Source organism: Desulfotomaculum sp. 1211_IL3151, assembly GCF_036763075.1.
In the GTDB taxonomy this organism is placed as follows: domain Bacteria; phylum Bacillota; class Desulfotomaculia; order Desulfotomaculales; family Desulfotomaculaceae; genus Desulfotomaculum.
Map to the genome: position 1 here is coordinate 115343 of NZ_JBAIYV010000051.1, position 89863 is coordinate 205205.

Below are 89863 nucleotides of genomic sequence, written 5' to 3' on the forward strand. Positions count from 1 at the left end.
GGTAAGTATTCGGATGTTTTTAAAGAGGTTGTGTGTTTTTTAGAGCGGTGGCGTTCCCCACAGGAAAACCCGGGATAATTTCCCGGGTTTTCTCTTTTATACTTGCCTAAAGGACAAGTGTACAATATACATAGTATAGAGAAAGGAAATTTGGGGTTTTTTGTCGAAGCATTGTCTATTGTTAATTACAACAAAGGGGCAATTTATGACTAGGCAGCAGAAATTTAGGGATCTGGCCCTTACCTTGGTTGTTATTCAGTTAGGCTATATACTTGCTTTTGTCTGGGTTTTATATTTAAAGGATCATTCTATTTTAGAACGTTATCTTGGTTTTAGAATACCCCATTATAAAAACCTTGAACTGATGACTTTAATTGTTACCATCTCTACAACAACTATATTTATATACTCCCTTTTACACTATTTTAAAGCTAGTTGTCTGGAACAAGAATATGCAAAGGAAAAACTCCAGAATGAATTGGCCCAAAATACAATCCACTTGCTGCGTTGTCATCGACACGATTTCTTAAATCACTTACAAGTCATTTTGGGCTATATTCAATTAAATAAAACCAATAAGGCCGAGGAATATATTAAAAACATTAACCAGGAAGTTTCAGATATTCGTGTTATTAGCCAAATACAAATACCAGAGGTAGCCGTTCTTCTTTATATGAAAAAGGATGAAGCCTATCGTAGTAACATTAAACTTGTTTTTGATTTTGAAACGGACTTATCAAATATCTCCCTTAAGCAAACGGATTTAGTTCGTATTATATCTAATTTAATTGACAACGCCTTTTTTGAATTGAAAAAACTTAATGCTTCTGTTGAAAAAATTGTAGAAATTTCCTTCAATTATTCGAATGATCATTTAGTGATTGAGGTTTTTAATACCGGCAGTTATATTGAAGACACCGAAAGGATCTTTGATTACGGTTACACCACCAAAGGGAATTTGGGATCCGGCATTGGACTATACAATGTCAAGGAACTGGTTGATAAGTATCACGGCAGCATCACGGTGGAAAGTGACAGGGAAAACGGTACTACCTTTGTCGTTACTATTTAGGGGGGTCGGTTTTGACTGATATCTTCTTTGCAGAAATACCTTGGTCTCTACGCTATACCTTTATGGTGCTGCAATCCCTCTCGGTATTTTTGTTTGTATTCTACTTTTCAGATATTAAATATACCACAAAACTTCTCTTAACTATCGTAGTGGCAAAAATAGTAGTCAAAGATTGGGTGCAAAGCAGCTTTGTTATTGATTTTCTAGAGGCAATTTTTATCAATTTATTGATTAATATTTTTCTCGTTTTTGCCTTCACCCGGGTATTTAATTGCAGGGTGATTATTACAACGACTTTGACCTCAATTGTATTACTAATTACCATACCCAGTGTTACCATTCTTCTGGTAGATAACTATCCCGCAACCCACCCTCACATTGTTTGGTTCTTAGCCAGGGTACCTCAGGTTCTGATACTTAACTTTATCGTTCTTTGGGACTACAAAACCAAATTCATCGGCCGTTAGAAAAAGGAGTTTCGCAAAGCAAACTCCTTTGTTATGGAAAAGGATTGAAGCCTTTTTTTATATCAGACTTAATACCTTTACGGTATCTTTCGAGCTGTCGTAAATTTTCGAGGCCACTCGAATAACTGGGTTTAATATGTCCTGGGGTGGAATATAGACAATTTCACCAATCTCACCCGTATTTAAAATAATCTTTGTTCCAGTGTAGTAAATTGCTAAATTACTCAAGAAAACCTTGAGTATTTTGGTATCAAAAATACTCACACCGATTTGTTTAAACATTTCAAAGGCTTCAAAGGGGGTCGCTCTTTTTTTATAGACCCGATCGGATGTCATTGCATCATAAACATCTGCTACACCAACAATTTTAGCGTATAAACCAATACGATCCGCACCATACTGGAATGGATATCCCGAGGCATCTATTCTCTCGTGGTGTAACAATACCGCCCTTTTAACATCTGGATCAATTTCATTGATTTCCTTAACCAATTCATAACCAAGAATGGCATGATTCTTTACTATTTCAAATTCCTCCGGCGTCAGCTTTTCTTTTTTATTAAGAATTTCCAAAGGTATTTGGGTTTTACCGATATCATGTAAGAGTCCCGCCTGAATTATTTTCCAAATCTCATCTTCCCCCAGATTTAGCCATTTGCCAATTAACATGGAATAAAAGGCAGTAGTTATACAATGGGTGAAGGTATATTCATCGGTTTTACGAAGATCACTTAGGTATTGTAAAATGAGCTTATTGTCTTTGGTACTAAATACAATTTGTTCGGTGGCTTGCAAAACTTGATCAAATTCCAGTCTCTTTCCTACCGCAAGGTCATTAATTAATCCCTTGACAAGTAAAATGGTCTTCTTATAATTTTTATCAAATCTCTGATAGGCTTGTGAATGTTCTTCATCATAGGCATAGACCCATAAGTTATAAATACCATTCCTCATTAGCCTATTAATTAGATAAAGGTTCATTTCCGTGTTTTTTATCACCAGTGGAATACCGTAGGGGCCATAGATATCCTCTGCCAAAACGTCCCCTTCTTCACATTGGGTTATCAGCTTTTTAATCATTTTCACTGACTTCACCTCATTAACTCCGTAATATGCCCTATCCAAGGGGCAATACGCCTCCTTAAGCGGGTGGGCTATAGCATCCTAGAAATTACAAAGGGGATCTCATTAATAGCCGCTTGTTTTTCCACTGCACCCACATCATAAGCCACCTTTGGCATACCATAGACAACCGCTGTTTTTTCATCCTGTCCTATGGTTCTGGCCCCCCGCCGCCTCATGGCCAAAAGCCCTTTGGCACCGTCATAACCCATACCCGTTAGGATGACACCAATGGCGTTACTACCAGCCTCCTTAGCCACAGAGGAAAATAACACATCCACAGAGGGGCAGTGCCCGTTCACTTTATCTTCGGAGAAACATTCTACGCGATAGCTTAGCCCCACCTTTTTTATCCTCATATGCTTGTCTCCCGGGGCAATAAGGACACGTCCCTTTTCAACATAGTCATCGGTCTGGGCTTCTTTCACTTCAAAAGGCGTGGTTTGATTTAGCCTTTCCGCAAACATCTTAGAAAAAACCGGGGGTATGTGCTGTACAACCACAATGCCGGGACCATTTTTAGAAAGCCCTTGCAGTAAGTTAAATATCGCTTCTATGCCCCCGGTAGATGCCCCTATAGCAATGATTTTTCCTTTGCTATCCGAACTAGTTTGGGAAACCTGAGCCGTTAAGGTATTTTCGTTCCCTGATTTCACCTTAGCCTGGGAGGCGATTTTAATTTTTAAAATTACCTCCTCTAAAAATGCCTTGACACTTCCCGCTGATTTTACATCTGGTTTGGTTACGAAATCCACTGCCCCAGCATTTAAGGCCCTAAAAACTGCATTGCTGATACTGCTCACCACCACCACTGGTAAGGGATATTGGGGGAGAAGTCTTTGGATAAACTCAATGCCGTTCATGCGGGGCATTTCAATATCACAGGTCATCACATCGGGCCTGTGCTCGATAATCTTATCCCGGGCCTCAAAGGGGTCACCCGCCGTGGCCACAACCTGGAGCAGAGGGTCAGAGGAGATTCTTTGGGCCAATACCTCCCTGAATATCAGACTGTCATCTACAACCAACACTTTGACCCTTTTGTTCATGTTCATAGCAGCTATTCCTTTCGGTAGACAGCAGGCATTACATACTTATACTTAATCTCCTGGCGGTTTAAGGCTTCTGATTGTCCGATAAAGAGATAGCCACCCTTTTCTGTGAAATCATAAAATTTTTTTACCAGTTCATTTTTGGTTTTATGATCAAAGTAAATCATCACATTACGACAGAAAATCACATGGAATTTCTTTTTAAAGGGAAAGGATTCCATTAAATTAAACTTTCTATAGATAACTTCATCCTTAATTTTTTTGATCAAAGCACTTTTTTCGCTGTTAACTTGCCTAAAGTAATTTTTCTTCCAGTGATCCGGCAGTAATGTTAATCGTGCATTGGCATATTCACCTTTTATGGCTGTATTAAGCACCTTGCTAGAAATATCCGTGGCTAGGATTTTCGTATCCCACCACAATTTCTTATTGACAAAAAAGTCCCCCATAATCATGGCCAGGGTATAAGGTTCCTCACCACTGGAGCATCCCGCACTCCATATTCTTAAGTCCCTTTCCCCAACATGACTGGCTAGGTAGGGAAGTACGGTGTTTTTAAAATAGTTAAAGTGGTCAATTTCCCTCATAAAAAAAGTATGGTTGGTGGTAATTTTATCAACTAAGGTAAGTGCAGCAGCCCCGGTCTGATCCGATACCACATAGTCAAAGTACTCGGTAAAGTTGTTAAGTTTATGCTGGGCCAGCACCTGATGCAGCCTGCCTGTTAAAAGGGTTCGTTTTTCATCTTTTAAACTAATTCCATAATTGCTTTTTATATAAGAAGAAAATATCTGAAATTCCTTGTCGGTAATCGGTACCAACGCCTACCCCACCCTGATGTTGGAGAGAGCCAGTGGCCCTCTCCAATTTAAATTTTAATACTTACCAAATTCACTGTCGCTTAAAGCAATCTTTAACTTTGGCTCATTGCTTTCACTGGCGGCAGCAACCTTCTTTTCCTGGAGACTCTCCAGAAGCCTTAATACCTCCGGACTTAATTCTTCTAATTTGTTCCAGGAAGAACTGCTTTTTCTTAATTTAAACCGGCTAACCATTTCCTTTAATACCTGAGCCTGACTGGATAATTCCTCACTGGCAGCGGCACTTTCTTCAGAGGTGGCCGAGTTCGTTTGCACTACCTGGGACACCTGGATAACTCCCTGATTTACCTGGGAAATACCCGTTGCCTGTTCACCGGAGGCCACCGCGATATCGTTCACCAGATTCGCTACTTTGGAAATATCCCCAACAATATTGTTTAAGGCAGTGGCAGTTGCATTGGCAATCCTCGTGCCATCCTCTACTTTTTTGATGGAACCCTCAATCATCTCCGTGGTTTCCTTGGCGGCATTGGCACTTCTGGCTGCCAGATTCCGCACTTCTTCAGCCACCACAGCAAAGCCTTTGCCATGTTGTCCTGCCCTGGCAGCCTCCACCGCAGCATTAAGGGCAAGAATATTGGTTTGGAAAGCAATTTCGTCAATGACTTTAATAATCTTCGAGATATTGCCAGAGGCATCGTTAATTTCGACCATGGCCTTTTGCATCTGCTGCATTTGTTCATTCCCCTGCATGGCATTGAGTCGTGCAGTATCAGCCAGTTGATTCGCCTGGTTGGCATTTTCAGCATTTTGATTGGTCTGGCTGGAAATCTCCTCCAGGGATGCAGTAAGCTGTTCGACGGAACTGGCCTGTTCAGCGGCACCCTGGGAGAGGGCCATGCTGGATTCGGATACCTGCCCGGCACCGGCCGCGACCTGTTCGGCAGATGAATTAATATTGCCCAGTACTTCGTTGAATGAATTTATTAAATTATTAACTGCATCCTTAATAACGGTATAATCACCTTTGTAATTACCTGTAACACTAACTTGAAAATTACCCTGGGCCATTTGCTCCAAAATAGCAGCGGTCTCGGTAATCGGTTTTATCACCTCATCCAAGGTCTTATTGACACCTTCTACTATCTTACGATAATCCCCATAAAATTTTGTTAAATCACCCCTGCTGCTAAGCTGACCTTCTATCGCCGTTTCCGATAGTTTTACCATTTCTTCAATCAGGCTCATTAAATTATTTCTAAGCAGATCCATTTTTTCATTGGCCAGTGCTTGTTTTCCTGGCAGTCTCTCGAGTACCTTTGAAAAATCCCCTTCGGCATAGGAAGATAGGATGTCCAGTATTTTTAATATATTGCCTATATGCAATTTATACCCTTCATTAACGCCCTCTGCCACTTCCTTAAAAGCCCCATTAAATTGCTCAATTGAAATCAAAGCATCCAGTTCACCAAGCCTTTGTTTTTGATAAGCATCATTAATTTGACTGACCAAATTCCGTATGGTGTCAAGCATTTCAGCAAACCTTTTATTTAAAATATCATTCTCTGATTTTGGTTTTACCTGTACGGTTAAATCACCCGCAGCAATTTTTTCTGCCACTAAGGCTTGTTCACGAATATTTTCCACCATTTTGCCAAAGGACTGCATTAGGGTTCCTATTTCATCCTTGGTTCTAGCCTCCACCTTAACATGAATGTCTCCCACTGCCAGCTTGTCCGCCGCCTCAACCATTTTTTTAATGGGCTTGCTGATTAGCCGAGAAATAAATATCCCTAAAGCTATGGCCAGAACAATGGCAAGAACCAACACAATAATCGTCGTTGCGACAGTTTTACTGGTTAGTGCACTTAATTCATCAGCCCTTTGTTTACCTACCGTTATCTTTGAGCTGTGCAAAATAGTAATTGACTGATCAATTTCCTGGGCAACCTGACCTGGTTCTCCCCTCATATATACCAAGGCTTGCTCTTCTTGGTTGGCTAAGGCCAGGCTAATTATCCTTTCCTGCATCGGTTCGAATTTTTCAAATAACTTTCTCGTATTTTCAAATTCTTTGCGGGCGTCATCCGTTTGGATTGTTTTTTCATACTTTGCTAAATTAACGTCAATTTTTTGATTATATTCCCTTATTTGATCTACATACTGCTGTCTATTATGACTCCCCCTATCCAAGACTATATCCCTGAGGCTGGCCCGTACACGAATAAAATCCATGCCAGCGTCACCTGCATAGCTTAGGGGTACCCCATAATTATTATATAGATCGATATAGTTGGTATTTACCGAACGAATATTGGTTACTCCCACCATCCCCACTATGCCAGCCATCAGAGCAACGATAATAAACCCGATCAGCAGCTTGACGGAAATTTTTAAGTTATAGTACCACTTCATATAGGCTTACCCCCCAGCAAATTTCTTCGCTTTTAGACGAACTAATTGGTATGAGCGAATAACTCTACCTCATCTTGCCCCAGTAATTTATCGCAATTTAAAATTAGTTTTACCCCATTTCCCACCTTACCAATGCCCTTGATATATTTATTGCTGAATCCCGTGCTGGCATCAGGGGGAGGTACAATCTCGCTCTCTGGAATAGCAAGCACCTCTGACACACTATCCACGATGAGCCCCACTGACACATCCCAAATAGCTACAACAATTACACAAGTCCGGTCATTATACTCTCTAAAGGGCTTTTTAAACCTTAGCCGCACATCCATCACCGGGATAATATTGCCCCTAAGATTAATAATGCCGCGGATATATTGGGGCAATTCGGGTACCTCCGTGATAACCTGAATGCCAATGATTTCCTTGACATATTTTATTTCTATACCAAAATACTCATTGCCAATTGTGAAAGTAAGGAATTTATCCCTTTGCGTATCCTCCCCTTGCTCCTCCACAAGCATCGCTAGATTGTTAGACACTTTTTCCACCTACCATCAATTGATTTGTTTTAACCAAGCCCCCTATATCCAAGATCAAACTCACACTGCCATCCCCTAAAAGGGTACAGCCTGCCAAACCCTTAATCTTTTTTATTCTTTTAATATAGGCGGGCAGTGCCTTCACTACCACCTGCTGCTCTCCCAGAAGTTCATCGGCAAAGATACAGCAGCCATGGGAGTCATTTTCAACCATGATCATGATACCTTCTGTAATGTTGGTGGCCTCGGTCTTTATCTTATACAACTGGTGCAGTCTTAAAATCGGGTAGCACTGCCCCCGCACCATGATCATTTCATTGCCATCAGGGTCTTGCAGCAGGTCGTTCTCTGTTGGTCGGAAGGATTCTTTGATACTTGTGGTGGGTATGGTAAAACGGGAGTTGGCAACCTTGATATTTATACCCTCTATAATTGCTAGTGTGAGTGGAAGTTTTAGGGTGATGGTTGATCCTTGTTCGTTTTTACTCGCTATGGCCACAGAACCGCCCACTGACTCAATGTTTTTGATGACCACGTCCATACCAACTCCTCGGCCGGAAAACTCCGTGACATTTTCCTTGGTTGAAAAACCAGGCCGAAATATTAGATGATATATTTCTTGATCAGACATTTCATTTAGGCTTTTGTTAACCAGTCCATTTGCCAAGGCCCTTTGCAAGATCTTTTCCTTATTTAAACCCTTGCCGTCGTCCTTCACGGTTATCACAACATCACTGCCTGCGTTTTTGGCCTCCAAGGTTACAGTTGCCTTCGGGGGCTTACCCTTGGCCTGTCTTTCAGCAGGGGTTTCTATGCCATGGTCTATGGCATTCCTTACCAGATGGATCAGGGGATCCGAAATGTGCTCAATGATGTTTTTATCCACTTCCGTTTCTTGACCAATTATCTTCAGTTCTACCTCTTTATCAAGTTTTTTACACATATCCCTTAGGATCCGATGCATCTTGTGGAAAGTAGCAGCGATGGGAACCATTCGGATGGACATAACCATATCTTGAATCTCGCTGGTTATTTTACCAAGTTGCCTAGCAGCCTTTTGAAAATGATGCAATCTTATATTTTTTAATTCCGGATGCTGGGTTACCATTGCTTCGGATATAACAAGCTCGCCAACTAAGTCCATCAGTTTGTCCAATTTGTCAACTTGAACACTGATAATGCTTTGCTGATGGGTTACGACAGGGGCTGGGTTTTGCAATATTTTGGGATGAGAAATTTCCTCCACCTGATCAAGTGCTGCCAATTCAAGGCTTTTTAAAAAAGGTGTTTGCATCAAGAAATCGTAAATATCTTCATGGGACAACTCTGTTTTGAATAGGATCTTAAAGCCATCCCGTCCTATTATTTCAGCACTGCTGTCACTATCCGTATCCTCAGGGGTATAACACATTTCTTGGGCGATATCATTCAGACTATGAATCACAGCATAGGCCCTCATGTGTTCCATCTCACAACCCTTTTCAAAGAAAATCACTGCTTGGTAGTGGTTATTCTTCTTTGCATCTATTTCTTTGCTCTGGGCTATGTCATTTTGCCGATCTTCGTTAGATTTTTGTGCATAAAAATTTTCAGCATCATTTTGCCCTTTCAAGTCACCAAGTAGTTCCTTAATCCCAGACAAAATAGTCGTTGGGTCCCCATCGGGACTATCGTTGTTTTTTATCTTTTGAATTTCTAATTTAATAAAGTCGGCACCCTCAAAAATTAGATCATATAAACTGCTGCAATCTATATTTTGGGGGTTATTTTCACGAATAAAAAAGAAAAGATCCTCCATTGAATGGGCAATTAAAGAGATGTTTTCATAAAACATCATGGAGGCTGAGCCTTTGACTGTATGCATAATTCTAAAGATATCATTAACAGCTGTTGGGCTGAAACAGCTATACTTTTCCGTACTTAGTATTAATTGCTCAAGCTGTTCTAAAAGTTTTGTGGTCTCAAAAACAAACAGCTCCACCATTGGTTCGTTTCCATAATTATCAGTCAAGACAATCGCCCCTTTGGCAGCTTAAGTAGCAAGAATTTTATTAAAAGCCTTAATTATAAATTCTTCCTTAAATGGTTTAACGATAAAACTTTTGGCACCGCTCAGGACAGCCTCCTTAACAAAGGATTCCTGCCCCATTGCCGACACCATTATTACCTTCGCCTGGGGATCATAGGCCTTAATGGCTTTAAGCGCATCAATGCCGGTCATTTCAGGCATGGTTATATCCATCGTTACCAGATCTGGTCTGCATTTCTTGTATTTTTCAACTCCCATTGCGCCATTTTCAGCCTCGTCAACTACCTCAAAACCATTTCTTTCAAGCATATTTCTTAGTGCCTTCCTCATAAACATAGCATCGTCTACAATCAGTATCTTTGCCATAGTTTTTTACCCCCTCTGCCAAACACGATGGTTGAAAAAATTCTTTAACCATGAATCAAATATTACGGTTTTTATACCTTAAACCTAGAGAGCACTCTTTTAGATTAACCGTCATGCTATTAATCCTTGCTATGATTGTTTTAAATCAACCAATGGAGCCAGCCTAACGTTTGGATATTACGCCCGGTGGAAAAAGGACTGCAATTGCTTGGTTAATCTTATACCCTTCTTTAATTAACTCCCGATACAGTCTCCCTTCCTCATTATCTTTTCCCTCGGCCAGTAATTGTAAATTCCCAATAATAACTGTCAAGGAATCATGAATTTGAGGTAGTTGTTGCATAATAATTGTTTCCTCTATCTTTTTATACTTTGTCATGCCCTCACCCCACAAAACTTATATGCATATTTTATGCCAATATTCACCAGCACCTTTGATTGAGGTTAATCAAGACTTTTTAATCAAAAAGAAAAAAGAAGGCTCCTTTTTTAAGGGCCTTCCATCGCATACTAATACACTTTTTATCAATTATTGTTTTATTTTGCGATATAATGTCGCTCTACTTAACCCGAGGGCTTCTGCGGCAAGGGATATGTTTCCGTTAAAATGCCTCATGGTCTTTTCGATATATTCTTTTTCAACCTCTGCCAGGGTCTTGGGTATAAACTCACCACTATTTGGGGGGATATGGGGTGATTCTTCAACCCTGCCAAGGGAGTCAGTCTGCTTATTATAACTTCCGAGCATTTCCTTCGGCAAATGCTTTAAATCAATTTTATTACTTACCTCCGTGAAAAGCACTTGTTGAATGATGTTATACAATTCCCTTAGGTTACCTGGCCAATGGTAGGATTGAAAAACCTCTAAAGCCAAATGGCTTAAAGAAATATTTTTATAATGATTGCCTGTAATTTTCTTGTAAAAATGTCTAACCAGATAAGGTATGTCTTCGGTTCTTTTTCTCAGGGGAGGTAATTCCAAGCGCGCCACATTTAAACGGTAGTAAAGGTCCTCCCGAAAATGATTGTTTCTTACCAGCCCTTCAATATTCCCGTTAGTTGCTGCAATAATTCTTACATCACAATGAATTAAATCCTCACCCCCCACCCGCATAAAATCACCCGTTTCTAAAACCCTGAGCAGTTTAACCTGAATGCCGGGGCTTGCTTCCGCCAGTTCGTCAAGAAGCAGAGTACCGCGATGAGCTAACTCAAAGATGCCTTTTTTGGTACTACTGGAACCAGTGAAAGCACCCTTTTCGTGGCCAAATAATTCACTTTCCAAAAGGTTTTCACTAAAGGCCCCACAATTGATTGGTATAAATACCTGATCCTTCCTGCCGCTTACATTGTGGATAAATCTGGCCAATAACTCCTTCCCTGTGCCAGTTTCTCCGGTAATTAAGACACTAACGTTCTTACTGGCCAGTTTATAGGCGGTCTTGATTAATTGCCTCATCTCATGCCCTTGGCCAACCACAAGGCCAGTTTGGTAGGCCAAATCTTCAATGAGATGAATTTGCTCATCTTTGTCCAGGTCAAAGACCACTGCGTCAGAGACAATTTGTCTAAGTTCATCAACTGAGCCAAAGGGTTTTTCCAGATAATCATAGGCACCCAGTTGAATTGAATGAACCGCCGTATTCAGTGTGCCATAGCCAGTCATAATGATACATTTGCAATTTGGTTGGCTTTTTTTAATTTTTTCTAACAGTTCCAGTCCTGATCCATCCGGTAACATTAAATCGATCAGGGCCAGGTTAAACTGTTTTTTTGCTAATTCCCCCAGGGCAGCTTTGATATCACCCGCCAGAACAACTTGGTAGGGACTCTGTTTAAGTATTTTCTTAAACAGGTTTTGTATGAGCTTTTCATCATCCACAATCAAAATATTAAGTTCCATTTACATCCACCGCCCTTGAGATAGTTTGACGGATGGTCCTAAGCACTTCTTCCATTTGTTTACAGGCATCTAATATTTCTGCCGCATCCTCCTGATTTTGCTGATCCAGCTTGATCAACTCAGCATTTCCCTGTATCACAGTAAGTAAATTATTCAATTTGTGTATATTCGTTTTTATTTCCTCAAATTTACTCTGCATGATGTGTAACCCCCTTGGTATCATCTAACAAAACACCTTGCAAAGCTTCTGCCATTTCCTCGATTCTGTAAGGTTTGGTAACAACCGCCTTAAAGCCATATTTTTTATAATTCGACATAATCGGGTCTGTGGAATAGCCACTGGAAACAATGGCATTAATTTCGGGGTCAAAATGAAGCAGGTGGTTTAACGTCTCTAAGCCACCCATCGCCCCCGGTATGGTTAAATCCATAATAACAGCGACAAAGGGACTGCCATTTTCTTTGGCAGCTTTGTATTTTTCGATGGCTTCCACCCCGTGATGTGCATAATCCACCTGGTAACCTAAGTATTTAAGCATTTTACCAGCCACGCTCAGCACTAATTTTTCGTCGTCCATGATCAGAATTTTGCCGCTAGGCACAGGGAAACCCATGGCGTCATTTTTTCTTTCTACTTGGCTAGTTGAAGCAGGTAAATAAATGGTAAAGGTAGTGCCCCTGGCTATTTCAGATGTAACTTCCATTAAACCGTTGTGCTGGTTTATAATCGAGTAGCTGATCGCTAGACCCAACCCCGTTCCATTTGGTTTGGTTGTAAAATAGGGATCAAATAGTTTCTCGTAGTCTTGCCTGGGTATGCCATACCCTTGATCTTGGATGGCAATTTTAATATAATCTCCACATTCCAGTATCCCCGGCGGCTTTTTAAAATGCTGCACATTTTCACAACTTATACGAATGGTACCACCCTTAGTCATGGCCTGCATGGCATTAATCACCAGATTGTTAATTACTTGGCTTATTTGCCCCTCATCTACTTCCACCGGCCAAAGGTTGTCAGGCATTGCATAGATGCAGGAAACCTTGGCACCTCTAAGGACAAAGTCTGCGGTCTCCTTGACTATTTCTTTGATCGAAGCACTTTTTTTGATGGGCGCACCACCCTTGGCAAAGGTTAATAACTGTTGGGTTAACCCCTTAGCCCGCCAGGTGGCCTGTTCAAATTCATATAGTATTTGGCTTATTTCACTGTTCGATTTGCCATAGGCTTTGAGCAGGGATACATTGCCAATGATAGAGGTTAGAATATTATTAAAGTCGTGGGCAATGCCACCTGCCAGTATACCCAGGGACTCCAGCTTATTGGCCTTGAGCAGCTCTTCTCTCATTTTACGTTCTTCTGTAATATCATGAAAAACCAGCACTACCCCTATCATTTCGCTATTCCGGTCAGTTATCGGTGTGCCGCAGTCCGTTATTACCCTTTCCGCGCCATCCCTGGCCATCAGAATGTGGCTATCCGAGTTGGTTGAATTGCTCATCAGCAATACCTTTTCCACTGGGTCCGGGCATACCTCCCTGGTTCTTTCGTCAATTATTCGATAAACTTGTCCCAGCGGCCTCCCAATGGCTTCCCTTTGCGGCCAACCGGTAAGTTTCTCCGCAACCTTATTTATTAAAACGATTCTACCTTCGATATTGGTGGTAATAACCCCTTCGCCGATTGACCTCAGCGTCACTGCTAACCTTTCCTTTTCCCTGGCTAAGGCCTCTTCCGCAAGCTTATGCTTCGTGATGTCCCTGATAATTACAACAAGATTACGCTGGCGGCCAATTGTAACACCCCGTGAATTTATTTCTGCCGGAAAGACACTGCCATCCTTGCGGCGGTGCATGGTTGCAAATCTTATGCCCTTTTTGTCAGCCTGTTCAATGTGTTTATCTGCCGTTGCTGCATCGTTATCTGCCCTCAGTTGATGGAGTGTTTTAGCCAGCAGTTCTTCCCTGGTATAGCCATAGTTTTCAACAGCGGCACGATTAGCATCTAAGATCTGCCCACCCGGTACCTGGGCAAAAATTATATTGTCCCGGGCATTTTCAAACATGGTCTGGTATTTTTTTAAAATTTCCTCCGCTTGCTTACGTTCTGTAATATCACGAATAATACTAAATAAAAAAGTTTCACCGTTGATTACCACTCCGTGTGAACTTACCTCCACTGTTAATGTAGACCCGTCTTTGCGCCGATGCATGGCCTCAAAGACCACTCCCTGCTGTTGAGCCTCTTTTAACTGTCCCACAACAACATCCCTTGATTCCACTCGCAGTTCAAATATTGATTTTGCGATGATTTCCTGCTTGGTGTAACCATAGGTTTTAAGGGCCGTAGGGTTGGCGTCGATTATTTTGCCATCACCGTGTTTTACCACCAGAATATTGTCATTGGCGTTATCAAAGAGGAATTGGTACCTTTTGAGGGCTTGTTCCGCCTGCTTGCGATCGGTTATGTCATGTATAATAACTGTGAGAAAAACGACCCCTCCTTGTTGCCAAGCAGACAAAGAAATTTCCAGTGGGATTCTTCTGCCGTCTTTATGCACGCCAACCATCTCCACGGTTTTTTTCCCATCGGGAGCAGCCTCATTTTGCCAAACAACATGGGATAGTATTTTTTGGTATGCCGGAAAATCTTGTTCCGGCAGGAGAACATCCAACGCTTCTCCTATTATTTCTTCCTTTTGATAACCAAAGAGACAAGCGGCAGACTTATTCCAAAAAATTATTTTACCCTCCGGGTTAACTGAAATGATTGCGGCAGTTGCGGCCTGGGCCACTAACCGGAAACGTTTTTCATTTGCTGTCAACTGATTCTTGATCCTTTGATAAATCAGCATTAGCAATGCCACAGAGATTAATAACCTTAATCCTGACCCAATCAAATAACCCCAATTAGTAAACCACGACAGCGGGTAAAGAAAGGGGAAATCCCAGTGATGAAATCCAAGTAATATAAAGGTCGTAACAATTACTTTTATCTCCAGACCCTTTAACTCATCAAACTGACTTAATAACCAGCCGGTCCAGATAAACATCGAGCCGGTTAACAGCATGGTGGGAAGGGAAATGGCAAATTGACTTTGACCGGTTAGCAGACCCACAGAAATCAAAAAAACACATAGAAAGCTAACATGCAACCAGCAGTTATTAAATTTTTTTCCGGTAAAGCGATAGGCACCCAGTAATAGAAATAAGCCACTGAAAAGGGTGGCCAGTTGATATATTGCCGACAATAGTATAGCAGCAGATGAATAAATCACAAAAAATTCAATGGCGATTCTTAGAAGATACATGCACCAACTGATCGTCCACAGTTTGATAAACTCTTCTCGCTCCTGTATGTAAAGGTAGATGTACACGAAAACTAATACGAGGGAGGCTAGGGTAGTTGCTATTAAAAGGGGATTAACCAACAAAATTACCCCCCAATTTTATTTAATTTTGGAAAATATATACCTCTATAGGCATTTTATTCCTATAACTATATTATCAGATTTTTTAGAAAAAGGAAAACGCCCCCTTGTCAGGTATTTCCTTCTGCCGCGGCATAAAAAGAGTGCCTACCTGTGGTAAACACTCCTTTTCTTTAGATACTGTTTTCCTCAATTTCCTCCAACAACTGCTCGACGGTGGTTGGCAGTTTTAATCGTTCTATGACCCTTTGCCAAGTTTCCGGCTGACAGTCCCCTTTTAGCCAGGGATATTCCTGGTGCACCTGATAACCATATTCCATGACCGCATCTTCCTCTGGCAGAAAATAAATATCTTCCTGATTGTCCTTAATTAAGCCTGCCACCGTTCCTAAGCAGATATCTAAAATGAAGGGTACCCCATCCAAATACATTTCAATCCATTGGTGAGGATACTCTTGATCTTGCAAATGAATCGTACCGCCTTGAATAAACACATCATAATCCTTCATTAAGAGTAACCCATACAGCATGGAGCATGCCTTACGGGCGAAAACCCCTTCACCCGTCTGTTCCTCACCCAGCACATTTTTCACAGCGGCTGCGGTATCCAAAATTTGTTTTACTTGATCCAATTGACAAAACATTTTTTCTCTCCTTTATATAAAAAGTACAATTTTTATTCAAAAAGGTTTCCCCGGGCATAATAGGGGAGGTAAAATCTTATCGGGGGATATTTACATGCTAAAAACATATATGTCTAGACCGGATGGTACATTGGAAGAAACGAAAGCCATCGAAGCTGGCACCTGGATTAGTCTGGTAAATCCGCAGGAGGAAGAAATTGCCCAGGTTCTCACACTGTTAAACATAGAACATGAATTCATCTCGGACGCTCTGGATGAAGCAGAAACACCCAGAATTGAGCGGGAAGATCACTATATCTGGATCATCGTAGATATCCCGGTGGAGGTACGGCAACAAAACAATTCCCTCTTATATGATACCATTCCCCTTACCATTATTGTAACGAATAATTATTTTGTTACCATTACATTAAGAGAAAATAAAATCATCGAAGAGTTTGCCCAAAAAAGAGTCAAGGATCTCTACACCTTTAAGAAAACTCGGTTTGTCTTGCAAATACTTTATGTTATTGCTACCTATTACTTAAAATATTTGCGACAGATTAACCAAAAAACCAATCGGATTGAGGAAGAACTCCATCAGTCCATGCGTAATGAGGGACTTTATTCCCTTTTAAGTCTTAGTAAAAGCTTAGTGTATTTTACGGCTTCTTTAAAAGCCAATGAAGCGGTTATGGAGAAGATGTTAAGGAACAACTACTTAAAAATGTATGAGGATGATCAAGAGATTTTGGAAGATGCCATCATAGAAAACAAACAAGCTATTGAGATGGCCCATATTTATAGTAATGTCTTAAGCGGTATGATGGATGCCTTTGCATCTGTGATTTCCAACAATGTTAACATTGTCATGAAATTTTTAACTTCCATTACAATTATCCTAGCTGTTCCCACCATGATCGCCAGCTTTTACGGCATGAACGTAGACCTGCCCTTGCAGGATGCTCCCTATGCCTTTATCACCGTTATGCTTTTTTGCTTAACCCTCTCACTAATCATCGCACTGATCTTTGCCAGAAAGAAATATTTATAAAAACTAAATTAAATCAAGCGAATTAATGGCAAGGGACGTTTCGTTTGGGCTATCGCTTAGCGCCAAATGAAACGTCCCTTTTACGCTGATGTCGATAATAAATAGATTTTGTTGGAAATATTCTCTTGTAATATAATAAAAAAACTATAAAAATAGGTTTAGTTATTACTCCCCAGATCGTTCCAACTTACTTTATTATTATTTGGCAAACTCTTCATTGCTTAGAGGTGCTCAATTGTGTTTAACCTTTTAATTTTTATAATATGCACATCCATATTATGCCTTTTATTTGCCTGCTATTTTTCCTTTAGGCTAATTAAAGTCACAAAATCACGTACAGCCTGGCTTTTAATTTCCATGTCTATATTCGTTCAAATTATTCGGCGTTCGGTTACTTTAATCTCTGTTCTAACCAACCAATTTCCATTATATCCCTCTCACCTCTATGCCGAAATAATCGCTTTAATCGTTTCTTTATTACTGCTATTCGGCACTGCAAAAATTGCTCCCTTATTCCTTTCCATCCGCAACTCTGAGGAATCTTTAAGGGTGGCAAAAAACGCTTTGCTTAAAGCCCACAATGAATTAGAAAAAAAGGTGGCAGAAAGGACTTTAGAATTAAATAAGGTCAATGAGCAATTACGCAATGAAATTATTGAGCATAAGAAATCGGAAGAAAACCTAAGGAAATCCCTGCAAGAATTAAAACAAACCCAAGACGCATTAATAATTAAGGATAGACAAGCAGTTATTGGTCAAATGGCTGCGAGTATGGCCCATGAGGTAAAAAACCCCCTCACTGCCGTAAGAGGGTTTGCCCAAATTTTAGAGGAAAAATCCTCTTACGACAACATTTTAAACCAATATGCCCATATCATCATTGGAGAAGTCGATTCTGCCAATTCAGTAATTAATGACTTCCTTCGATTATCCCGACCAAGTCATCCTCTACTTGAACACCATTCATTAAGTACATTGGTTAAGGGCATCGCAACCTTGGTTAAGCCCCAGGCCCTTCTAAAGAACATCCAAATTGAATGCCAAAGCTTAAAGATACCAGCAAGCTGTTTTATTGATGGGAAACAAATAAAACAAGTATTATTAAACATCTGCCAAAATGCAATTGAGGCAATGTCAAACGGGGGGTATTTGTTTATAACGGTTGCTTATGAAAACGAACAATTTTGTATAACCGTATCCGATACCGGTTCCGGTATGTCAGAAGAAACAATAGAAAATATTTTCGTGCCTTTCTTCACCACAAAAACCAATGGCACAGGACTTGGTATGTTTATTTGCCAATCCATTATAGAAGCCCATAGGGGTAAGATTCAAGTGCTAAGTACAGAAGGAATCGGCACACATTGTATAATTTATCTCCCCCACTATACATCTGCGGCAAAGGAACATTGCGAGACCTCTGCCAGTGCCTAATGATTAAAAATTCCACAAAATCGTATTGTCCGAATTGTCAAAATATATTATGCTACTACCAACTAGTTATAGATAAGAATAATTGGGTGATAATATGGCATGGCAAACCCCTGAGGATTTGATTTATAAAACCTTGCATGACCTTAACCTGTTCAAAGGGATTCCCTCTGAGCATTTACATGCTATTAGTAAAGATTGCACATTAAAGACCCTACGGGTCCAAGATCCCATTATTTATCAGTTGGAAGTATTAAGGAATTTTTTCATCGTTAGTTCCGGCGAATTAGAGGTTTATACGACGGATGAAAACGGTGAAAAAGTAATCCTGGATCGGCTTTTATCCGGGGACTATTATGGTGATATTTGTTTACTTACCGGGGAGCCATCCCCTGTAAACATAAGTGCAGTTCGAAAAAGTCAGGTTATTATCTTCGATGATAATGCCTTCCAGAGACTTATTCATTTACTACCTAATCTTAGCAACCGAATTATTAAAACCCTATCCAGTCAACTTCAAAAGGTAAATCTTGAAAATACAGCAGCCAAAGATAAACAACTGGCCTTGGCTACCTTTATGCTGGAATCTAGGAGTTACTTAAACCGTTTGGTCGGGCAAAGTAAATTTTCCAAGGTACTGCGGCATAAAATGGACGATTTAGCTAAACACAGTGAACCCTTACTGTTAACCGGGGAAAAGGGTACAGGCAAACTTTTAATCGCAAATTTGATCCATAGACAAAGTAAAAGAAAGGAATTACCCTTTATTGTTGTGGATTGTGAGGAACTGTCACAGGATGAGGAAGGTAACAAGCTACTGGGTCCTTTGTCCAAAACCAGTACCCCACTCGATCAATTTAGCTACCTTGACCTGGCCCAGCGTGGCACCCTTTACCTCAATGACATTGAGCTGTTGCCCAGGGGGGCCTTGCTCAGATTGCTGGAATATGTCAACCGCTCCAGGGAAGTCAGAATTATTATGGCCTCCCTGCTTAACAACCCTAGTCAATATATAGAAAAAAGATTTCCTGGCGTTACCTGTTATCCACTATTTCGGAATGGTCTATACCTAGAGCCTCTGCGTAATAGAAAAAAAGACATCCCTGAATTACTAAAGCATTTTGTAGAACTTAAATGTACAAAGCACAATAAAGAAATAATGGAGTTGGCCCCAGATGCCGTTGAAAAGCTGCTCTCCCACGATTACCAACAATCCAATATTCAGGAACTAGAAGAAATCATCGACCGCGCAGTAATATTGACCGAGGGCAAGGTCATCGAAGCAGATAGCATCATTCTAGGGGAGGTCACCCGCAGCCTCACCGGCTATAACCTCCTCAATTGGCAATTTTTCAAGGAACTTATCCAACAACAAAAATGGCCCCAAAGGGCACAACTGCTGGTAACCATAATTTTTCTTAGTATCCTTTTATTTAGTTATATCGGAGGAAATGATAATCCCTTCATTAGCCTTTTAACCTGGAAGGTTATGGGGCCAGCCATTATTATTGCTTGCCTTGTGCTAGCCAGGACAGCCTGTTCAATATGCCCCTTTTCTCAGTTGGCTTCAATAGCACAGCATCTAAAATGTTTTGAAAAACACTTCCCTGCTTTTTTAACCCGTTACTATTACATCACGATTGGTTTCTTATTCAGTTTAATCTTATGGTATGAAGAATATTTCGTCATTAAAGACTCCACCTACCTAACTAGCTTGTTACTCATAGCCATCTCTTTAGCCGCCATCACCTGTGGTTTATTATTTAAGGGTCACGTATGGTGCCGTTACATGTGCCCCCTAGGGGCGATTTTTGCTGTAAGTTCTACCCTTTCAGTGGTCGAACTGCGAACTAAAACAGACATTTGTCAAAACCAATGCATGTCTTTTAATTGCTATAAAGGCAACAGTCGTTCAGGCTGCCCCATGCTGCTGCATGCCATGTATATTGACAGCAATATTAACTGCAAGCTCTGTTTCAAATGTGTAACCAACTGTCCTAACGATTCCATTAAATTTAGTCTAAGGCCACCGGGTCGGGAAATTTTTATGCTTTCCAATGTCCACGGGGGTTTTGCGGTTTTGGTGATTTTCTTCGCCTTTATGCTGATCCCACCATTAACCATGGAAAGTATCAAAGCTCATTATCCTTTCCAATGGAAACTGTTGTTTAACCTTTTTTACTGGTTGTTATTTACCTTATTACTGGTGATTGTCGTTGCTTATGTAAAAAAGCACTTATCAAGCAAATATTTTACTCCTTACCTGCGATTGTCCCTGGGTTTTACACCATTAATTGCCGCAGCTAATATCTCCTACCAGTTAGGGTCTAAATTCGATGAATTGAAGGTAATTTCCCTGCAGTTAGTATATGGTATTGGCAAACAGCAACTTTTTACTACCAATGCCTGCAGCTTTCTTCAGACCTTTCTTATGCTTTTCGGGCTACTATGGACATTGTATTGCCTATTCCGGATTCTGCCTCAAATAAGGCATAAAGGTGTTACGATTACAGCCGTCGCCAGTGCCCTGGGCTACTTTGCTCTCTTAATGTATTTTCTTTAGTCCGTTAAAAATTCTTTTATTTTTTCAAGAATGGCTGTGGGCTGTTCCTCCATTAGAAAATGCCCTGCACCTGGCAGCCGCAGAGTTGGCCGATGGTTTGGCAATAAGCGTTCCAGGTCTTTAATCAGCTTTGGCGAAAAGGCGGGGTCCTTCATACCCCAGATAATCTGGGTGGGTACCTGCCAGCCTTTTAGCCTTTGGCCGGTTTTAAGGAGCATGTGATATACCGGGTCCGATTTAAGAATCGGTATTTGCCTTACTGTGCTAAGTTGTGCCACACGGTCCGCTTTACACCGATAGGGTAATCGAAAACCCCGTCGGGCCTCCCGGGTAAATACTCGCTGGTCGGCAAAGGCTAAGGGCATGACCATCCTCTGGAGGATATTAAAGCCCTGTACCAGCAGTTCCCCTACCCCAGGTATTCGTAAAGGCCAAAGTACCAGATAAGACCAAGGGGGTAAATATCGATTGTCATACCAAACAGCTGGTACCGAACCACTGGTATTTAATATGACGAGACGTTTAACCAAGTGTTTGTGTTCTGCCGCCCAAGAAAGGCCAATAATTCCGCCAATATCATGGATTATCAGGGTAATCTCCGCCAGTTCCAGCCTCTCGATAAAAATGGTTAACCGTTTTAATTGGGCCTGCAGGCTATAATCTGCCCCCACAGGCTTATCGGACCAGCCAAATCCCAGAAAATCCGGCGCTATGCAACGGTAATCCAAGCTTAATTCGGGTATGAAATGCCTGTACAGGTAACACCAAGTGGGATTACCGTGCAGCATTAGCAGTACCTCACCATTCCCTTCATCCAAATAATGAATGTTATTGCCTTCTATTTCAATAAACTTCGAGTTAAATTTAAAATCTCCCATTTGTACCGACTCCCCCGTTAACCAATACATCCCCAACATTATTGTAACGGAAATCAATTTGTAACCATACCCCTAAGGGAAAACAACACTAGCTTTCTGTCCCATATAACACTGGGTATGCTGACCTGGGTTTTTTATAAATATAGCCCGGCCGATTTTTAATCTGCCAGGCTATATTTAGATTGCATCATTCTTTTAGAGACTTGCGTTTTTCCTAAAGGCGATTTTAATGTCTACAATTTCTGACTGGGTACCGATGCGTACAGGCGGTCCCCAGGTACCATAGCCAGACGAAACGATAACTTGCAACGTATCCATCGCCAGGTAACCATAATCCACGGCATAAACCCTCTTCGTAATGAGTTGGTTTGGAAAAAATTGCCCCCTGTGAGTATGGCCAGAGAGTTGCAAATCAACTCCATTTTCCCTTGCTTCATCGAAGGCCACCGGTTGGTGATCCAGCAATATGATGGGTTTCTCCTTATTTACATGCTGTAAAATGTCTTGCAAATTCTTTCTTTTTCTGGAAACATCCTCACGACCAACGATATAAATTCCTGCCGCCTCAACAACCTCATCCCTCAGTATCGTTATATTGGCATCTTTAAAGATAGCCAAACTTTCATCTAGATTACCAGTGTAGTATTCATGATTACCCAAAACTCCGTATACCCCATATTTTGCATGGATCCCCTTTAAGGTCTCTTGCTCCCTTTTTAGAGAGTTAATATCCCTGTCATCGAAAATATCCCCCGCTAAAACTACTATATCCGGGTTTAAAGCATTAATATCTTCAACCATTTTAGCCACAAAGCCTTGGCTCTTTTGTTTATCAATATGGATATCCGATAGCAAGACGATTCGTAGGTCATTTGCCTGCTTGGGTATCGTAATATCATAGTGCTCGGCCTTTATATTTTTAGCCTGAAAAGATCCATAGAAAATAGCCAAAAAGATTAATAAGTAGCAGCCAAGGATAAAGGGTTTATGTTTAATAAAAAGACCAAGTACTGCCACAAAGGTAGCAAAATAGAAAAAGACCATCCAATAATTGCCTATCTTTTCAAAGACGCTTATGGCACTGAAACGTCCCAACAGGGGGAAAGGGCTATTAAAATAAAGATTGGCCAATAAACCAATTTATTTATTTTCAATAAATCATAAAGTTGTCTCCCAATTAGAAAGTTCGAGACAGAGTATATAATTAAAATAATTGAAAACCAAATTCTCATGGCAAACCCCTTTAGTGTTGTAATATAATCTCTCGGTGCAAATTAGTCCTCATCGTTTCATGGGTTTAACTATATCGTATGATAAACATACCGTCAAATGGGTGGTTTTTCCGTACAGCATATAAGGTCAAAATGCCCGAGGTTCTAAACCCCAGGCACTTCTCATGTACTCATACCAACCCATTACTTAAGATTCTTCCAATTGCTTATTCTGAACATAGAAGCGTCCTTCTCTTTTATATGCCTTCTAACCTTCCATAAACCAATTTTCTTGACAAAAAGGGGAAAAGCTTTTTTATAAAAGTAAAGGAAAATGAAATATGATAAAAATGCCGCCAGCGTAGCATTAATGGCACTGCCTAGCAAATAGGCTGGGCCTGCCTGGGCAAAGAAATTAGCAATCTTCTCCCAAAAGGAAAGGTCATAGACAAACTCCTGCGGTGGTTTTTCGCCGGAGTGGATAAACAAAGCACCTGTTTTGTAATTAAAATAGTATAAAAAGGGAGAAACATAGGTTAAAAGTACAGCTGGTATCGTTGTGGCCACCACGTTGAGTCTAAACAACTTCGCTAGAATTACACCTACTGCCAAATTCAAACCCGGCAAGGGCAGCAGGGCTAAGAAAAAACCCAAAGAAATGCTTTTTGCCAGTTTATATGGGCAGTCACGAATACTAATGAGCTTGAAAAACCTTTCCTTATACTTCTTGAATATCACTAGCTCCCCCTCATTCTGCAAAATAAGAACCCTACACATCTCATGGCCTAATACCAGGCGGCCTTCGCTGTGCCTACTCCAAATGATCCAAAATTTTAAACATAGGTACCCTCACACGCTCCTTCAATTTAAAAGGCTCTGCCTCACTAAAGTATATCATTAAGGACTGCATAAGGGCTGTATTTTGCAGAAAACCTTTGCCGACTGGCCATGCTGCTGACCTAATTAGTGATAAGTGGCTGAGGGGAATGAATGGTTGCTTCCGTTTCTTAAATTGTTCCTTGATAAATTGGATCTTCACTTCAACATCTATTATACAAAATTACCACGAAAGTGTACAGTTCTGCGTTATAGTGCATTTTGTGTAAAAGCCCCTTTTTAGGTGCCTTGTAAGCTATATTAAAAATATGCATTGACCTTGGTGGTGAAAAAGTAATCAAAAAGGGAGGGCCTATTCATCAAGAACAGGCTCTCCTTTGGTATCTATGAAGCAACATTGCTATCTTCCCGCAAATTGCTATTTAAAATATTTAAGCGTATGCGGTGAATGCGCAGGCCTTGCATCTCCACAACTTCTAGTTTGTGTTCGGGCAATTCCACCACATCACCTACCTTCGGCCGCTTACCCAATCTGCCAAAGACAAAGCCACCCAAGGTATCATATTCTTCCTCTTCATCCACGGGTAACTTGAATAATTCCGTGGCTTCTTCTAGTAATATACGGCCATTCACCATAAACGTACCCTCTTCAATAGGGGCAACCTGTGGTTGTTCTTGATCAAATTCGTCCTGGATATCGCCCACCAGTTCTTCAAGCACGTTTTCCATTGTAATGATTCCACTGGTGCCGCCATACTCATCCACTACGAGGGCCATTTGTTGATGATTTTGTTGAAATTCTCTAAGCAACCGATCCAGCGAAACGCCTTCGGGTACCATCATAATAGGCCGTTTTACTTTGTCGATGCTCGTTCCTGGTGCCAACCTAAATAAATCTTTAATATGCACTAGGCCAACCACATGGTCGCTATCCCCATCCATCAAAGGATAGCGTGTATGCTCGGTTTGACGAGCTAAGGCCAGGTTTTCCTCCAGATTTTTTTTGCAATCCAAGAAGACAACCTCTGGACGGGGGACGATTACTTCCCTGGCCACTCTATTTTCGAATTCAAAAACATTCTGGAGTAAGCGCCATTCATTTTTATCCAAATGCCCACCTTTGTAACTTTCGGAGACCAACATCTGCAATTCTTCTTCACTGTGACTTTCTTCATGCTCACTGGCTGGTTGCACCCCCATTCGGCGAAGGATCCAGTTGGCAGTGCCATTAAAAATCACAATGCCGGGGTAGAAGATGACATAAAATAGACGCATCGGCCCAGCTAACCATAGTGTTACACTCTCCGCCTTTTGAATGGCCAGTGATTTTGGTACCAACTCCCCAAAAACCACATGCATAAAGGTCACCAAAGCAAAGGCAATGATGAAGGAAATGGTGTGGACCGCTGCAACGGAGGTTACTCCTATGAAATGCAGTACCGGCTCTAAAAATTTGGCTACCAACGGCTCTCCCAGCCACCCTAGACCCAAGCTTGACAGGGTAATTCCCAGTTGGCAAACCGATAGGTAAGCATCGATGTTGTTGACACAGATTTGGGCGCTCTTGGCCTGACGATTTCCTTCAGCCACCAGTTGGGCCAGTCGAGTGTGCCTAACTTTCACAAAGGAAAACTCTGCAGCCACAAAAACACCGTTGAGAAAGACTAAAAACAATGCCAACAGGACCTGTAATGCCAAAAGCATACTGAATGACGTGTCGTCACCCATGGTAATGGGATCACTCTCCTTTATAAAATTTAAAGCGAAGTTTTCTCGCTAACTAATAATTATTCTAACAAATTTCAGATTATTAACAAAACCAGAGAAAAGTTACTAAACTACCGTCTGAGGGAGTCGGGTGGTAATTTAATATTTTATTCGCTAAAGGGTTTCTTTTTCTCTGTCAATCGTCTGCTTACTACGCTTTCCTAGTCATAAAGACCGATCATACAGAGTTATCAATCGTTGCGACAAGCTAAGAGCCTTTAAATGTTCTAAAAAAAAACCAAACCATAACTTGTCCAAAACGGACAAATTATGGTTAAGCTCCAAAAAAGTCATCTTATGGAGCGGGTGATGGGAATCGAACCCACGTAATCGGCTTGGAAGGCCGACGCTCTACCATTGAGCTACACCCGCATTACTTAATTGCATTTGCTTGTTCACCGGAACGAATATTATTATATCAAATCCACAGCGATTGTCAATATTTCTTTTTCGACCCACCGACAAATAAAACGGAGGGCACAGGAGCACAGGGGGACGGTTCTTTTGTGTTGTTCTAGACCAACACAAAAGAACCGTCCCCCTGTGCTCCAAAACAGTTTATTTTTATGGGAAAAAGTAGTCGATAAAGAAAATCTCTATATCAATTTCTTCATCCTGTATATCGATGAGTCCAACCGAGGGCCTTTTGCGTCCCCTTGGCTGTACTGGACTTCCTGGGTTCATAATAACAATGTCATCGACCACTCGGAAATCGGAAACATGGGTATGCCCATAAATGGCCACCTTTGCCCCTAATTCCTTGGCCCTTTTGATTATGGTGTCGGTGCCATATTTTACGCCATGACGGTGACCGTGGGTTATAAAAATTTTCAGGCCATCTACAATTAAAATATCCTCCAGTGGACCATCTCCTGCGTAATCACAGTTGCCCCGCACACCTCTGGCGGGTATTTCCAGGGTATAGGCCAGCTTATCACAATCCCGGTAATGGTCACCGGCGTGCAGGATTAGGTCCACGTCACCAATATATTGGGTGATGTTATAAATAACATCCAGTTGTCCATGGGTATCCGATACAACCAAAATTCGCAAAACTTAGCCCTCCTGATTAAATATAAAGGCTTTTCAAAAGTTCCATCGCTTTTATGAGGGCTTTCCCCCGGTGACTGATGGAGTTTTTGTTTTCTAAATTTAATTCCGCAAAGGTCTGTTTATATTCCGGCACATAAAAGAGGGGGTCGTAGCCAAAACCACCTTCACCCTTTAATTCCCTTAGAATTAACCCCTCACAGGTACCATCCGTTGTCTGGGTTGTGCCGTTAGGTTCAACAATGGCAATGGCGCAGCGGAACCTGGCCGTGCGTTTCTCTGGGGGGATATTATCCAACATCCGTAATAATTTGGCGTTATTTGCAGCATCGTCCTTAGGTTCCCCGGCAAAACGGGCAGAATGTACCCCAGGTGCACCATTCAATGCATCCACTTCTAAGCCAGAATCATCTGCCAGGGCTAGCTCTCCTGTGAATTCAGCCGCAGCTTTCGCCTTTTTTATAGCATTATCGGCAAAGGTCTCCCCGTCTTCCTCCACCTCTTTAAACCCAGGATATTCGCCGATGGGAATGACGTGAAAACCAAGGGGTTTTAACATTTCATCTAATTCTTTAACTTTTCCTTGATTGTTGGTTGCTAAGACCAATTTCAAAACCTGACACCTACCCTATCTTGGCAGAGATATCACCCAGTACCTGGCGCTGCACATTATTTAATTCTTGAATGCCAGCCGTGGCTAAATCCAACAACTTATTCATTTCGTCCCTGGAAAAGGTTGCTTCCTCACCGGTACCTTGTATTTCAATAAAACGACCTGCTCCTGTCATGACCACATTCATATCGACTTCTGCGGCAGAATCCTCTGCATAGCATAAATCAATGATTGGTTTACCACTAACGATTCCTACACTGGTGGCAGCGATAAAATCTCGCACTGGTATTTTCTTTAGCATACCTTGTTCCACTAATTTGTTCAAGGCAAAAATCATGGCCACATAGGCCCCGGTAATGGATGCAGTACGAGTACCCCCATCGGCCTGGATAACATCACAATCCAGCGTAAGGGTCCTCTCACCCAGAGCCTCGAGATCCACCACCGAGCGAAGGGCGCGGCCAATTAATCGTTGTATTTCCATGGTCCGACCACCCAATTTGCCTCTGGCAGCTTCTCTTACTGTGCGGCTGCCGGTCGCCCGGGGAATCATGGAATATTCGGCAGTAACCCAGCCTTTACCCTGCCCCTTTAAAAAAGGCGGCACCCTCTCTTCTACAGTGGCAGTGCAAATAACTCGGGTATCCCCCACCTCGATTAAAACGGATCCCTCCGCATACTTGTTATAATTGGGTGTCATATTCACCGGGCGTATTTGATTCTGCTTTCTTCCGTCAACTCTCTCCAACTGTATTTGCCTCCTTATGTAACCGCTTTGGATCGCCCCCGGGCCCTTCGGATAAGCTGGAACTGGTCTGGTGGTGCCGCGGGGCTATTCCCTTCATCCACAGAGCCAACTAAACCTACCAGGCCATAAAGTTCATCCATGGGGTCCCAGATAAATTCCTTCACCAGACGGAAATTAATAATTTCACTGGTTTTTTTCACATGCAACCGTGGACCTGTACAAGGAAAGATCAGGTTTTCCCCTACTTTAATATTTGTTTCATCGTGGTAGTAAATACAAAAATCCTTATCAATAATTGCTTTTACTCTGTTTTCCAATGCATCAAGATCCAGAGTTGGTTTCTCGCCAAATTCTATAACAAAACCGTGCTTAATATCGTTGTGGGACTTGGGGCATTTAATGCCAAATTCATGCTCCAATACCAACCCGGTAATATCCTCAGCGGTATGGGCCATTTTTCTATAGATCAGTGATTCATAGACGATATCTACAATTTCCTGGGGCTCCGGTCCAAAAATGTTGGGTCTGGTGACAATCACTTCCTCGCCGATACCAATCAATATTTGTGCATTCCTTTTCAGCATCGGATAGATCAGATCAAAATGCTCGATAATAACACGCCTGTCATGTTTAATGGCCTCTTTTATAGCCTCTACAATGGTCCAAGGCTGGGTAAAGGCCATTTCAAACCGTACATCCAAGTGATAAGTTCGACTACGAAAATGTTTTCTCTCAAAATCATCCAGCAGGGGCAATGGGCGTACATTGATTCCATCATCATCATTGGTAAGTTCTAGCCCAGGAAACATCCCTCTTATAAGAAGTGATTTGCCCGCTCCGGCATCTCCCACAAAACCAATTAAGAGATCCCCCGGGCTGAGGTAGCGGTGAGACAAGCTGCCGCCCAGGGCCAGCAATCGGTAGCGTCCCCTGGGTGCAAAATAGACCGCATGCATTAAGTACTCATGAATAATGGACACTGGCAATGCTTCTCCCCCTTTAAATCTCGATGGTAGCTCCTTCCCTGGCCAATTCCGTAGTTTGCCCGAATCCCTCCTCAGCCTGCCTTTGCAATTCGGAAAGGACATATTCAGGGTAAAAGTGGGTAATCATTAACCGCTTGGCATTAGCTGCGGCGGCTGTTTGGCCAGCTTGACGGGCAGTCAGATGATTATCTTTGAGGTAGTCTGCATCTTTATCGAGGCCGCTGGCCTCACAGAGAAGTAAGTCTGCTCCGGTTGTTAGTTTAATTAAATCCTCATTATAGGCGGTATCCCCGGAGAAAACAAGTCTCCTCGTTCCCTTAACCGCTAAACTGTACACTGGCAGATTGTGTTTGCCTGGTACAAAGGTTATCTTTAAACCAGCGAGGATTGTTTCCCTGGGCTCAGGCATTTCGTCAATTATCTGCACCTGAAAGGCCTTGGTAAAGCCCATGATCCTGTTAAAATCCTCCGCCGGGCCAGTGGGCATGAACAGGGGCACAATCCTGTTCATACGCCCTTCCCGGTTGGCAGACTCAATGGCATGTCTCAGGCAATAGATATCCATCATATGGTCCGGGTGCAGGTGGCTTAGCACCACAGCATCCAGATCCTCAATATTAATATGCTGCAGCATTTTGCTCAGCACACCATTACCAGCATCAATTAGCAGATTCTGCCCCATATCTTGTACCAGATAACCGGAGCAGGCACCACTAACCCTGGGGTAAGGTGCCCAGCAGCCAAGAACGGTGAGTTTCAAATTGGTGACACCTCGCAGTTTTTTGTTCTAAGGACTACCCAAGAGCAAAGGCTATACAGCCAATGGCTCCGTTGTATTGGGGGTATTTGGGTACTAGGACGGGTACTTTCATTTCTCTTTCTATTATTTTAACCAGAGCCTGATTATGGGCAACACCGCCAGTGAAGACGATGGTGTTGGTGAGCAGCTTGGTTAACATTGGCCTAATTCTTTTAAAAATGGTGTAGTTTACCCCTGCCCCCAGGTGAGCAATGGGGTGCCCTTCCACTACTTTGCCGATTAACTCCGTTTCCCCAAAGATGGCACAGGTTGAGCTTAGGTCCACTGGGTTTTCATCATAGCTGGCTAGTTCCTCCATCTTAATGTCTAGTACCGCCGCCATGTTTTCCAGGTAGCGGCCGGTACTGGCGGCACATTTATCGTTGGTTTGAAAATCCATCATTTTACCCCGGGCAACCAGAACCACCTTGCTATCCTGGCCGCCTAAATCGAGCAGGGTAAATTCCTGGAGTCCGGTTTGGTAGATGGCACCTAGCACGTGGGCCTTAATCTCTGGCACGATCTCTGCACCCTTCAGATTAATCGTCTGCCGACCATAGCCTGTGGCCACGATTTTCTTTGGCACGCCTAAGCCCAGGGCCTCGAAATCCACCTGTAATTCCCCGTTGACACTTTTACCATGTTCACGGTAAAAAGAAACGGTGTCAAACCGATGAAAGGAAAAGCTGCCTTCTTGTTCCATAAGGGCTATTTTTACATTTCTACTACCTAAATCAATACCACAAATCAAGATATCACCTCAGCATATCCAAAAAGGCATCCAGCCGCATCCGGGTGCGGGCATCCAGTTTATTGGGTTTATCCCCCTCCATGGTAAGAATGGGGTATTTTAATTTCTTCCGAATAATTAAATCTTCAATCTGGCGGTAGCAAAAACTTTGGGCATAGTGAATGACCCCATCTACCTGCCGTTTCTCCAATTCCCTGCTAATATCTTCTAAGCGATAGAATATTCCATAGGGGTAGCTGTATAATCGATACTGCTCCACAATATCATCGGTGTCAAAGGGCATGGCAAACTGCCGCTGCACCTCATTAAAGACCACTCTGGCTCCCCGCTCCTCCACATAGTCATACAAATCATCCATAATGGGCGGCACCCCGATATAGGCCAGCCTTACCTTGGCTTTGATGGGAGGCTTGTTTGGCAGTTCTGCTAGATACTGATCCACCCGGCGTCCAAAACCCTCGGGGTCTCCTTCCAGATCACTACAGCAGACCTGGAACAAATGGTTATCCCAGCCCCTAACACGATCACCCTGCCAGGTTAAGCGATCAAGTTCATGTACTTTGCTTCTGGCTGCATCCATTCTTTTCTTAGCCTGGTAAACCTTATCCCAAGTGGTTCCCAGGGCAGCCATTAGTTTTTCCATTTGCAATTTTAACAAATCATAATCCCGGTCAAAGGGAAAAGCAAAGGGTATTACATTGACTCCGGCCATTTCCAAGGTTTCCATAAGAGCGTGTGTATTGCTGCAATCTCCCTGAGTGACGGCGACAATGGTTTGAATGTCGTCACTCTGCATGGTGGTGGAATAAAGTCCTTTGATCCAGGAACAGAGGTTACGCGGATAGCCCGCCACCTCTGCTTCTTCCACCAATGACTGTGGATTTTCATGGCCAATAAAAATGTTGTTGAGATCCACTGGTATAAGACCAGCGGCATAAACCACCTCCGCCGGAATGGTGGTGGTCATTCCTATCTTCCGCACAGACTAAATTACCCCCTTAGCCCGGAGCAGAGCCAGCGTGCGGTTCATTTCATTGTAGATAATCATGAAACCCTCATCCACACCCATGCCCGGCTTGGCCAGCATTTGATCCGGCTGGGTAGCGATACCAATATGAACGCAAACCTGTGCTGAACGATCGGTCTCATTGCAAGTACCACCCAGGTAGGCTCCAATGCCCCGCTCTTTAGCGTATAAGATGGCTTCAATGGTATTATTAATACCACCTAGATCCGGTGTTTTAATCTGCACCATATGCCCTGCTTTGGCATCCACAAACTCCCGGATATCCTCCAGGGTATTGCACCATTCATCTGCCACAATCTCCACATTAATCTGCCGCTGCTCTAACAATCGCCGCAACTCTGCCAATGCTTGGATTTGCGCCGGTTTACTGCCCTGATCCAGCGGACCTTCAATGCGCAGTTTCAAGGGTGATGCAGCCAATTCCAACTGGGCCAAGTAATCCGCCATGCGAGGGAGGTTTTCCTGAAAGGCCTGGCCAACGGTACCATAAACGTCGATATGCAAAATGGGCGTGTAGTTATCATCGGCCAGCTGCTGGCAACGCTCCCTTAGCCAGGTCACATACTCCAGCAGCTTCTCTCCATGCTGCCCTAACTTTTCCTCTACGTTATTAATTAAGCCATGGGGCAATACGTCCGCTCTTTTGATAATAATTTTATCTGCATTGTCATAACGTTCATCACCGGTTTGACAAAAAATAGGCACCTGGTTGTCTGTTAATTGGCAATTGTATTCCCTGCCCACCACCTCCGCCATGGTGCACCGGGCTGCTTTGGCCGCAGCATCCAGTAAAGCCTGGGTTACGCCATAACGCAGGGCCGTATGATAACGGCTGCCATCGGGGCGGGTTAACTGATCAAACTCCTCGGCCAAGGCCCGAAAGCCTGTAACCTCCCGCCCAATGAGCTTGGGAAAAATTTCCTGCTCCAGCACAGGGATAAAATCACTGGCTAAAAACAAGGGGTCCCTGCCGCCGGCCCCAGAGTATTGTACCGCTGCACAATCACCATAGGCCACAGCACCATTTTCCAGCAGCAGCAGCACAGAAATGGCTTCTCCCCGTTGACGAACCTTCGAAAAACCTGTGGTAACCGGTTCACCCAGGTAGGCAAACCCATCGTGTTCCCGTCCCAGCTTGATGGCCTTCTGGTCATCAAAGTAAAAACCTGTTAAGCCCGGCGAAACAACAGCCCCGGTTATTTTCATCGCTTTGTGCCTCCATAATCATTTGCTATCTTATCTTGCCTTACCCACCAGCATACCCTTACCAATGGCATAGATATCATCAATGACCATTTGGAAGCTGGGTTCCCTGCCTTCGGATTTTCCTCTGGCAGCTATTTTTTCCCGGTGCATATCCTTGATATCTTCACCAAAGGGTAGATTGCCAAAGTCTAACAAGCGAACGGCCCCAAGGCTATCCCTGGCCGGAAGCAGCTTACCGGCATTGAAACGGCTCGGGGCAAAGGGCACATCAATGAGCCCTGCTTGAAAACCACGGACAGTACCAACCGCAATATCTCCCTGGCCAAAATCCAAGAGTTTTTCCAGGATAGCCCTGGTCTCGGCTTTGATTAACTCCTTTTCATCCTTTAGCTCCTGGGATTTCATCAGGGGTTGATCCTTTAACATATTTAATACCTGCTTTGTGGCTTTAATACCGGCCGCATTGGCTTCCTTGGTAGGAATGCCCATTGCTTCGTGGGGTGTCTTAACAATAACCTTCGTGGCCTTGGCCAGGGCCGCAGTGGCTGCACCCCAGCTAATTACACCAAAGGCTTTGCTCTCGTCCTGGGGGAAACCGCCCATCCATTGGTGGAAAACCGTTGTGATTACCGTATCTAAGTAGCCAAAACGAGAGAGGTATTCTTCGGCCAATTCCTCCAGGGAGCGAATGGCCGCCACATCTTGAATGAGGTTGCCGCACTGACCATAGCCCAGCGTTAAACTCTTAACACCCTGTTCTGCAGCCAGCAGTGCCTCAATAATGGCAATACTGTGGGAAATACTTGGCGGCACAAGTGTGCCTGTCAAGGGACCGAAGGGCTCACGATTGATCGAAATGCCCCTCTCTTCATAATATCCCACCAATCGATCGGCATATTGCCAATCTCGAATAGACCGCTCCAAGGGAACTTCCTTGGCATAGGGAATATTGTAGGAGATACCGCCTCCTTCATAGGCTGTAAAACCCCCTGCCAAAGAAATTTCTGTTAATAGCCGAGCATCGGGAGTGCCATGACGAACCTGTACCGGGGACTTTAAAGCTTCCACCACCTGACGGCAGGCCACAACACCGTGGTTAACCGCCGGAAAACCATTTAACATCGAACGCCCCACCACACGACTTTCGTCAATCCCAGCCTGGGCTTCGTTATAGCGGTTCTGCCTGGTATAACTATCAATGGTGGTGGGCAGCAAGTCTGCCTCCCCTTCTGTTTCCAGAAAGCGCAAAAGCTCAATATGTTCACTCACCAGGGCAACACCGGCCCTGGGTTGGGCTAAGGTAACACCTTCCTTTTTAGCCGCTGCCAATTTCTCCGCAAACCGTCGATTGGCAGGAATCTGGGCTTGATATGCGATGGCCTCTTCCAAATCAACCTCTTGTCCTGTGGGCCAACTGTTGAGTATCTCCTTACGAATTTCCAAAAATTGATCCCAATCCAGCTTTTTATTGGTTAATTGCAAGAATCTCACACTCCTTATAGCCTTTCGTCTTTAGCTTGTAGCTTTTGACATTTGGCTTTCGGTTTTCGATAGACTTTTCTATATAGCAAGGCCTGGCCTTTGATTTTTTTCTTTTAGCTAATAGCCGACCCCAAAGACCTATATCACAAGCTTTAGATACTTTTTCGCCAGCCTTAGGGCTGCGGTGGGTTTTACTTCGGCCAGGAGACCTACGGCGGCCAGGATATATTCTTTATCCAACATTAATTTCGGCTGCTTGGGTCGCAGCACCATCGGTTCATCTTGCTTAAAAAGGGCACCCGCCAAGATTTCCTTGGGGTTGGGGTGTTGTACGATGACACCGCCGGTACCAATTAGAAAAGGTATCTCTGTTAAATCTTTGCCATGTTGTATATACATAGCCCCCATCGGTGTCCAGGCTTGTTCCAACGTCCCCACATGCCTGGACATGGCTAGATCCGTGGCTAACCTGGCCATGGTGGTATCAATTTTCCATTGTTCTTCATTGTCTGGCAATTGCTCCACACGGTTGTGTACATGCTGGATATAGGCCAGGACTTTTTCCTCAGGCAAACCTGCTGCAGCGGCTAGTCTACGGGTCCCTACGGACTCCAGTAGGGAACTGGCACTGACACGCATACCCAAATCTCCTTCCACCGTTCGTTTGGCAAAGGGTTCCGGTAAGCCCTTATAGGTAACACCGGAACGACTTGGGTGACCATCAGCCACCGAATGAATATCTGTGGTGGCACCTCCAATATCAACAATCAATAATTCCCCCAGGCCAGCTTCTTCTTCGGTACCAGTGGCCAGAAGTTTTGCCGCATGTAAAACCGCCGCCGGGGTAGGCATGAGCACGCCCTGAACATAGCTTTCCGCCCTGCGCAGGCCCTTTGCTTCAACAATCTTTTCTAAGAAGGTAACCCGAATGGCCTCCCGGGCTGGTTCAACATTAAGCTTATTTAATTCAGGCAAAACATTGGCTGTGATTTTGACATCTTTACCTGCCGCCAGTAATCTATCCTGCACCTCATCCGCAGCGGATTTATTGCCGGCAACAACGATAGTAGCGACGCTTTTCAATTTGGCCAGCATATTCGCGTTGTGCAGGAGGACTTCTTTATTACCGCCATCGGTACCACCGGCCAGCAGAATAATATCTGGCCGATGATTATCTATTTCTGCAATCTCCATCATGGTTAATTGATGGGCATAGACCCCCAGTATCCTGGCACCTGCACCTAATGCTGCCTGCCTTGCAGCTTCCACCGTCAATTCCTTGACCAGCCCTATGGCCACCATGCGCAGGCCGCCAGCGGCACTGCTGCAGGCCAAGCGGTGCTGAAATTCGGGCAGTTCACCGCCAAAATGAGGTTTTATTTCCCCAAGGGCTTTATTGAGACCTTCCAGAATATTCGTCTCCACCGTGGTAAGTCCTTTGGCTGTAACCATAACCTCGGCAGTTTCTACATTAACCGCTGTAACCTTGGTATAGGTACTGCCAAAGTCAATTAATAGGGCCAGTTCCATACCTGTACCCCCTTAGCATGTTAAACCAAAATCCTTAGCTAAATCATCAATGGCTTCCTGGGGCATGGTGCCCGGTGGATAAGCCCTGTTAAAGCCCATGTCGAGAAACTTCTTCTCCACCTCTTGCCAATCCTGTTTGCCCACCACCAGGTTGCCACCCACATACAACTTGATATTGCCAATTCCTGCTTCAATGGTTTTTTCTCTCAGTCCCCGACAATCAATTTCCCCATGACCATAGAGTGAAGAAACAAGAATTGCACTCGCATTGGTTTCCACTGCCGCATTGATAAATTCTTCTTGGGAAGCCATGACACCAATATTCACTACTTTAAAGCCCGCTTCCGTGAAAGCATATTCAAGTATTCGGTTTCCCACTGCGTGAACGTCTGCCCCAATTACGCCTAGCACTAAAGTTAATTGTTTTTTCCCCTCAACCAAAACTGCAGACCTCCTAAATTAACAGTAGCTTTTATAAAAAACAGATTTTCCGCACATCGAAAATTCATGAACTTTCCGACATGCATAAGAAAAGCTAAGGCTTCCGCCTACTTGCCCTGTACCCTTAGGTTATGCCTTTTAGGGTATGGCGGGAGCCAAGTTTTTCTAATAGTTTCTCCCATTTTAGAAATTCTTCCTCCCTATTTAACGATTAATTTCTACTAATTTTTATATTGCATCGAATAATGAACTTTAAATTGGTGTCATTCTGAGCAACAGGAACACAGGGGGACGGTTCTTTTGTGTTGTTCTACAGAACAACACAAAAGAACCGTCCCCCTGTGTTCCATCCTAAACAAAAAAGGAACCCGGTGAGTTTGATTCACCGGGTCCGCTTTCAGCTTCTATTTGCCATCAAAATAGGCACTGATTCCATTAACAATGGCAGTTGCTGCCCTTTCTCTAAATTCCTCTGACCCTAACAAAGCCTCCTCCTCTGCATTGGAAACAAAGGCTGTTTCAACCAGGATACTGGGCATCATGCTGGTACGCAGTACCGCAAAATTGGACTGCAATACACCAATATCACGACGTCCCAGGGTCGCCACCAGTTCCCTTTGAACATCCTGGGCCAATCGATAACGATCGTCCTTTTGTTGATAGAGATTTGGTATGGTGGAAGGAGCGTAGTAATAGGTAGAGGTTCCAGCAATGCTACGGTTCGTGTTGGCATTGCTGTGGATACTGACAAAAATATCGGCACTCTGTTCATTGGCCATACGGGTCCTCTCATACAGATCAATAAATTGATCATCGGCACGGCTAAAAATAACATTGGCTCCTTGCCTTTTTAAGAGGTCCGCCACCTTCAGGGTAATATCAAGGTTTACATCTTTTTCCCTTAAACCGTTTTGACCGGAGGCACCGTTGTCTTTGCCACCATGACCAGCATCCAGGAAGACAGTTTTACCTGCCATACCATCACTGTAAGAAATTTTACTGATATCCAGAGTCAGGGACTTTTTATCATTGGCTAGGCTGACCTTCACTCTGGCCTGCTCCTTTAAGTCAATCACCAAACGTGAGTAATAGGGATCTTCATTATAACCCGTTCGGATTTGGCTCACCAGCCCTGTTTCGGCCGAGATGGTTGATGGCTTATCATTTAAGGAAACATCATTTAGATTTACTACAAAACGAAAGGGATTTGATAGTGTAAAGGTATTATGATTAATATCTTTATCACTAACAATATTGATATAGGTGTGGTCTCCTTCTTCAACCACTTGAACATCGAGTAATTTTGCCCCTGGTATGTGCTGCTTGTCCTCTGGCGGGGTATTTTCATTGGTTTTCTCATTGTCATCCGGGTCATCCGGGAGGAAGCTTGGTAACCAGGCATAACCACCTGAACTAGTTGGTTTAGGCTGGGGAGGTTCCGGCTGATCAACCACAGACACCAACCAACCTGCTACCCAGGCCGTGGAGCCATCGGTTTGTTTTACCTGTACCCACTGACCAGAACGGCTAATTATAGGCAACCGAATACCTCTGCTGACCTGTCCAGCCACCCCGTGATCGGTTCCTGGCCCACTACGCAAGTTTAAATTGTCCGTATTAATGACTGCTACTTGGTTATCCGTGGTGGGCTTGCTCGTGGCCGGGGGTGTTGTCACAGGGGGAGGAGTATCCGGTTTATTCTGAACCGTGACTAACCAACTGGCTACCCAACCGGTAATATTGGTTCCCTGTACCTTGTACCAGTCACCTTTCTGCTCCAGGATCGTTAATTTTTCCCCTTTTTTTACATTGCCTACTACATTGTTTGTCGTACTGGGGCCGTTCCGAACATTTAGGGAATCCCCATTCACTACTGCAACCTTTGTATTTGTCTGAGGCGTTGCCGTGTTATTACCAGGTGTACTGGTAGTGGGGGTTGTTTTTACATTGACTAACCAACCTGCAACCCAGGCCTCCTTGCCATTAAACTGTACCTTATACCAATCCCCATTTTTGGCTAATATGGGTAATTGGGCTCCTTTATCCGACTGTCCTACCAAAGCAGTGTTCGCTCCCGGGCCGCTCCTTAAATTGATTTTGTCCCCATTGACGATAGCCATCTGGGCTGCATCAGCCGCTTGCACTGCCCCAAAGGGATTGAAGAGTAGGCTTAAACCCAGCCCCACCAGAATGGCATAACGATAAAAACGGCATGATTTTAAATGAATAGTCATATCTACCTTCCTTCTAGGAAAATTACAGACTAACTTTATAGCCTTTTCTATTTATGGAAAATTATATAGCATAATAATTTCTATCTATTTGACGAAAAACCTCTTGTTTTTGTAACAAACTCTTCCGGTAATTTTAGGTAGGATTAGCTAAAACTGTGCCTTACTTAAACCATGAAAGATGGTATAAGGATCGGAAATTAGGTAAAGATTTAGTTTATCGAAACATTTGTCATGGAGGGTGCTATGATTAAATTTATTTTTTCCATTGGATTATTTATTGCACTCGTATTTATTCATCCCGGTATGTGTTCTGCCACTGAAAATGCAACAAACCCAAATTTTTGCCCTGTTAATGAAGATATTGACCGAATACTGATGCCAGCCAACCCTCCGATGCAAGGAGAAGATGTAAAAACTCTCCAGCAAGAGCTTCAATCCTTAAACTATTACCAAGGGCCAACGAATGGCATTTATGACGCCCAAACCCAAAGTGCCCTGCGAAAATTCCAACAAAGCAACGATTTAAAAGCTGATGGCATAGTAAATTGGGCTACTTGGCATGGTTTGGCTCTATCCCTGGAACAACCGGTGACCAAAGCGGAAGAAACTCCGCCACCCAGTGGTAAAATTGCAATTATTGTAGATACCACTACCCGCAAATTGACCGTGCTCTCTGACGGCAAACCCCATAAGCAGTTTAATATCGCCTGTGGCAAACCCAAGACTCCCTCACCAGTTGGTAGTTGGCAGGTGGTCCATAAATCTACCCATTGGGGAACTGGCTTTGGTACCCGTTGGTTGGGCCTAAATGTTCCCTGGGGAAGTTTTGGCATTCATGGTACCAATAAACCATTTTCCATTGGCAGCTATGCCAGCCACGGCTGCATTCGCATGCACAATTCCAGTGTGGAACAGCTTTATCCCTGGATTCCCCAGGGTACGCCTGTCTATGTGATTGGCAGCCCCTTTGGTGTTCCAGGGCAGGGACATGGGCGATTGGTGCGTGGTGCCAGAGGTTCGGATGTATTTGAGGTCCAACGCACCTTAAAAAGGCTGGGTTATTACGAAATGCAGGTTGATGGTATCTTTGGCTATGGTTTAGAAGCTGCCATTAAAAAGTATCGTAAAGCCCACAACCTCCCAATGGATAATTGTGTAGACAGCAATATGTATCGATCCCTGGGATTATAAAAATACCCCTGGTTTCTTTTATAATGGCCCTGGGCCATGAGCCTTGGGCCTTTTAGTCATCGGCCTTCCGCTTTTGAGCTAGGGGATATTCCTTTAGCTCTTAGCTATTCACCGTGATCTGGTCGGATGATCTCTCAAGAAGCATGGCTCAAGGCCTTATCGAAGCGGATGGCAGATGGCTTGTTTTTGACTCCTTTTTCAACCAAGTAACCGTGGGTTGCCAGTCTAGTTCCTTTAGCAGCCGAGTATAATCATCCACTGTGACTTCTTCCCAGGTTTTGTTTAAAAGTGCCAGGAAAACCGCTTCCATGACGTTGGTACCAAAGGTACGTCCTTGAATACTTGGCGTAGTGGTTACCAGTGCTCCGGCTCCTCGTTCCATCAATTCTTCCACATCTTGCTGTGTAGTTGTATTCGTCAAAATAACTTGTCCCTTTAGCCGCTCAGGCAAGTATTTATAAATAAAATGATAATCCCCTGCTATTATTTGGGCCTTATCATAGTATTTAGAGTATTTGGTACTGTTATGTTGTTTTTCCTGTCGTTGGCCAGTGGGGTAAAAAAGCTTAAAGGGCAGCCGGGAAATGATGGGCATTAATTTTTCCGCCATGCTATGTAATTTATCTAAATTATAAATAGGTATAGGAATACCCAGGGCAAATATTAAGTCACCAATGGTTAGTTGACAGCCACTTTGGGAAAATGCCTCGGCCATGCCAAAACGATCCATTGCGCTAACCATTAATACCCGTGTATTTTGTTTGATCAAGCCCTGCTCTTTTATAAAAATAACGGCTTGGCGTTCAAGGGTATTTTTTAAGCCACTGCCATCCACAACGGGTGTTTTTTTTACTGTTTCCAGCAAACGTAACCCGTCCTGTAAAACATAGCGGGTCTTGCCGGCATATAGGTAAACATCAATACCTCCCAGGCCTATTGCATCTACCTTGCCATCCAACTCCCGCAGAATGGATTTAGCTTTATACATATCGCCGTCGGTACCTACCCGGCTGATTTCAAATTGTTCACCTAATAGTTCCACCTGAGCTAGATGATTTCGCTTCGATGATCCCAGACTAACGCTAACTACCTTCTTCAACATCGTCCCCCCAGAAATAAACATTTCTTACCTCTTATTGTAACCAATCCAAGGTGATTTTTACACTAACCTTAACGATTATATGGTGAAACCACCAGCAGGGGATGAACAATCGTTGAGTAACGAGGGAACGGGCGACCAGAGGTCTGCCCCTACAAACCCAAGTCCCATGGTTCATGGCCCAAGGCCAAATGCTAACAGCCAGCAGCGACCAGCTAACGGCTGATGGCTGATGGCTGACGGATAATGGTTATCCCTGCTTCCACTTATACTTATCCTTGTTATTACTCCTCAAAAGGGTAAAATCCTTTTTCTCTAGCACTTCTAATGCTTCATCATAGTTATCAACATAGCCAGACTGAAAGGTTTCTATTTGGGCATCTGTAAAGGAACGGTTGGCTGAACCCCCTCTGGGTGCCATTGCCTCAACCAGGTCTTTAACTTGCCTTTCCATGCACAACACCTCCCTTGCCGAAAAGGATTTAAAGTGAGCCGCCGTGTTCTTTTAGTACTTGGAACGCCCGGTCACCCAGCTCGTCGGTTGTCACCACGGTTACTAAAAAGGACTTACCGCCGGCAACACCGTAATTATCAGCGGCCATCCCAGAATTTGAGGGATCCGCCCCCATTAATACTCTAGAATCGTTGTTCTCCAGATTACTGGTATTCGCAGAAAAAATGGTTAAACCAGTTAGTGTTTCTGCATTTAACCCGTTATTGATTGCTGCATCAGTACTAACTCCGTAGCGGGAAATTCGGTCTAAGGATACCTCATCAATACCCATTTGTTTTAATTCCTGGATAGCTGTTTCTGCTTTGGTACTGGAAGGAAAATAGGCAAGGATCGAACGCATACCCTGGGGCAGTGTCATTTTTAAAAACCCCCTTTATTTGTTTCTTTTTATTTTTCCCTTAGAGTCAGCAAATAAGTATATAATTTACTGTAAATATTCCCCTCCTGCGGCAGCAAAGGAAAAGTATATTAAGGCCAAGCTATCCATCTAAAGAAGAAATATGGTAAACTGAAGAAAAATATTTGGGAGTGGATAAAATGAGTGACACCAACACACCGTTTCCTACACCAGAACAATATATTTTAGTTGCCCTTATTGACATTTGCCGAGGTTTAAAGGTAGGAGTGTCAGAGGATCTAAGCAAAGAAACCCAGTCCAATGTGCTGAAAGATGTCTTGTCCTCCGCTATCAGCTATGCAGAAAAACAGGAGAGCATGCAGGTGATTAGTGAAGAGTTATTTCACTGCTCCAGAGAAGGTTGTACCCTACAGGATCAAATGGAAATCCTCCCCAAGCAAAGCCCGGATGTGATAAATGCAAAAATGGTGGCAGCAGCCTATCTTTTAAAGATTACGAATAAAGAGCAAAATCTTATGTAGGAACCCCTTTGGGCAATTAAATTAAGTAAAGAGGCCACCCATATGCCTGCCGGTGGCCTCTTTACTTATTTAATTAGCGAACCTTCTCTGACCCCCAAAAAACGGATGGCTAAAAATTTTTAACCGTTAAATTCTTGAACATAGATCTTGCCATACTTGCTGCCGCTTACTACACCAATTCCCACCTTGGTATATTCGGGTTTTAAGATATTGGCCTTGTGGCTGGGGGAATTCATTAAATTAGCGTGGGCGGTATTTACATTCGATGCCCCAGCTAAATTTTCCCCGGCATAGTGATAAACCACACCATTCTTTTTCATCATATCAAAGGGAGAACCGTAAGTGGGTGAGGTATGGGAAAAATAGTTGTTATCAACCATATCTTTAGCTTTGGTCCGAGCAATTTTGGTCAACGCAGCATCCATGGACAGTGGCTTTAAGCCAGCAGCCGCACGCTCTTTGTTGATCAGGCTTAACATGGCTTGCTCATCAGAGGAAACCACAACACCAGATGATTGATTGCCGGATCCTGTGTTGTTGGCAGAAGGCTGATTATAGGTCGGTTGGTTATAAGTTGGTTTGTTGTAAGTTGTTTGGGTGTTCGTAGCAGGCTTGGTATTGTTGTAATTATAAGATTGATAGTTGGTTGTATTATAGACTTTATAATTTGGGCTACTGCTAGTGGTATTGTTATAACTCACATAGGCTTCAGCGGAACCGGTGCCAGGAGCGGAAACTGCAAGAACAAAAGCAAACGCACCTACCATTAAGCTAGAAAACAATTTTATTGCCTTTTTCATGAATATCCCCTTTCACTTTTTTATATTGCCACTTTTCAAAGCGGTATTTTAATAGTAACGTTTAGGGATATTTTATGACAAGCTATGATAATCTTGGTCATGCCTTGGGATGACAAAATAACCAGTAATTAAAATTAATATCCTGTCCTATACGTCAAATAGCTGACAGGTGGTGTAATTTGGTTTTGTTATTTAAAAAAATCCCCCTCTGAAGAGGGGGATTTTGAAGGGGATTTTAGAAAACTACTGCCACCTCGTCTCTGTCGATGGCCCGGCGCATTTCCTTGATTCGCTCCCGCAGGGATGGATTACTATGACTGGCATCATCAATTTGACGAAGTAAATCAATGAGGCGGCGAATGATGGAAACAATATCACCTTCCTGTAAGCTGGTATTTTCTAGTAAGAAATCCAGACCCTGCCCGGTATACCAGGCATGGGCAACAAAGCCTGGTGTGCTGGACCAAACTGCAAACTGGGGTGGTACGCCAGCATCTAGCAGTTCATCTACAATTTCCTGAACAGGCATTGGATCGTAGGGCGGGGCTGGTACAAATTCACGACGACCAGGGATATAATCGATCCCTGCCAATATCCCTGCCACTACCTCCAGGGGCAAGTCTTCCAGCAAGCCGGAAAAGGCCAATTCCGTTACTAAAATCTCCTGTACATGCATTTCCAGGGCAAAATTGCCCCGGGGGTAGAACTCCCGTTCCTTGATATAGCCTAAACTTTCCAAAATGCTTTTAACTGAATGATATTCGTTGATATATTTCTTCGATTGTTGTTTAATGGCATTCATCTGACCCACTAAGCCAGCCCGCTGATAACCTAAGGCTTCCAATTGGTCTCTGGCATCCATGCAGATTTCATGCAGACAACGCTGGGCCTTTTGATTGCCCATGATTTGTTTAATTTCATAGAGCCTTTCCTGGGAGCCGGGACGATTTTTATATTTTGACGAGCTTAACCTTTTCTGTTCCCGAAGCATTTTACGGCGTTGTAACGGACAGGTGGCATCCTCACGGAATTCACAAAAATACCCCTTGGCTTGCCCCACTTGATGGTCAATATCACTTAGCAAAGCTTTAATTTCCCGCTCCGATCGCCTTTCTTGATAAGCAGAAAAGTTTTGGGTTAAAAACTGGTCAATTTCCTCATCGGTCTTCCATTTTAGCAAGCTCAATACCGTATTGGGGGAAATGGTTAAGCGGCCATATACCGATTCAACCTCCGTCTCATCAAAGAAACCAGTCTGGTCTGGAAATTTGTCGTCAATGCGGATGTACACATGCCCCACACGATCAAAACCCCGGCGGCCGGCACGGCCCGCCATTTGGAAAAACTCCCTATTCATTAGTGTCCTAAACTCTTTGCCGTCCCACTTGCGACAGGAATGGAATAGTGTGGTGGCAGCAGGGAAATTGACACCGGCAGCAAAGGTTTCAGTACAAAACAGCACCCAAAGGAGTCTATTCTCATAGAGCCTTTCCACCAGGTTTTTTAAAACGGGTGCCAGCCCTGCATGATGATAGCCAATCCCCTGCTGAAGCAGCTTACGAAGGATTCTCCGGTGTCCCCTTTGAAATATTTCCGGGTGATCCTTTTCCGTATCTGTAATTGCTTTCAAAACCTGATTTTTTTCATCGGGGAATAAAAAGTCCCATTCCCGCCCCAATTCTGAGGCTAATTCCTCGGTACGTGCCCGACCAAAAACAAAATATAACGCTGGCAGGTTATCCTGCACTGCCTCAATGGCGATGGAAGGATTTTCTGCTTCGGCCCGCTCCACGTTTCCTCCACCTCCCGTTTTCTTGGTCATTGTTTTCTTCCCTGGCTAGCTCCCTGGCCAATTCCCGGGCAGCCCGTTCCGCTTTACGCTCTTGGGTCCGCTTGCGAACCGCTTCCTCAATATATTCCCTGGCTTCATCTTCATCAAGGATAATCCCCTCTGAATTAAGCCAATTTATGGCCAGTGGTACAGCTCGGTTGGTTTCCACCACCACTTCCACTGGTTCATCCCGTACTTCACTCATCCAATCTGAAATCTCATGTAGATTTGGTACCGTCGCCGATAGGCCTAGAAACTTCACATGGGGCGGAGCAAAGATGATACTTTCCTCCCAAGCTGTTCCCCTGTCTGGGTCGTCTAAATAATGAATTTCATCAAAGACCACACAGGCCACATGGGACAAACCCTCCGGTTCGGAAAAACAACGATTGCGAAAGATTTCTGTAGTCATGATTAAAAGTGGTGCATAGGCATTGATGGCTATATCCCCGGTCACTAAGCCCACCTGATCCTGACCAAAAACATTACGAAAATCAACAAATTTTTGGTTGCTTAAGGCCTTTAAAGGTGATGTATAAACGGCTGACTTTCCCCTGGCCATCACTGCTTCAATGAGCCGCTCGGCAATCACGGTCTTACCTGTCCCGGTGGGAGCAGCCACCAGGACATTACGCCCAGCCAGGGCTGCCTGAACCGCTTGCTCCTGGAAAGGGTCCAGTGAAACCGGTCCCAGCGGAGGTGGTGCATTTACCGCCCTGCGGGGCCTTTTTTTACCTGCCGGTGGTTTCTCTTTACGAAGGGTCGTGGACGGAGCAGCTTCCCGCCTTTGTTGTTTAGCAGCCAGGGACCATTCATGTTCAATGCCAGCAAAATTTTCTTTGATGGCTTGAATATCTCCCCGGCGAACAAGAATACCCATGCGGCCATTTTCTGCTTCAATCTCTCCCACGGGATTAATGTAGCCCTCCCGTACCAGCCTGCGAATCCGCTCCGGTGTGGTATCCAGCAGATCGGCTGCCTCCAGGGTGGTTAATTTGGTGGCCCTTTTAACAACTTTATGTAAATCTGGACGGTACTTTATTGCTTTAACTTCATCCCGCCAAAGACGGGTACTATTGCCCAGACGGAAGGAACCCAGTTCCTCCAATTCACAAAGGTTTAAAATATCTTCTTCCCCCAGCCTTAAACGGTCCGCGGCTTCCGGCACTGTCATGGATCGGGCTGCAAGCCAAGTCAGGGGTAAGATAGCTTGCCCTTCGTTGCTTTCCAAATGGATACCCGTTAATTTTTTTAATTCCTGCACAATCGTTTTAGGCTCATGGGGATAGGGAGAGGTCCACAGCCCCACGCCATTGATATGAATCCGGTAGGCCCCGTCGGCTTGGATCATATTCGTAACGATTTCTCTTTGCTCAGGATGCTCTAAAACCTGCCCTAGAGTAAAGAAGGGTTGCTGTACATAAATCCCCTGTAGTTTTTCTTTTAAACCCTTCCCCATCTCCCGACGGGCCAGTTCAGCCTCTCCCTCGGGTGTTGCCACTGTGGTTATCTGGTTGTTAGGCAATATAAGGAAAGGGGAAATTTCCCGGCCAGCACGTAGAGAAGCTGCCAGGGTACCATGAATGCGAAACTTCCTAGCGAAATCATCCAGGGTCAGAGGCCCCGTTCTCGTGACATAATTAGCGGTATCGGCCCAGGCTGCGGGGCTGTCTGCGGCTGCATAAAGCCCGCTTAACAATCTTATAACGGGAAACTTTACCTTTGGCAGCAGCTCACCGCCCAGGGCCTCTACCAGTTCTTCCCGGGTCAAGGCATTGCCCTCAGCAAAGATTTCCTTGAGCTTTTTTTCTTGAAAAGTGTGTTTTTCCTTAAGCAGTTTTAGTTCCCGGTATCGCCTTTCCAACTCAGCCTGTCCCTGGGTTGTATCCCTGAGGGTAAATGTACCATCGGTCAGTTCCACAACCTGGTCCATATTGCGGAGTGAGGGTAGTTCTTCATCTCCGATTTCTAGCTTGATTTGCGTCAGGTTTCTTGGTTTTCCGTCTCTTAAAAGACGTAATATTCTTCCCCTGGTATCGTCGCCTAAAAGGGCCGCTAATTTTCGCTGGCGAACAGCCACCAATTGAGGACTGTAGCTCCAATCTCCCTCCCCTGCGGCGGACAATTCCTGGGCTGGCACTTCATTTCTTGCTAACCACACGGATTCTACTTCTTCACCACTGACTTTGAGTCTGGCAACTTTTAAGTGATGGTTTGCCACCAAGGACTGCAGCGCAGCAAGGAGAACCTGGGGCTTTAATCTTAACTTTAAAACTAAATCCAACAGGGGCATCGGTTTATCCTCAGGCAGTTCTTGCAGGATCGAGGTTTTAAATTGTTCCTTATCTTTTACAACCACTTTAGAACACTCCCCGGTATCATTGTTTACCATTTTTTTCTGCACATAAACTTTATCACAACTTATTTCTTTAGCCAATGTTCTTATGCCTATGATACCCACTACTAATAAAATAAAAAACTCCGGGATAAGTTATTCCGGAGTTTTTTATTTTAGTTCACCACAGCACTGATATTGATTGCGCCCGTTTTTCTTGGCCCGATATAGGGCATCATCGGCCTTCTTTATCAAACTATCCATGGTATCATGCTCTGACCACTGGGCTACACCGATACTTGTGGTTGTATGCAAGGGTTCCTCCTGATGATCCACAAAGAAACAGGTGGTTTCAATGGTTTTGCATAATCTTTCTGCCACAATCGTTGCTTCACTCAGTCCAATATCAGGTAATATGACCGCTATTTCTTCACCACCATAGCGGCAGGCAATATCTTCCTCCCTAATGGATATTAAAATAACCTCCGATATTTTTTTTAGGACAATATCACCATTTTGGTGGCCATACCGATCATTAACGCTTTTAAAATAATCTATATCCAACATGAGTAGACTAAGGGGTCTACCGCTCCGACGGCTCCGACTAATCTCACTTTCCAGCCGTGTTTTTAAATATTCTCGGTTAAACAACTTGGTTAATTGATCCATATACATGGGTTTACTCAATGTTTTGGAGGCTTGGTAGAGAATCACCCCGCCCAACATCACAATAATACCAAAACTGACCATGATAATATTTTTTACATACCAAATTGACTGGTCAAAATAGTCCCCGGCAATATCAACTCCCAATAAGCCGACAAACCGATGTTTCGAATCATATATCGGTTGATAACCGGTGATCACACTGCCCCATTTGCCACTGGCAGGTAAACCATAGGTCGGAATCCTTCCATTATGGGCCTTTTCTCTAATAGCGTTGCCAACGTCATAGCGATCCCGATTGCTGTAGGCACGCTCGTCTCTGCTAGTCAAAACATAAAAATACTCCATCGGTGTACCAGGCGGCTCATTAAATATCTTTTCCTCGTCGGGATTGACGAAGTATTTTATTTGATTACCCGTAAGCCTGGTTTCAACATATATATACTTGATATCATTATATCTTAAAAGGGGCTCCACTTTTCGTTTAAATTCAAGGGCTTCAATATGGTTGCGGGAACTTAGGATATCCAGACCCAGCATTTCTTGGACTAGCTCCTGGTCAACTTCCACAAGATTAGCTGCCACCTGGGCTGTAAATTGAGCCCTGAGGCCTAAATCCTTAACCAAGATATTATAGCAGGCCTGATAGGTGGCATAGGCTAATGTGGCCATAGCAATGGTCATAGACAAAAAGGAGACCAAAAATATTTTTTGGGGTGAAGTAGCCTTCAATTAACCACCTTCTCCAAAGCATAATAAGTTTTATAGTGGATAATATTTAAACATTGCTTGGATAATTCCTCTTTCCTTCGCTATAAGTTCCGTTATTTTAAAATAAAAAACAAACTCCGGTTAACCGGAGTTTGTAAATTCCTTTTAGCTTATCAGCCCCTGACAGCATCACTTAGAAAATAAACATTTGATGACAAATTCTAATGAAAACCAGGTGCCTGAAATCAGCATTCAGCCTTCGTTATTTTAAACCACCACTAATCATTGAGGTATGCCAAACATTCCAGTCTGGTTTTTTTCCCTTAATATATTGGGCTGCTTCCTCCACCACCACCCCGTCTGGACGCATAATCATACCCATCACTGTCCCGTTGTGAGCCACCAATACACCAAGGGCATTCATTTCTGAAGCCCATTTGCGCCACTGGGCCAGATAAGGTTTGGGCATTACCACCTGATTCGCTTGGGCACTGATGCTAGCTCCCCGACCCATCATTTCCCAATCCTCGGTTAACAGACCTCGGGTAACCAGTTCGACCGCCTGTCTTACCATTGGTTCCTTTTGAAAGTTTTTACTGGCCAGGTCTTTACGGTTATTAAAGAGAATCGTATCCACTGTGCCACCAGGGTCTGCAATGACCAGTTTAAGTGGGGGGGCCTGACCTAAATATTTTCTTGCTTCTCCGGTAAAGTGATTACAGAGGGTAATCCCAGGATACATCTGACCGTCACTTGGTTCAATGGCTGTGGCAATTTTGGCTATGATCTCTGGTGCCAATTCCTGTCCAAAGGCTCTGGCTGTGGCCAAGCAAGCAGCGGCTATATCTGCAGTACTACTGCCCATGCCTTTGCTCTCCGGCAGCATAGAACTCCTTTTGATCGATACCAAAGAATGCTTTTTTCCTAAGTATTCTAAGGTCATCTTCAGTGCACGACAGGATTTGTCCAGTGACCCATGATAGTCACCATTTTCGCTAAGCTCAACTATAACTTCACTCCAGAAATCTATGGGACACGTAATAAGGTAAGATTCTCCTTTAATCGTGCCTTGTACCAGCTCACCACAGGTTCCCGGGGCTGCGGCAAAACCACGTAAAATCACAGTATTCTTGCTTCTTGACCCATCGGGATATATAACATCACCCACGCCTAAATCATCTCCCCTAAAGCTCCGTAGGTCTCACCTGTCATGCCACCTACCCATCATTACAGGGTAGTCTAACCTGTGTAGCTAAGTAATAAAGTTGACATATGTTAACATTATCACATATATGATCACATGCAATCGCTTTTAGTTTTTAGCCTTTTAGCTAAAATATTTGGTCTTTAAATCGCTAATGGCTAATATGCCCGATCTTTTTGACGATGCTTGGGTACCTATAGTTCCGAAAAATCAACAAAAGTATGTAAAAATAGGTCATCCGACCTACCATCCGTCTTAATTTTCCATCCCTATTTCTTTGCCCTGGTTAACCCGATCCAAAATAATTTCTGCAATTCTTCGATCCACCCCTAGGTGCGGTGCCAACTGAAAGGTAATATGGGGATAAAGCCTTTTTTGTGCTTGTAATAGTATTGGTAAGTCTTGTTGAATATGGCTTCCCCATGTTAGTAACAAGGGGACGACAATGATCACTTTAACTCCCTGCTGATTCATTTCCTCCACGATTTGGGGCAGGGTTGGTTCAGCAAACTGGAGAAAACCGGTCTCTACCTTAGCATCTGTTTCTACGGTCTTAACCTGCTCCGTAATCTGAAAAACTTCCCGATTTGCCTCTTGATATCTACTGCCATGTCCCAATATAATTACACCTTTTTGCACGCTTGTCCCTCCGTTTAGCCTTTAGCCCTTTGCTGTTAGCTATTGGCTAAAGACTTCCTTGCCGTTAACGATCCATCAAAGAATGAAAACCCAGCGTCATCCTGAGTGATAGCGAAGGATCTTGGGGCTAACCTTCCAAGGATAGGAAAGATCCTTCGCTATCGCTCAGGATGACATCGCTGATGGTTTAAGTCCCTAAGACCCACGGCCCATGACGAATGGCTAATACTTTAATGACTAACAGAAAAATTATAGTATAAGAGTACCGAGAATACAAGAAAAATCAAATCTTTGTGGTTTTTAGGATATTTTAATGGAGAAAAATTTTTCAAAAAGCCAGATCAAGGTTATAATAAGGTCAGTTTGATTTTTTCGAAAGGATGACAAAGTTTGACCCATTTCGAAGTAGACCCCTTCTTTTTTGCTTGGGGACCCATTACCATTCGTTGGTATGGCATTTTAATGATGGCAGCGGTACTGCTTGGTACTTGGTTAGCCATCCGTGAAGCTCGCCGGGTAGGGGTAAAAGAAGATGATATTATTGATATGGTCTTAATCTGTGCTCCCCTCTCCTGGTTGGGTGCCCGGCTGTATTACGTGATTTTAGAGTGGAGCTACTATGGACAGCATCTAAGTGAAATACTTAAAATTTGGCATGGTGGTTTGGCTATTCACGGCGGGTTGATCACTGCAATTATTACGGGATACCTTTTTACCCGAATACGAGGCTTGCGTTTTTGGCAAATAAGCGATCTAGTTGCCCCCAGCTTCCCCTTGGGCCAGGCAATTGGACGCTGGGGAAACTATTTTAACCAAGAGGCCTATGGCTACCCCACGAACCTGCCCTGGGCCATGTACATTGACGGAGCTTACCGGCATCCTACCTTTTTATATGAATCCCTTTGGAACCTGCTAGTTTTTGCCTTTCTTATGTGGCGGCGGAAAAGGATCGATGCCTATGGTCAGCTATTTATGACCTATCTGGGTCTATATTCCCTGGGCCGTTTCTTTATTGAAGGCCTGCGGACCGATAGTTTAATGGTTGGTCCCCTGAGGGCCGCCCAGTTGGTTAGTCTTATCTTTATCATGTTGACAATCATTGGTTATATCTACCTTGGTAAACAATCGAATAAAGATAAAAGAAAACCCCTTCGCTGATGGGGTTTTTTATTTTTTATAATCTTTCTGGTGACCTAGTGAATCATTCCTACATAAGATGAGGTAACCGATAACAGTTAGCTTTAACTAACTATCATAAAAAATAGCCGTAGACCTTGGGCTTGTAGGGTCCCGTTCCCTGGCAACATTGGGAGTTATCCAAGAATGTAAATTCTTCGGCCTTAAATTGTTTATCCTATTGTTAGCCAAGGCTAAGTTTATGGGTAATTTAAGTTAGGAGGTTGATGTCTAGATGAAAGAAATTCAGGGAGCGCTTAGCACAAGCCAAATTATTCCTCTTTACCAATTGCCTGTTGGTAAAGGGGCAATCGTAAATTCTATTGAGGCGGAGGGTATCACTAAAAGGAGAATGCTGGATCTGGGACTGGTGCCAGGCACAAGGATCGAAACCCTTCGGGTAAGCCCTGCGGGAGACCCTAAGGCTTATAAAATAAGAGGTGCGGTTATTGCCTTTAGAAAGGAAGAAAGCATTCAAATAATGGTGAATTACAAGGAGGACTAAATACATGGGTTTGACAAATCAGTCCTGTGGTTCCAGGGCAAAAAGAGAAATCTTTCATCGGGGGCGGGCAAAAGTTGATTATGTAATTGCGCTGGCTGGTAACCCCAATACCGGAAAAAGCACTGTTTTTAATGCTTTAACCGGCCTAAACCAACACACAGGTAACTGGCCCGGTAAAACGGTCATAAGGGCTGAGGGTAAGTTTATGAACCAGGGTTTGATCTATAATTTAATTGACCTTCCCGGTACTTATTCCTTACTTGCAAACTCCGCAGAAGAACAGGTGGCCAGAGACTACCTCTGCTTCAACAAACCAGATGCCACTGTGGTTGTGATTGACGCCACCTGTGTCGAAAGAAACTTAAACCTGGTGTTACAGGTACTTGAAATTACCCCCAAGGTCGTGGTCTGTGTAAATTTAATGGATGAAGCAAAAAAGAAGAAAATTAGTGTCGACATCAAAGGCTTAGCCAACATTTTAGGTGTGCCAGTGGCGGCAACTGCCGCCCGGGATGGTGAGGGCTTGGAACAATTAACAAACACGATCACAGATGTGGTCAAAGGAACAATTAAAATCAATCCCTATATCGTTCGGTACCCTGAACCACTGGAAAAGGCCATCGCACAAATAGAACCACAAGTTAGGCTGTTAGTTGGAGAAAAATTTAATAGCCGCTGGCTGGCCTTACGACTATTGGATAATGACACTGCAATCATTAAAGCGCTAAAGAAAATGTTCCCCCAGGAGGAAGGTTTCCGATCAAAAACAGGGGGTGAGCCTGGGCATGAACCAGCATTGCTCCAGCAAATTAGATGATATTTTATCTCAGACCAGGCATTTGAATCCCCAGGGGGCTATTAACATTAATGATACCATTGTGGCTGGTATTTATAACGCAGCCGAGGAAATTACCAACCTCGTTGTCAGGCAACAGGAAAAACCCCGAATTGATTGGGATAGAACTTTGGATGATATTTTAACCTCTAGGGTCTGGGGCTTCCCCTCCATGCTCCTATTATTAAGTGCAATTTTCTGGCTTACGATAACCGGAGCAAATTACCCCTCGGAGTTATTGGCCACAGGACTTTTTTGGGTTCAGGATCGGTTAACAGATTTTTGCCATTATCTGAAAGCACCAGAATGGGTTAACGGCCTTTTTGTTGAGGGTGTCTACCGGAGTTTGGCCTGGGTTGTCTCTGTCATGCTGCCACCAATGGCCATCTTCTTTCCCTGCTTTACCCTGCTTGAAGATATGGGCTATCTACCCAGGGTAGCCTTTAACCTTGACCGTTTTTTTAAAAAGGCTGGTACCCACGGCAAGCAAGCCCTAACCATGAGTATGGGCTTCGGCTGTAACGCCGCTGGTATTGTTGCTTGCAGGATCATTGAATCTCCCCGCGAACGATTGATTGCCATGTTAACGAACAATTTTGTGCCATGTAACGGACGCTTTCCTACCCTGATCGCCCTGGCCAGTTTATTGGTCTTGGGGCTAGGCACTACCTTTGGTGCCACCTTCATTGTGGTTGGGGTGGTAATGCTGGGTATTCTCATGACCTTGTTTGTTTCTTGGCTATTGTCTAAAACACTATTAAAAGGAATACCTTCTTCCTTTACCTTGGAACTTCCACCCTACCGTAAACCACAGGTGGCAAAAATTATTGTCCGTTCCATTTTTGATCGAACAATTTTTGTACTGGGCCGTGCCATTTGCATGGCGGCACCGGCCGGTGCTGTTATTTGGCTGTTGGCCAATATCGATCTGGGTAACCATAGTATTCTGATCCATATTGCTAACTTTTTTAATTCCTTTGGTCAGCTTATCGGTTTAGACGGCTTTATCCTAACAGCCTTCATTCTTGGCCTGCCGGCTAATGAAATTGTATTGCCTATTTTAATCATGAGTTACCTGGCATCAGGTACCATGCTTGAACTGAACAGTATCCAGGCATTGCAACAATTATTTGTGGTTGAACACGGTTGGACCTGGCTCACTGCGGTTTGTATGATGTTGTTTTCACTATTGCATTTCCCCTGCAGTACGACCCTTTGGACCATCTGGCGTGAATCAGCTAGCATTAAATGGACCATCTTGGCGGCTATCCTTCCACTCTCGATTGCCTGCGCAGTATGTTTTATCGTTGCCCAATCTGCCAGACTCTTGGGACTGGTTTAATCGGTTGGATTACTACCCTTTGCTATATTTTCTAAAATCATCTAACCAAGATGGATGTTGTTCCGTGAATTTAACAAAGTTTATGATTGCCGTTACAGTTGGTAGAGAAAGATAGTGTTCCATTGCCTCCGCCTCAGCTGCCACATCACACTGGGAACCAATTAAACGTAAAAACTCCCGTATAATCCTATTTCTCTCTACTAAAAAGTGTCCTAATTCCTTGCCTTTATTCGTTAAGACAATATCCTTATAGGGACGATAATGAATGTATTGGCTTTCATTTAGTTTCTGTAAGGCTCTGGTGACAGATGGCAAACTGACTGTAAGGCAGGCAGCAATATCTGTAACCCGTATGGATTGACCACTTTGACTAAGACGGTAAATCTCTTCCAAGTAATCTTCTAAACTGGGAGACAACATAAAAACACCCCCTCTATTTACAATATAGAAGCAAAAAAGAATTATTCCTTTCCTTTTGTTTCTATGTTATCAATTTCAAAGGTGGGATGGTCATGGAAAACTATTTCTTTGGTGTGGTTATATCCTTAGGGGTATTCTTTTTAAATCATATCTTAAAAGAGCTGAGTCGTCGTAAATTTACACAGGATATTAAACTACACTTCGAGTATGAACAATCCAATACAAATAACTAGCTCTTCAATGCAAAAAAGGAGTGCGGCTAAACTACTTGCAAGTAGTTTAGCCGCACTCCTTTTTGATGGGGCTGCAAATTCAAAAATTTCCAATGGGACGGCCTTATTTCTGGATCACACTTTCATTTCTTGGTAACGGTTGGTCATAAATGGCATGCCCAGTTTCCAGGGGCTTTTGCTCAACCAAAAGCTTCACACTTTTGTATTGGGGTAGCTCCGTTAGTGTATTAACCAGTGAATTTACAGTAATAAGCTCCCCGGTGGACCCCTGTAAATTGACAAAGGCCTGGTTAAAGTTAAGAATCAGGGTATCACCTTCGGCTTTATAGTCGATTAACTCTGTTCCCTGGGGTAAAACTGCTGCATATTTTTCTGGCTTATTAAGCTCATTAACCAGAGCAATCACCATGTCATTGGGCTTATCAATTTCCCGTTCCACTGGTACTAAGGCATCGGCATTTTCATTAGCAAAATACAACGTAATCTTTACCTTTCCCTTTGCCGGGTCTTGGGATTGGGTCCCGGTTTGTTTTTGAGGTTGCTGTTCCTTTGTATTATCAACACAACCAGCAAAGATTAAGGAAAGGATAATCATTAAAAAAAACGCAATTCTTTTCATATGCTTGCCTCCTAACAGATAGATTTGCAAATCAGTCAAAGTTTAACATATAGGCAACAAAATTACCAGAAAAAATAGATCCTACTCTTACAAACTATGACGGCGGGGAGGTATATTTGTCACGCTTAAAGTGCTGTTCGCCATTAGCTGTTAGCCCTCTAAGGGCAATGGCAAAGTTAGAATCAATGACCTGCGAATAATCCAAACTGGGTACCCCTTGATATTAATTTTTTACCACGTAATACAAAACAAAGATAACACCCGTTATTGGAGGCGCCCCAATAGTAGGTGTACTGTTAAAGATCTTTGAAAGGAGAATGATTTTGAAAAAAATTGCTAAAATTACAGCTACTATCCTTACAGTTTGTATGTGTTCAACATTATTAGCAGGGGCTGCCTGGGCTGACAACGATAAAAAAGATAAGAAGGTGGCACCAGGCTTACAAAAGAAAATGGTGCAATATACCTATACTAGCAACTTTAAAGATATTAAAAACCATTGGGCCAAGTATGAAATTGAAAAACTACAGTTAACGGGTATAATGAAAGGTTATGAGGATAAAAGTTTTAAACCCCAACAATCCGTATCAAAAAACGAAGCCATTGCCATTATTATGAGAGTGGTAGACCATCAAGGGACCGACAGCGACAAAGCCGAATTGATTCAAAATATTTTCCCCAGTTGGATGGGTGTGGCTCCACTGCAAGCCTATGATGCAGGAATTCTTGCTGATTGGGAACTAACCAAATGGCTTGGCAATAAGCCAGCCACTCGTATTGAGGTAGCCATGTGGTTAAGTCGTGCCGCCGGAGATGAAAATATCTCTTTAAAGGAGATGCTTTCCTTTGCTAAGGATGCTAACCAACTAAAGAAGGATGAATTAATATATGTTGCCTCCATGTATAATAAAGGTATTATGAAAGGTACGCCGGATGGCTATTTAAATCCCTTTAAGCCCATTTCCAGGGGTGAATTTGCGGTGATGATCAGCCGTTTCATTGACGTCGCTGATTTAGAGGATAACACCGATAAAGAAAAACAAACAGAAGACTACATTCAAAAACTAACCCCTAGCCACAATGCTAAGATTGATGTTGACACCAAGGAATTTACCGTTCGGTTTGAAGAAGCGATGGGCTATACAAAGGGTAATGATTTAGAGGATTTAGTTGATGCAGTGAACATGTATAAGTACAGTGGCGGGAAATGGGTCGCTGCTAATATTGAGTACGCCGTTGTCTTCACCAAAAACAATGACAAACTGCAGATTAAATTGGCTAACAACAAAAAACTGGACAGTAACACCAAGTATTGCATTACGATTAACGATGGTATTCTTGTAGAAACTGATACTAAGGATCATGTCTTCACCGGCCTTAAAAAGGGAGAATGGTGCTTTACCACCGAGGCTGCCGAACTGGCTGTTAATAAGGTAAAAGCAACCAATGCTACCACCATCGTTATTGAATTTAACCAGACCATCCAAAAAGGTGACGACTTCTCTGCCAATGGTTCCGGCATCCATGTAATGGCCGGGAATAAGGAACTTGATATTGATGCTGCCAGCATTAGCGGTAGTAAGTTAACACTTACCCTAGACGATGATGACCGTTTGGAAGATGATGAAGATTATACCGTATGGTTTGCAGAAGATATCGTGGAAGGTTTCGAGATTGAGGAATCGGACGCCATAGAATTTACCTACTAAGCTAAAAGAAGGCACCCTGCTGGGTGTCTTCTACTGTCTATGGGCCATGAGCTAAAGACCCTTCCCAAAGTATTTTACAACCAGGTGCCTGGCTCTTGGCCGCAGCAAAACCCTTCAAACTAAGATAACCTAACAGCGGGCAAGTGCCTGGCACCGTCGAATGACTAAGCCATTTTTCAAGGCAGCTAACTGCTAACGGCTACTATGCTAATGGCTAAATATAAAAGCCCCGGAGCTTACTCCAGGGCTTTAACTTATTACTTTAAAATTCGATTGGCCCCACGATATTTAGGAGACCAGTAGCTATCAGAAAGAGAATCAATACGTATACCACGGGAGGAAGAGGAGTGAATAAATTGACTGTTCCCCATATAAATACCAGAATGGTTAATACCAGCACCACCGGTATTAAAGAATACTAGATCCCCTGGTCGCAACTCGGCTTTTTTAATGGCAACACCTGCATGATATTGACCGGCGGCGGTATGAACCAAATCAAAACCAAAGTTTTTAAAAACATAACGTACATAGCCTGAACAATCAAAACCCGCAGGACTTTCTCCACCGGAACGGTATTTAACACCAACATATTGCTTAGCATAATCTAAAACGGCTACGGCACGGTCTACTACACCCCTGGAAGTTTCGGGATCTTCGGTACGGGGTCTAACGGCCTGGTTGGCTGATTGATCAGGCACATCTAGCACCTGGCCAATTTGCAAACTATCACTTTCGAGGTTATTCAGTTGTTTAACGTTCTCCACCGAGGTTCCGCAACGATTGGCAATGGACCACAATGTATCACCACTTTGTACAGTCACCTGAGCTGCATCGGCAAAACCAACCCACACCACTATGGCCATACACACAGAGCTAGCCAGCACTGCCATCTTTTTAAGCAACGACAATGATGTTTTCCCCACTTTCTACACCTACGGAGTTAGCTGACGGGTTCGGACAGAAAGTTTGCCCGCTACCAATGGTAGTTAACCCCATAAAAATGGTTCCCCCGTTTTCAATGAAATTCGGCGTTCTTCTTATTTTATTAACAAATTCGCCAAAAGGTACCAATTTCCTTCCAAAAAAATAAACTTTTTTGTCAGACTAAGCCAATTTTGGCCTTTGGTCCCTCCTTTCTTTCCGACTTAACCACCTATTTCATATTTTTCCTATTTGGAGGGAATAATGTTTTGGAACGTCTATTTCATTTATTAGGTGACAGTCTATGACATTAACCCACGCCACCTGGAACTGTGCCAAGGTTATGTTATCCTTAACCTTGCCCTTTCAGGTTATTATAAAAACTGACCGACCGCGTAATACCCATGACTTTTGCAATCAACAGGCCCTTGAGATATTAAAAAAAGATGGCCTTCAAGGTGAAGGTCGCATCCTTCAGTCCTATTTGGAAGCACTGAACCGAGGGTCCCACTGGAGTGACCAGGGCTTTAAAAACATTAGTCATTATTATAACCATGCTAAAGCCACTGGCCTCTGGCACGGCCCTGATGCACCAACGGAATGCAGCTATTATTTTGAGCGTTCCATCAAATATTGGCAATCAGGACACCGGGAAAAATCTATTTTTTATTTGGGTGCCGCCTGCCACATTTTACAGGACTTGTGTGTACCCCATCACGCCTGCGGTCTGGTACTAAGCGGTCATAAATTTTTTGAGGATTGGTCCAGAGACAACTATCATGATTTTGTCGTAAGATTAGAAGGTATTTACCATGTTGCACCCCACGCCTGCGGTTGGGTAAAGGAAAATGCCCGGATCTCATCCCATTACCTGCCTGAACTAATCCAGCAAAAAGGCCTTGCCTCGGTTGAAAGGGTAGCTGGCATCCTGCTGCAACGAACCCAAAGAGTCACCGCGGGTTTTCTTAGTTTCTTTTTCCAGCGCATAAAAAACCCCACCCTGGGAAGGTGAAGTTTTTCTAACAATTCTATAATTTAATAAAGCCTAACCCATTTAGAATAATAATGATGATCGCTATGGGTGCCACGAAGCGGATAGCAGCAAAGTAAAAACTTATCCTTGATCTATTATTTAAACTACCGCCATTCGAAACTTCATCAAAAATCTCCCAACGACTAAGCTTCCATCCCGCAAATATGGCAAAAAACAAACCGGTTAAGGGCATCATTAGATTATCTGTTAAATAACTGTAAAAATTAAATAGATTCAGGTTAAATAGCTGAACATCAGCCAACAAACTGTTGGACAGGGTCGCCGTGCTGCCTACGGCAGCCATAACCAGCCCTGTAAATATGGTTGCTTTGGTTCTGGACCAGCCTCTGTCCTCTGTGAGATAAGCCACAGGAGAGTTAAAAAGGGAAATCATCGCGCCCATGGCAGCGATAGCAGCTAAAATAAAGAAGATGGTTAAAAATACTTGCCCGAAGGGCATGGCGTTAAAAACCATCGGTATCGTTATAAAAAGTAAGGACGGACCCATATCTGGGTTAAAACCAAAGGCAAACACCGCTGGGAAGATGGCCAAACCAGCCAATACAGAAACCATCGTATCCGCGATAACAACCTTAACCCCAGTGCCAATCAGATTTTCCTCTCTGCCGATATAGCTGCCATAGGTGGTCATAACACCTATACCAACAGAAAGTTTAAAGAAAGCTAAGCCCATGGCTGCCAGAATGGTGGCGCCGGTAATTTTAGAAAAATCCGGGCTAAACAAAAAAGACACACCTGCTGCGGCACCGGGAAGTGTTAGGGCCCGTATGACACAGATAACTAACAAAAGAAAAAGTATGGGTAGCAAGGTCTTAGCCATTCGCTCGATGCCGTTTTTAACGCCGGCTAAAATAATAGCCCCCGTCACAAAGAGCACAATCCATTGCCAGATTAAGGGGGACCATACACTGGTAACTAAACTGGAAAAAACCTGTTCGGCTATTTTCGGATCACTGGTTACAATTTTTCCGGTCAAGGCTTTAAAAATATAGGCAAAAACCCACCCAGCCACCGAAGTGTAATAAAACATAATAAAGAAAGCACAGATCACTCCGGATAATCCCGTAAAGAACCAAGGTGTCGCCGGGGCTAGTTTTTTAAAAGCTCCCACACAGGCGGTGTTGGCCCTGCGGCCAATAATAAATTCCGAAATCATAACGGGTAAACCAATAAAACAAACACAACCGAGGTAAATAAGAATAAATGCGGCACCACCGTTTTCACCGGTGATATAAGGAAATTTCCAAATGTTCCCCAGGCCCACCGCAGAGCCTAAGGTTGCAGCAATCACACCTAATGTACTGCCAAAGCCTTCCCTGCCAGAAATTTGTGTCATACTTACGTCAGACTTTTGCATATATTCCGTCCTTCCTGAAAAGCAATTTTGTCAACTACCCTTTGACTGCTTGCCAGCGTACTGTAACATTTTAATACATCCCTAAAAGATGTACTAGGTGGATTGTAATTTTCAATTAATTTTACTTTTTCCTCCATACCCATGATTTTCAAGTGTAACGTTTTGCTTTATGCTGCGTCTTAGACAATATAATCACTTATATAAATTAGATTGAGGAGAATGAAATGAAAAAAATAGCCTTGATCCTTTTGATTATCTCCCAAACTCTTTTGGTGGCCGGCTGTTCCTTCCAAAATACGGAGGTTAAGCCAGTCAATCCGTTAGCTAAGGAAGAAGCTTCTTTTATTGTCACAGCCAATACCCATATGCTACAAACACTAGACAAAAATATCTTTGGCAATAAAACTCCGGAAAAAATGATTTTGTATGTTGAAGAGACCCCGGAGGGCATGCCCCAATCCTGGTCCTTAGTAGTAGACGGGGTGGAAAAAGTCAAGCTTTTTCATGAAGATGGTCTATACTCCTTTGCTAAACTGGCATTAGCAGACATTGACAATGACCAAAGGGATGAAGTCCTCCTTTACCGTCAGTCCAGTGGCAGTGCTGGGGCAATGGGTTTGAATGTGTATAAAGCATCCGAAAATAATTTACAACAAATTTTTAGCAACGAAAACGAAATGAATCCTAGCTCGCCAAGGTTTGAAGTCAAGTACATGGGCGATTATTATGTCAAGTTTGAAGATAAAGAGACTGGTCTTAAAGCAGTGATTGAGCTAGACCAAAAACAATATAGCAATCTGGAAGATATGTTAAATAACATTGCCACTTGGATCGATCCCATCGCGGATTATAGCCTGGTGGACTACAATGATGACGGCATCAAAGAAATTATCACCATCCAAAGGGTCATTGGCATATCCCATGCCGACACCATTGGGTTATTAAAAACCACCTTTAAAATGGACCAAAACCAATACAAAGCAACCACCCTGACCCTTTGTGACTCTAAGGATAAGCCCTTGGCCGAAGTAAAACTATAGGGTTAATTCTGTGCCATGTTCCTTTAACCATTTTCGCTGAACCTTGTAATTGGGACAAATACGCTCCACCAAGGCCCAAAATTTTTTGGAATGATTCATCTCTATTAAGTGAGCTGCTTCATGGGCCACCAGGTAATCAATAACGGATAGTGGTGCCATGACTAATCGGTAATTAAAATTTAAGTTGCCTTGGCTGGAACAACTTCCCCAGCGGGTTTTCTGATCTTTAATAAATACCTGCTTGTAATGAACTCCGAATACCTTGGCTACAACCTCTAATCTCTGCATAATAATTTTTTTGGCCTGGTACCTTAGCCAAGACTCAATAATCTGAGCCACCCTATCTTGATATTCCCGTGGAAGCATAACAATTATCCTATCTTCCACCAGTTCCACCTCTGGGTAGCCCTGTTGAAAAACCAGAACCACAGGGTAGGATTTCCCCAAAAAACGTACAGCATGTTTTTCTGCGAGGCTGTTTTCTTTTTTCTGTTGTGCCCGTTGGGAAATTAAGGTTAGTTTTTGTAATATCCATTCCCCTTTTTCCCTTAGTAGTGTCTCAACCTGACCGGTGGGGTAATTAACCGGCACCACAACCTCTAACCCTTTTTCTATACTAATTTTTAGGCTGATGTTCTTTGCTCTGCTACTCTCCCGAAGCAGGTAAGGTATTTTCTTCCCACCCAATTGTATCGCTTTTGTTTTCATCACTTAACAACTACCCTTTGAAATAATTTTTAATGCTTAATACATAAATAAGGGAGTATCGCAAACTACTTTTCGTAGCAATCGACACCCCCTTGACAGGGCAAGACCCATTATCTACCTATTTGGTGAATTTTGCTGACTGCTTCCGGCCCACATTTCCGAAGGTGGCGTAAGTATTAGGGCCTCATCATGCCAGGTACAAGATACTTCATCGGTGAGGGCCATCGCAATGTTCTTGAGGTGCTCACTGATTCTTAGATAGGCATTGATAACATCCATATGGATAAAACTGGTGTTCACCGTTTCCTCGGCTCCCTTTTGCATCCGTGCAATATGACTCATCCTGAGACGAAACTCCAAATCCGCAATATCTTCCTGAAAGCTTTTAGCCTTTTCTGCCAATAGACAGCTATTGGTGGCAAAGCAGGTGTTTACCAGGTGAAGTAATTCAAAAACCTTATTATGCATAGCCTGGATATCTTTATGCCCTTCTTCGGAGAAGTCCAGGTTATTAACAGATTTGCTTTCTGCCTTGGACATTAAATTCTTTTCGATGATATCGCCAATATGTTCGTAATCCCGGACGATATGCACTAGACCCATTGTTTTATTAAACTCATCCTTCGATAGTTGGTGCCTAAGTAAGAGGGTTAGATATTTATTACTGGCCTTGGATAAGACATCAATATGATGTTCCTTTTGAAGTAATTTTTCAGCATGGTCTTGATCAAAGTTTTTTAGCAGCGGATATACTTCCCTCATCATATCCGTCACGTGATCGGATATGTGCATAATCTCTTTGGTCGCCATACCAATGGCCAGTTCAGGGCTGCTGATAAGGCTTTCATCCAAGTATTTAGGTATAACATCATCCGCAGCTTCTTTTTTGTCAGGAATAATGTACTCCAGAAATCGGACAAATTGAGATACAAAGGGTACAAATAATATAGCAATGGCAATATTAAAAAGGGTATGAACGTTGGCAACTTGAAAGCCTGCATTGGCCGTTATATTTGACATTAAAGCTGCCAATGGGGTAACAAAGGGAAGAAATAGCAAGACCCCAACCACCTTAAATAACAGGTGGGCTGTGGCAACCCTCTTCGATTCCCTGGAAGACCCCAGGCTGGATAGGATCGCCGTAAATGCCGTCCCTATGTTGGCACCAAATAGCATGTAAATAGCAGGCACTAAGGTAATCATGCCCTGCATTGCCAGCAGCATAATAATACCAATGGTTGCTGCACTGCTGTGAACCAAAAATGTAAATACCGCTGCCAAGGCTAATGCTAAGACTGGCCTGTCACTCATCTGTAACAGTAAGTTCTCAAAGGCAGGGTCATTTCTCAAGGGATACATGGTATCTGACATGATTTTTAAACCTAAAAAAAGTAAGCCAAAACCAATTAATACCTGGCCAATGCGTTTATTCTTGTTATTCTTAGAAAAGAAAACAATCGTAGCACCAATACCTACGATAGGTAAGGAGATTTCTGTGGCCTTAAGGGCTATTAATTGTGCCGTTACGGTGGTGCCTATGTCTGCACCCAAAATCACAGCTAAAGTCTGCCTTAAACTAATAATCGATGCACTGGTTAAGCTTACCAGAATCACGGTGGTTGCCGTACTACTTTGGAACAAAATCGTAACCATGGCTCCTAGCCCCATCGCAATGATTCTGTTTTTAGTTAGAGTGGTTAAGGCCTCCCGGAGTTTTTTCCCGGCAATTTTTTGCAGCCCCTCACTCAAAACATACATACCGTATAATAACAGGCCCATACCGCCGATCATACTAAGTATTGTTGATTGCCAGGACATTTCCCCCCCACCTTTCTATGTTGAACTATGGTATAAATTTCACAAGTACGACGGAATAACTTTGGATATAACAATTATTCCGATATACATTTAAAATAAATTTATATTATATTGTATTGTAATTCATTGGTTAATAAGTGTCAAACCGCGAAATATAACAGTTTATAATATATTAAGCAAAAAACAATGACCCAGCCGCATTAGCTGAATCATTGCCGTTTTCTGACTAGTCTAAATATACTGTCTGGGTATAATCCCATTTATTCAACTCTTACCCCCGGGGCCTCAAATATTGCTCGCATAAAAGGTAAGATTATTCGTCAAAAATGTTCCACACGGTTTTTCTTTTCGTTTTTTTGGGTATTACCTGCCATTGATTACTTTTTATAAACTGATCAGAGCCAGTGGCTCCCCCAGAAATAATTAGCCTTAGGGCTTGGTCCACTGGTATGTCCACAATAAGCACACTCTCTTTAGGAACCCAGTACATATCTCCGGCCACCTGTAAGGTTTGGGGAAAATAAACTCCAACCAGTTCCCCGCCGTCTTTATCTTTTAATGGTGATTCCTTTATCGTCAAAAAACCTAACCGATGGGTATTTTCACCCAGTTTTACCAGGGCAACCGTATCAAATTTCTTTTTGTCACCAACCAGCGATTTTAAGGCATCCTTCAAGGTATTATAAATATTCTTAACCCCAGGCATACTGCAAATAAAACCCTCGATGAGAGCTAATATCTTTTTCGATATCCACCAGTTAGCCACCATCCCCAGCAAGGTTACCATTAGAATCACAAAGATAAAATCAATCCCAGGCAAATCCCGCCCCACTAAGGGGTAAAGAATTGCACTGCCCACCCCAGAAATTTTGTCATAAGTAAAGGCTAAAATATAAAAGGTGCCCAGGAGCGGCAATAAAACTAATAATCCCTTTACAAAGTAAATTGAAATCTTTCGCATAAACTCAACTCCTGAATATTTTGCTAAATTTTCAAGTTAGTTACTTTCTATATTTATTTGCTAAAACCTTTAATTTTACTGGAAAATTAGAGAAACGGATCGATTTCCCATATCCTGCTGCAATCTTTCATGGGTTTTAGTTAATGATATAAACTATTAATGGACATAACTATTAATATGGCTTATAATATAACAAACAAGAAAAAGGAGCATCATTATCTTGAATAAGAGAGAAAAGATAATATTAATGGATATGCTGCTTCATGAGTTCGTACAAAACAATAGTTGTCAGATAAAAGGATTATTAAAAGACTCGATAACCCCAAGTCAGTTTTTTTTGCTTAAACTCATTGCCCTACAAAGCACCTGCAAAGCAGCTGATATTGCTCATACATTAGACATTTCCCCCTCTGCTGCCACCACTATTTTAGATAGGCTCTATAAAAATGGTTGGATTGAGAAAAATAGATCTGAGAAGGATCGTCGCATTGTCTGGCTCACACTAACTGAAAATGGCAGAAAGATACTTTCTGAAATTGAGATTGAAAGAATTCAGCTTTTAGTAAAACAGTTTGATCATATAGAAGAGGATGAATTAGCTACAGTCTGTGAGGTATTTAAAAAACTACTGAAAAATAACAAAGCCGATTTATATCATGCAGAATAATTTAAAGGGGGTATCTTATGAGCTTTGTTGAAAGTTTTCTAAATATATTGTTTATATATTTAATATTACGAGGCGTAATTAATATCTTTAACCTTATTCAGCTTAGGAAAAAAGCCCAACAACAACTGGAAAATAACCCTGAACAAAAACAAATTCAAGAAATACCGACTGTTAAAGAAGAAGTAGAATTGGTTACGGATAGTATTTGTGGCTGTACGATACCAAAACCAAAGGCTTTTATTCTGGCTAAAGACAATGAAAAACATTACTTTTGCAGTTGGTCCTGTAGAGAAAAATACATTGCTATGGAGAATCAATCCGCTAGTCACCTTTAAGCAAAAGGCGGAACGACACCGGGTCGTTCCGCTTTTTGCAACAACTGGCTTGCTTTTTGAAAATATCGGCTGGGCCACAGGAATATCTAAATGAATGATACCTAAAGGAAGTAATGAATAAAGAAGCACCGTATTTTTGAGTATACTAATTCCCTTGTTGGAGCATTGGTTCCCCTGTTCATATGAGGTTATGGGGGACATTATTGATGGAGCCGGCTAGCTACCCCTTAAACCTGTAGCCGGTGCCCCATAACGTTTCGATGTACTGTGGATTAGCCGGGTCTTTTTCAATCTTCTTCCGTATTTTTTGGATATGAACAGTTACCGTAGCCAGATCCCCAAGGGAATCCTCGCCCCAAATACGGTCAAAAAGCTGTTCTTTGCTAAAAACAATATTGGGATTGGAGGCAAGAAATAATAAAATTTCATATTCTTTGGTTGTCAATACAACCTCCCTACTGTTAACAAAAACCTTATGGGAAGAAGTATTGATCTCTAAACCCTTATGACTGATAATTTCTACGGCTGCCCTTTTACCCGTTAAACGTTCATATCTTTGAATGTGGGACTTTACTCTGGCCACCAGTTCCGTCAAGCTAAAGGGTTTCGTTATATAATCATCCGCACCAAAACCAAGTCCTCTGATCTTATCGATATCTTCTCCTTTGGCTGAAACGATCAGCACAGGGATTTCAAAATTCCTGCGTATTTCCTTAACAATTTCGTAGCCATCTTTGCCTGGCAGCATCAAGTCCACAATAATAATATCGTAAACCCCGGTTAATGCCTTTTTTAAACCAAGTTCCCCATTCTGGGCGATATCAACTTTATATCCGTTAAACTGAAAGTAATCCTTTTCCAATTTGGCTATATGGAGATCGTCTTCAATGATCAGAATATGCATGGGGCAGATCCTTCCTCACTAGATATAGGTAGCATCAGTGTAAAACAGGAGCCCTCCCCCAAAACACTGGTTACCTGTATTTTTCCGCCGTGGGCTGCCATCAGTTCTTTAGCGATGGAAAGACCCAAACCGGTACTCATCAAGTCCTTTGTGCGTTCACTATCAATCCGGTAGAAACGATCAAAAATCCGAGTGATTTTATCTTCTGGAATCCCAGGACCGTTATCCTGGATAGCCAGACAGATAAAGCCTGCCTTCTGATACAACCTGATTTTCAGACATAGGTTTCCCGGCGGGCCATATTTGACGGAATTACCGATAACATTGTGAATCACCTGATAAATCCTTTTTCCGTCCAGGGTCACTTTATAATTTACGTCCGTATCATCCGTATACTGGAAGCCAAGGCCCCTTTCTTCAAATTCAAAGCGAAATTCCGCCATCAGGTCATCCATAAAGGCTTTGATTCCAATGCTTTCCATCTGAAATTCCAGTTGGTGCATATCCAGTTTAGAAAACAAAAACAAATCATCGATGAGACGGTTGATATATAACGTATTCTTTTTAATAACATGCAGGTACTGATCCAGTTTCTCCGGAGAAGTAACCACGCCGTCATGAATGGCATCAATATAGCCACCAATGGCTGTGATCGGAGTTTTTAAATCATGGGAGATATTGGCAATTAATGTCTTCCAGTTTTCTTCATACTCCTGTTTAAGGGTTTCATTCCTTTGCAATTTTGCAGCCATATCATTAAAAGAATCAATTAAGAAACCGATTTCATTAAAGGTTGTATGATCGATCTTAACATGATAGTTTCCTTTAGCAATTTCTTTAACACCATTATGCAGTCGGGAAATGGGAATGAAAATTCTCTTTTCCAAATGTGTTATCCAAATTAAATGAACAATTTGACTGAGGATAAATAAGCCAAATAAAAATGTGAGGACTTTGCTAACAGGGAATCTAAACATTAGGTAAATCAATAGGATGATCAGGAGTAAAAAAATTGGGCGCAGGAGTTTTAGAGCCCGGTGTGACCGGTCAAAATCCCTGTGCCAGTGGCCGTGATTGCGGTAGCGTTTGTAAAATTCATGCCTGAGCCTATGATATTCATGATGGTTAAATCTTTTATACCTGTTCATAATTCACCTGCAACATTTTTAAAATACCAAAAAACAAGAAAATTGAATTAGACACGGGAGTTTTAGCATGGTTCCTATGTCTAATTCTTTTATTTAAGCTACGTTATGGCTTGGTGGGTGCATGCTTTTTTACAAGCCAGGCACCCGGTACAGTTTTGCGGTTTATCCAAGCGGACATGCCGATGACAAAGCAAATTCATTTTAGCAAGCACATCATTGGGACACACTGCAACACATTGATAACATGCCTGGCACTTTTTTATGTTTATCGTGATGTGCTTGGTTTTTAGAATTCTTTTCCTAGGCTGCTGCAGGAATTGGCTAATCAGATGGTTCATCGGTTATTTATTGCTAAAGATCAGCTTGGCATGGATGTTAAGCGTGTGATTTTCTTCTAAACCGCCTGCCTGTTTGCCACTTAGCTTTAAATCAATACATTCCAGCTCATTCTTTTTGTTAATTGTGGCAAGTAGGGCCAGGTTGGGATTTTCCAGTGCGTGTAATTCTTTCATCAAGCAGTGCTCATGGTGGTGCCTGTGGTACTCTTGCCCTTGACGGTGTTCTTTCCTAAATGAATGTTTTAGTGCTTGTAACTCTTTAGGCAGTTCATCCAATTCTAACGTCATCCTAGTGGTATTATCCGGTTGTTCTTCAACCTTAATTCTTTCCAGCAGATCCAAAGCCAATGTCAGTTTAGAAAAAAAATCTTTCAACCCAAAGTGCCCGCAGCATCCATGGTGGAAACGAGCGTGCCTGTCTTTAAAAAAGCCTTCATGTCGGTGAGGATTCTGCCCATGGCTAAATTCATTGCTGCTCTCATGCTTGAAGCTTTTTCCTGCGTAGTCCATTTCCGTCTTAATCCTGGCTTTAACCATACCACTGGACAGGTTTTTGGAAAACTCGTTCGTCATTTGGAATAACTTTGCCTGATCCTTTATGCATTCGACCTGGAGAGAACCATTGAAATGATCCTTTTCTTTCATGGTTTTTGCGATACTATACATAAGTTTAATTTTGTTCATCTGAACACCCTCCTTTTTTCTGGATGAGGTTATTCTAAAGGACAAAAATAAACTTATCTTAATCAAATTATAAATTTTTTATAAATAAGAGTAAAACTAATAATAATAATTCCTAAGCAATCATGGGTTCAAACATATTTGCCTCTCTAAAAAATCAGCAGAAACAACTAGAATTAAGGTATTTAGCTGTCTAAGAAATTTTTTGTCTTCGTCTGAATGCCTTCGCCTTACCCGTAAAACATAGAAAACTCGCAAGACCTTGTATTCTAAGGCTTTGCGAGTTTCTTGATGTGTCAGATATGGTGCGCCTGGCAGGAATCGAACCTGCGCTTCCGGCTCCGGAGGCCGGCGCTCTATCCCCTGAGCTACAGGCGCAAAATAATTGTGCTTTTTTATTATAACAATAATTTGTTTTTTTGCAAGTGGATAAATGTTGATAGCAACAACTTTTAAATGATATCACAGCCTCTTGAATAGTTCAAGACCCTGAGTTAATTGCCAAGTTTGAAAATACGATTGACCATTAGCCATGAGCTAATGCCCATGGCTGACGGCTAAATAATGTCTCATCTAGCAACCAGTATGCGGAAAAATCAAAAACCTGCCTGTTTAATGGCCTCTTTTAGTATATGTGCTGAATTTCTTAGGGCAGTTTCTTCTTCCTCCGTCATACTTATAGGGAGTACCTTGTCTCGTCCAGAGCCATTGACAATTGTAGGCAAACTGAAACAGCAATCTTGTATTCCGTAGAAATCATTGATCATACCGGACACGGTCAAGATAGAATCTTCATCCCTTAAGACGGCTTCACAAATTCTTTTTATAGAAACAGCTATGGCATAATAGGTTGCCTCCTTACGCTGAATAATCTCATAGGCTGCCGTGCGCACCCGATTGGCAATTTCATTTCTACAGATGGGCTCCAAACCTCGTAATTTAGAAAATTGCTCTAGGGGGATCCCTGCCACATCTGCTGTACTCCAGATAGGTACTTCAGAGTCACCATGCTCACCAATTATATAAGCATGAACATTACGAGGGTCCACATTACAATAATCAGCCACTTCTGCTCTAAATCTTGAGGTATCCAAAATTGTTCCTGAACCAAATACTTGGTTTGCAGGTAGGTTCGATATCTTTAAGGCGGCATAGGTTAAAACATCCACTGGATTAGCAACAATTAAATAAATGGCATTCGGACAATATTTTAACAACTGCGGTAAACTATCTTTTAAAATACTAACGTTCTTGTTGACCAAATCTAACCGTGTCTCACCGGGTTTTTGATTGGCTCCGGCTGTAAAGACAATAATATTAGAATCCTTACAATCCTCAAAGGAGCCTGCATATACATTAATGGGTTTAATAAAGGCTGCGGCATCCCCTAGATCCATCGCCTCCCCTTCTGCCTTTGCGTGACTAACATCAACCAAAACAAGGTCACTGGCCAAACCACTGGACATAATCGCAAAGGCTGCAGTTGACCCAACAAACCCCGCTCCTATAATAGCTATCTTGGCTCCCTTTCTTAATTTCACCATTGTTCACCCCTCGATTAATTTTCAAATTAACCATCATCACCCCAGCTCATACAACGGAGGCAAAATATACACCAAAACACGGCTCATAAAGCCGATGGCGGATGACTGACGCCGGATGGTTCATTTAGTATTTCCAGTTATTAAATACCTATGTCTCATGTATTTTCCAAATATTGTGGATAGACGTAAATCTGGAAAACATGTACAATGGTTTGTAACTAAAATAACTAGGCCGAATCTCCGTTTACCGGAGTACGGGGGATCAAAATTTATGGGGTGAATCCGCAATTTTATGGAGGTGTTTAAAATGCGGTAGGGTGCCCTCAACCCGAACCCGTCAACTAACCTCGGAGGCCCCAAGGAGGGTAAAAGTACATATGCGTTTTTTGCACCGCCTTAAACGGGTCATCGTATCCTTGTGTCTTTTTGCTATCCTCATGCCATCAACAGCTTTAGCCGCTCAATATACAGTGGTACCTGGTGACTCACTTTATTTAATTAGTCAAAAAGTTGGTGTTAGTATTACTCAGATCAAGACCGCCAATGGTCTTACCAGTGATGTTCTTGACCCTGGGCATGTTCTTACAATACCAGAGGCTAAACCTACGGAGATAAGCTATACGGTGAAGTCTGGTGATAGTCTCTATGCCATCGCCCAGAAGTTTGGTGTTGGGTTAAATACTATCATGCAGGTCAATGGGCTCACTAGTTCTACCATTCATCCTGGCAAACAACTTATAATTCCAGGGGCAAGTGTGAGGAATACCGCCGCTCCAGTGGCTGCTACCGTAAGCCGCAGTGCCCAAAGACCGGTTATTCCCTATGATGATGAAGATTTCGATTTGCTGGCACGTCTGGTCACTGCTGAAGCAGGAGGAGAACCGATGGAAGCCCAGATTAGTGTAGCAGCGGTTGTTATTAACCGGGTACAAAGTTCCATTTTCCCCAATAATATTCGCGACGTAATCTATGCCCAAAACCAGTTTTCTCCTGTCAGAAACGGTTGGATCAATAAACCTGCCACAGCCAATGCAATTAAAGCTGCCCAGGCAGCATTAGATGGTAATGATCCTACCAACGGGGCACTATATTTCTTTGATAAAGGTTCCACCAACTCATTTCTTCTCTCCCTGCCTGTAGCCGCTAATTATGGCAAAATGGTTTATGCAAAGGCAAAATAAATAACATAAGCACTGGCATGAATGCCAGTGCTTGCTTATTTCTATAAAAACTGAATATCCTTATCGATTTCTACATTCTCCATCAATCGTAAGGTTGCTTCTATGGGCAAATGATCGGAAGCCAGTGTGTGATAGGTAGTTGCAGATAGGGTATTCCATTCAGAAGATACAAAAATATAATCGATTTGCTCTTGTGGCTGTTGCGCAGGGTAAGTTTTATAGGGTTCACCCATATCGGTTGCATCTTTAAGAATCGTGGTAAGTAATCGGTACTCCTCAGATGTAGGACCATTATTAAAATCCCCCACTAGAATACAGGGATAAGAACATTTACCAATAATTCCCAATATATCCCTTACTTGATCCATTCTCTCCTCACGCTTTAACCCTAAGTGGGTACAAAAAAAGCTAATCTTTCTATGTTTTAATAGAATGATTGCCTCGAGTAAACCCCTTTTTTCTCCCTTACTGGGAAGCATATACTGCCTGTACAGAAGCACCGGCCAATGAGATAGAATTGCATTACCGAACTGGGCAACCCCCCAGTTCAAGTTGGGCCCGTAAACCCAATTTTTGTATAGCAGCTGCCCAAGTGTTTTTGCTTGATGAACAAAATGGCTGCGCGGCATATGTTTATCTACTTCTTGTAAGCCAATCAACTTACCTCCAGTATATGCCAGGGACTTAGCAATTTGGTGAATATCAACTGCTCCATTTATTCCCTGGGCATGACGGATATTATAGCTAACTACCCGGATAGGAAACAATTTTCACCACCCCCATTAGCTAAGATAATGTCCATATTCAATAACCTTTCGATTAAAGTTTAGCATATTACTTAAATAAGACATCATTCCCCGCACATTGAGGTCTGGGGGTATATTGGCTGCTTTATTGGCCAAATTTTTCAGTCCTTTATCCAGCCCTTTTAATAAAAAGCCTTCTTGGGCAGCCAGGGGACTTATTAATTGTTTATCATCCCCAATTAAGCCTCGATCCGGAAGCAATATTAGGTTTCGATAAAGCATAAATTGCGCCAACTGCTCCCAGGATTTAGAAGTAAAGCCGATCACTGTCATGTTTTCATCATCCCAAACGATATCCATTGTTATTAGGCATATTTCCAGGGTCTTGTTAATGATCAAATTCCATTCGAGGTGATACTCTACCTCTTCCCCCATTGCTCTGCGCTCGGCATACTGTGCCATTTCTTTTTTAATGGCAGGTACCACTAAAAAAATGCTATCTGCCAAAGTACCTATAATTTCGGGATAAATAATAGCTCCACCCATAGCCCTCCCCCATAATAACGGGTTCTCATTCTCATTTGTCTCGTTGAAATATGCTATGCGTTTAGGTATCCGTATGCTACTTTTTGTCTGATGGCAATAACCCGTGTCATAAAATAAAAAAGTTGGAAAACGTTTTCCAACTTTACACCCTTAGCTATGCACCATTTACTTTTCTAAAGGCCGCATACAATTTGTAGCAGCAACCCATCTTAATTTTCTTTTCACCCTCACCGATACGGGTTAGTTGCATTTTGCCATTGATAATTTTCATTTTGGCTATTACTTTTGCCATACTAACACCTCCTATGTTCTCTTGAGAAAATTATAACAATCACAATTTTTAGAAGCAAGCCTTTCGGTCTAAGTTGCAATTGTAAAACAATTCATTTGATTTTAAATCTATTTTACTTCTTGTACTACTTCTTCCTCCTTACTAATACACATTAACAAAGTGGACAAGGAGGTACTTTTATGAAAGTAGACAAGGAAATCTTTCTTTGCCTAATAAGGGATTTTTCCTGGGGTAAGCTTAAAAAAACGATTTTTCCCAAAAAGTTAGACGAAAACTCCTTAGAAGTGCAAATTGAGCTGGCAAAAAAAGCCTGGCTAATTGCCCAGAATCAAATGGAATGGGCTGATCGGGATATGCTCGAGGCGGCTATTCTCCAGACCACCGCCTGTGAAAGAAAATATATGGCCCTGTTGCAAAAGGCTAGAAATGAACACTACCACATTTGGGATACAAAACAATTAACCCCTGCAACAGGTAGCCATAGCTAGCTGTTGCAGGGGTTGTTTTTATGGAGATTAGAATTTAGTCAAGTATTCTTCCAATTCCCAAGGACTTACTTGCATTCTATAACGATCCCATTCGATGGTTTTCGCTTCCAGATAACGTTCATAGATATGGGAACCCAGTGCATCTTTAACAACTTCATCTGCTGATAAGGCCTGGACTGCTTCATAAAGACTATTCGGCAAATGGGTAATACCCAATTCCTGCCGCTCAGCCGAAGTCATTTCATAAATATTTCGATCACAGGGTGGCGGCGGCACCATCCCTTTTTTAATACCATCCAAACCAGCCCTCAGGCAGACAGCCAAAGCCAAATAGGGGTTACAGGATGGGTCCGGACTGCGTAATTCAATACGGGTAGACATCCCCCGCTTAGCCGGAATACGGATTAATGGACTGCGGTTTTGAGCAGACCAGGCCACATAAACCGGAGCCTCGTAACCGGAAACCAAACGCTTGTAAGAGTTAATGGTGGGGTTAATAATAGCTGTGATGGCATCGATGTGACTCATCAACCCGGCGATATAACTCATGCTAATTTCACTCATACCATTCGGCATTGCTGGATCATAGAAAGCATTCTCACCATCCTTGAAGATCAGGGATTGGTTCAAGTGCATACCTGAGCCGGCCATGCCAAAAACTGGCTTCGGCATAAAGGTGGCATGAAGTCCGTGACGTTGGGCCACCGTTCGTACAGCCAACTTAAAGGTTACAATTTTATCTGCTACATCCAAAGCATCGGAATATTTAAAATCAATCTCATGCTGGCCAGGCGCAACCTCGTGATGAGATGCTTCAATCTCAAATCCCATTTGTTCCAGGGTAAGAACCATATCACGGCGGGCATCCTCTCCCAAGTCAATGGGTGTCATATCAAAATAACCAGCCCGATCATGCGTTTTGGTTGTGGGACGCCCCTCACTATCGACGTGAAAAAGGAAGAATTCTGCCTCTGGACCTACGTTCATGGAATAGCCCATGGCCTCTGCCTCGGCAATGGCCCGCCGCAAGGCATAGCGTGGATCACCGATAAAGGGTGTACCGTTAGGATTGTAGATATCACAAATTAAACGTGCCACTGCACCATCTCTTGGTTTCCAAGGGAAAACAACAAAGGAACTGGGGTCCGGACGAAGATACATATCTGATTCTTCAATACGGACAAATCCTTCAATGGAAGACCCATCGAACATTAACTCTCCAGCCAGGGCTTTATCCAATTGCTCTACGGTAATGGCTACGTTTTTCAATACACCAAAGATATCCGTAAATTGCAGGCGAATAAATTTTACATTTAAGTCTTTGCATAATTGTCTGACGTCATCGTTCGTCAATTTTGCCACACTAACACACCTTTCTCCATATCCTTACAAGGATAAGTATACTTTATAATAAAAAAAGCCTACAGATAGGTAAGAAATAATTATTACCCATTGTAGGCCTCATTGCCAAATCATATGCACAATGTGCTTTTCAATTATTTAAATTATATATGAAAATCTTAGAAATATCTACCCCTAAATATAGGACATTATGCTTCTGGAAAAACTCTGCTGCCTAAACTAATTAGTAGAAAGGCCTAGACAAAAGAAGCTTCCATGCCCTCCTGCATAATTAACCAAGAATACTTTCCACTTCAGCAGCATCGGCATCCATAATGTACTTGATGCCGCTTACCTGAGCTGCCTCCGGAGTTATCGCCACCAAATCATCCCGGGTAATGTATTCTAATGCAAATTTACGTGCACCGCACATAAACTGGCGCAGACCCTGAGATAAGCGTTCGAAGTAGGAGTATACGCCGATAGCACCTACCGGTAGATCCTTGTAGCGATCACCCAACTTCTCTTTCAATACAGCAGCGTTAATGAATATTTGCTCTAGGGTTTCACCGTATTTCTTATATTCATTGGGAACTTTGCCGGTTTTTAGCATTTCACCAATATTCTTACCAACCATAGCAGCGGTCAGTGGAGAACGTGCCATGGCAATAGCCTTAACAAAGGGAGCACTCATGGCCAGGCCTTTAAACATGTGATCTTCCAGCGTTAAGCCGCCCGCAATTGCAATGGGGGGCACGTATTCGCCCTTGTCAGCCAGTTTATCACAGTACTTCGTTAGCAAAGACTGAATGTAAACAGTGGGTAAACCCCATTCGTTCATCATCCGCCAGGGACTCATACCAGTACCACCACCGGCACCATCCACCGTCAGCAGATCAATTTTAGCGATGGATGCAAATTTTACAGCCCGGGCTAAGTCAGCAGGACGGTAGGCACCGGTTTTTAAGAATACGTACTTTGCACCAGCAGCACGCAGGTCTTCTACTCGCTTAACAAAGTCCTCTTCGCTAACCATACCAATGCGGGAGTGACGCTCAAACTCTTTGAAGGCACCGGCTTGATAAGCTTCCTGTACCTTTGGGTCCTCGGGGTTAGGCAATACAATGTAGCCCCGGCTCTTTAATTGCAGGGCACGTTCCAGACTATTTAGCTTAACTTCCCCGCCAATATCCTTAGCACCTTGGCCCCACTTGATCTCAACTGCTTCTACCCCCAGTTTTTCCAAAGCATATTCCTGTACACCAAGCATGGTATCCTCAACATTGGCCTGAACAGCAATGAAACCGGTACCTTGGGACCACTCTTGGAAATCCTTAATTCTTCTAGCTAAATTGGGAGAGTGAAACACCCGGCCATTTTTAATCTCCACATTGGGATCCATTGCGCAAACATTCTCACCGATGGCAATACCTGCACCGGAAATAGCACAACCAGCAGCCAGATGATCCCAGTTATCCGAAGCAATATTGGTAGAACCCATGGCAGCAACCACGATGGGTGTCGTAAGTTTCAGGTCTTTGTTGGCACCTAGATATGTTTCCAAATTAACAGCGGGGAAAATAGCCTTATTTGAATCTGCTTCAATTCCTTTAGCACCCACAGCCGTACCCATAATGTTAAAATGGGAGTAGTCCACCGGATAATCCTTTTGGGATGCAGAAGTTACCTTGCCGAAGGGTTGGGGGTAAAGACTTTCCTTGCCACGTATGGCAGATTTACCAATCTCGCAGAAACCAGGGCAGCCATCTAAACAAGTGCTGCACATACCGCTAAAGGGACAGTAGCTATCTGGGGTACGTAGTTTGGTTAGGGTAGCCGAACTGGCATTTGTGCCTTTACTATAAGTCATTTACATTACCTCCTAAAAATGATTCGTTTGTGCGTTTAAATACCTACCTTCCAACACCAAAGTCGGTGAAGAAAATCGTGGCTTAAAAAACAAAAACGCCCCAACCAGACCCTTACTTTAAAAGGTCCAGTTGGGACGCCTTTGCCCCTTTGGTTATTTACTTGGTATCTTTACTATACCTATAACGATGTACTTTAGTCAATAAGGGGCCTCTTGATATATTGTATACTTAGAAGGTACACCTCTACGCTTATTTTGTCAGTGAAGCAATAATCAATTGGGCCACCTTTGCCAATGAACAACACCGATCCATACTTAGCTTTTGCATATAGCGATGGGCTTTCTGTTCATTAAAGCCCTTTTTCTCTATGAGCAGCCCTTTAGCCTGTTCAACCAAACGTTGTTCCTCGAGCTTCTTCTTTAGCTTTTTGTTTTCTTCCTCCATCCGAACCAATCGCTTAAAGGTTGCCAGAGCCATCTCCAATGTAGGGATTAAACTCAAAATCTCAATGGGTTTAATTAAAAAACCTAGGATAGAAGATACCTTTGCCTCTTCCAACAATTCCCGATGAGTCTGGGAAGTAATTAATACCACTGGGGCCAGATGATGTTCAACTATGGTTCTGGCAATTTCCAATCCCCTACTGCCTGGAATTTCCCCCTCCATTAGTACAATATCTGGTTGATGCTGAAAGGCAGCCTGTAGCGTACCTTGGCCATCTTCGGTCTCCGCAACCACCAAGTATCCATGCTGTTGAAGTGTGTTTTTAAGACTTTTTCGAAAATCCGGGTCCGGGTCTGCCAGCAGAACTCGCCTACCAAACATATTTACACCCCAATTTTCATGACGTTTGAATAAAGATACTATTTATTCTATGGATATGTCTATCCTTTTATTGGTAGACTCATATCAAGTATAAGGATGTCCAACGCGAAAAGCAATTGTCAAAATAACTAAGGAAAATCTAAATAATAACGTATTTTCATGATCGGACAGGGTCTCTTTTTGTCCCTAAGGTAAAATATCTTTAAAGGAATATGGTTATCATATTGTATTATTTCCTGTTAAATATTGTTTTGAAGGATTATTAATTATATTATAGTCATGTAAGAAAAAACCATTTACCGATGCTATTTGTTTAGGCCATAAAACGATAAATAAAGAAGGAGCGGTAGAAAATGACTACACCACAGAGTGTCCAAGTAGCACAAGCCTACGTAAAAGAGGTTTATGAGTCCGTGCAAAGAAGGAATCCCAACGAAAGTGAGTTTCACCAGGCTGTAAAGGAAATTCTTGAATCCCTTGTCCCTGCATTGGCAAAGCATCCTGAATACATGGAAAATAGTATTTTGGAAAGACTTGTGGAACCAGAAAGAATGATAACTTTTAGGGTTCCCTGGGTTGATGATCAAGGTAAGCCAAGGGTGAATCGTGGTTTCCGTGTACAGTTTAACAGTGCCATCGGACCTTACAAGGGTGGTATTCGATTCCATCCTTCTGTTAATGCCAGTATCATGAAGTTTTTAGGATTTGAACAAATTCTTAAGAACTCCCTAACTGGCCAACCCATCGGTGGTGGAAAAGGTGGCTCAGACTTTGACCCCAAGGGAAAATCCGACGGAGAAATGATGAGATTTACCCAAAGCTTTATGACCGAGCTTTGCAAATATATTGGACCGGATATTGACGTTCCCGCTGGGGATATTGGCGTTGGGGCAAGAGAAATTGGCTTTATGTTTGGTCAATACAAAAGAATTCGCGGGGGCTATGAAGCCGGTGTGTTAACTGGCAAGGGACTTAGCTACGGCGGAAGTTTAGCCAGAAAAGAGGCCACAGGATATGGTGCTGTTTATCTTGTAGAAGAAATGTTGAAGGACAAAGGCCTCAGCTTTAACGGAAGTACCGTGGTCATATCTGGCTCAGGCAATGTTGCGATCTATGCCACAGAAAAGGCTAGCCAATTGGGTGCCAAGGTTGTAGCTTGTAGTGATTCAAATGGCTATGTCTATGATAAAAATGGTATTGACTTAAAAACAGTTAAAAGACTAAAAGAGATTGAGAGAAAAAGAATATCCGAATATGTCAAAGAACATCCCGAAGCTGAGTATTTTGAAGGTTGCTCCGGCATCTGGTCCATCCCCTGTGATATCGCTATGCCCTGTGCCACTCAGAATGAAATCGATGAAAATTCAGCCAAGACACTGGTAAGCAATGGGGTAAAGGCAATTGGTGAAGGAGCAAACATGCCCTCCACTCTGGAAGCTATCAATGTATTTTTAAAGAATAATGTCCTCTTTGCCCCGGCCAAGGCGGCCAATGCTGGTGGGGTTTCCGTTTCTGCACTGGAAATGTCCCAAAACAGCATGAGACTATCCTGGACCTTTGAAGAAGTGGATAATAAGTTACATGATATAATGACAAACATTTATCGAAGTAGCGTTAAAGCCGCAGAGGAATATGGCTATCCTGGCAACTTGGTTGTTGGTGCTAATATCGCAGGCTTTATTAAAGTTGCCGAGGCTATGCTGGCCCAAGGGGTCATTTAGTCAATTTTTCACCCCATGACTTAAGTCGTGGGGTGTTTTTATGTCTTGGGACCGTATGTTTATTAATAATTGGTTAGATATTTTTCTATCTCCCAAGGATGCACATGGTTATGGAAATCCTCCCATTCCTGTTTCTTGTAATCCAAATAACGTTCAAAAATTACCGGGCCAAGTATTCCCTTAATATACGCATCACGCTCCAAGGCTTCTATGGCCTCTCCTAAATTTTTGGGTACTCTGTGATCCACCGTATTTTCATCCAATGAGGTTGGGAGGGGCAATCGATGTTCTATCCCCATCGACCCCGCTTGCATCACTAAATAGAGGGCAAGGTATGGGTTACAGGTGGCATCTGAACTTCTTAAAACAATTCGAGTATCGTCACCTCTCTGGCTTGGCACACGAATCATGGAATTGCGGTTGCCTTCAGACCAGCCTTTTAAAATACGGTCTAAATTGGCATAGCCCAGTCGTTTGTAGGAATTAACCAAGGGATTAATCACAGCGGTAATGGCAGAAGCATGGTTGGTTATTCCCGCAATAAGACTACCTCCCTGTGTACTAAGACCATATTGAGCCACAGCATCATACAAAGCATTCCTTCCTTCCTGCCGCAAACAAATACTCAAGGCCATGCCAGATCCATTAAAATCGGGCAAAGGCTTGGGCATAAAGGACGCATGTAAACCATGCCGTTGAGCAATGGTCCGTACCACAAATTTGAAAGTAGCAATTTTATCAGCCATGTTTAAGGGCTCATCTTCTCGCAGCACAATTTCATGTTGACCTGGGGCACTCTCATGGTGACTGGCGACTATTTGAAACCCCATTTCTTCTAAGGTAAGCACCATATCCCGGCGAGCATTCTCGCCCAAGTCCACAGGGGTCAAATCACAAAGGCCTGCGTTATCGTGGGTACAGGGGATAGGATGACCTTTCTGATTTGTTTGGAAAAGAAAAAATTCAATTTCTGCCCCAAAGGTAAGTTCAAAGTTGTTTTTTCTTAGCCATACCAGCGAATCTCTTAATTTACTTCGGACACAACCAGGATAAGGCTTCCCGTCTGCATCAATGATATCACAAATTAATCTTGCCACCGCCCCTTCCCGGGGACGCCAAGGAAAGACTTGAAAGGTGTTCGGATCTGGTCTTAAAAAAACATCCCTTTGAAGAACTCCATATTTTCCCTCAACCACCGCACTGTCTAGGCTAATCTTGGAATGCAACGCACTTTCAAGTTCTTCAACTGTGACAGCAACGTTTTTAAAAGAACCTTGAATATCCGTAAATTGCAGTCTGACAAATTTTACGTGACATTCCTGTGCCCTTTCAATTACTTCTTGAACCGCTAAAGGCTGCATCTTGTTTACCCCCTTGCTGATACTGTATGAAGAAAGTTCCTACCCTATCCTTACTTCCTGAATGGATCTGGCAAATTCCAATTCACGATTGCTCGGAAGTTTTCCCTGTTTCTAAAGCATTTTTATTACCAAATCTCTCCTACAAGGATTGACTTATTTAAAGTATAAGGATACCAAGTACGAAAAGCAATTGTTAGAAAACCAAAGACCTGCTAAAAGTCAGTACCTGTATACATAATTATCCCGAAAAAATATCATATCAATCATCATTAATTAATAAGAATAAACATATTAGATGTCACAACGTGGTAATCGCTCATAAGCACCGCATAGGGTATGGTTTTCCCTAATGTATGGTGCCTTATTGATCGATTCGAAATTTTACAAGGGGGTAAATTTATGGGTAAAGGAAAACTTAAAAAAGTTTTTCCCGGCGGCAATACAAGTCGCGGATTTTTCTCTTACTACGATTATCTTATCAAGCCGGATGCCACCCGTATCCTGGTTCTCAAGGGTGGTCCAGGCGTAGGAAAATCTACTTTCATGCGCTACATTGGGGAGCAAATGTTGGATAAAGGCTATGATGTTGAGTACCACTGCTGCTCCTCGGATAATGGCTCCTTAGATGGGGTATGCATCCCCTCAATTGGTGTGGCCTTGCTGGATGGCACCGCCCCTCACGTGGTCGACCCCAAAAACCCTGGTGCGGTGGATGAGGTTATCAATTTAGGTGAATATTGGAATGAAGCTAATATCAGGAAAAATAAGGATCTTATTATAAAGGCCAATACCCGGGTAGGACGCCTTTTTAAAATTGCCTATCATCAATTAAATGAAGCTAAGGCTATCAAGGATGAATTGGATAGTTATTATGCCGAGGCTATCAATATGGGTGGTGTCAATGGAATGATCCACAGCATCGCCGAAGATATATTGGAAGATTTAGTTAAAGAAAAAAAGATGCAGTTTGAAAAGGAAGCCTTTGCTAGACACCTATTTGGCACTGCCATCACACCCAAGGGTCAGGACCATTATTTGGAAACCATTTTAGATGGTATTAAGAAATTGTATTTTATTACTGGAGATGCCCACACGATCGGTTCTCAGGTAGTCGGCACCATTGCCCAAGCAATGCATATGCACGGGCTAAACACCGAAGTTTATCACTGTGCCTTTGAACCAACGGCTGTGGATTTAGTAGTTGTCCCCGAGCTAAAAATAGCTGTTTTGAAAGATATACCCGGTATTGATTTAAAACTTCAAGGCATACCCGGCTTGAAGAAGGTAAAAATTAAAGATCTCAACCAGCACCTGAAGCAAGATGTCTTAGTTGCTTATGAGAGGGAAATTAAGTGTGCTAACGAAAGACTTCACTCCGCCATTGGTCGTGCCATCAGTTACATCGCCGCAGCCAAAGCTGAGCATGATGTATTAGAGCAGTTTTATATACCGACCATGGATTTTGATGCAATTAGTGCCAAAAGGGATGAAACCCTGGCCCGGATTTTAAAATATGCGGAGGAAATAACGACTTAAATTAAGAAAAAGCCGATAATTCTCACATTTGAGATTATCGGCTTTGCTTATTATCGTGCCTCTTAACCAACGAACATCGACTTATTCTTCCGCTTTCTTAGACTTTCTTTGTACAAAAATGGCTGCATCGGGGCAAACCATCTGGCAAATGCCGCAGCCATTGCACTCATCACTGCTCTCCACTGCCGGAGTACTATATACGCCTAGCTTTTTGGAAAAGGATAGACTCTTCTTGGGGCATTTCTGAATGCACAAACCACAGCCCTTACACAGGCCAAGGAAAATAGTCCAATCACTTTTGGTTAATTCTAGGGTCTGAGCTCTGAATTCCATGATTTCCCCCCCTATTTCATCAGCTCAATGCCGCGTTCAATGGCCTTAAAATTCATTTCACGCAGTTGAGGATTCTGTTCAAATTTATAACCCAATTTCTTCTCAATGGCAGACTTGGCAGCATCCACAGGGATAACTCCGGTGGCACCAATTACAGCACCCATGATCAGAATGTTAAATACGCGGGGGTGTAGTTCATTTTGGGAAATTTCTAAGGCGGGAATGGCTAATACTTTCTTTGCCTCGCCTTCCTTAGGTAAATCATTTTCTACGCCTTGGATGCTGGCATCATAGACAAAAACAGTATTGGCATCCACATATTGTCTGCAACGGCGTACAGCACGATCACTTAGGGCAACCAAAATATCTGCCTTGTCAAACTTCGGAGCACCAATGTGCTTATCATGAATTTGTAAAAAGGCGATGGATACACCACCACGCTGCTCAACACCAAAGTTTGGTATATAAAGGGCTTCCCGACCCAGTTCATTGGCAGCATCAGCAAGAATCCCTGCCACAGATTGAACACCCTGGCCACCTTCACCGGCCATGCAAATCTTAACAGCCTTAGCCATTCTGCTGAACCTCCTTTTTAACCTCGAAGGGGTTCTTCTTTTCTCCAACCTTATAGTACTGAGGCATTTCTTTTTCGATAAAGGCCCAAGTCTTCTCGGCATTGGTGCGCCAGTTGGTGGGGCAGCCTGCCAGTGCTTCCACAAAGGAGAAACCTCTGCCATCCATTTGGTTTTGCAGTGCTTTTTTAATATAACCCTTTAGCTGCTTCAAATTAGCAGTGGTACCGCGGGCCACATAGGCTCCCTCTCCGGTGATAGCAGCCAGCATTTCGGGACCCTGGGTTGGCATACCGGTGGCCTCTGGGTCACGACCGTAGGGGGCAGTCTCCACCTTTTGTCCCGGCATGGTACAAGGGGACATCTGACCACCGGTCATAGCATAGACGGTGTTGTTAGCCAAGAGTACGGTTACCTTCTCGTTCCGGGCAGCAGCGTTGACAATACCGCCAATACCAATGGCATAACCGCCGCCGTCACCCATGTAGGCAACGGTAATCAGGTCGGGATTCGCGCGTTTAATCCCGGTCATTACCGGTGTGGTACGACCGTGGTGGGTTTGTACGCTGTCACAGTTAAAGAAATCCCAGGACAGCAAGGAACAGCCAATGTCACAGCCAAATACGACTCTATCTTGTATTCCCAGTTCATCAATGGCTTCACCTAGGCACTTTAGTACCAGACCATGGCCACAACCGGGACAAAATTTATGGGGTTTTGATTCTGGACGCCAGCTTTTCGGCATGGCAGGTTGTAAAGACACAGACATGTTGAAACCTCCCTCCTTAGCTTTAAAAATCTATAGTGCCTCTTTTGCTCTGGCTACAATCTGTTCTGTGGTGATACCTACACCAGGGCGGAAGAGGGGCACAATTTCTGCCGTTGCACCGTAAATGGCAGACTGAATTAACTTTGCCAATTGGCCTTGGGCAGACTCAGCAATCAATAACTTTTTAGTCTTATCAGCCACTGCTCTCAGTTGCTCTGCTGGGAAGGGGCGAAGAGTGATGGGACGGAAAAATCCTACCTTATAGCCCGCTTCTCTTAATTCCTTTACGGCATCCTTTACGCCACGGAAAACAACACCGTGAGCGATGATGACCAAATCAGCATCTTCTACATTTTCTTGCTCATACTCGATTACTTCCGGTGCCATTTTTTCATAATCAGCAAAGTGTTGTTGTAAAACATCATAGAGTTCTTCCTCTGTGTTAAAGGTATTACGATAAAGACCTGGTTCACGGTCTACACCGATACTACCTGGTTTACCTACATATTTTTCAGAGGGTACTCTGACATAACCCCTTTCCTCAGGATCATATAGGGTTACGGATTCACGCAATTTGGCTTGATAACCGTCGCCTAATACGAAGGTGGGAAAACGGTACTTCCAGGCAGTATTAAAGGCTTTCAGTGTATAATCGAATAGTTCTTGGTGATTGCTTGGGGAATACACAATACGTATTCCTTCACCATTACCACCCTGGGTTGTCATGGTAACTTCCTGTTGGGAGTAAATAACAGTGGCTGTAGATGGGCCACCACGCTGCTGTACGATCGATACCGTTGGCAGTCTCATCATTTCCGCCATAGACATTGGTTCCTGCATCAAGGTGTTACCAGGGCCGGCAGTGGCAGTAAAGGCTTTAAGGCCTGCCAATACACCACCGATGGTGGTAAAACCAGCGGACAATTCATCCTCGGTTTGCAGGAATTTGCGATCATACTTGGGTATTAAACGGGTCCAATAGTGCATAATTTCGTTTTGTGGGGTAATGGGATAGCCGTACATAATATCGGCACCTGCTGCTAAACAAGCCCAGGCAACTACCTCGTTACCCGTCATAAAAGCCCGCTTTTCTCCGATAATGGGTTTTTCTGACATAGGAATTAGTACACCTCCTGTTATAGTAAAGCTTTTTAGGAAACCACCTCATTACTAGCAAGATCAGTTCACATAAAAATTTATAATTTCCCTTTGTAGATTACCTCTGCACCTAAGTACTAGTAAATAAAGTAGTAAAATATGCCTTTCTATACATTTCTGAATATTCCTTTTTTTAAAATTAGAAAAATTGAATAAATTTTAAACCATCGTCTGATTATACAGATGACAAAAAAACTTTTTTGCTCAATAAAAAGCCTCTTTGGGCTTAAAAGGCTCAAAGAAGCTTTTGTGAAAAAATAAACACCGAGTAAAAAAAAATTAAAATGTTAGCATGCAAAAGGATTTTTCGAATATATGTCGAACTATGTCATTTAAAGCTTTTGGGGCCTAAGCCTATGTGTAATTTATCACAATTTTTTAACCATTAACAACATTGGAGGTCTGCATGATACAGGTTAATAATTTTCGGGAAGTTGTAAAACTTAGAAAGACTTGCAAACAGGACTTAGTCTCCTGTGATAATTGTACCTGTCCTCTAAAAGCAAAAGGTACTTTAGGAATGACCGTTTGTGAATTAGTTACCTCTCATATTACGACTGAACCTAAATCCGTAGAAATTGTCCTAAGTTGCCCAGCGGAAGACGATCCTTTGGGTATAAAGAATTTCTTTGAACACTGTGAAAAGGGTTACATTCGCCCCACTTCACGGCAATTGGATTTCATGAAACTACAACAGGATAAATGTAAAAGTTGTCCAGCAAACACCCGGTATACCATGCATCACCCAAAATTAGATATTGAAATTTCCCCTCACCTTTGTACAACCTTGAAATCCACGGCCCAAACTATTCAAGATGCCGCAAAGGGAGGTTCTTGTTGCATCATCCCTAGGGGCCCCAAAACCGCCCCTAAGGCTTTTTCATTGGGAAAATCGATGTTTAAATAATAAAACCGAGGATAGGTCTTACCATCCTCGGTTTTATTATTCATTGGCTATCACCTTAGCTGCAATTTTATCCTTTATACCTCTTTGTTCGTTCTCTCGTAAGATACTCTCCAAGCCAATACTATCTAGTATTTCATCAATCAATTCCTTATTCATTTTCTTCCCCCCTACAGGTAGTTACCCAATTAGTCTATGCCCCAGAGTAATAAAAGATGACTAATATTTAAATTTTTATTTAATAAAAATAATAACCCTAGTTAACTTGCATTATCTTTTATTTCTGATGTATAATACAATCAGCTCGAAAAATGCTTGGATATACGGTGAACTTTCTCTATTGCCACTGGCTGAGGGGAATTTTTAGAAAACTGTTAGTCCCTAGCACGGGCAATTATTAGAGGAGGTTTTTCCATGTACCAAGACAAAACTTTAAACTGTAAAGATTGTGGTGTAGACTTTGCTTTTACTGCTTCCGAGCAAGAATTCTATGCCGAAAAGGGTTTCACTAACGAACCCGGTCGTTGCCCCGAGTGCCGTGCCGCTCGTAAAGCTCAAAACAACAGAGGAAACAGTGGCTTCAACCGCAACAGAGATCGTCAAATGTTTGACACCATTTGCTCTGCCTGTGGCAAAGAAACCCAAGTTCCTTTCCAACCACGTGGTGATAAGCCCGTATATTGCCGCGATTGCTTCAGACCCCGCAACAACTGGTAGTCAGAAGATTATGGCCGTATAGATTATTCTATACGGCCTTTTAATTTTATGAAAACCCTTCCTAATAGAGCGGGTCCGGCCTGTACCTGATCAACTTATGAAGTATGTCCGATTCCATTTGTCTGTACCACTCGCTCCTCAAAGGCAGCTAATTTTTTAGCCACTAAGGTCTCGCTGACACCTAGAGATTTTGCAATACTTCATTCGGTTGGCAGCAGAGGGTTGCGGTTTAAAATCGTTTCCACTTCTTCGTATCCTGTGGGAAATGCATAGTTGTAACGTGCAGGAAGCGCAAACACGTATCTAGAATTGCGGCCAAGCTCCATGGGTCCCATGGGTGCCCCACCGATATGGAATTTTTCCTGCTGCAATGAATCCCATTGATCGAAAGTAAAAATCATAATCGGGATATCCTGTCGCGGATCTTGGACACTCCACTGAGGATGTCTGATATAAATGATGGGGCCAGTTTGGACGGTCTTTTCCGTTTGGGAACCCCCCGGAGCCAAACCTTTCCATTGGTCATTTACAATCGCAAAGCCTTGCCAACTCGTTGGCAAAGGAAAGTTAAAACCGTATTGCGTATTTTTATACACAATGGCGTCACTTGCCTCGCTCGTGCCAAATGTGAAATCATCAATCAACCACCGATCCTTAATCTTTTTAACCACCAGATTGATCGGTTGCTTTCCGGCAAAGCCACCCTTCGTCTGTTCTAAGCTTGTTATTTCAATTATTTCCCCCTTAATCTCGTAGGCCTCCCCCGATAATTTTTTCATCGCGAGAATTTCTATCCGATCGGGCCATGGGCTTGAAACCTCCCGACCGGGAGCATTTTGCGGATCACTCTGCCATTCTGTAAGCAGGCCAGGAGAAACTAAGTCTACATAATTCTTTTGCATGCTTTCACTCAGGATATCTTCGGAGGCTTGAAGTGAAACCAATTGGAGTCTTTGGCCAAAGTCTTTAACTAGGCTCACAACGGCCTGTTCATTGCTTATCTCGGTTGGCCGGGGTTCATCTTTGACCGGCGTCTTGCTTGCACCATTTGTACAACCAAACAAAGCAATACTTAACAACAAAATCAGTATGCATGGTATTATTTTCTTCATTTACTTCCTCCTCGTATATGGCCTTATAACTTATAGACGTAAATGTTTTTCTTATGTTTCGCCTAAAGCGTATACATCATCTATCCTGCAGCCCTGCCAACCTCATTCTTGTCCAGCAAGCAAACGCAGCCGGATTTGTCACTTTACATGCTGCACATTGATAGACTACAAGATTCTGGCTATTCACTAGCACAAGAATCCTGTAGTCTTTATTTTTTCACCCAGTTTCCTAAATTTTGATCGCCTTTGCTCATGGTCAGCCAAACGAAAATATTAGTATTCTTTTTGTGGCCTGATTTTTTCCCTTAAATTACCTGACTCAACTGAAACGATCCCACTATTATGATTAAATTTAGTATGGGGAGAACCGATTATCATCTTAAATTTTGCCGTGCAATCATCTCTCCAAAATCTAAGAGTAAAATAAACGGTACACTGTGCCAATCTTTTTCTCCCTTCCTTAATCGCCATAACGCCCTGCCCTTTCATGATCAGTGTATCCGTTCCTTCCATGTCGGAGCATGGCTGAGGCCTTTTCGGGCAACAAATCTCAATGCTTTCCGGAATGGCCAGTAAGATCGCTAAAACCGCATGGCCTTTCTCCTTTTTGCATAAACTATACTTTAAGGACTGGGTCACTTCTTTGTCATAGCAATCGGAGCATACACCACTTTCTACAGAAGCAATGCCCCGATAGAATAGGTCCGACTTATTTGTCACGCAGCCCTCTCCAGAGCCTGTTAAGATGCAGTCTGGTTTGCCTTTGGGTTTTTCCGGAGGGGAACAGGGGGAATCAGGAAATTCCGGTCTCTTATGAATCAAACTAATAACATTTTCCAGTTTTTCCTGCAGGATCATTTGCAGCTTCGTTGTACTTCGTATCACCTTTTCGACCCCTTGGTTGACCTCTTGGATATCCTTAATGGACACCGACTTATTTATTTTGGTATTTAATACATATTGAATTTTTTCTCCTTCTGCATTAATAATATGCGCCAGTCCCATCTCTTCCAGGGCGATGGAGGCCAAGAGCATGGTAAGTGCTTCCTCCCGGTCTAGCGTAATGATGGGAGTTATATTGGGAATATTGGGCAACGACATTAAACACCCTCCCTACAGACACAATTCAAAAACCTTTATACTTATTTTCTGAATACCCGACTAGATTACTTCCTGTTTTTCGCCTGGATTGGCCGCTTATTCCGGCAATATATGGAAAAAGGCTGCAACAGAAAGGTTCCTGACAGCAGCCTCAAATTAAAAACAAACTCTTCGTTACCGGTTATCTTAACTGAGACGAATGATCATGAGAGAGGCCCCTGCTGAATTTCCCAACAAAGCGGTCAGCCCTATAAGGCCAAAAAATTGCAGCGACACCGTAGCTCCGGCTGCTAAATCAATAACAATTTCATTGGCATACCCTGATAAGGATACCACGGGTGATATGATTGAAGCGGTATTGGCCGAACCGTTGATCATCAGCCTGGAACCCATCAAAATACTGGCGGCGGTGTTGATATGATAGGATATACGGTAGCGTCCCGCAGTGTTTATGGTAAAGACGGTATTGGCACCATTAACAGTAATATCAGGAGAAAGCAGTTTGGCACTGGGCAGGGGAATGGAGGTACCCCCTAGCAAAACGTTAATAATTGCTCCGGTGGTATTGGCGGCAAAGCCTGCGGTAGCGGTGGGATTGGGTCCCGGCGCGCCGGTGGGTCCGGCGGGCCCGGCAGGTCCGGTGTCTCCGGTGTCTCC

The 89863-nt window shown here is 42.9% G+C and carries 85 protein-coding genes, 2 tRNA genes and 2 riboswitches; of the genes, 21 read left to right on the plus strand and 66 right to left on the minus strand.

Annotation, left to right across the window (positions count from 1 at the left end; all coding sequences use genetic code 11):
* The first annotated feature begins 205 nt into the window (after nt 1-205).
* Nucleotides 206-1072 carry a sensor histidine kinase gene (locus tag V6C11_RS14815; protein WP_333531972.1) on the plus strand — a complete coding sequence of 289 codons (867 nt, stop codon included), beginning with the start codon at nt 206-208 and terminating at the stop codon, nt 1070-1072.
* An 11-nt stretch (nt 1073-1083) separates the two neighbouring features.
* Entirely contained in the window at nt 1084-1539 is a 456-nt protein-coding gene (locus tag V6C11_RS14820) for a hypothetical protein (protein ID WP_333531973.1), read from the plus strand.
* A gap of 57 nt (nt 1540-1596) precedes the next feature.
* Here V6C11_RS14820 and V6C11_RS14825 read toward each other — a convergent pair whose 3' ends face one another.
* The 12 genes from V6C11_RS14825 to V6C11_RS14880 all read right to left on the minus strand — a co-directional run bounded on the left by V6C11_RS14825 (nt 1597) and on the right by V6C11_RS14880 (nt 15861).
* Complete coding sequence (locus V6C11_RS14825) at nt 1597-2634, minus strand: HD-GYP domain-containing protein (RefSeq protein ID WP_333531974.1); 1038 nt, start codon at nt 2632-2634, stop codon at nt 1597-1599.
* A 59-nt stretch (nt 2635-2693) separates the two neighbouring features.
* Nucleotides 2694-3716, minus strand: a complete 1023-nt coding sequence (locus V6C11_RS14830) for a protein-glutamate methylesterase/protein-glutamine glutaminase (RefSeq protein WP_333531975.1) — start codon at nt 3714-3716, stop codon at nt 2694-2696.
* Between the two features lie 5 nt (nt 3717-3721).
* Nucleotides 3722-4534: a CheR family methyltransferase gene (locus tag V6C11_RS14835; protein WP_333531976.1), complete on the minus strand. Its 813-nt coding sequence runs from the start codon at nt 4532-4534 to the stop codon at nt 3722-3724.
* Between the two features lie 54 nt (nt 4535-4588).
* Nucleotides 4589-6949 (minus strand): HAMP domain-containing methyl-accepting chemotaxis protein, encoded by a 2361-nt coding sequence (locus V6C11_RS14840; protein WP_333531977.1) that lies wholly within the window; start codon nt 6947-6949, stop codon nt 4589-4591.
* Nucleotides 6950-6990: 41 nt separating this feature from the next.
* Nucleotides 6991-7470 (minus strand): chemotaxis protein CheW, encoded by a 480-nt coding sequence (locus V6C11_RS14845; RefSeq protein WP_333532055.1) that lies wholly within the window; start codon nt 7468-7470, stop codon nt 6991-6993.
* A gap of 10 nt (nt 7471-7480) precedes the next feature.
* Nucleotides 7481-9499, minus strand: a complete 2019-nt coding sequence (locus V6C11_RS14850; protein WP_333531978.1) for a chemotaxis protein CheA — start codon at nt 9497-9499, stop codon at nt 7481-7483.
* A 21-nt stretch (nt 9500-9520) separates the two neighbouring features.
* Nucleotides 9521-9883: a response regulator gene (locus tag V6C11_RS14855; RefSeq protein WP_333531979.1), complete on the minus strand. Its 363-nt coding sequence runs from the start codon at nt 9881-9883 to the stop codon at nt 9521-9523.
* A gap of 163 nt (nt 9884-10046) precedes the next feature.
* The gene (locus tag V6C11_RS14860) at nt 10047-10262 is read right to left on the minus strand and encodes a hypothetical protein (protein WP_333531980.1); all 216 of its coding nucleotides are present in this window, start codon (nt 10260-10262) and stop codon (nt 10047-10049) included.
* 150 nt (nt 10263-10412) lie between these two features.
* Nucleotides 10413-11786 (minus strand): sigma-54-dependent transcriptional regulator, encoded by a 1374-nt coding sequence (locus V6C11_RS14865; protein WP_333531981.1) that lies wholly within the window; start codon nt 11784-11786, stop codon nt 10413-10415.
* A complete protein-coding gene (locus V6C11_RS14870) occupies nt 11776-11985 on the minus strand; it encodes a hypothetical protein (protein ID WP_333531982.1) in 210 nt (69 codons plus the stop codon). Before V6C11_RS14870 ends, V6C11_RS14865 begins: the two co-directional genes overlap by 11 nt.
* The gene (locus V6C11_RS14875; protein ID WP_333531983.1) at nt 11975-15217 is read right to left on the minus strand and encodes a hybrid sensor histidine kinase/response regulator; all 3243 of its coding nucleotides are present in this window, start codon (nt 15215-15217) and stop codon (nt 11975-11977) included. Before V6C11_RS14875 ends, V6C11_RS14870 begins: the two co-directional genes overlap by 11 nt.
* A gap of 173 nt (nt 15218-15390) precedes the next feature.
* Nucleotides 15391-15861 (minus strand): hypothetical protein, encoded by a 471-nt coding sequence (locus V6C11_RS14880; RefSeq protein WP_333531984.1) that lies wholly within the window; start codon nt 15859-15861, stop codon nt 15391-15393.
* Between the two features lie 94 nt (nt 15862-15955).
* Here V6C11_RS14880 and V6C11_RS14885 point away from each other — a divergent pair, with 94 nt between their 5' ends.
* The 3 genes from V6C11_RS14885 (at nt 15956) to V6C11_RS14895 (ending at nt 20888) form a co-directional block, all read left to right on the plus strand.
* Nucleotides 15956-16894, plus strand: a complete 939-nt coding sequence (locus V6C11_RS14885; RefSeq protein WP_333531985.1) for a magnesium transporter CorA family protein — start codon at nt 15956-15958, stop codon at nt 16892-16894.
* Nucleotides 16895-17251: 357 nt separating this feature from the next.
* Nucleotides 17252-18328, plus strand: a complete 1077-nt coding sequence (locus V6C11_RS14890) for an ATP-binding protein (RefSeq protein WP_333531986.1) — start codon at nt 17252-17254, stop codon at nt 18326-18328.
* Between the two features lie 94 nt (nt 18329-18422).
* Nucleotides 18423-20888, plus strand: a complete 2466-nt coding sequence (locus V6C11_RS14895) for a cyclic nucleotide-binding domain-containing protein (RefSeq protein ID WP_333531987.1) — start codon at nt 18423-18425, stop codon at nt 20886-20888.
* Here the strand turns inward: V6C11_RS14895 and V6C11_RS14900 are convergent.
* The 17 genes from V6C11_RS14900 to V6C11_RS14980 form a co-directional block, all read right to left on the minus strand.
* A complete protein-coding gene (locus V6C11_RS14900) occupies nt 20885-21766 on the minus strand; it encodes an alpha/beta fold hydrolase (RefSeq protein ID WP_333531988.1) in 882 nt (293 codons plus the stop codon). The two genes, V6C11_RS14895 and V6C11_RS14900, sit on opposite strands and share 4 nt — an antisense overlap.
* 195 nt (nt 21767-21961) lie before the next feature.
* Entirely contained in the window at nt 21962-22810 is an 849-nt protein-coding gene (locus V6C11_RS14905) for a metallophosphoesterase (RefSeq protein ID WP_333531989.1), read from the minus strand.
* 371 nt (nt 22811-23181) lie between these two features.
* Nucleotides 23182-23715, minus strand: a complete 534-nt coding sequence (locus V6C11_RS14910; protein ID WP_333531990.1) for a DUF2062 domain-containing protein — start codon at nt 23713-23715, stop codon at nt 23182-23184.
* 483 nt (nt 23716-24198) lie between these two features.
* Nucleotides 24199-25542: a hemolysin family protein gene (locus tag V6C11_RS14915; protein ID WP_333531991.1), complete on the minus strand. Its 1344-nt coding sequence runs from the start codon at nt 25540-25542 to the stop codon at nt 24199-24201.
* Nucleotides 25543-25879: 337 nt separating this feature from the next.
* Nucleotides 25880-25953, minus strand: a tRNA-Gly gene (locus V6C11_RS14920).
* 192 nt (nt 25954-26145) lie between these two features.
* Nucleotides 26146-26634: a metallophosphoesterase gene (locus V6C11_RS14925; protein WP_333531992.1), complete on the minus strand. Its 489-nt coding sequence runs from the start codon at nt 26632-26634 to the stop codon at nt 26146-26148.
* A 16-nt stretch (nt 26635-26650) separates the two neighbouring features.
* On the minus strand, nt 26651-27244 hold the full coding sequence (locus V6C11_RS14930) for an XTP/dITP diphosphatase (RefSeq protein ID WP_333531993.1): 594 nt from the start codon (nt 27242-27244) through the stop codon (nt 26651-26653).
* Nucleotides 27245-27254: 10 nt separating this feature from the next.
* A complete protein-coding gene (gene rph / locus V6C11_RS14935; protein ID WP_333531994.1) occupies nt 27255-27992 on the minus strand; it encodes a ribonuclease PH in 738 nt (245 codons plus the stop codon).
* A 14-nt stretch (nt 27993-28006) separates the two neighbouring features.
* Entirely contained in the window at nt 28007-28978 is a 972-nt protein-coding gene (locus V6C11_RS14940; RefSeq protein ID WP_333531995.1) for an alanine-tRNA synthetase second additional domain-containing protein, read from the minus strand.
* Between the two features lie 13 nt (nt 28979-28991).
* Entirely contained in the window at nt 28992-29738 is a 747-nt protein-coding gene (locus tag V6C11_RS14945; RefSeq protein ID WP_333531996.1) for an MBL fold metallo-hydrolase, read from the minus strand.
* A 34-nt stretch (nt 29739-29772) separates the two neighbouring features.
* The gene (locus tag V6C11_RS14950; RefSeq protein WP_333531997.1) at nt 29773-30528 is read right to left on the minus strand and encodes an acyl-CoA dehydratase activase; all 756 of its coding nucleotides are present in this window, start codon (nt 30526-30528) and stop codon (nt 29773-29775) included.
* 4 nt (nt 30529-30532) lie between these two features.
* The gene (locus V6C11_RS14955) at nt 30533-31510 is read right to left on the minus strand and encodes a 2-hydroxyacyl-CoA dehydratase family protein (RefSeq protein ID WP_333531998.1); all 978 of its coding nucleotides are present in this window, start codon (nt 31508-31510) and stop codon (nt 30533-30535) included.
* A 3-nt stretch (nt 31511-31513) separates the two neighbouring features.
* Nucleotides 31514-32761 (minus strand): methylaspartate ammonia-lyase, encoded by a 1248-nt coding sequence (locus tag V6C11_RS14960; RefSeq protein WP_333531999.1) that lies wholly within the window; start codon nt 32759-32761, stop codon nt 31514-31516.
* Nucleotides 32762-32791: 30 nt separating this feature from the next.
* The gene (locus tag V6C11_RS14965) at nt 32792-34243 is read right to left on the minus strand and encodes a methylaspartate mutase subunit E (protein ID WP_333532000.1); all 1452 of its coding nucleotides are present in this window, start codon (nt 34241-34243) and stop codon (nt 32792-32794) included.
* 138 nt (nt 34244-34381) lie between these two features.
* Nucleotides 34382-35773, minus strand: a complete 1392-nt coding sequence (gene glmL, locus V6C11_RS14970) for a methylaspartate mutase accessory protein GlmL (protein ID WP_333532001.1) — start codon at nt 35771-35773, stop codon at nt 34382-34384.
* 12 nt (nt 35774-35785) lie between these two features.
* The gene (glmS, locus tag V6C11_RS14975; RefSeq protein WP_333532002.1) at nt 35786-36214 is read right to left on the minus strand and encodes a methylaspartate mutase subunit S; all 429 of its coding nucleotides are present in this window, start codon (nt 36212-36214) and stop codon (nt 35786-35788) included.
* A 404-nt stretch (nt 36215-36618) separates the two neighbouring features.
* Entirely contained in the window at nt 36619-38448 is a 1830-nt protein-coding gene (locus tag V6C11_RS14980) for an N-acetylmuramoyl-L-alanine amidase (protein ID WP_333532003.1), read from the minus strand.
* A 243-nt stretch (nt 38449-38691) separates the two neighbouring features.
* Here V6C11_RS14980 and V6C11_RS14985 point away from each other — a divergent pair, with 243 nt between their 5' ends.
* The gene (locus V6C11_RS14985; protein WP_333532004.1) at nt 38692-39639 is read left to right on the plus strand and encodes a L,D-transpeptidase family protein; all 948 of its coding nucleotides are present in this window, start codon (nt 38692-38694) and stop codon (nt 39637-39639) included.
* Nucleotides 39640-39787: 148 nt separating this feature from the next.
* Here the strand turns inward: V6C11_RS14985 and V6C11_RS14990 are convergent, their stop codons facing one another.
* The 3 genes from V6C11_RS14990 to V6C11_RS15000 form a co-directional block, all read right to left on the minus strand.
* On the minus strand, nt 39788-40738 hold the full coding sequence (locus tag V6C11_RS14990; protein WP_333532005.1) for a quinate 5-dehydrogenase: 951 nt from the start codon (nt 40736-40738) through the stop codon (nt 39788-39790).
* Between the two features lie 250 nt (nt 40739-40988).
* The gene (locus V6C11_RS14995; protein ID WP_333532006.1) at nt 40989-41192 is read right to left on the minus strand and encodes a hypothetical protein; all 204 of its coding nucleotides are present in this window, start codon (nt 41190-41192) and stop codon (nt 40989-40991) included.
* Nucleotides 41193-41220: 28 nt separating this feature from the next.
* Nucleotides 41221-41610, minus strand: coding sequence for a hypothetical protein (locus tag V6C11_RS15000; protein WP_333532007.1), 390 nt, complete (start codon nt 41608-41610; stop codon nt 41221-41223).
* Between the two features lie 179 nt (nt 41611-41789).
* Between V6C11_RS15000 and V6C11_RS15005 the strand changes: the two genes are divergently transcribed.
* On the plus strand, nt 41790-42131 hold the full coding sequence (locus tag V6C11_RS15005) for a hypothetical protein (RefSeq protein WP_333532008.1): 342 nt from the start codon (nt 41790-41792) through the stop codon (nt 42129-42131).
* A gap of 119 nt (nt 42132-42250) precedes the next feature.
* Here the strand turns inward: V6C11_RS15005 and V6C11_RS15010 are convergent, their stop codons facing one another.
* The 6 genes from V6C11_RS15010 to V6C11_RS15035 form a co-directional block, all read right to left on the minus strand.
* The gene (locus V6C11_RS15010) at nt 42251-42931 is read right to left on the minus strand and encodes a CAP domain-containing protein (protein WP_333532009.1); all 681 of its coding nucleotides are present in this window, start codon (nt 42929-42931) and stop codon (nt 42251-42253) included.
* Nucleotides 42932-43166: 235 nt separating this feature from the next.
* A complete protein-coding gene (locus V6C11_RS15015) occupies nt 43167-44723 on the minus strand; it encodes a helicase-related protein (RefSeq protein ID WP_333532056.1) in 1557 nt (518 codons plus the stop codon).
* Nucleotides 44683-47121, minus strand: coding sequence for a DEAD/DEAH box helicase (locus V6C11_RS15020; RefSeq protein WP_333532010.1), 2439 nt, complete (start codon nt 47119-47121; stop codon nt 44683-44685). Before V6C11_RS15020 ends, V6C11_RS15015 begins: the two co-directional genes overlap by 41 nt.
* 147 nt (nt 47122-47268) lie before the next feature.
* Nucleotides 47269-48495 (minus strand): GGDEF domain-containing protein, encoded by a 1227-nt coding sequence (locus tag V6C11_RS15025; protein ID WP_333532011.1) that lies wholly within the window; start codon nt 48493-48495, stop codon nt 47269-47271.
* A gap of 241 nt (nt 48496-48736) precedes the next feature.
* On the minus strand, nt 48737-49642 hold the full coding sequence (locus V6C11_RS15030; RefSeq protein WP_333532012.1) for a GHMP family kinase ATP-binding protein: 906 nt from the start codon (nt 49640-49642) through the stop codon (nt 48737-48739).
* 291 nt (nt 49643-49933) lie between these two features.
* Nucleotides 49934-50317 (minus strand): sirohydrochlorin chelatase, encoded by a 384-nt coding sequence (locus tag V6C11_RS15035; RefSeq protein WP_333532013.1) that lies wholly within the window; start codon nt 50315-50317, stop codon nt 49934-49936.
* A 390-nt stretch (nt 50318-50707) separates the two neighbouring features.
* On the opposite strand from V6C11_RS15035, the gene lgt reads away from it, so the two are divergent.
* From lgt to V6C11_RS15055, 4 genes are all read left to right on the plus strand, one after another.
* Nucleotides 50708-51475, plus strand: a complete 768-nt coding sequence (gene lgt, locus V6C11_RS15040) for a prolipoprotein diacylglyceryl transferase (protein WP_333532014.1) — start codon at nt 50708-50710, stop codon at nt 51473-51475.
* A gap of 253 nt (nt 51476-51728) precedes the next feature.
* On the plus strand, nt 51729-51998 hold the full coding sequence (locus tag V6C11_RS15045; RefSeq protein WP_333532015.1) for a FeoA family protein: 270 nt from the start codon (nt 51729-51731) through the stop codon (nt 51996-51998).
* A 4-nt stretch (nt 51999-52002) separates the two neighbouring features.
* On the plus strand, nt 52003-52815 hold the full coding sequence (locus tag V6C11_RS15050) for a FeoB small GTPase domain-containing protein (protein ID WP_333532016.1): 813 nt from the start codon (nt 52003-52005) through the stop codon (nt 52813-52815).
* Nucleotides 52784-54175 carry a nucleoside recognition domain-containing protein gene (locus tag V6C11_RS15055; RefSeq protein WP_333532017.1) on the plus strand — a complete coding sequence of 464 codons (1392 nt, stop codon included), beginning with the start codon at nt 52784-52786 and terminating at the stop codon, nt 54173-54175. The genes V6C11_RS15050 and V6C11_RS15055 overlap by 32 nt, the downstream gene beginning before the upstream one ends.
* A 12-nt stretch (nt 54176-54187) precedes the next feature.
* Here V6C11_RS15055 and V6C11_RS15060 read toward each other — a convergent pair whose 3' ends face one another.
* Nucleotides 54188-54595 (minus strand): metal-dependent transcriptional regulator, encoded by a 408-nt coding sequence (locus tag V6C11_RS15060; protein ID WP_333532018.1) that lies wholly within the window; start codon nt 54593-54595, stop codon nt 54188-54190.
* A gap of 336 nt (nt 54596-54931) precedes the next feature.
* A complete protein-coding gene (locus V6C11_RS15065; protein ID WP_333532019.1) occupies nt 54932-55447 on the minus strand; it encodes a GerMN domain-containing protein in 516 nt (171 codons plus the stop codon).
* A gap of 323 nt (nt 55448-55770) precedes the next feature.
* On the opposite strand from V6C11_RS15065, the gene V6C11_RS15070 reads away from it, so the two are divergent.
* A complete protein-coding gene (locus tag V6C11_RS15070) occupies nt 55771-57156 on the plus strand; it encodes an S-layer homology domain-containing protein (protein WP_333532020.1) in 1386 nt (461 codons plus the stop codon).
* A gap of 257 nt (nt 57157-57413) precedes the next feature.
* Here the strand turns inward: V6C11_RS15070 and V6C11_RS15075 are convergent, their stop codons facing one another.
* Nucleotides 57414-58064, minus strand: a complete 651-nt coding sequence (locus V6C11_RS15075; RefSeq protein ID WP_333532021.1) for a C40 family peptidase — start codon at nt 58062-58064, stop codon at nt 57414-57416.
* A 5-nt stretch (nt 58065-58069) separates the two neighbouring features.
* Nucleotides 58070-58197: riboswitch (cyclic di-AMP (ydaO/yuaA leader) on the minus strand.
* A gap of 184 nt (nt 58198-58381) precedes the next feature.
* On the opposite strand from V6C11_RS15075, the gene V6C11_RS15080 reads away from it, so the two are divergent.
* Nucleotides 58382-59089 carry a zinc dependent phospholipase C family protein gene (locus tag V6C11_RS15080; RefSeq protein WP_333532022.1) on the plus strand — a complete coding sequence of 236 codons (708 nt, stop codon included), beginning with the start codon at nt 58382-58384 and terminating at the stop codon, nt 59087-59089.
* A 16-nt stretch (nt 59090-59105) separates the two neighbouring features.
* On the opposite strand, the gene V6C11_RS15085 is transcribed toward V6C11_RS15080, so the two are convergent.
* Nucleotides 59106-60488, minus strand: a complete 1383-nt coding sequence (locus tag V6C11_RS15085; RefSeq protein WP_333532023.1) for a sodium-dependent transporter — start codon at nt 60486-60488, stop codon at nt 59106-59108.
* A gap of 224 nt (nt 60489-60712) precedes the next feature.
* Here V6C11_RS15085 and V6C11_RS15090 point away from each other — a divergent pair, with 224 nt between their 5' ends.
* The gene (locus tag V6C11_RS15090) at nt 60713-61528 is read left to right on the plus strand and encodes a hypothetical protein (protein ID WP_333532024.1); all 816 of its coding nucleotides are present in this window, start codon (nt 60713-60715) and stop codon (nt 61526-61528) included.
* Here V6C11_RS15090 and V6C11_RS15095 read toward each other — a convergent pair.
* The 3 genes from V6C11_RS15095 to V6C11_RS15105 all read right to left on the minus strand — a co-directional run bounded on the left by V6C11_RS15095 (nt 61523) and on the right by V6C11_RS15105 (nt 65015).
* Nucleotides 61523-62236, minus strand: coding sequence for a M48 family metallopeptidase (locus tag V6C11_RS15095; RefSeq protein WP_333532057.1), 714 nt, complete (start codon nt 62234-62236; stop codon nt 61523-61525). The genes V6C11_RS15090 and V6C11_RS15095 overlap by 6 nt on opposite strands.
* A 114-nt stretch (nt 62237-62350) precedes the next feature.
* A complete protein-coding gene (locus tag V6C11_RS15100) occupies nt 62351-64054 on the minus strand; it encodes a Na/Pi cotransporter family protein (RefSeq protein ID WP_333532025.1) in 1704 nt (567 codons plus the stop codon).
* A gap of 313 nt (nt 64055-64367) precedes the next feature.
* On the minus strand, nt 64368-65015 hold the full coding sequence (locus tag V6C11_RS15105; protein ID WP_333532026.1) for a DUF502 domain-containing protein: 648 nt from the start codon (nt 65013-65015) through the stop codon (nt 64368-64370).
* 220 nt (nt 65016-65235) lie between these two features.
* On the opposite strand from V6C11_RS15105, the gene V6C11_RS15110 reads away from it, so the two are divergent.
* Both V6C11_RS15110 and V6C11_RS15115 read left to right on the plus strand, forming a co-directional pair.
* Nucleotides 65236-65682: a MarR family winged helix-turn-helix transcriptional regulator gene (locus V6C11_RS15110; protein WP_333532027.1), complete on the plus strand. Its 447-nt coding sequence runs from the start codon at nt 65236-65238 to the stop codon at nt 65680-65682.
* Nucleotides 65683-65699: 17 nt separating this feature from the next.
* Nucleotides 65700-66017: a transcriptional regulator gene (locus V6C11_RS15115; protein WP_333532028.1), complete on the plus strand. Its 318-nt coding sequence runs from the start codon at nt 65700-65702 to the stop codon at nt 66015-66017.
* A 220-nt stretch (nt 66018-66237) separates the two neighbouring features.
* On the opposite strand, the gene V6C11_RS15120 is transcribed toward V6C11_RS15115, so the two are convergent.
* The 6 genes from V6C11_RS15120 to V6C11_RS15140 form a co-directional block, all read right to left on the minus strand.
* Entirely contained in the window at nt 66238-66921 is a 684-nt protein-coding gene (locus V6C11_RS15120) for a response regulator transcription factor (RefSeq protein ID WP_333532029.1), read from the minus strand.
* Nucleotides 66909-67808: a HAMP domain-containing sensor histidine kinase gene (locus V6C11_RS15125; protein ID WP_333532030.1), complete on the minus strand. Its 900-nt coding sequence runs from the start codon at nt 67806-67808 to the stop codon at nt 66909-66911. Before V6C11_RS15125 ends, V6C11_RS15120 begins: the two co-directional genes overlap by 13 nt.
* Before the next feature lie 359 nt (nt 67809-68167).
* Complete coding sequence (locus V6C11_RS18735) at nt 68168-68407, minus strand: 4Fe-4S dicluster domain-containing protein (protein WP_442886079.1); 240 nt, start codon at nt 68405-68407, stop codon at nt 68168-68170.
* Nucleotides 68408-68410: 3 nt separating this feature from the next.
* Nucleotides 68411-69091 (minus strand): hypothetical protein, encoded by a 681-nt coding sequence (locus V6C11_RS15130; protein ID WP_333532031.1) that lies wholly within the window; start codon nt 69089-69091, stop codon nt 68411-68413.
* A gap of 300 nt (nt 69092-69391) precedes the next feature.
* Nucleotides 69392-69466: transfer RNA gene (locus V6C11_RS15135), tRNA-Arg, on the minus strand.
* A gap of 218 nt (nt 69467-69684) precedes the next feature.
* Complete coding sequence (locus V6C11_RS15140) at nt 69685-70632, minus strand: L-lactate dehydrogenase (RefSeq protein ID WP_333532032.1); 948 nt, start codon at nt 70630-70632, stop codon at nt 69685-69687.
* A 220-nt stretch (nt 70633-70852) separates the two neighbouring features.
* Nucleotides 70853-71003, plus strand: a riboswitch (cyclic di-AMP (ydaO/yuaA leader).
* 6 nt (nt 71004-71009) lie between these two features.
* Between V6C11_RS15140 and V6C11_RS15145 the strand changes: the two genes are divergently transcribed.
* Nucleotides 71010-71813, plus strand: a complete 804-nt coding sequence (locus tag V6C11_RS15145; protein WP_333532033.1) for a LysM peptidoglycan-binding domain-containing protein — start codon at nt 71010-71012, stop codon at nt 71811-71813.
* A 41-nt stretch (nt 71814-71854) separates the two neighbouring features.
* Here V6C11_RS15145 and V6C11_RS15150 read toward each other — a convergent pair whose 3' ends face one another.
* The 3 genes from V6C11_RS15150 to V6C11_RS15160 all read right to left on the minus strand — a co-directional run bounded on the left by V6C11_RS15150 (nt 71855) and on the right by V6C11_RS15160 (nt 73397).
* Nucleotides 71855-72580: an endonuclease/exonuclease/phosphatase family protein gene (locus V6C11_RS15150; RefSeq protein WP_333532034.1), complete on the minus strand. Its 726-nt coding sequence runs from the start codon at nt 72578-72580 to the stop codon at nt 71855-71857.
* Between the two features lie 15 nt (nt 72581-72595).
* Nucleotides 72596-73105 (minus strand): hypothetical protein, encoded by a 510-nt coding sequence (locus V6C11_RS15155; RefSeq protein WP_333532035.1) that lies wholly within the window; start codon nt 73103-73105, stop codon nt 72596-72598.
* A gap of 154 nt (nt 73106-73259) precedes the next feature.
* Entirely contained in the window at nt 73260-73397 is a 138-nt protein-coding gene (locus V6C11_RS15160) for a hypothetical protein (RefSeq protein ID WP_333532036.1), read from the minus strand.
* A 179-nt stretch (nt 73398-73576) separates the two neighbouring features.
* Here V6C11_RS15160 and V6C11_RS15165 point away from each other — a divergent pair, with 179 nt between their 5' ends.
* Nucleotides 73577-73885, plus strand: coding sequence for a DUF2508 family protein (locus V6C11_RS15165; RefSeq protein ID WP_333532037.1), 309 nt, complete (start codon nt 73577-73579; stop codon nt 73883-73885).
* Between the two features lie 27 nt (nt 73886-73912).
* Here the strand turns inward: V6C11_RS15165 and glnA are convergent, their stop codons facing one another.
* The 3 genes from glnA to V6C11_RS15180 all read right to left on the minus strand — a co-directional run bounded on the left by glnA (nt 73913) and on the right by V6C11_RS15180 (nt 77922).
* On the minus strand, nt 73913-75247 hold the full coding sequence (gene glnA, locus V6C11_RS15170; protein ID WP_333532038.1) for a type I glutamate--ammonia ligase: 1335 nt from the start codon (nt 75245-75247) through the stop codon (nt 73913-73915).
* Between the two features lie 271 nt (nt 75248-75518).
* Nucleotides 75519-77096: an FMN-binding glutamate synthase family protein gene (locus V6C11_RS15175; RefSeq protein WP_333532039.1), complete on the minus strand. Its 1578-nt coding sequence runs from the start codon at nt 77094-77096 to the stop codon at nt 75519-75521.
* Between the two features lie 250 nt (nt 77097-77346).
* Nucleotides 77347-77922, minus strand: coding sequence for an ANTAR domain-containing response regulator (locus V6C11_RS15180; RefSeq protein WP_333532040.1), 576 nt, complete (start codon nt 77920-77922; stop codon nt 77347-77349).
* Nucleotides 77923-78275: 353 nt separating this feature from the next.
* On the opposite strand from V6C11_RS15180, the gene gdhA reads away from it, so the two are divergent.
* On the plus strand, nt 78276-79643 hold the full coding sequence (gene gdhA / locus V6C11_RS15185) for an NADP-specific glutamate dehydrogenase (protein ID WP_333532041.1): 1368 nt from the start codon (nt 78276-78278) through the stop codon (nt 79641-79643).
* 62 nt (nt 79644-79705) lie between these two features.
* Here the strand turns inward: gdhA and V6C11_RS15190 are convergent, their stop codons facing one another.
* Complete coding sequence (locus V6C11_RS15190) at nt 79706-81004, minus strand: glutamine synthetase family protein (RefSeq protein ID WP_333532042.1); 1299 nt, start codon at nt 81002-81004, stop codon at nt 79706-79708.
* 399 nt (nt 81005-81403) lie between these two features.
* On the opposite strand from V6C11_RS15190, the gene V6C11_RS15195 reads away from it, so the two are divergent.
* On the plus strand, nt 81404-82540 hold the full coding sequence (locus V6C11_RS15195; protein WP_333532043.1) for a PRK06851 family protein: 1137 nt from the start codon (nt 81404-81406) through the stop codon (nt 82538-82540).
* Between the two features lie 81 nt (nt 82541-82621).
* On the opposite strand, the gene V6C11_RS15200 is transcribed toward V6C11_RS15195, so the two are convergent.
* From V6C11_RS15200 to V6C11_RS15220, 5 genes are all read right to left on the minus strand, one after another.
* Nucleotides 82622-82873, minus strand: coding sequence for a 4Fe-4S dicluster domain-containing protein (locus tag V6C11_RS15200; RefSeq protein ID WP_333532044.1), 252 nt, complete (start codon nt 82871-82873; stop codon nt 82622-82624).
* An 11-nt stretch (nt 82874-82884) separates the two neighbouring features.
* Entirely contained in the window at nt 82885-83448 is a 564-nt protein-coding gene (locus V6C11_RS15205; RefSeq protein ID WP_333532045.1) for a 2-oxoacid:acceptor oxidoreductase family protein, read from the minus strand.
* On the minus strand, nt 83441-84214 hold the full coding sequence (locus V6C11_RS15210) for a thiamine pyrophosphate-dependent enzyme (RefSeq protein ID WP_333532046.1): 774 nt from the start codon (nt 84212-84214) through the stop codon (nt 83441-83443). Before V6C11_RS15210 ends, V6C11_RS15205 begins: the two co-directional genes overlap by 8 nt.
* A 30-nt stretch (nt 84215-84244) precedes the next feature.
* Nucleotides 84245-85330, minus strand: a complete 1086-nt coding sequence (locus tag V6C11_RS15215) for a transketolase C-terminal domain-containing protein (protein ID WP_333532047.1) — start codon at nt 85328-85330, stop codon at nt 84245-84247.
* Nucleotides 85331-86182: 852 nt separating this feature from the next.
* The gene (locus tag V6C11_RS15220; protein ID WP_333532048.1) at nt 86183-86323 is read right to left on the minus strand and encodes a hypothetical protein; all 141 of its coding nucleotides are present in this window, start codon (nt 86321-86323) and stop codon (nt 86183-86185) included.
* A 367-nt stretch (nt 86324-86690) separates the two neighbouring features.
* Here V6C11_RS15220 and V6C11_RS15225 point away from each other — a divergent pair, with 367 nt between their 5' ends.
* The gene (locus V6C11_RS15225) at nt 86691-86993 is read left to right on the plus strand and encodes a zinc-ribbon domain containing protein (RefSeq protein ID WP_333532049.1); all 303 of its coding nucleotides are present in this window, start codon (nt 86691-86693) and stop codon (nt 86991-86993) included.
* A gap of 200 nt (nt 86994-87193) precedes the next feature.
* Here the strand turns inward: V6C11_RS15225 and V6C11_RS15230 are convergent, their stop codons facing one another.
* The 3 genes from V6C11_RS15230 to V6C11_RS15240 form a co-directional block, all read right to left on the minus strand.
* The gene (locus V6C11_RS15230; protein WP_333532050.1) at nt 87194-88105 is read right to left on the minus strand and encodes a hypothetical protein; all 912 of its coding nucleotides are present in this window, start codon (nt 88103-88105) and stop codon (nt 87194-87196) included.
* 273 nt (nt 88106-88378) lie between these two features.
* A complete protein-coding gene (locus V6C11_RS15235; protein ID WP_333532051.1) occupies nt 88379-89206 on the minus strand; it encodes a hypothetical protein in 828 nt (275 codons plus the stop codon).
* Nucleotides 89207-89392: 186 nt separating this feature from the next.
* On the minus strand, nt 89393-89863 hold a 471-nt coding region (locus V6C11_RS15240), incomplete at its 5' end, for a BclA C-terminal domain-containing protein (protein ID WP_333532052.1).

Excerpts from the sequence above, each read along its gene's own strand:
- V6C11_RS14905 (WP_333531989.1), bottom strand. The coding sequence starts at position 22,810 with ATGGTCTTTTTCTATTTTGCTACCTTTGTGGCAGTACTTGGTCTTTTT.
- V6C11_RS15100 (WP_333532025.1), bottom strand. The coding sequence starts at position 64,054 with ATGTCCTGGCAATCAACAATACTTAGTATGATCGGCGGTATGGGCCTG.
- V6C11_RS15165 (WP_333532037.1), top strand. The coding sequence starts at position 73,577 with ATGAAAGTAGACAAGGAAATCTTTCTTTGCCTAATAAGGGATTTTTCC.
- V6C11_RS15080 (WP_333532022.1), top strand. The coding sequence starts at position 58,382 with ATGACATTAACCCACGCCACCTGGAACTGTGCCAAGGTTATGTTATCC.
- V6C11_RS14865 (WP_333531981.1), bottom strand. The coding sequence starts at position 11,786 with ATGGAACTTAATATTTTGATTGTGGATGATGAAAAGCTCATACAAAAC.
- V6C11_RS15085 (WP_333532023.1), bottom strand. The coding sequence starts at position 60,488 with ATGCAAAAGTCTGACGTAAGTATGACACAAATTTCTGGCAGGGAAGGC.
- V6C11_RS15090 (WP_333532024.1), top strand. The coding sequence starts at position 60,713 with ATGAAAAAAATAGCCTTGATCCTTTTGATTATCTCCCAAACTCTTTTG.
- V6C11_RS15180 (WP_333532040.1), bottom strand. The coding sequence starts at position 77,922 with ATGTTTGGTAGGCGAGTTCTGCTGGCAGACCCGGACCCGGATTTTCGA.
- glmL (WP_333532001.1), bottom strand. The coding sequence starts at position 35,773 with ATGGAACTGGCCCTATTAATTGACTTTGGCAGTACCTATACCAAGGTT.
- V6C11_RS14815 (WP_333531972.1), top strand. The coding sequence starts at position 206 with ATGACTAGGCAGCAGAAATTTAGGGATCTGGCCCTTACCTTGGTTGTT.
- V6C11_RS15060 (WP_333532018.1), bottom strand. The coding sequence starts at position 54,595 with ATGTTGTCTCCCAGTTTAGAAGATTACTTGGAAGAGATTTACCGTCTT.
- V6C11_RS15160 (WP_333532036.1), bottom strand. The coding sequence starts at position 73,397 with ATGGCAAAAGTAATAGCCAAAATGAAAATTATCAATGGCAAAATGCAA.
- V6C11_RS15215 (WP_333532047.1), bottom strand. The coding sequence starts at position 85,330 with ATGTCAGAAAAACCCATTATCGGAGAAAAGCGGGCTTTTATGACGGGT.
- V6C11_RS15205 (WP_333532045.1), bottom strand. The coding sequence starts at position 83,448 with ATGGCTAAGGCTGTTAAGATTTGCATGGCCGGTGAAGGTGGCCAGGGT.
- gdhA (WP_333532041.1), top strand. The coding sequence starts at position 78,276 with ATGACTACACCACAGAGTGTCCAAGTAGCACAAGCCTACGTAAAAGAG.
- V6C11_RS15005 (WP_333532008.1), top strand. The coding sequence starts at position 41,790 with ATGAGTGACACCAACACACCGTTTCCTACACCAGAACAATATATTTTA.
- V6C11_RS14900 (WP_333531988.1), bottom strand. The coding sequence starts at position 21,766 with ATGGGAGATTTTAAATTTAACTCGAAGTTTATTGAAATAGAAGGCAAT.
- V6C11_RS15195 (WP_333532043.1), top strand. The coding sequence starts at position 81,404 with ATGGGTAAAGGAAAACTTAAAAAAGTTTTTCCCGGCGGCAATACAAGT.
- V6C11_RS15140 (WP_333532032.1), bottom strand. The coding sequence starts at position 70,632 with ATGGTGAAATTAAGAAAGGGAGCCAAGATAGCTATTATAGGAGCGGGG.
- V6C11_RS15120 (WP_333532029.1), bottom strand. The coding sequence starts at position 66,921 with ATGCATATTCTGATCATTGAAGACGATCTCCATATAGCCAAATTGGAA.
- V6C11_RS15235 (WP_333532051.1), bottom strand. The coding sequence starts at position 89,206 with ATGTCGTTGCCCAATATTCCCAATATAACTCCCATCATTACGCTAGAC.
- V6C11_RS15000 (WP_333532007.1), bottom strand. The coding sequence starts at position 41,610 with ATGACACTGCCCCAGGGTATGCGTTCGATCCTTGCCTATTTTCCTTCC.
- V6C11_RS14885 (WP_333531985.1), top strand. The coding sequence starts at position 15,956 with ATGCTAAAAACATATATGTCTAGACCGGATGGTACATTGGAAGAAACG.
- V6C11_RS15145 (WP_333532033.1), top strand. The coding sequence starts at position 71,010 with ATGCGTTTTTTGCACCGCCTTAAACGGGTCATCGTATCCTTGTGTCTT.
- V6C11_RS15045 (WP_333532015.1), top strand. The coding sequence starts at position 51,729 with ATGAAAGAAATTCAGGGAGCGCTTAGCACAAGCCAAATTATTCCTCTT.
- V6C11_RS14960 (WP_333531999.1), bottom strand. The coding sequence starts at position 32,761 with ATGAAAATAACCGGGGCTGTTGTTTCGCCGGGCTTAACAGGTTTTTAC.
- V6C11_RS15210 (WP_333532046.1), bottom strand. The coding sequence starts at position 84,214 with ATGTCTGTGTCTTTACAACCTGCCATGCCGAAAAGCTGGCGTCCAGAA.
- V6C11_RS15155 (WP_333532035.1), bottom strand. The coding sequence starts at position 73,105 with ATGGGTGGAGCTATTATTTATCCCGAAATTATAGGTACTTTGGCAGAT.
- V6C11_RS15200 (WP_333532044.1), bottom strand. The coding sequence starts at position 82,873 with ATGGAATTCAGAGCTCAGACCCTAGAATTAACCAAAAGTGATTGGACT.
- V6C11_RS15095 (WP_333532057.1), bottom strand. The coding sequence starts at position 62,236 with ATGAAAACAAAAGCGATACAATTGGGTGGGAAGAAAATACCTTACCTG.
- V6C11_RS14845 (WP_333532055.1), bottom strand. The coding sequence starts at position 7,470 with ATGCTTGTGGAGGAGCAAGGGGAGGATACGCAAAGGGATAAATTCCTT.
- V6C11_RS14870 (WP_333531982.1), bottom strand. The coding sequence starts at position 11,985 with ATGCAGAGTAAATTTGAGGAAATAAAAACGAATATACACAAATTGAAT.
- V6C11_RS15130 (WP_333532031.1), bottom strand. The coding sequence starts at position 69,091 with ATGAACAAAATTAAACTTATGTATAGTATCGCAAAAACCATGAAAGAA.
- V6C11_RS14860 (WP_333531980.1), bottom strand. The coding sequence starts at position 10,262 with ATGACAAAGTATAAAAAGATAGAGGAAACAATTATTATGCAACAACTA.
- V6C11_RS15115 (WP_333532028.1), top strand. The coding sequence starts at position 65,700 with ATGAGCTTTGTTGAAAGTTTTCTAAATATATTGTTTATATATTTAATA.
- V6C11_RS15105 (WP_333532026.1), bottom strand. The coding sequence starts at position 65,015 with ATGCGAAAGATTTCAATTTACTTTGTAAAGGGATTATTAGTTTTATTG.
- V6C11_RS15190 (WP_333532042.1), bottom strand. The coding sequence starts at position 81,004 with ATGCAGCCTTTAGCGGTTCAAGAAGTAATTGAAAGGGCACAGGAATGT.
- V6C11_RS14915 (WP_333531991.1), bottom strand. The coding sequence starts at position 25,542 with ATGGGTGACGACACGTCATTCAGTATGCTTTTGGCATTACAGGTCCTG.
- V6C11_RS14980 (WP_333532003.1), bottom strand. The coding sequence starts at position 38,448 with ATGACTATTCATTTAAAATCATGCCGTTTTTATCGTTATGCCATTCTG.
- V6C11_RS14855 (WP_333531979.1), bottom strand. The coding sequence starts at position 9,883 with ATGGCAAAGATACTGATTGTAGACGATGCTATGTTTATGAGGAAGGCA.
- V6C11_RS15010 (WP_333532009.1), bottom strand. The coding sequence starts at position 42,931 with ATGAAAAAGGCAATAAAATTGTTTTCTAGCTTAATGGTAGGTGCGTTT.
- V6C11_RS14890 (WP_333531986.1), top strand. The coding sequence starts at position 17,252 with ATGTCTATATTCGTTCAAATTATTCGGCGTTCGGTTACTTTAATCTCT.
- V6C11_RS14995 (WP_333532006.1), bottom strand. The coding sequence starts at position 41,192 with ATGGAAAGGCAAGTTAAAGACCTGGTTGAGGCAATGGCACCCAGAGGG.
- V6C11_RS14880 (WP_333531984.1), bottom strand. The coding sequence starts at position 15,861 with ATGTTTTGTCAATTGGATCAAGTAAAACAAATTTTGGATACCGCAGCC.
- V6C11_RS15055 (WP_333532017.1), top strand. The coding sequence starts at position 52,784 with ATGAACCAGCATTGCTCCAGCAAATTAGATGATATTTTATCTCAGACC.
- V6C11_RS15230 (WP_333532050.1), bottom strand. The coding sequence starts at position 88,105 with ATGAAGAAAATAATACCATGCATACTGATTTTGTTGTTAAGTATTGCT.
- V6C11_RS14895 (WP_333531987.1), top strand. The coding sequence starts at position 18,423 with ATGGCATGGCAAACCCCTGAGGATTTGATTTATAAAACCTTGCATGAC.
- V6C11_RS15220 (WP_333532048.1), bottom strand. The coding sequence starts at position 86,323 with ATGAATAATAAAACCGAGGATGGTAAGACCTATCCTCGGTTTTATTAT.
- V6C11_RS14985 (WP_333532004.1), top strand. The coding sequence starts at position 38,692 with ATGATTAAATTTATTTTTTCCATTGGATTATTTATTGCACTCGTATTT.
- V6C11_RS18735 (WP_442886079.1), bottom strand. The coding sequence starts at position 68,407 with ATGAACCATCTGATTAGCCAATTCCTGCAGCAGCCTAGGAAAAGAATT.
- V6C11_RS15175 (WP_333532039.1), bottom strand. The coding sequence starts at position 77,096 with ATGACTTATAGTAAAGGCACAAATGCCAGTTCGGCTACCCTAACCAAA.
- V6C11_RS14830 (WP_333531975.1), bottom strand. The coding sequence starts at position 3,716 with ATGAACATGAACAAAAGGGTCAAAGTGTTGGTTGTAGATGACAGTCTG.
- V6C11_RS15225 (WP_333532049.1), top strand. The coding sequence starts at position 86,691 with ATGTACCAAGACAAAACTTTAAACTGTAAAGATTGTGGTGTAGACTTT.
- V6C11_RS14840 (WP_333531977.1), bottom strand. The coding sequence starts at position 6,949 with ATGAAGTGGTACTATAACTTAAAAATTTCCGTCAAGCTGCTGATCGGG.
- V6C11_RS15050 (WP_333532016.1), top strand. The coding sequence starts at position 52,003 with ATGGGTTTGACAAATCAGTCCTGTGGTTCCAGGGCAAAAAGAGAAATC.
- V6C11_RS15065 (WP_333532019.1), bottom strand. The coding sequence starts at position 55,447 with ATGAAAAGAATTGCGTTTTTTTTAATGATTATCCTTTCCTTAATCTTT.